The sequence below is a fragment of the Kitasatospora sp. cg17-2 genome (assembly GCF_054031055.1).
Genome location: NZ_CM132923.1, coordinates 230,686 through 346,028 on the forward strand (window position 1 = coordinate 230,686; position 115,343 = coordinate 346,028).

Genomic DNA, 115,343 nt, shown 5'->3' on the forward strand with positions numbered 1-115,343 from the left:
CCCGAAGGAGCTCCCCATGTTCCGTACCACCAGCCGTACCGTCGCCGCAGCGGGGCTGCTTCTCAGCCTCGGTCTGACGACCGCCTGTTCGACCGGCCAGGAGTCCACCAAGGCCGGCGACGCCCCGGTCGCCAAGGTCGACGGCAAGATCTCGATCACCTACCTGCAGAAGCAGGGTGACCAGGAGTACTTCGTCGGCGAGGCCGCCGGTGCCAAGGCGAAGGCGGCCGAGCTGGGCGTCGACCTCAAGGTGGTGAACCTGGGCAACGACGCCAACAAGACGATCAGCGAGGTCCAGGCGGCCGTCGCGCAGAAGACCAACGGCATCATCATCGTGGTGCCGGACCCGGCGGTCGGCCCCCAGGTGGTCCAGGCGGCGAAGGACGCCAAGCTGGCGCTCCTGACCTCGGACGACCAGATCTGCACCAACGGCCCCGACCCCTCGACCTGCGCCAAGGAGAACCTGGTCCCCCGGATCGGCTTCTCCGGCAGCCAGATGGGCGGCGAGGTCGGCAAGCGCGCCGCCGAGGAGTACAAGAAGGCGGGCTGGAACCCGGCCGAGACCCGCACCATCTCCGCCTGGAAGCAGGACGTCACCGTCTGCGGCGACCGGGTGAAGGGCGCCAAGGAGGCCTTCGGCGCCGCCGCGCCCGGCGTCCAGAACATCGACGTGGCGACCGACAACACCCCGACCGGCGCCCAGGACAAGATCGCCGCCACCGTCACCGCCAACCCCGGCGTGAAGAACTGGGTCGTCTGGGGCTGCAACGACGAGAACGTGCAGGGCGGCGTCACCGCGCTGGAGAACGCGGGCATCGGCGCGGACCGGGTGATCGGCGTCGGCATCGGCGCCTACCTCGCCTGCAAGAACTGGGGCTCCGGCAAGCCGTCCGGCATGAAGGCCGCGCTGTTCATCAACGGCAAGGACGTCGGCGCCCTGGCCGTCCAGACGATGTACGACAAGCTCAAGAACGGCAAGGAGTTCCCGAAGGAGGCGTTCGCGCCCACCACCATGGTCGACGCGGCCACCTGGAAGTCCGCCGGCGTCACCTGCGGCTGACCTCCCCCCGAACGGTCGGCGCACCCACGCCGGCCCGGCCCGCCTCCGGCCCCCTCAGCTGCCCTGACCAGGGGTCGGAGGCGCTCGGCCCGGCTGCCCGGCGCCCCGACCGGCTCCACCCACTCCCCGACAGACCTCCCGAGGAATCTCCATGAGCAAAGCCCACGACCCGACTCCCGCCCCGCGCCCGCCCACCGGCCCGGGCCAGGGCCCGACAGGCTTCGCCGGCGTGCACCAGGTGACCAAGCGGTTCGGCGCGGTGCAGGCGCTCGGCGGAGTCACCCTCGACTTCCCGGCCGGTCAGGTCACCGCCCTCATGGGGGAGAACGGCGCCGGCAAGTCCACCCTGCTCAAGATCCTCACCGGCGACCACCAGCCCACCGAGGGCCACGTCGTCCTCGACGGCAACCGCATCGACCTCGCCTCCCCCGCCCAGGCCCGCGCCGCCGGCATCCGGATCATCCCGCAGGAACCGGAGATCATCCCGCACGTCTCGGTCGCCGAGAACGTCTACGCCGGCGCCCTGCCCCGCGCCGCCGGACGCCGCCTGGACCGCGCCGAGCTGCGCCGCCGCATCACCGGCGACCTCCAGCGCCTGGGCTTCGACAAGGTCCTCGACCCCGACCTGCTCGGCTCCCAGCTCACCCCCGCCCAGCGGCAACTGGTCGAGATCCTGCGCGCCCTCACCGGCGAGGCCAAGGTCATCGCCTTCGACGAACCCACCTCCTCCCTCTCCGAGCACGAGGTCGACGCCCTCTTCGCCCTCATCCGCCGACTGCGCGACCAGGGCGTCGCCGTGATCTACGTCTCGCACCGGATGCAGGAGATCTTCCAACTCGCCGACCGCATCGCCGTCCTGCGCGACGGCACCCTCGCCGGCGTCCAGGACGCCGCCACCACCACCGAGGGCGACCTGGTGCGCCTGATGGTCGGCCGCGACCTGTCCGCCATGTTCTCCCGCACCCGCGTCGCCACCGACCGCCTCGTCCTGGACGTCCGGGGCGTCACCACCGACGACGTCCACGACATCAGCCTCCAGGTCCACGCCGGCGAGGTCGTCGGCCTGGCCGGACTCATCGGCGCCGGACGCTCCGAACTCGCCCTCGCCCTGGCCGGAGACCGCCCGATCCGCTCCGGCACCGTCACCCTCGACGGCCGCCCCCTGCGCTCCGGCCACCCCGGCGCCGCCGTCCGCGCCGGGCTCGGCCTGGCCCCCGAGGAACGCAAGGCCCAGGCCCTGTTCCTGCACCGCTCCATCCGCGACAACACCAGCACCGTCGTCCTGGAACGCCTGCGCCGCTTCCGCTTCGTCAAGCGCGGCGCCGAACGCGAACTCGCCCAGGAGTACACCGACCGGCTGCGCGTGCGCACCCCCTCGATCGAGCACGAGGTCCGCAAGCTCTCCGGCGGCAACCAGCAGAAGGTCGTCCTCGCCCGCTGGCTCGCCCGCAAGCCCAAGGTCCTGATCCTGGACGAGCCCACCCGCGGCATCGACATCGGCGCCAAGGCCGAGATCTACCGGATCATCGCCGACCTCGCCGCCGAAGGCGTCGCCGTCCTGGTCATCTCCTCCGAACTCCCCGAGATCCTCGGCCTCGCCGACCGCGTCCTCGTCATGCAGAACGGCCGCGTCACCGGCGAACTCGACCGCGCCGACGCCACCGAGGAAGCCATCCTCAGCCTCGCCATGGCCGACGACATCGCCACCGTCCCCACTCCTGGAGCATCCGCATGAGCACCACCACCGGCACCCCGCCCACTGCCAAGGCCGGCGGGAACCTGCCGCACACCTCCGGCGGCGCGACCAGGATCCTCGCCTCCGTCGGCGCCCAGAACCTCAGCCTGATCGGCGCCCTCGTCGTCGTCCTCGCCCTGTTCGGCACCCTCAACGACAACTTCCTCAGCCTGGGCAACATGCAGGTCGTCGCCGAGGCCGCCACCATCACCGGACTGCTCGCCGTCGTCCAGACCGTCGTCATCATCATCGGCGGCCTCGACATCTCCGTCGGCTCCCAGGCCGGCGTCGCCTCCGTCGTCTCCGCGATGGCCTTCACCTCCGCCGGGTCCAACCCCTACCTCGGCATCGCCGCCGCCCTCGCCGTCGGCGTCCTGGTCGGCATCCTCAACGGCCTCGTCATCGTCTACGGCCGGGTCAACCCCACCATCGCCACCCTCGCCGGACTCGCCGCCTACAAGGGCCTCGCCCAGCTCCTCTCCGACGGCCGCGCCCAGGGCTACGTCCTCAACGACGACCTCTTCGTCTTCCTCGGCCGCGGCAAGATCGCCGGCCTCCCCGTGATGGTCTGGATCCTGATCCTGGTCGCCGTCGCCGCGCACGTCCTGCTCAAGTACACCGACATCGGCCGCAACATCTACGCCATCGGCGGCAACGACACCGCCGCCCGCCTCGCCGGCATCAGCATCAACAAGTACCTCATCGCCGTCTACGGCCTGATCGGTGTCGTCGCCGCCGTGGCGGGCGTCCTGCTCACCGCCCGCACCGGCAGCGGCCAGCCCGTCTCCGGCAGCGAAGGACTCGAACTCAAGGCCATCACCGCCGCGGCGCTGGGCGGCGCAGCCCTCAAGGGCGGCAAGGGCGGCATCGGCGGCACCCTGCTCGCCGTCGCCCTCCTCGGCTGCCTGGAGAACGGCCTCACCGTCCAGGGCGTCAACTCCTTCTGGCAGAACGTCGCCCAGGGCTCCCTGCTGGTCATCGCCGTCGTCATCCAGCAGCGCCGCAGCGGCGAGCGCCCCATCGGCCTCCCCGCCTGACCTGCCCGACCTGCCTCACCTGCCCGACCGCCAGACCCTGCGCCCCGGCCCCGTCCGTCCCCCGGTCCCTCCCGGCGGACGGACGGGGCCTGCCTGTCGGCCCCGCCCGCTGATCACTGCCGCTACGATGTCCGCGCAGACATCAGCGGAAGCGGAAGGGGCCGGTATGAACAGCGCGGCCAAGCCCGGCGCTGCCGCGCGTTCCACGCGGCGCCCGGCGTCCCAGGCCGACGTGGCCGCCCTCGCGGGGGTGTCCTCGCAGACGGTCTCCCGGGTCGCCAACGACCGGCCCAACGTCGAGCCCGAGACCCGCGAGCGGGTGCTGTCCGCGATGCGCATGCTCGGCTACCAGCGCAACAGCGCGGCCCGGGCCCTCACCCTCGGACGCTTCCACGCCCTCGGGGTGGTGACCTTCGACGTCACCGCGCAGGGCAACGCCCGGACCCTCGCCGCGATCTCCCGGGCCGCCCAGGCCGCCGGCTACTCGGTCCACGTGGTCTGCATCGAGGACGAGACCGAGGAGGCCGTCCAGCGCGCCGTCCGACGGCTCACCGACCAGGCCGTCGACGGCCTCGCCGTCATCGAGGCCCAGATCCTCGACCGGCCCGGCTTCGACATCACCTCCGGCGTGCCGGTCGTCGTCGCGGACGGCGATCCCGACCGCCGCTACACCTCCGTCGACACCGACCAGGCCGCGGGCGTCACGACCGCCGTCCAGCACCTGCTCGGCCTCGGGCACCGGACGGTCCGGCACATCGGCGGCCCGCAGAACTCCTATGCCGCCCGCCGGCGGGCCGCCGCCTGGCACAGCGCGCTCAAGGCGGCCGGAGCCCCCGTGCCGCCGATCGACTTCGGCGACTGGACCGCCGCGTCCGGCTACGCGATCGGCCGACGGCTCGCCGCCGAGCCGGACGTCACCGCCGTCCTCGCCGCCAACGACCAGCTGGCGCTGGGCCTGCTGCGCGCCCTGCACGAGGCCGGGCGCCGGGTGCCGGAGGACGTCAGCGTGGTCGGGTTCGACGACATCCCCGAAGCGGCCTTCTTCGTGCCCCCGCTGACCACCGTGCGGCAGGACTTCGACGAGGTCGGGCGCCAGTGCGTGGCCCGGCTGCTCGACCGGATCGAACCGCCGACGGACGAGGGCGCCCCCGTCACCTCGGTGGTGGTCCGGCCCGAACTGATCGTCCGCGCCAGCTCGGCCGCGCCGCCGCCCGCCGGTCGCGCGGGCCGCTCGGGCCGCGCCTCCTGACCGGACACGACGCACGCGCGTGCCCCCACCGTCGTCCGGCGGGGGCACGCGCCCTTCGTCCGAGAGGGTCAGCCGATCCTGAACCGCTGCCCGGCACCCGCTCCGCAGGGCTCCTGCACCAGCGCCGCCCCGGGCTGCGCGGCGTTCGCCGCGACGGCCAGGCACTGGCCGCTGTGCCGCGCCACCAGCGCCGACCAGCCGCCGCCGGTCGGGCGGACCGACCACTCCTGGTTCCACGCGCCGCTGCACCCGTACTGCACCACCGGGGCGCCGTCCGCGACGGACTCGCCCGCCACGTCCAGGCACAGCCCGCCGGAGCGCACCACCACGGACACCTGGCCCGGGCTCGCCGCCCGCAGCGACCACTGCTGGCCCGGGGCCCCGGTGCAGTCGGACTGGACCACGGCGCTGCCGGCGGCGTCCGCGCCCCCGGCGGCCTCCGCGCACAGGCCGCTGCGCCGGACCGTCACCGGCTGCCACACGTCCGCGGCCGCGCCGCGCACCGACCACGACTGGTTGCTGCCGGCGGTGGCGGGCCAGACGCCCACCGGCGCGCCGTCCCAGCGGGCCGCGTCGCCGACGTCCAGCAGCAGCCCGCTCGCCCGGTTGACGAAGGTGCCGCTCCCGTCGCCGGTGGTGGAGCGCATCCACAGCTGCTTCGCCGCGTTGCCGGGATCGGCGAAGCCGAGGGTGCCCGAGGTCACCGCGAGCGCCTTGCCCGTGCCGGCGTTGGTGATCCGGTAGGTCGCCGTGCTGTCCCAGCCGCCGCCGATCCGGGTGATGTTCCACTTCTGGCCCGGGTCGGCCGGGTCGGGGGTGCGCTGGACGGGCCCGCCCTGGGCGGAGGGTCCGGCCGCGAGGGCCAGGCCGCTGTTCCCGTTCAGCAGCTGCCGGGAGTCACCGGCGGGGGTGGCCGCCGTCGCGGTGTTCGCCCCGGACGTGCCCGGCAGGACGAAGGTGGTGACCGACCCGGGGCCGACCGTCGTGGTCAGCGTGGCGGCGGCCGTCACCGTCAGGTCCGCCTCGCGCCGCAGGTCCTTGGTGGCGTCGGTGGTGTAGCGCTGGACGGCCGTACCGGAGCCCGGCTTCTGGAAGCCGGCCAGGTCGAGGGTGAGGGTCTGCGCCGCGCCGGTGTCGTTGGTGTGCACGACCACCGTGCCCGCGCCGCCCGGCCGCAAGGCCGCGAGGGTGGCGGCGGAGTTGGTGGCGACGACCCGGGCGCCGGGCCGCACGAACCTGGTGTAGTTCGCCATCGCCCAGTACTTCTTGTTCTTGCGGACCGGCTCGGCGCCGGCGTCGGCGGGTGTCAGGTCGACCTGGATCAGGCCCCAGTTGGAGTTCTCGTGGGCGGGCGTCATGTTCTCGTAGTCCTCGACGGCCTGCCAGAGCACCCAGGCCCGCGGTTCGAGCTCCTTGAGGTCGCCGTTGATGCGGTCGGCGAGGTCGAGGGCGGGGTCCATGTCGGTGAAGTTCTGCGGCCCGCTGCCGCCGAGGTCGACCTCGGACATCCAGAGCGGCTTGCCGGAGCCCTTGGCGATGTCCCGGGCGCCGACGCGGTCCCGCGGGCTGTAGGTGTGGACGTTGAGCTTGCCGATCGCCGAGCGGGTCGCAGTCGGGTAGGAGTTCCAGTCGTCCCGGAACATGGCCGGGTCGGTCTCGTCCATCGCCGCCACCGGTGTGGCCAGTCCGGCCGCGGTCAGCGCGCCGCGCAGGCTCCCGATCATTCGCGCCTGCGAGGCGTGGTCCCAGTGGGAGCCTTCCTGCGGGCCGCCCGCGCGCCAGTACCCGGTACCGGGCTCGTTGACCGGCGACAGGGAGCCGAAGGTGACGCCGGTGGACTCCTGCACCCGCTTGACGGCCCCGGCCAGGTAGGCGGCGAACTTCTCGTACTGGTCCGGGCGGAGGTTGTCCTGCCAGCTGTTGACCGCGCCGGAGACCAGGCCGCTGTTGGTCATGAAGTACGGGGCGGAGTTGGAGTACGCCTCGAAGGTGTCCGCGCCGCGGCTCTTCGCGGCGGTGAGCCACCAGCGCTGGTTGGCGTCGGCGGCGGCGTTCCAGTGCTCGGGGTTCGCCGGGTCCCACCAGTCCGCCGACCCGGCGGCGCCGCCCTGGGCGCCCACCTGCGGGGCGTTCTGCGCGGGGCGGTTCCAGTAGCCGGGAACGGCCGCCCCGGGCCGCATGTACGGCGCGGTCTCGGGGCTGTCGCCGCCGCCGATGTTGTAGCGGGCGACGGTGAGGCCGAGGCCCTCGGCGCCGAAGAGCTCGTCGGCCAGCCGGTTGCGCTGGGCCTCGGGCCAGCCACCGGTGACGTTGGCGAACCAGCCCAGCGAGGTGCCCCAGCCCTGGAAGGGCTGCTGCTGGTAGGAGGGGTCGAGCCGGACGGTGAGGCGGGCGGACGGGGCCGGCTCGGCGGCCGCGGCCGACTGCGGCGGCGCGAGCAGGCCGGCGCCGGCCGCGGCGACCGCGACGGCCGCCGTGAGGCAGCCGCGGGCCGTGCGGTACCGGGTCTTGGTTCGGGGAGCCATCGGTCCTCCAGGGACGGGAGCGGGCAGGCGAACGGCACGCCCCTCGGGTGGGGGGAGGGGCGTGCCGGTGGGGAGGCGTGGAGGTGGGGCGGCGTGGACGACGCCGGGGTGCGGCCGCGTCGGCGTCGGGCGGACGCGGCCGGGCCCGGGGTCAGACCGTGACGGTCCGGCGCCCGAACTGCTGGTTGGTGCCGCCGTTGCAGGTCCACTGTTCGAGCGCGGCGCCGTCGGTGGTGGCCTGGTTGACGACGTCCAGGCACTTGCCACTGTGCCGCGAGACCAGCCGGACGTTCCCGGAGCCGTCGGTCACCCGCTGGACCTGCCACTGCTGGGACAGGGCGTCGGTGCAGGTCTTCTGCACGACGAGGGCCCCGTCGAGGGTCGACCCGCCCTCGAGGTCGAGGCACTTGCCGCTGTGCCGGGCCATCACCTGCGCGTAGCCGGTGCCGAGGTTCTTCACGAAGAAGTTCTGGTTGGCGCCGTTGCCGCAGGTCCACTGGAGCAGCCGGGCCGACTCGGCGAAGGAGTAGTCGCCGACGTCGACGCACTTGCCGCTCTGCCGGCCGACCAACTGCTGCCAGGTGGCCTTGAGCGGGGTGATCCGTCCGGCGGCGGCGTTCACGTTGATCTGCGGCGAGTAGCCCAGGGTGAGGGTGGTGTCGGTGGGGAAGGCGAGCGGGAGCCACACGTACTGCGAGTCGTTGACCGTGCCGCCCATGGAGTTGCCCCAGCGGTCGCCCAGGTAGAGGTAGCTGGTGCCCTGGTTGCCCACCACCGGCAGGACGAAGGCGGTCTGGCTGCCGTAGGTGACGCCGTCACCGGCGTCCCGAAGTCCGCTCCAGGTGCCGGTGATGCTGCTGGCGGTCGCGTACTTCTGCTGGTTGGGGGCCCAGCCGCTGGCACCGGAGGTCAGCAGGAAGTAGACGCCGTTGCGCTTGAACAGGGCCGGGGCCTCGCGGGACTCGCCGTTCCACAGGCTCTGCACCTGCGCGTCGATGCCGGTGTAGTCGGCGGTGAGGCGGTAGACGTGCAGGTCGCGGTTCTCGTTGGAGGCGGAGACCATGTAGCCGGTGCCGTCGTCGTCGACGTAGGTGGTGATGTCCCGGGACATCTCGCCGAGCGGGCGGAAGCTGCCGCGCCAGGTGTAGTCGCCGTCGACGGTGGAGGAGACCGCGACGGCCGCCCGGGCCTCGCTGTAGTCGGTGGCGCTGCCCTCCTTGTGCATCCACATGACGAACTGTCCGGTGGCGGCGTTGTACATCACCTTGGGACGCTCGATGTTCGCGCCGGCCAGCTCCGGGTCGGTCGCCTGCGTCAGCACGTGCCGGCGGAACTCCCAGGTCTTCAGGTCGGTCGAGCGGTACGCGGAGACGTACCGGAAGGAGTTGTCGGCGTTGCGGTTCTCGCCGAACCAGTAGTAGTACGCACCGACCTTGATCACACCGCCGCCGTGGGCGTGCAGCGGGTTTCCCGCGGTGTCCGCGAACTGGGTCCCGTTGGTCACCGTCACGGTGACCGCCTCGGCCTGCCCGGCGCCCTGGAACAGGGAGGCGCACAGGGCCAGTGCGGCGGCGCCGACGGCCGTTCTCAAACGCAGCATGTCCACTTCGTCCTTCGTTCGACGACGCGCCCGCGGGCCGATCGCGGCGCGGCGGACCGTCCGACCGGTGCGGGTGACCGCGCGGCAGCGGCCGCGCCGACGCCTCCGCCCGGGCCGGGCGGCGACGGCGACCGATCGCGGGCGCGTCGTGGGTGGGGGTGGCCCCGACCGTCGGCGACAGCGCGTCCGTCGCTGATGTTCGCGCAAACAATCGGGGTGATGGAGAGTTTCAGAGCACTGTTCGGTTGTGTCAAGGCTTCTGACCGGTCGACAGGCAGAACGGGGGAATCAGGACCGAATCCTCTACCAGGGGCATACGTCCGACCACACATCGTCATGTTTGAGCGTTGTTTTTCGTTGATTTATGTTCGATCAAGAAGCCGACCGATACGGGCGGCAGCCCGTGATCCGCTCCTCCCCGCTGCCCCGGCGGCGCGGCGCTAGGGTGGGACGCACGGGAGCGCGGCAGCCCGTCCCCTCCGCCGTGGAGGCCGCGGATCCGATGGGAGCACGGTGTGGACGACCACGGTGGTGGAACGACTCCCGACGGCGCCCGGGGCTTCTCCTTCGCGGGCCGGGGCGCCGAGCTGCGCACGCTGCTGGGCGCGGTGTCCGGAGTGCGCCCGGCCGTGGTGCTGGTGGAGGGCGAGGCGGGGATCGGCAAGTCCCGGCTGGTCGCCGAGGCGTCGCAGGTACTGCGCGGACAGGGCCTGCGGGTGCTGGCGGGCGCCTGCCACCCACTGCGCGAACCGCTGGCCTACGGACCGGTGATCGACGCGCTGCGCCGGATCCGGCCGTGGCTGCCCCCGGTCGGGCGGCTGGGCGCCTCGGCGGGAGCGCTGGCACCGCTGCTGCCCGACCTCGCCGACGCCCTGCCCCCTCCCCCGCCCCCGCTGCCCCCGATCGAGGCGGGCTCCTCCAGTGCCGGCCTGCACCGGTTCCGGGTGGTGTCGGCGGTGCGGACGCTGCTGGAGGCGGTGGCACCCGCGGTCCTGGTGGTGGAGGACCTGCACTGGGCGGACGAGGCCACCCGCGAACTGCTGCTCCTGCTCGCGACGGACATGCCGCAGGACGTGGCGCTGGTCCTGACCTACCGGGCGGAGGACCTTCCCGCCGGCCGGCCGGTGCTGGGCGCGCCGTTCCGGCGGCCGCCGGGCACGGGCGTCGTCGAGCTCCGGCTCGGCCCGTTGGGCGAGGCCGAACTCCGGGCGATGGCCCGGGAGGGGCTCGGCCGCGAACCGGGAGCCGAGCTGGTGCGCACCCTGCTGGAGCGCAGCGGCGGCCTGCCGCTGGTGATCGAGGAGGACCTGCTCACGCTCGCGGACTCGCCGTCCGACGCGGACCCCGGCGCCCTGCGGGTGCCGCGGAGCCTGGGCGAGGTGCTGGCCGAACGCAGGAGCCGCCTGGGCCCGGACGCGGCCGCCCTCGTGGACGTCGCGGCGGTCCTGGCGGTCCCGGCCGGGGAGGCGCTGCTCGGCGGGGCCGCCGGTCTGGACGAGGACCGTGCCGCCGCGGCCCTCCAGGAGGCCGTCGGCTCGGCGGTGCTCCGGCAGACCGGTCCGGACGCCTACGGATTCGCGCACACGCTCGCGCAGGAGGCGGTGTACGGCTCCCTCCCCGGCCCGGTGCGCACCCGCGTCCACCGGCGCGTCCTGACCGTGCTGCTGACGCTGGACCCGCCGCCGCTGGTGCAGATCGCCCACCACACCCGAGCCGTCGGCGACCGGGCGGCCTGGCTGCTCCGCGCGCAGGAGGCGGCCGACCGGGCCGCGGCGGTCGGTGACCACGGCACCGAGGCCGTGCTGCTCGGCGAGATCGTGGAACAGCCCGACCTCGCGCCCGAGCAGCTCGGTCGTGCGGCCAGGGCCCTGGCCTACGCGGCCTCGGTCAGCACGCTGTCCGGTTCCAAGGCGGCCGCCCTGCGGAGGATCCTCGGGCTGCCCGGCCTGCCCGCCCCGGTCCGCGCGGCGATCAGGGCGAGCCTCGGCGCGGTCCTGATCTACCAGGTCGGCGACCTCTCGGGCGAGGAGGAGCTGGTGACCGCGCTGACGGAGGCCGGCGGGAGCGATCCCTCCGCCACCGCGCGGCTGCTGGCCCTGCTGGCCCTGTCGGAGACGGGGCGGTTCACGCTCGCCGAGCAGCGGGCCATGGTCGAACGCGGTCGCGCGCTGCCGCTGGCCCAGGAGGACCACCGCTCCAGGTCGATGCTCGACCTCGCCCGTCTGTCGCTGCTGAGCACGGCGGCCGACCCCGCGGTTCCCGCGGTGCTGGCGGCGCTGCCCCGCGGGGGCTCCGACGTGCCCGTGCTCCAGCACACCGCGACGATGGTCTGCGCGACGATCGGCCGCTCGATCGCCGTCGGCCACGACGCACGGGCCGCCGCCGACCTCGCCGGGACGCGGGCGATGGTGCCGCTCGTCCGTCTCCCCGTCCTGGAGTTCTACCTGACCTGCCAGCAGATCGTGCTCGACTGGCAGTCCGGGCGCTGGGAGGAGGCGGACCGCGGCCTGGTCGCCTTCCGGGAACGCTTTCCCCGGAGCCGTCTGGCGTCCGGTGGGCTGCCCGCCGTCGTGCGGGGCCTCACCGCCGCCGCCCAGGGCCGCACCGCCCAGGCCGCCACCGTGTTCGACGAGGTCCTCGCCGGGGGCCTGCACCTGAACTCGCTCGGTGTCGCCGCGGGGCGGGCCCGGCTGCACCTGGCCCGCAACGATCCGGGGGCCGCCTGGCGGACCCTGACCGACCCGCTCGACTTCCTCGGATTCCTGGACGGCAAGGAGGCCTGGGCCCACGCCTGGGACCTCGTGCCCACCGCCGTCGAGACCCTGCTCGCCCTCGACCGGGTCGGAGAAGCCCGCGAGGTGACCGAACGCCACGCCGTGGGGATCCAGGGGCGTGACGCACCCGGCGCGATCGCCGAACAGCACCTGTGCCGGGGCCTGCTGCTGCGCGGGACCGACCCGGATGCCGCGACGGCGGCCTTCGACCTCGCCGCCACCCGGTGGACCGACATCGGCCGCCCCTACCAAGCGGCCCTCGCCGCCGAACGCGCCGCCCGCACCCGCACCGACCCCGACGAAGCCGTCGCACTCCTGGCCGGGCCGATCGCCGCCTTCGAACAGCTCGGCGCCACCTCCGACGCCGCCCGCTGCCACCGCGCGCTGCGCGAACACGGCCGACAGACCCCCAACCCGCGCGGCCGCACCGGCTACGGCAACAACCTCTCCCCCCGCGAGGAACAGATCCGCGACCTCCTGGCCACCGGCGCCACCAACAAGGACATCGCCACCGCCCTCTTCCTCTCCACCCGCACCGTCGAGAACCACGTCGCCCGCGTCCTCACCAAACTCCGCACCACCCGCACCGACCTCGCGCGAGGGGACGGGCAGCACGGCTGAAAGCCCCCTGCCCCGGGTGCGTACCCGGGGCAGGGGGCCCACCGGCGACGGGACCGGTCAGTCGACGGTCCAGGTCTGCAGGGCGGAGCCGGTGTCGGACTGGAGGGTCACCTTCGCGCCGTTGGTGGCCGAGCCCGCGGTGAGGACCAGGCCGCCGACGGCCGAGGCGATGGTCTGCCGGTCGTCGTTCGAACGGGCCGTGATCTTCCAGCGCTGGCCGGTCCGGGCGGTGTCGCAGGCCCGCTGGACCACGGTGGCACCGGCCGCGCTCCCGGACGCCTCGGCGCACTTCCCGGAGGCCTTGTTGGCCACGGTGTAGGTGCCGTCGGACTGCGCCGCGACGGTCCAGGTCTGCTTGGGTCCGCGGTTGGGGGCCCAGAGCACCAGGTCGGTGCCGTCGGAGGTGGAACCGGCGTTCTCCAGGCCGACGCCGTCGACGTCCCCGACCACGATGCCGTGCTCGCCCTCCACCGTGCGCACCGTGCCGGGCCACGGAATGCCCGGAGCGGCGTGGAAGCCGATGCCGGCGGCGGTCCAGCGCTGGCCGTGCTGGGCGAGGCGCTGGCGGAAGCTGCTCCAGTCGCGGCCGGACTGCGGGGTCCAGCCGACCTCGGCGAGGGCGGGCAGCCGCGGGAAGCTCATGTAGTCGGCGTACTCCTGGGGCGAGGGCCAACGGGTGCTGGAGGTCGGCAGGTTGTTACTGCCCTCGTAGGCGCGGTCGGCCCAGAGGGCGGCCTCGACGCCGGCGATCTGCCCGGCCGGGACGATGGCGCCGGTGCCGTCGAGCTTGCCGGTGACGGTCTCCGGGTCCCAGGCGTAGGAGCGCTGCACCGGCACGTAGCCGGACCAGCTCAGGCCGTAGGGGGTGGAGACGTCGTACTTCATGTCCAGGTAGGCGTGGTCGGACGGGGACATGATGTACTTCGCGCCCTGCGCAACACCCTGGCGGAGGTGGGTGATGCCCGGCTTCTCGCTCGCCGTGCCGATGGTCTCCCGGTCGCTGTCCTCGCCCCAGTACTGGAGCAGGCTGCCGGCGGGGAGGGGCGACTGGCCGAGCTGGTGCCAGCCCATCGCGGTCTTCTTCCGGGCGGTGGTCGCGTCGGTGGCCGCCTTGACGTAGGAGTCGTACTCGTCCTGGGTGGCCTGCGGGGTCTCGTCGCCGCCGAGGTGGACGTAGGGGCCGGGGGTCAGGTCGGCCACGGCGTTGACGACGGTCTGCAGGAAGCTCTTCGTCGCGTCCTTGTGCTTCTGGTCCTTCAGACAGTAGAGGCTGATGCCGACGTCGAAGCCGGAGTAGGGGGCCTTGGCCTTGTCGTCGCAGTTCAGTTCGGGCACCGAGGCCAGGGCGGACATGGTGTGGCCGGGGCCGTCGATCTCGGGGACGACGGTCATGAAGCGGGAGGCGGCGTAGGAGACGATCTCCTGGTAGTCGGCCGCCGTGTAGTACCAGCCGGTGCCGCCGGTGAAGCCGCTCTGGGTGCTGGCGCCCACCTTGGTCAGCTCGGGCAGGGCGTCGACGGCGATGCGCCAGCCCTGGTCGTCGGTGAGGTGCAGGTGCAACTTGTTGATCTTGTAGGCGGCGGCCTCGTCGATGTAGCGCTTCACCTGCTCGACGGGGAAGAAGCGGCGGGCCACGTCCAGCATCACGCCGCGGTACTCGTACCGGGGCGCGTCGGAGATCTTCGCGGGTGCCACCGTCCACGTCCGGGACTGCTTGCTGCGGGACTCGACCGCGGCGGGCAGCAGCTGACGGAGCGTCTGCACGCCGCGGAACAGGCCCTGGGCGCCGTGCGCCGTGACGACGACGCCGTTCTTGTCGGAGGAGACGGTGTACCCCTCGGCGCCCAGCGAGGCCGGGCCGTCGGGGTTCAGGACGAGGGCCTTGTCCGGTGCCTTGTTCTTCCTGACCACCTTGAGGTCGTAGCCGGTCGCGGGCGCGAGCAGCTTGGAGAGGTAGCTGCCGACGCCCAGCGCCGCCGCGTCCTTGGAGAGGACGGCGATCCGGGTCTTGGGGGTGAGGGTGAACCCCGCGCCCGGTACCGCCTGCTGCGAGACGGGCTGCGGCACCAGGGCGTACGGCGCGGGGGTGGGCGCGGCGGGCGCGGCGGCGGCCGGGGAGAGCGTCGCGGCGAGCGGGAGGGTGAGGGCGACCGAGGCGAGCGCGACGAGGCCTCGGCCCCGTCGGTGGAACCGGTTCATGCTGGACTCCTTCTGTGGGGGGAAGGTGCGGGAGCCGCTCGAGGGCGGGCGGCCGGGAGGGCGCGGTACGCGCCGGCGGCGGAGGGTGCGTCGCCGCCCGGGAGTTCGCGCCGGGGGTCCTGCCGCACTGCGGACCTGCTCGTCCTGTGGCAGCGGAAGTACAGCCGGTCCACAGTGCGACAGAGCATGAATAGCGCTCGTACATGCTCCGAGAGAGAGCTTTTCGAGCAGCTTCAACCATGAAGGTGTCAGGGCGCCAAGCGGGCGTCAAGACCTACCCGGCCGTAGTTTCGGGTGCTTCCGCGCGCGCCGGGCCGGGCATGCCGAAGGGCCCGCCCCCGGGCTCGGGGGCCGGGGGCGGGCGTTCGGGGGCGGACGTTCGGGGTAGGTCCGGCGCTACTTCACGGACCCCGCGGTGAGACCGGAGACGACCTTGCGCTCGATCATCGCGAAGAGGACGACGACCGGCACGATGGCGATGACCGAGCCGGCGAACAGGAAGTTCCACTGGACGGTGTAGTTGCCGATGAAGCTGTTGATGCCCACTGTCAGCGGCTGGTTCTCCGGGACCGTGGACAGGGTCAGTCCCATCACGAACTCGTTCCAGGCCGCGATGAAGGTGAAGATCATCGCGGTGACGACCCCGGGCATCGCGAGCGGCAGGGTGATCCGCAGCAGCGCCCCTCCCCTGCCCAGCCCGTCGATCATCGCCGACTCCTCCAGGGCCACCGGGATGGAGGCGAAGTAGGCGGTGAGGATCCAGATCGCGAAGGCCAGGTTGAAGGCCGCGTTGCACAGGATCAGCGTCCACACCGAGTTCAGCATGTCCAGCTGGTAGAACTCGCGGTAGAGGCCGACCAGCAGCGAGGTGGGCTGGAACATCTGGGTGACGAGCACCAGCAGCAGGAACAGCTTGCGGCCCCGGAACCGTACCCGGGCGGTGTAGTACGCGGCGGGGATCGCGACCAGCAGGACGAGCAGGGTGGACCCGGCGGCGACGAGCAGCGTGACGCGGAGGTTGTCGCCGAGGTGGGACTCGCGCCACACGTCGACGAAGTTCGCCCACTCGAAGGTGGACGGCAGGTAGCCGGCGTCGCGCAGTTCGTTCGCCGGCCGCAGTGCGGTGACGACCATCTCGACGTACGGCAGCAGGAATCCGGCCGCCAGCAACCAGGCGGCAGCGGCGATCAGCAGGGTGCGCGGGCGGAGTGCGGTGCGGGTGGGGCGCGGGGCGGCGGCCCTCGCGGCACGGGCGGTGGCGACGGGCGGGGCGGTCTCCACGATCGGGGCGGTGTCCCCGGTCGGGGCGGTGTCCCCGGTCGTGAGGGTGGAGCGGGCCATCAGTTCTCCTCCTGGTTCCACCGGCTGGCCTTGAGGAAGACGACGACCATGACGACGACGAGCGCGAAGTTCACCACGGACATCGCGGCGGACTCCCCGATGTCCGAGTTCTTGAGCTGGTACATGAACACGGTGGTGGTGGCGGTGTCGCTGTCGGGTCCGCCGTGGGTCATGCTCCAGATGATCGGGAAGGAGTTGAAGACGTTGATCAGATTGATGACCACCCCGACCAGGAAGGCCGGCCGCAGCAGCGGGAGGGTGATCCGGACATACGTCTGCCAGGGGCCCGCGCCGTCCACCCGGGCCGCCTCGTAGACCTCGCCGGGCACGGTCTGCAGTCCGGCCAGCAGGGTGTAGGTGGTGAAGGGCAGGGAGACGAAGACGGCGACGAACATCATCCAGGGCCAGGCCGTCGCGGGGTCGCCGAGCCAGTCCCGGGGGCCGTCGATCAGACCGAGGTCCTTCATGAGGGTGTTGAGGACGCCCGCGGTCTGGTTGAGCATCCACTTGAAGCCGATGGCGGTCATCACGACCGAGGCGGCCCAGGGCGCGATGAGCGCCCAGCGGGTGAGGCGCCGGCCGGGGAACCGCTGGTTGAAGAGCTGGGCCAGCGCCAGGGAGACCAGCATGGTCGCGCCGACCACGACCACCGTCCACACCACGGTCGACAGGACGACCGAGGGCAGTGACGGTTCCGCGAACAGCTGCTTGTACTTGTCGAACCCGGCCGAGCCCCGGACGAATCCGCTGCTGCTGATCCTCAGGAACGAGGTGCGGACCATTTCGTAGACCGGCCAGAGGACGACCAGGGCGATCAGCAGGACGGCCGGCCCGATCCAGGGGAGCGGTCCGAGCCGGGCCAGGCCGCCCCTGTCCTTGCGGACCGGGGTGTCCTTGCGGACCGGGCCCGGTGTGGTTGAGGTGGTGGACACGAGGGAGTGCCTGCCTTCCGTGACAGTGCGGTGCGCGGGCTGCCTACTTGTCGGAGACCGCTGCCTCGGCCTTCTTCTGCAGCTCCCCCAGGACCTTGGCCGGGTCGGTCACGGCCGTGCCGCCGCTCTTCTTGATCTCGGCGGAGACGGCGTCCCAGGTGGTGTCGCCGAGCGGGTAGAAGACCGCGTTCGGCAGCAGCGAGAAGAAGGGTTCGAGGTCCGCGTGCTTGCCGTTGCCGGTCATCTCCTTGAGGGTGTCCTCGGTGACCGGCATCAGGTTGTAGAGCTCGTCGAACTTGAGCGTGTTCTCCTTGGCGTACGCGAAGTCCAGGAACGCGCGGACCTGCTCCTTGTGGCCGGGGCCCTTGAACGCCATCATCCAGTCGGCGACGCCGAGCGTGGACTTCAGCGCACCCGCCTTCCCGGGGATCGGCGCGACGCCGTAGTCGACCTTGCCCTCCTTGGACATCTGGATCAGGGAGGGGTGGCCGTTGAGCATGGCGACCTTGCCGGCCGCGAAGTCCGCGAAGGCGGTCTTGCGGTCCGTCGTCGCGGGGTTGGCGTAGGTGAGGCCGGGAGCGACGAGGTTCGTCCTCAGCCAGCCGAACGCGTCGATGTTGGCCTGGCTGTTGAGCGTGTAGGCGCCCTTGGCGTCGGTGAGACCGCCGCCGTTGCCGAGCTCCCAGATCAGGGACTCGCCCTGGGCCTCCTCCGGGCCCAGCGGCAGTGCGTAGGGGGTCACGCCCGGCACCGCCGCCTTGATCTTCTCGGCCGCGGTCCTGACGTCGGCCCAGCTCTTGGGCGCGTCGGTGACGCCCGCCTGGGCGAGGAGCGACTTGTTGTAGAAGAACGCCCGCGCCGAGGCGACGAACGGGATCCCGTAGGGCTTGCCGTCGACCTCGCCGGCCTTGGCGAAGCTGTCGATCAGGTTGGCCCGGGTCGGCTCGGACAGCACCTCGTCCGCCCGGTACAGCAGGTCGTCGGCGACCTTGTCCGCGTAGCCGCCGGTCTGCAGGACGTCGGGCACGTTGCCGCTCTGGATCATCGTCTTGACCTGCGAGTCGATGTCGTTCCAGTTGATCACCTGGACGTCGACCTTGATCTTCGGGTTGGCGGCGGTGAACCGGTCCGCCACGTCCTTCCAGTAGGCGGCCGAGCTGTTCGAGGCCTTGTCGCCGTAGTCGGCGGCCACCAGCTTCAGCGTCACGTCCTTGTCGGCGGAGGCCGTGCCGCCACCGCTGCCGCTGCCGCAGGCGGTGAGGGCGAGCGCCCCGAGGGTGCAGGCACAGGCCGCCGCGAGAGAGCGCTTGTTCATCGTCAGTACCGCCTTGTCTCCCGGCCGGTCTCGGAGACACGGCCCAGTGGGGGTCTGGAAACAGCCGCAGAGTTCGGAGCGTGCATACACGTGGAAGATCCAACCGTGTTTCGCTCATAAACGAGCATCTGCTGTGGGCAAAGTAAACACGAGGACGCAGGACCGGGCCAGGCCCGTTACGCAAACGATGCCAACGCGGCAGGAGTCGGGCACGGGAGCTGCACAGGACGAACACCGCACAGGGGCGTTCGCCGTTCCGGCGCCGGCGGGCGGTGGGCGGCGGGCGGCGGGCGGCGGGGGCGATTCGGCACACCGCCCTCCCGCCCGCGCCGGAACGGAAAACGCCCGGCGGGCTGCCGCAGGAGCGGAGCCCGCCGGGCGGAGGTGCTTCGTGCACCAGGTTACGGCGGCGTGGGGCGGTGCGGGAGAGTCAGACCGCGACGACCTCGATACCGGCCTCGATGAACCGCGCCGCCATCTCGGGGACCAGACCGGAGTCCGTGACCAGCACGTCGATCCGGTCCAGGCCGCAGATCCGGGCGAAGGCGCGTCTGCCGATCTTGGACGAGTCCGTCGCCAGGATCACCTTCCGGGCGCGCTCCGCGAGCAGCCGGCTGATCCCGGCCTCGTCCTCGTGGTGCGTCATCACGCCGAGTCTCGGGTCGACGCCGTCCACGCCCAGCACGGCGACGTCGAGGACCACCTGGTTCAGCACGCCCTCCGTCAACGGCCCGACCAGTTCGTAGGTCTGGGGCCGCGCCACGCCGCCGGTCACCACCAGCTTGAACTGCGGGCGGACCGCGAGTTCGCCGGCGATGTTCAGGGAGTTGGTGACGATCGTGTAGACCGGCCCGGAGGCCGCCTCCCCCCGCTCCGCGGGCCCCCCGCCGGCCCGGAGCACCAGCGCCCGGGCCACCTCGGTGGTGGTGGTGCCTCCGTTGAGTCCGACGACGTCCCCCTCGCCCAACAGCTCGGCCACCGCGGTCGCGATGCGCTGCTTGTCCGACACCCGCCGCGAGGACTTGTAGCGCATCGGGAGCTCGTAGGAGACGCCGTGCGCGATCGCCCCTCCGCGGGTGCGGACGAGCAGCCGCTGCTCGGCCAGCTCGTCGAGGTCGCGCCGGATGGTCGCCGGCGACACCGCCACCGAAACGGCCGCCTCGTCGACGTCCAGCTTGCCGTCGACCGCGAGCAGTTCGAGCAGCTTGCTCCACCGCTCCTGCTTGGACATGCGCAGCAACCCTTCTTCGACTGGAACTCCGGCACCGCGCCTCGCCCGACGGGAACGGACGCCGCCCGGTGGCGGCCGGTCCGCCGCCCCGGGACGTGTGCGCGGAGTTGATCGTATCGCCGCATCGTCGCGCAGCGCGTGGCGCGGACAAGCCGTGCACGTCACACGACATTCGGCGGTCGGCCTCTGGACTCGGCGGGCCTTCTGGCTGGATACTGCGCTCACACATCTTGATGGATTTCGCATCTTTGGCGCTGTCAGTGCGCAACTTCGATCATCCAGGATGGTTCGACACCATGATCAGCAACCCCTCCCCGCGCCCGGCCGACTCCGTACGCTCCGTACGCCCCGTGCCGCCGCCCGCCGCCGTACTCCCGCCCGCTCCCCTGGCGGACCCCCCGCCCGACGACCCCTCGCCCGACGACCGCCCGCCCGGTTGCGTGATCGCGCTCGACGTCGGCGGCACCGGGATGAAGGGCGCCGTCCTCGACCACGGCATGCGCCCGCTGCACACCGTGCACCGACCCACTCCGCGCGCCGACGGGCCCGCCGCCGTGCTCGACGCCATCACGGACACCCTGCTCGCCCTGAACCGCTCGGCCGCGGAGTCCGGTCTGCCGGTGCACCACGCGGGCGTGGCCGTCCCCGGCATCGTGGACGACGCCCGACGACGCGCCGTCAGGTCGGTGAACCTCGGCTGGCACGACCTCCCGCTCGCCGCCCTGCTGGAGGAACGGACCGGCCTGTCCGTCGCCCTGGGCCACGACGTCCGCGCGGGCGGCGTCGCCGAGTGCGCGATGGGGGCCGCCCGCGGGGCGGAGGACGTCCTGTTCGTCGCCATCGGCACCGGCATCGCCGCGGCCCTCGTCTGCGACGGCCGACCGCTCCTGGCCGGCGGGTACGCGGGCGAGATCGGCCACATCCCCGTCCCGTCCGGCGCGGGGCCGTGCGCCTGCGGGGGCTCCGACTGCCTGGAGACGGTGGCCTCCGCCGCCGCCGTGGCGTCCGCCTACACCGCGCGCACCGGTCGGCCCGTGTCCGGCGCGGCCGACGTGGCCGCCCTCACCGCGCAGGGCGACCCCGTGGCGCGAGCGGTCTGGGACCGGGCCGCGACCGCGCTGGCGGAGGCACTGGCCACCGCCGCCACCCTGCTCGCGCCGGAACTGATCGTCCTGGGCGGCGGTCTCGCCGAGGCGGACCGGCTCCTGCTCGACCCCGTGCGGGCCGGACTGGCGAAGCGCCTGACCTTCCAGCGCCGTCCCGTCGTGGTACGGGCCGAGCTCGGCGACCGGGCGGCCTGCCTCGGTGCCGGCCTCGCCGCCTGGCGGGCGGCCGGACACCCCGTCGGCCGGCAGGCGTCCGGACCTCCCGCGGTCGCGCAGGCGCCCGAACGCCCCGTCGGCCGGCAGCCGACCGGCCACCCCGTGGCCGCGGACCGGACGGGAGCGCCCGCCCGATGATCCTCACCGTCACCCTCAACGCCGCGCTCGACGCCACCTGGAGCGTCGACAGCCTGCGGCCCCGCACCTCCCACCGCGTCGACGACGCGCAGGAACGGGCGGGCGGCAAGGGGATCAACGTCGCCCGGGTGCTCGGCGTCCTCGGGCACGACCCGGTGGCCACCGGACTGGCGGGCGGCGCCACCGGCCGCCTGATCCTCGACGGACTGCACACCGCCCGGATCCGGAGCGAGTTCGTCGAGGTGGGCGGCGAGTCACGGCGGACCCTCGCCGTCGTCTCGCGCGACGACGGCGACGCCACCGTGTTCAACGGGCGCGGGCCGTCGGTGACCTCGGCCGAGTGGCAGCTCTTCCACCGGCGCTACGCGGCGCTGGCCTCGACGGCGCGCGTGGTGGTCCTCAGCGGCAGCACTCCGCCGGGCCTCCCGGCGGACGCCTACGCGCAGCTCGTCCGCACGGCGGCGGCGGCCGACGCGCTCACCGTGCTCGACACCAGCGGCCCGGACCTGCTCCAGGCCCTCGAAGCCCGGCCCGACGTGGTCAAACCCAACGCCGAGGAGATCGCCGCGGCGACCGGCCAGGCGGACCCGGCCAGCGCGGCCGCCGCACTGCGGTCCCTGGGCGCCCGCACGGTCGTCGCCTCCGCCGGCGCCGACGGCCTGTACGCCGTCACCCCGGAGGGCACCTGGCGGGCGGCGCCCCCCGAACGGCTGGCCGGCAATCCGACGGGCGCCGGCGACGCCTGCGTGGCCGCGATCGCGGCCGGGCTGGACGCGGGCTCGGCCTGGCCGGACATCCTCCGCACGGCGGTGGCCCTGTCGGCGGCCGCCGTCCCCTGCCCGGTCGCCGGCGAGGTCGACACGGCCGTCTTCCGGCGGCTGCTCCCCGGGGTCGTCGTCGAGGCTCTCCCGCCGCGCCCGTGACGCGGCTCGCGCACTTCGTATTGCTCGATAGTGCTTGATTGAAGCGATTTACGAGCAACTATTGACAGAAAGAGTGATCGTGAAACAGCATGCTGAACAACCGGGCACCGGCTCCGCCCGCTCGGCCCCCTCCTCCCCTCTCTCACCGCAAGGACCCCGCATGACCACCTTCGAAACCTCCCGCACCTCGGTCGAGATCGCCTCGCAGCCCGCGACCTGGACACAGGCGGCCCGCTCCGCCGGCTCCCACACCGGTGCGCTGCCGCGTCGCGGCGAGCGGGTCGCCGTGGTCGGCTGCGGCACCTCCTGGTTCATGGCCCACGCCTACGCACAGCTGCGCGAGAGCGGCGGCCACGGCGAGACCGACGCCTTCGCGGCCTCCGAGTTCCCCCGCGGCCGCGGCTACGACCGCGTCGTGGCCCTCACCCGCTCCGGCACCACCACCGAGGTCCTCGACCTGCTGCTGGAGCTCAAGGGCAGCGTCCCGACCACCGCCCTCACCGCCGACCCGGCGACCCCCGTGATGACGGCCGCCGACCACGCCGTCGTGCTGGACTTCGCCGACGAGGAATCGGTCGTCCAGACCCGGTTCGCCACCACCGCGCTCGTCCTGCTGCGCGCGCACCTGGAGGCCGAGGGCGCACTGCCCGCCGGAGTGCGCCCGGTCGCCGAGGCCGTCCGGGACGCCCGGCTGGCCCTCGACCTCCCGCTGGGCCCCGAGCTGAGCGGCGCCGAGCAGTTCACCTTCCTCGGCACGGGGTGGACGTACGGCCTCGCCCTCGAAGCCGGCCTGAAGATGCGCGAGGCCGCCGGCGCCTGGACCGAGGCCTACCCCGCCATGGAGTACCGCCACGGCCCGATCAGCATCACCGGCCCCGGCCGGGTCGCCTGGCTGTTCGGTCCCGCCCCGCAGGGCCTCGCCGACGACGTCGCCCGGGTCGGCGGGCTCTTCCGGCAGGCCTCCGGGGGCGGGACCGGATCCCTCGACCCGCTCGCCGACCTGATCCTCGTCCAGCGACTGGCCGTGCTGCTCGCCGAGGCCCGCGGCTACGACCCGGACCGCCCCCGCAACCTGACCCGCTCGGTGATCCTCGGCCCCGCCGCCGCCTGACCGCTCCTCCCTTCCGGCAGGCCCGCCCTTCGCCTCCGGTACGCCCTCCCCGCGCGGACTCCCTGCACCGCGCACACCGCCAGCGCCTTCGTGGAGAACCCTCATGCCTCTGACACCCACCGGCGAGATCGTCGGCCCCGCCCACACCGGCGCCCACGGCGTCGGGGCGTTCAACGTCGTGCAGATCGAGCACGCCGAGGCCATCGTGGCCGGGGCCGAACGGGCCGGCCGGCCCGTCGTCCTCCAGATCAGCGAGAACACCGTCCGCTACCACGGCGCGCTCGCCCCGATCGCCCTCGCCTCCCTCGCGCTCGCCCGGGCGGCCTCGGTGCCGGTCGCCGTCCACCTCGACCACGCGGAGTCCCCCGAGCTCGTCCACGAGGCCGTCGACCTGGGCTTCACCTCCGTCATGTTCGACGCGTCCAGGCTCGACTACGACGCCAACGTGTCCGCCACCCGGCAGATCGCCGAGCACTGCCACCGGGCCGGCGTCTGGGTCGAGGCCGAACTCGGCGAGATCGGCGGCAAGGACGGCGCCCACGCCCCGGGCGTCCGCACCGACCCCGACGAAGCGCGCGCGTTCGTCGCCGCCACCGCCGTCGACGCCCTGGCCGTCGCCGTGGGCAGCTCCCACGCGATGCTCACCCGTGACGCCGCGCTGGACCTCGACCTGATAGCCCGGCTGCGCGCCGGGCTCGACGTACCGCTCGTCCTGCACGGTTCCTCGGGTGTCGGCGACGCCGACCTCGCCAAGGCCGTCGCCGCCGGCATGACGAAGATCAACATCTCGACCCACCTCAACCGGCTCTTCACCCGCACCGTGTCCGACCGCCTGCGGGCGGCCCCCGACACCGTCGACCCGCGCACCTACCTCGGTCCGGCCCGGGACACGGTGGCCACCGAGGTGACCCGGCTGCTGGGCGTCCTCACCGCCCGCTGACGGGCCGACGCGGCACATGATCACGGTTGGGCAACGTCGCGGGCCGGACGACCGGTTCGGCACTCCTTCCAGGCAGGCGGTCCGCATCCGAGCTGCACGGCGCGGACCGCCCACGACGAACCGCCCGACCATCCTTCCCCGAGGAACCGCATGCCGCCGCTCCGTCCCCGTCCGACCGCAACCACAACCGGCACGGCCCGCCGGACCGCCGGTGCCGTCTCGGTCGCCCTTCTCGCGGTCGGCGCGACAGTCTCCCCGGCTGCCGCAGCAGACGCCAGGTCCTACGACTTCGAGTCCCTCGGGGCCCAGGACTGGCCGTTCAGGGCCATCAACGGCTTCGGCGCCGTGAGCACCGCTCCCGCGCCGCCGGGAGGGACGGGGACCGCCGCGCGGTTCAACGTGCCGGCGGACGGGACCTCGTTCCGCGCCGAACTCGCCCTCAAGGGCCTGAGCGCGGAGAGCCACCGCTTCTCCTTCGCCGACTACCTCCCGAAGGACTGGCAGCAGGTCGACGACGACACGATCGTCGCCCAGTGGTTCAGCACCCAGCCCGGCAACGAGGGAGTCAAGCCCGTCCTCGCCCTCTCGGTGCACGGCGGCGACTGGCGGCTCAAGGTCCACTGGCTGAAGGACCTGGCCACCTTCGAGGAGTACGAGACCGTCATCCAGCTCGGCACGGTGCAGTTCGGCCACTGGAACCGCTGGGCCTTCGACATCACCTGGTCCACCCCGTCGACGCCCGGATCGATCACCGTGACCCGGGACGGCGTCCAGGTCGGCGCTCACCGCGGTGCCAACAACTACCACCGCGGTGAGCCACCGCACTTCAGGACCGGCATCTACCGCCCCGCCTGGCGCCCGGAGAAGAAGACACCCCCGACGGGCGGGCCCGATGTGGTGCTGTACGTCGACGACATCGCCATCACCCCGGTCCCGGCCGGAGCGGCGACCCCGCCGACCCCGCCGAACACTCCGACTGCTCCGGCCCCCTCGGCCCCTCCGACCCCCGCCAAGCCGACCGCGACGACCGGGCCTACTCCGGGCCCGAACCCGAACCCGAGCACAGCCGCTTCCGCACCTCCTGCTCCCCCGTCCGCGACTCCCACGCCGGCGCCGACCTCCGCCGCACCCCCGTCGGCGGTCCCCACGACCGTCGCCCCCTCCCCCACCGCCCCTGCGCCGGAACCGCAGGACACACTGGCCCTCGCCATCGACCGACCTGTTCCGACCACCACGAAGGAGCTGTCCACGACCGGCACCGGGGCCGGCGTCGCGGTCGCCTTCGCCGGAGGCACCGTCGCCGTCGTCGTCGGCACCTTCCTGATCCGCCGCCGCAAACCGGGCGCCCACCGACGCGGTTCCACCCCGCAGGACTGAAACCCGGTAGCCCGCCCGGGCGGCTGGCGGGCCGCCCTCCGGGTCCGGCCTGACCGGCGGGAGCGCCATCCCGCGAGCGCGATATTCGGAGGCCGGTGGCGACGGTAACTCGTATCGTGTGCGAGCGAAGATCGTCTGTCGGCAGGAGAGCAGTGGTGCGGTCCGAGGAGCACTCGGCATGGGAGCGGGACTTCCCGGTCCGTTACCTCCTGGTGCGGGAGAACTACGACGAGGAGAACGGAAGGACGAGCGACCTCTGGGGACGGTGCGCGGAGGTCGAGGGGCTGTTCTTGAACCCGCCGCCGCTGCCGCGGGAGGTCCTGACCCTGCGCGGCTGCCCGCGCGACAGTGTCCTGGCCCGGGCCGTCACGCGGTTCACCGACCCGGTGCGAGTGCTGGGCGATGTCGAGCTCATGATCCACCCCACAGACCCCTCGAACGACGGCCCGCACCGCTTCTGGATGCTGGCGGACACGGTCGTCCTGGCCCACAGGCCCACGCCCGGTGATCCCGAGCGCGTGGACCTCACCGTGGGCGCCGGCGTCAAGGAGGACATCTACTGGGGCTGCCAGCAGTTGCCTTCCTCCCCGCAGTTCGAGCTGTGGGCGGACTCCCTCGTGCCGGGCGGCCCTGTGGGCTGCTGTCTCTCGATCGACGGCCTGTTCTCCCCGCGCCCGCAGCGACCGGCCCAGCCCCTGCACCTGATCGGCTGCGAACCCGCCGAACCCCTACTGGCGGAACTCCGTTCGCCCCGGTCGGCGGACGACGAGGTGACCGAGCTGTGGGCCCTGGACCGCAACGGCCGTCACATGGCCCAGTACGACTTCGACTTCCGCGCCACCGAGGTCCGCCCGTCCGTCCTCGGCGGGGCCCTGGTCGACATCACCGTCGCCGACCCAGCCAAAGACTGGCCCTGGCTGGCGGGCCGACCCACCCTGGCGGCCCGCGACGTCCGGGAGGTCTGGTACGACGGCGTCCCCACCCGGCGCAACCTGTGGGCACCGTTCGACGAGCGCGGCCGGAAGGAGTGGCACAACCTCTGCCGCATCGGCCCGTACGGGCCCGGTGTCGGCCGCTCCGGCGGGACGTACCACCTCGACGGGCAGTACGCCACCGAAAGGGCCGGCCTGCTCCTGGCACTCGGCGAAGCCCTCATCGGCCCCGGCGGCACCTACGGCCACTGCCTCGAATCGGTCAAGGACCACCTGGGCGGCGGTCCTTCCGTCTTCTCACCCTTCACCCTGGTCTGGCACCACGCCGACGTCGCCCGAGCCGCCCTGGCACACGACCCCGATCGGCACGGATCCTTCTTCGAGCAGACCGTGGACCTTCTGAGCCGCTACGGCGTCACCGTCGTACTCCGGTGACGGCCGACGCCCGGTAGGCCCGGCCACGAGCTGATGTTCGCGACCGAACCATGCCGAGCCCCGGACGTTCGGCCTGCGCGGCACACCCAGGACCGAACCCCTTCGGGAGCACCTCGCCGACACCACGACTGCGGCACGCCCTGGGAGGCCGGCCGCGACCCGACCGGCGTCGACCTGACCTTCACCGCACCGACCACCCCGCCGGATTCCGCCGATATTCGGAGACGATCACCATGTCGGACCCACCGAGTAGTGCCAGTTCACCGGTCTGATCTCCATGAACCTGTGAAGGACCAACGCGCGGTCGATGGGCCGCCCGACGATGAACCGCTGGTACAGGCGGTCATAGGACCAGACAGGGCAGATGTGCTCAATCCCGTCTACCGGCCATGGAGTCGGCGCTGCATGGTTGGTCAAGACCGTGCGGATGCGCACGGTCCGACTCCATCGGGAAAGGGCCACACATGCTGCGTCGCACATCGAGTGTCATCCTTGGCGCCTCGTTCCTCCTCGCCTCTGCGCTCGGCACCGGAACTGCGCTGGCCGGTACGACAAGGACCGCGTCCTGCGGAGGTTCCTTCACGATATTCAGCAACGAGGGGATGGCGTCCATCCAGTACTGCGATGGAGGTACCTCGGTCATCGGCACGGTGTACGACACCGCCGCCGACGGAAGGTGTCCTCGTGTTGAGGCCAAGCAGTCGAACGGATCGTGGCGGACCTCGGACTGGGCCGGTCCCAAGGGCGACACCAGCCCGGTGAACCTCTACGCGTCCCCCGGCCTCTACTTCGTCGACGTCAAAATGGGTTACATCAGCTGCTGATCATCAACACCCGTTGAGGTCATCCCCCCGGCCCCCGCCTTCGAAGTGAGCTGCCCGACTCCTCTTACAGGTTCACCTGCCCCGCCCGAACAGCCGCTCCGGGCGGGGCACTGGCATCCGACTCCGCCTTGCGGACGGCCTCCTCTGCGACATGCACCGCCTCGTCAATGTCCGCTTGGGAGAAGCCCGGAGTCCTGCGCTACGCGATCGACCGGGGAACGTACGGCAGCAGGTCCGGCGGACCAGGACGGTCAAGGACCAGCAGCGGGGGACGCGCACCGCCGCTGCTGACCGTCCGGTTCCCCCGTCGGTGGGCCGGGCTACCCTCGTCCGACGACGAAGAGCCGGGCAAGGGGCGCAGCGGTGGGACTGGACGAGCGTGGGGAGGCCGGCGGCTGGCCGGTCGGTCTGACGGACGGGGCGAGCCGGGCACTGCTGGCGAGTGGCGAACTGTCCTGGTGCTACGCGTATCTGGATCTGCGGGCCACGTCGGACGGTCGCCCGGAGGCGGTCGGGGACCGGTTCGCGGGCCTCGACGTCGAGGGTGGCGAGGGGCTGTTCGTCCTGGGCGAGGCGTTGTACTCGTCGGGGCGCGAGGAGGTGCTCGTGCTGCTCGACGGGGCGAGCGGTGCGGTGTATCTGGCGTGTCCCGACGGGGACGGGATGCTCCGGCGTGACCTGCTGGCCAGCAGCCCGCGCGCCCTGATTGCGCTGATGGTCGTGGTGGAGTCCATGACGCTGTGCGCGGCGGGCGACTACGAGCGGGCCGCGGGCGACGAGGGGGCGCCGTACGGGCCCTCGACCGTCGACGCTGCCGTGCGGCTCGGCCTGCGGGAGCTGCGCGAGGCCGACCCGGAGCTGTGGGAGCGCACCGGTGGAAGGCCCGCGCACTGGGAGAGCGCGCTGTTGGTCCGTGCGCTGGCCTGGGGTGCGGAGCCCGGGGAGGCGGGCGACACGGAGTTCGTGATCGGTCCCGAGCTGGTCGAGGACCTCGCCGAGCTGACCGGTGACGGCACGGTTCGGCGGTTCGGGCCGGACGAGCTTCCCGAACGCCTCGTCCACGGTCCGACACGACGCCTGCTCACCGACGTCGGCCTGCCGGTCTCCGGGCGCTGCGCCCTGGCGGTGACCTCCGACGGGCCGCTGACGACCATGGCGGAGCCCCACCCCGACGACTTCGCGCCTGCCGACGACGAGGGGTCGGGCGGTCGCCGCCACCAGGGCGCCCACGTGGCGCTCGGCCGATGGATGTACGACCTCGATGTCGCACTCGACGGCGCCACCGGGCAGATCGAACTGTCCGACCGATTCGACGACGACCGGCCCGCGCCCTACCTCCACCGTGATCTCGGCACCCTGCTCCATGTGCTGTGGACGTACGAGCGGCTGCGTGCGGAGCGCCGCCGCTGGAGCCGTCCGGTCGCTTCGTCGCCGTGGGCGGTCTTCCGCCCGCAAGAGTTCCTCGACGGCGTCGCCGAGGGCGTCCTGCGCGCCCTCGATCCGCATGCCTGGGAAACCGAGGAGCACTTCTGGCCGATGCGCGCCGACGACTGCCACATGGGCGAACTGCTGGAGTAGGCCGCAGCAGTGTCACGCTCCGACGCGGCGGCCCTGCCCCCGGCCTCCGTGGTGACCGCTTCACGGAACCTCAGGCCCTTGCAGGTGTGCTTGTGCTCGTCCTCGGCGGCCGGATCGGTGAACGCCAGGGTTGTCACGTTCAATCTCCAAGGCGTAATCCGATGTTCCGGTTTGACGAAGGTTCAGGACCTCCGAAGAGAACCTGCTGCACGAGGGCACCCACCAGTCGATCAGCTTCCACGTCCTCCAGCACCGGGTCTTCGACGACGGGCACTCCTCCACGACCTCTCCGAGGATCGAGATCAGGTGGCGGGCCGGCCCGGGCGAGGCCCGCAACCAGTACTGGGAGATCGACCGCGCCTTCCACGCGACCTGCGTCTCCAACCAGCTGCTCCGGTTCCGTCAGAGCGAACTGCGCCGCGACGACCTCACGCCCGACGAGCGCGCCGGCTTCCGCAGCGCCTACGACCAGGGACTGCCGGCCGTGCGCTACCTCATGCGCGAACTCGAACTCCTCACCGCCTACTTCACCCCCCACGGACGGGACCTGCTGGCCGACCTGCGCCGGCAGACCGACGACCTGTAGGGCCACGCGGCGCAGCCCGTGCGACCAGGACGAGCCAATCCCTCCCACGCCGGACGAATGAGCCGGGAACAAAACCTCGCCACTCTGCTTATTGACATATCTAGTGCAATTCGTGCGACCCGAAAAGATTCAACGGGATACCGTCTTTCCGCAGGCCCGTACGGGTGAACTCCGCACGGATCTCAAAGGCGAGAGGAGTCGATGAATCTAGGATGACCGAGCAAAGGCGGACTCAGGGAGCCATCCCGTCTTTGCATAAAGTTCGTACAAGATCTTCTCTCTGAAAATCCCACGGCGGAAATATGAGTGATGTGACGGAGTACGAGCTGAAGCTCGACTGGGTTCGGATCGACAACGTCAGCGAGGGTTCGGACGACCCCGTGGGTGAGATCTACGGGAAGATCGCACTGGACGACCTGACCCTGTGGCGTCCCACTGTCGAGAACATGTTCGGTGGGACTCACTCCACCTACCTGGGGATGCGGGCCGGCGAGTTCTTCAAATTTCCCGAAAACAGGTCCACGCGACGACACTTCGACGACGCGGCGCCGCAGCAGTCTGCCGCCTTCCGCTTGACGATCGACCTGCAGGAGCGGGACGACATGAACGCGGACGACAGGATCGCCGATGTCGATGAGGAGATCCGCCCCGACCCGAGCGAATTCAACGGAGAGGAGAGCGTGACCAGGGAGAAGACCTACGAGTCGGACGGCAAGATCACCTACCGCTACACGCTCACGCGACTCGGCTAGCAACCGGTAGCGGCTCGCCACGACCGCGCACCGGCTTCCCGTGGGAGCCCGAGGAGCCGGTCGCTCCGCCGCCCGGTAGTCGTGGCGACCGCTTCACGGTCACCGGCCCGGGACTCCGACCTGCCGGCGGAACCACGAGTCGAGAGCCGCGTAGTCACTGTCGGTCAGACCTACGCGGGGGTCGACCCGATGGAGCAGGGCGGGCCCCGGGTGGTGGGCGGCGACCCAGACCCGATCGGTGTCGGTGACCTCGTCGTCGACCCAGGCGAACGGGCACCCTGCGGCCCGTTCGACCAGGGCGCGGGTCTTCCAGTGCAGTCCGCGCCGCTCGTCCTGCTCGTCGGTGTCGGACGGCTCCGGCCAGCTGACCACGGCGAGCCGGGGAAGGCCGATGCGGGGCGCGATGCACTCGTTGGCAGCGTCCATCCAGGTCGTCGCCCACACAAGGTCACAGGGCAGTGCCAGCAGACGGGGGCCATGGGCGGGATCGATCCTGCTCAGGAGCGGATTCGCGTCATCACCGAGTGCGTGGGCACCCGTCGCGAAACTCGGATATCGATCGGGCGCCGCGCCGAACGGGATGAGAGGTCCGTCGACGTCGAGGAACAGCAGCGGCCGCTGCACGGAGCCGGTCATGGAGGCACGATAGCGACCGCCACCGGCAACCACCCACCCGTGGCGCTCACCAGGACCTGCCACACCGGACCCTCCGGCCAGGGGCGTTCGCCGCGTCAGGCGGCCAGGCCCAGGCCGAGGGTGACGGCGACGGGGGCGAGGTAGAGGAGCGGGAAGGGCACGGTCTTGTAGGAGCGCGCCCGCAGGCAGGTGACCACCGCGCCGAGGAAGTAGAGGATCAGGCCGACCGCCGCCGCGACGCCGAGGGCCGGGACCACGAGACCCACCAACAGACCCGCCGCACCGGCGAGCTTCGCCAGCGCCAGCGGCCCCCACCACGAGCGCGGCACCCCGTACTCGACCAGCGGCTGGGTGACGAACTCCGCCCGGCGGGCCAGCGAGACCCCGGAGAACCCGACCCACAGGGCACTGACAACGGCGAGGACGACGTAGGCGACGGACATGACGGGAACCCCGGTTTCGTGTGGGAGGAGCAGCGGCGGAACCGCTGCGCTTGCTCGAACACTCCACTGACCCGCCGGCCGCACCGGATGTGACAGCAGCACCGGAAATCTTTTCGCCGGGCCACCGACTCCGGCTCGGACCGCCGATCCCCCAGGGACGCCGGGCGCCCGGTCACCGGTGTGTGGTCGTCACGGTGACCGGGCTCTGAGCGTGGTGGGCGGGTCCGGACGGCGGCGAGGGGGGATCTCCGCCGGCCGGACCTCTCACTCGCCCACCGCACCCTCTTCTCACCCCGATCTGCCGAAGCAAACCACCTCCCGACCGGGTCGGTCCACGGCGACGGACCTTCGGAGGGGTCAGCGGCCCTCCGGGCTGGCGGGGTGCCCACCGGCGGCCGCGGTGGTCCACGCGGCGTCGATCATCCGGAAGATCTCCTCCAGTGCCGCGTCCGGGTCGGCCGCCTCCCGGGCCAGTGTGAAGGCGTCGATCGCGAATCGCGCGATCGTCCGGCAAGCCGTGGTGCTGTGCTGCGACCCCACCTCCGCGGCGATGGCCGCGGCCACGGATTCGGCGTGACGCAGCCTCATCGCCTCCTCGTACTGCCGCAGGGCGGGCGAGGTGTCGATCATGTGCCAGAGCGGCGCGGCGCCGTCGGCGGTGCAGTGGTGCACCAGGGCCCGGATCTCGCGGTGCAGCGCGGGGACGAGTGCCTCGTGCGGCGACCGGTCGGTGACCGCTTGGACGAGGCGCTGCTCGAAGTCCTGGTCCTGCTCGAAGACCAAGGCCTCCTTCGAGGCGAAGTGGGCGAAGACGGTGGTGACGGCGACGTCGGCCTCGGCCGCCACGTCGCGGATCCCCACCGCGTCGTAGCCGCGTTCGAAGAACAGCCGCAGGGCGGTCTCGGCGATCTTCTGGCGGGTGGCGGCCTTCTTGCGTTCGCGGCGCCCGGTCGACCCGGTCCTCTCGGTCATCCGCGCACGCTATCAGGTTCAAAGCCCTCACAACTACAAAACACTAACGGTTAGTGTTATGGTCGTCCGTATGAAGAAGGTGATCTTCGCCGAGTTCGGCGAACCCGACGTCCTGCACCTCCTCGACACCGACGAGCCCCGCCCTGGGCCCGGCCAGGTCCGGATAGCCGTCCGCGCCGCGGGCGTGAACCCCGTCGACTGGCGGATCCGCGAAGGCCAGGTCCTCGGCGCCCACCCCACCCGACTGCCCTCCGGACTGGGCCTGGACGCCGCCGGGGTCGTCGACGCGATCGGCGAGGGCGTCCGTGGGACACAGGTCGGGGACCACGTCTTCGGCGAAGGCCTCGACACCTACGCCGAGTTCGCCGTACTGACGGCCTGGACCGCGATGCCCGAGGGCCTCACCTTCGAGGAGGCCGCCGGCTACCCCTCGGTGGTCGAGACCGCGCTGCGGATCCTGGGTGAAGTGGGCGTCCGCCCGGGCCAGACCCTGCTGGTCAGCGGCGCGGCCGGCGGCGTCGGCTCGGCCGTCCTGCAGATCGCCCGCGAGCGCGGCATCCGCGTCGTCGGCACGGCCGGCGCCCACAACCAGGACTACCTGCGGAGCCTGGGCGCCCTCGCCACGACCTACGGCGAGGGCTGGCCCGACCGGGTGCGCGGGCTCGGTCGCGTCGACGCCGCCCTCGACCTGGCCGGCTCGGGCGTGATCCCCGAACTCGTCGAACTCACCGGCGACGCACGGAAGGTGGTCTCCATCGCCGATCTCGGCGCACCCGATCACGGCGTCCGGTTCTCGGGCACGGCCGGGAGCGTGCCGGAGGCACTCGCCACGGCCGTGGACCTCATCTCACGAGGAAGGCTCCACATCCCCGTCGAGAAGTCGTACCCGCTCGCCGAAGCCGCGGCGGCCCACATCGACAGCCGCGCCGGCCACACCCGCGGGCGCCGGGTCCTCGTCGTCCGGTGAGCCACTCGGGTCGGCACGGGAGCCGCACCCCCGCACACGCTCACCAGACGCCTGATGCCCCGACGCCCGCGACGGAATTTCACATCACCCGGATATACGACCGATCCGGCGATCGGACGGACATCAGAATTCCGGGCGACGCTTTCGGTCCGACGTCCGTCACAGGATCTCGATGGACTTCACCTGCGGCGGGTGGTTCGGGAAGGTGATGTCGGTCCACCGGTTGATCCTCACCGAGTCGCCGTTGGCGTCGTAGTAGATGAGATCGTTGTTCCCGGTGGAGATCCGGTCGACCCACCAGTTGCCGAAGTCGGTCCGACCGGCGTTGGCGTAGCAGTCCACGCTCTGGCTGCCACCGCTGTGGGACCAGATCTTCAGGAAGTCCTCACCTCCCCTGCACTCGATGTGGTTGATGGCGAACGCGTTGTTCGGCACCGCCACGGTGAACGCGGCCGCCGCGGCGAACGTGGCGGCCGCGACGCTCATGAACTTCTTCGTCCTCGAGATCACGAATTCTCCTCGCACGAATCGAATACCGGATCGAAAATGCACGAGGCGCTCGGCAGTGATTGCATCGTGCTCGATCAGCATCCCGTCAGAATTGACCGCGGTCAATTGATTCTCCGGCGAGCCGACTCCGTATCGGCCAGGTCCCCCCGCGGCTCGTCGTGCCGGACGGGTCAGGAGTTGTGCGTGGGACCCGTGAGCGTGCCCGCCGGACGAGGGGCCCAGGCCCTCGGGCAGGGACCGACCGTACCCCGCATCACTGTCCCTGCCTGGGAAAACGTCCACGTCGGCCCGCCGGAGCGCGCGCACCGGCGTGCCGCTGTGCGGAGGACGAGTGGAACGCGCCACGCCGCGCCCGCTCAACAGGCGTACAGCGGGCGCGCGATCTACCCTGCACCACCTCAGCGGCGCGTTCGCGCCCCTCGGCGCCGGAACGCCGACAGCGGCCCGCCGGGGAGGGCGGGCCGCTGCGTGTGGTGGTGCGACGGTGCGGTGGTGCGGTGGTGCTACTGGAGGCCGGTGTGGATCGCGTTCACCAGCTCGCCGTTGGCGGTGTCACCGCTGAACTCCCAGAAGAAGGCGCCGCGCAGGTTCTGTCCCTTGGCCCACGCCATCTTGGCGGTGATGGTCGCCGGGGTGTCGTAGCTCCACCAGTTGGTCCCGCAGTGCGCGTAGGCGGTGCCGGCGACCGTGCCGGTGGCGGGGCAGGTGTTCTTGAGGACCTTGTAGTCCTCGATGCCGGTCTCGTAGGTGCCGGCCGCCGCGCCGGTGGCGGTACCGCCCGGGGCGGACTGGGTCACGCCGGTCCAGCCGCGGCCGTAGAAGCCGATGCCCAGCAGCAGCTTGGAGGCGGGCACGCCGATCGACCGGTACTTGGCGATGGCCTCGGCCGAGGTGAAGCCGGCCTTCGGGATGCCGTCGTAGGCGGTGAGCGGGGAGTGCGGGGCCGTCGGGCCCTTGGCCGCCCAGGCGCCGAAGAAGTCGTACGTCATGACGTTGAACCAGTCGAGGTACGGCGCACCGGCCGCGTAGTCGGCCTTGTCGATGTTGCCGCCCTGCGAGGCGTCGGCGGAGACCGCCACCGTCACCAGGTCGTTGCCGAACTCGGTGCGCATCGCCTGGACCATCTTCTTGAACGAGTCGGCGCCGCTGGTGTCACAGGTCAGGCCGCAGGCGTTCGGGTACTCCCAGTCGAGGTCGATGCCGTCGAAGACGTCGGCCCAGCGCGGGTCCTCGACCAGGTCGTGGCAGGACTTCGCGAACGCGGCCGGGTTCTGCACGGCCTGGCCGAAGCCGCCGGACCAGGTCCAGCCGCCGAAGGACCAGATCACCTTGATGTGCGGGTAGAGGCGCTTGAGTTCGCGCAGCTGGTTGAAGCTGCCGCGCAGCGGCTGGTCCCAGGTGTCCGCGACACCGTCGACGGACTGGTCGGCGGTGTAGGCGCGCTCGTAGTCGGCGTAGGCGTCGCCGATGGTGCACTTGCCGTTCTGGACGTTGCCGAAGGCGTAGTTGATGTGGGTGATCTTCGCGGCGGAGCCGGAGGTCACCAGGTTCTTCACGTGGTAGTTGCGGCCGTAGACGCCCCAGTTGGTGAAGTAGCCGAGCTTGACCTTGTCGCCGGTGACGACGTCGCCGCCGGTGGTGCGCACGGTGCCGGGCGCGCTGGCGGGGCCGGTCAGGTCGGCGGTGTCGCGGGCGACGACGGTGTAGGTGTAGCTCGTGCCCGCGGTGAGGTTGCTGTCGCTGTAGCTGAGGCCGGTCACCGTGGCGACCTTGGTGCCGTTGCGCAGGACGTCGTAGTTCTTGACGCCGGTGTCGTCGGTGGCGGCCGTCCACGACACCTTCAGCGAGGTGTCGGTGATGTCGGAGCCGACCGGGGTGCCGGGCGCGGAGGGCGCCTTGTTGCCGGGCAGGTCGGTGCCGTCGCAGGAGGCGCCGTTGAGCTTGCAGCCGCTGGGGGCGCCGGGGCCCGCGCCGTTGAAGCCGAAGGTCACGGAGGCACCGGGGGCGAGGGTGCCGTTCCAGCCCTTGTCCTTGGCGGTCCAGTGGTTGCCGGTGCTGGTGACGGTGGCGTCCCAGGCGGAGGCGACGCTGGTGCCGGCGGGGAAGTCCCACTCGATCGTCCAGGACGAGAGCGTGGTGGTGCCGGTGTTCTTCACCGTCCACTTGCCGTCGAACCCGGAGCCCCAGTCGGAGCCCTTGGCGAAGGTGGCGGTGGCCCCGGCGGCGGCCTGGGCGGGGGTGGACAGGCCGACGACGGCGACCAGCGGCAGGGCGAGCGCGGTCAGGCCGGCTGCGGCGGCTCTCAACCTCTGTGTGGGCAGGGCGAAGCGAGTCAGCAAGAGGGGGCTCCTCGACGTGGGGGCGGACAGGGGTGGGGAGTCCGTGACCGCACACTGCGCGACGTCCGCCGCAGGGTGCTTCGGCGAGACTAGAAAGGTCCAGACCAACCAGTCAAGAGGTTCAGACCACTTTTCCTTTACCTTCCCTTTGCCGACGCGGGGTGCGCCGGACCGGCACCCCGATGACGTGCCCGGATCCCGATCGACCGTCAGTTCCACCGCCGACGACCACATGTCGGACATGGCCGGGACCGCTGAGGGCAGCACGGCAAGGGCGGCGCGGCGGGGCGAGCACAGCGGGGACGGCACGGCAAGAGCGAGCGCGCTCAGTCACCCTGTCGGGTGACGCATCACCGGTTCCGACCCCGTCCCCGGACCCGGCCCGCACAGTGGGAGTCCCGGCCGCACCCGAACGGCGCAGCCGGGGCCGAGGCCCGCCGTTCGAGGCAGGGCCGCCGCGAGAGAGGGAGCACCATGGCCCAGGAGGCCCACCGGCGCGCCGCGCTGGTCTTCACCCTGTTCGACGCCAACGGCAACGGGGTGCTCGACGCCGAGGACTTCGACCTGATGACCGAGCGCATCCTGGCGGTCGCCGACGACTCCCCCGAGCCCGACCGCCACGCCCTGGCCGACAGTCTGCGCCGCTACTGGGAAGTGCTGCTCGGGGAGTTGGACGCCAACGGCGACGGGGTGATCAGCCCGGAGGAGTTCCAGGGTTTCGTGCTGAACCCCGAACGCTTCGGCGCCACCGCCTCGGACTTCGCCGACGCCCTGGCCGCGCTCGGCGACCCCGACGGCGACGGGCTGATCGAACGGCCCCGGTTCCTCGCGCTGATGACCTCGATCGGCTTCGAGAGGCCCAACACCGTCGCGCTGTTCGACGCCTTCGGCCCCGACGCCGGCGACCGCATCACCGTCACCACCTGGGCCGACGGCATCCGCGACTACTACTCCCCCGAGAAGACCGGCATCCCGGGCGACCACCTCCTCCCGACCTCCGCCTGACCCGACACTCGCCCGACCTCACCAACGCCCCCGCGCACGCCAACCCGGAAGGACCCCGCATGACCGCACCCCTCATAGCCCTCGCCGTCGGCCGCGGCACCGGACCCGAACTCGCCCCCGTCTTCGAACGGGCGCTGGAGCGGATCACCGCCCTGCACGGTACGCGGGCCGAGGTGGTGCGGTCACCGCGGCTCTACCACTCCTACGTCTCGCTGCGCGAACAGGCCCGCGACACACCGCAGTTCGAGCGGCTCACCACCGAGGACGCGGCCCACTACGAGCAGTTCTGCCGGGACCAGGCCGCCCGCGGCGTGCGGGCGGTGTTCCGTACCGCGATCAACGCCCAGTCCCTGTACCTGGTGCGTCAGCGGCTGGCCGCCGTCAAGGTCGAACCGCTCACGGCCGGCCCGGCCCGATTACTGCTGGTCCGCGACCAGGCGCAGGGCTTCTACACCGGCGAGAACCGGCACACCCCCGGCACCGTGGTGCGCACGATGGAGTTCAGCCGCGCCGTCACGGTGCGGATCCTGGAGTACGCCGTGCGCCGCGCCCGCGCGCTCTGGCCGCAGGGCCCCTCCCGCGTCCTGATGGCCTACAAGTACCACCTGCTGGACGGGGCGCTGGACGCGTGGACCGAGGGTCTGGCCGAGCAACTCGGTGTGGCCGTGGAGCTGTTCCAGCCCGACACGGTCAACCGCAACCTGATCACGCACGGCCCCGAGGACCGCACCGTGCTGGTCGCCGGGAACGAGTGGGCGGACATCATGCACGTGGTGCTGCTCGACCGGTACGGGGCGCAGCGGCAGGAGGACCGGTGCACCGAGAACGTCCATCTGGCGCCGGAGCTCGATGAACTGACGGAGTATCAGACGGTGCACGGCTCGGCCGACGACCTGGCCGGGCGCGGTGTGGTCAACCCGGTCGCCACGCTGCGGGCCGCCGCGCGGATCGCCGAGCGCCACGTCCGCTGCCCCGGTGCCGAGGCGGCCCTCGAAGCCGCGCTCACCGCCGTCCGCGGTCGCGGCGTCCGCACGCCCGACCTCGGCGGGCAGGCCGGGACCACCGAGGTGGTGGACGCCGTCCTCGCCGAGTTGGCCGAGAGGGCGGCGGGGGCCGGCCCGGGTGCCGCCGGCGAAATCAGGGCGAGTGCTGCGGAAGCCGGGGCGGGTGCCCGGTGACCGGCACGGCCCGCTCCGCGCTGCTCGTCGTCGACCTGCAGAACGACTTCTGCGCCGGTCCCCTCGCCGCCGCCCGCTTCCCCGGCGACCCGGAGCGGCTGGCGCGCGTCGCCGCGAACAGTGTCCGCGCCGTCGAGCTGGCCCGGGCGGCGGGCCTCGACGTCCTGTTCGTGCGCTTCCTCGGCGACCCCGTCCACCAAGGGCCCGCCTGGCGCCGCCGGGACGCACTGCTCGGCAAGCGCCCCAAGTGCCTGGAGGGCAGTTGGGGCGCCGAGTTCCACGGCGTCCGGCCCCGCCCGGGTGAAGAGGTGTTCACCAAGCGCGCCGTCTTCGACGCGTTCCTGGACGAGCGCCTCGAACCGTACCTGCGCAGGCGCGGGATCGAGCACCTCGTCCTGGCCGGCCTGTTCGCCGACGTCTGTGTCGACTCCACCGCCCGCACCGCGTTCCAGCGCGGCTTCCACCTCACCGTCCTGCGCGACTGCACCGCGGCACTGCACCTGGCCGACGCGGACATCCTGCGCTTCATGGCCCGGGTGTACGGGGCCCGCGTCACCGACCTCGCCGACGGTCCCTTCGTGCCACCGTCCCCGCCCGGCCTGCCTGCCTCCTCCGAGCCGGTGGCGCACCGGTGACCGCCGTCGGCACGCGCGGCGTCGGTGCGGGCGTGGGCCGCACCGCCCTGCTGGTCGCCCACGCCCGCGCCCTGGAGGCCCGACGCCCCGACCCCCTCGCCGTCGACCCGTACGCCGAGCACTTCGTGCGCGCCGCTCCCGGCTGCGCCGACTGGCCCCGAGACCCGGCGGAGGTCGCCCCGGACGACCCGGTGTGGGAGCGTCTGGCGGCCTACTTCGCGCTGCGCACCCGCGTCCTGGACGCCCACCTGCTCGACGCCGCCCGGGCCGGCACCCGACAGGTCGTCCTGCTGGGCGCCGGGCTCGACTCCCGCGCCCACCGCCTGCCCTGGCCCCCCGGCACCACCGTCTGGGAACTCGACCGCCCCGAGGTCCTGGCCTTCAAGCAGCACGTCCTGGACGGCCTGTCCGCCGCGCCGCGGGCCGAACGCCGCACCGTGGCCGTCGACCTCACCACCGACTGGAGCGGGGCCCTGCGCCGGAACGGCCTCGACCCCGCCCGGCCCACCGCGTGGCTCGCCGAAGGGCTGTTCCTCTACCTGCCCGCCGAGGCCGAACTGCGCGTCGCGGCCGCCCTCGACCTGCTCAGCGCCCCCGGCAGCACCCTCGCGTACGAGATCAAGCGCACCGCCGAGTCCGCCGCCGTCCGCGCCCACCCCGTCTACACCACCGCCCGCGACCGGCTCGGGATCGACCTCCTCGCCCTGTTCTCCCCCGACCCCCGCCCCCGCACCGACGCCCTCCTCAGCACCCTCGGCTGGCACACCACCACCCGCACCCCGTTCGACCACCCCACCCCCCGCCTGCCCCGCCACACCCCGCACGACCCCTTCGCCGCGAACCGCTGGATCACCTGCCGCAAGACGACGCCCCCGGACGACCGGAGCGGACCCGGGTAGCGGCCGCGCGGGAAGGTGGCCCGGTCGACCCGGCGCGCACGCCGCGGCGCGGTGAGGCGCGCACGAACCGAGCGCCGCACCCCCTCACGTCCCGTACACGCCTACAGACCGGCCCCCGGATTCGGGACATTGGCCCGGGGGGCGGAGGCGAGCGACGACGGAGGGCGGATGTTCGCGGCCGGAGACGGTGGCCCGGGGCTGGAGCGGCGGGCCCGGGCGGCGCTGTCGGCGGCGGTCGCCCGGGCCGTGGCGTCCCAACGGCCCGACGGATCCTGGTCGGTGCCCGCCGGGCCGCGCATCCTGGAGACCGCCGTGGCGGTCCTCGCCCTGCGGCAGGCCGAAGGACCGGGGTCGGTACCGGCGGAAGCCCTGCGGTGGCTGGCCGAGCGGGCCGAGGTCCAGCAGCACCATCCGGCGGTCGCGGCGGCGGACCGCTGGCTGCTCGCGCTCGCCCTGCGGCCGTCCCGGCCCCCGCCGATGACCGAACCACCGCCGGAAGACGCGGCGTTGGCGCGCCGGCACATTCTCCTGCGCACCGTCGCCGTCGCGACCCGCGCGCCCGGCGCCGACCCCGGGCACCTGCTGGAGACAGCGGTCGGCGCCCTCGGACCGGACCGGGGCGCGGGGCTCAAGGGCTGGCAGCGCACCGTGCTGCTGGCCGCCGAACTGCTCGCCCACCACGCGCTCGACCGGCCGGTTCCGCCGCGCGTGCGACGGGCCCTGGAAGCCGAGCAGGCGGGTGACGGTTCCTTCCACACGATGGCGTTGACCACCGCCGTCGCCTGCCTGGCCCTCGCGTGCACGACCCCGGGCCACCCGGCCGTGCGGGCGGCGGCCGGGCAGCTCCGCCGCTCCCGGGATCCCCGGGCCGGCTGGGGGCTCGGCACCTTCGACGTGTGGGACACCGCACTGATGGTCCGCTGCCTGCGCGGCCGCCCCGAGTTCGACGCCCGCGCGCTGCCTGCGGCCCTGTCCTTCCTGGAGCAGACGCAGGGTCCGGACGGCGGCTGGGGCAGCACCTCACCCCTGGTCGCCGGCCAGGGGCTGGCCTCGGACAACGACACCACCGGCGCGGTGCTGCTTGCCCTGGCCCACTCCGCGCAGGGCTCCCGGGTGTGGCCGGCGGCCCGCGCGTACGCCGCGGCGCGGCAGCGGCCGGACGGGCTCTGGACGACCTGGCAGTCCTCCGACGACACTCCGGCGCAGGACGTCGTCGCCCACCTCGCCGCAGGTGTGGACGCCCACCGTCGCAGGGGGGACGGGAGCCCCGACACCGCCCCTGCCCGACGCTGGCTGGTCGAGCGCCACCGGGCGGACGGCCGCTGGCAGGCCGACTGGTACGGCTACCCCGCCTACCCGGCGGCCGAGATCGCGCCGCTGCTCGGCCGGGAGTCCCCGGAGCTCGCCCGCGAGGCCGCGCGGCTGGCCACCGCCCAACGCCCGGACGGTGCCTGGCCGCGCCTGGAGGGCGAGGACTCGGCCAGCCCGGCGGCGACCGCGCTCGCCGTCACCGCGCTGCTGCACAGCCTCCGGCCGGTCCCGCCGGAGGCGCTCCTCCGGGCGCTGCGGTTCCTGGTGGAGAGCCGGCGTGACGACGGCGGCTGGACCGAGCCCGGTCCGGCCATGTCCGGGCCTCGGCCGTTCCTCTCCGACGTCCCGGCCCAGAACCACGCTCTCACCTGCCGCGGGCTCGCGGCCCTCGTCGCCGCCGTGGGCCCGGCCGACCCCGTCGCCCCTCTCTGAGGAGGTACCGCCGATGACGCGTCCGCCGCCGATCCCACCGTTCTGGTGCCCGCTCCCGCCCGCGCTGCACCCCGGGCACCGGCTCGCCCAGGAGCACCAGGTCGCCTGGATGACGGCCGCCGCGGTGCCCCCCGAAACCGATCGGCGGGCCGCGCTGGCCCGCCATCGGATCGGCGAACTGGCCGCCCGCTTCGCACCGCGCGCCACGGTGCCGGGCCTCCTCGTCCTCACCGACCTGCTCACCCTCACCTTCGTGCTCGACGACCTGTACGACACCCCGGGCTCGGACCCCGGACTGGCCGACCGCACCGCCGTCCTGCGCGCCGCCGCGCACACCCTCGCCCCCAGCCCCGATCCGGTCGGCCGCGCCGTCCAGCGGATGCTGTCCTCCCACGCCACGCTGGCCTCCCCACGCCTGAGCGGCCACCTGGCCCGAGCGATCGACGAGAGCCTCGCCGCCAACCTGGACGAACACCTCTCCCGCAGCCGGCTCGTCCCCGACCTGGACGCGTACCTGCGCCACCGCCGGGCCACCACGTGGTTCGTGCCCATCGCCGACGTGCTCGCCGTGGCGGACGGCCCCGAACCCGCGCCGGCCGAACTCGACCGCCCGGCCGTCCGGGCGCTCATCGACATGACCAACCTGGTCACCGGCTGGGACAACGACCTCTACGGGTACGCCCGCGACCACGCCGCGGCCACGCTCGACCACGTCAACCTGCCCGACGTCCTCGCCCGGTCGCTCGGCTGCGGGCCCGCCGAGGCCGTCCGGCTGGGACTCGGGCTGCGCGACGAAGTCCTCGCCCGGTTCCTGCGGCTGAGCGCCCGTACGGCGTCCACCGCCGGGCCCGCCCTGCGGGCACTGATCGCCAACCTCGCCGCCAGCATCAGGGGCCAGCTCGACTGGACGGCCGGCACCGACCGCTTCCGCACCCCCGGCGCCCCCACCGGCCGACCGCAGCCACCCACCGACCACCGCCCCGCACCGCCGGACCGCCTGCCACCGATCGCCGGAAGCCTCTGGTGGTGGCCCCTCACCGACGAGTGACCCGGTCGGGGAGGCGTGTCAGGTCAGCGGTCGACCTGGACCCGTTGATCCTACTGAGCGCTCCGTAGCTGCCGTCCTCGCAGACCGGCTGCGTCTGGACGGCCCCTGGCGTGCCCTGGCGGCCTCGGGGCCGGGCGGGCCGGATTCTTCCGGCCCGCCCGGCCCCGAGAGGTGTTCAGGCGGACAGTCCGGGGAGCAGCGGCGCGGCCGGGGGCAGGGCCCCGGGCAGGGGGACGGGTTCGGTGGTGGGTTCGTTCAGCGGGTGCGGTGCCGTCCGCGGTTCGGCGGCGTGGGTGGTGGTGTCCTCGTCCGACGGAGCGGAACGGTCGAGGTGGTCGGGCCGGTCGGACGGTGCGGGCTCGGTGGTGCGGGTGGCTTCGGCGCGCACCATGGCGCCGATGGCGGAGAAGACGTCGAAGGGCATGGTGGATCTCCTGCGGTAGGGCGTGGAAAAGGGGGTCGCAGGAAGCCGGGCCGGGCCTTGCACGGCCGTGGTGGGTGGTGCGTGGGCCCGAGGGGTTGCCCGGCGGGCCCTTTCAGCAGCGCAGGACGACGCCTCGTGCGCCCGCGGCCTCGGCCCCGGTCCGTCCGGAGTACGCGGGCCACGGTGACAGTGGCCGGGCAGGGTCGTGCACGGCGTACGCCTCGCCGGGTGGCAACGGCGGCTGACCGCACCCCGTCGGGCAGGCCGGGCCCGCGCGGTGGGCGCCGGCGTGGAGCGGGACGGTCCCGTGCGTGCGGCGGCGCTCGGCGGGTTCGGGGCACTCGTCGGTCACCGGGGCGACCAGCGGCAGCGGTTCCGCTCCCCCGGCGGGAGCCTCCTGGACGGCGGCGCAGAGTTGCGTCCCGGCCGCCCACGGCCGGGCCTCGGCCGCGTCCGCCCCGCCCAGCAGGACCAGCGCGGCGCCGAGCAGCGCCGTCACGGCGCACCTGACCACGGAGTGCCAGTGCCGAGGCGCACACCGCATTCGACGAACCTTCCCGAGGAGTGGGCCCCAGCCAACCGCCCCGGCCGCTCCTGAAGCACGTCCGGCTCACCCGGTAGTGACAGGAATTCACTCGTGCGGACGCACCGACGGCACCCGAACGGGCCGGAACACAGATCAGGAGCAGACGTCCGGAGCGTGGTACGCGCGGGGGCCGGGTACTACCCTTCTACAGGTTCCAGCTGTGATGGGGGGCATCGCACATGCGCCTGCTGTTCAGGTCAACAGCACTGGTCTGCAACGGCGTTGCGGTCGCGCTGACCCTCTGGGCGGTCCTCGGGGACGCCGCCGGGGCCGAGCGTGCGAGCGCCGCGCCCGGGCCGGATCCGGCCGGGCCCGCCCGGGGCGAGGGCACCGGGGTGACCGGCTGATGGCGGGTTCACGCTTCCGCCGGCGCGGGCAGCAGGACCCGGCCGAACCCGAGCGCCCCGCCGAGCACGTGGAGGTGCGCGGCGGCGGTGTCGGCGCCGGGGCCGACGTCGCCGGCAACGCCATCGGATCGCGCAACACCGTGACGAACAACTTCAACTACTACCGGTCGGCGGAACCCGACCCCCGGTCCGGCGCCCCGGCAGCGGCGGGTGGGGCCCCGTCGGCGCCCACCGCTCCCGACGAGCGCCGCTACCAGGTGTTCGTCAGCTCGACCAGCCTCGACCTGCGGCAGCACCGCGAGGCCGTCATCGACGAGCTCGTCAAGGAGGGCTACATCCCCTCCGGCATGGAACTGTTCGACGCACGCGCGGAAGGCGCCTGGGAGGTCGTCGAGCGGGTGATCGACGACTGCGACTACCTCGTCCTCATCATCGGGGCCCGGTACGGGGACCTCGACGGAGGGAACACCGGCTTCACCGAACGGGAATACGACTACGCCCGCTCGGTCGGCAAACCCGTCCTGGTGTTCGTCCACTCCGATCCCGCCGAACTGCGCACGGAGAGCTGGCAGCCGACGCCGGAGGACACCGAGCGGCTCGCCGTCTTCCGGGAGAAGGTGCGCGGCGAGCGGCTCTGGAAGCCCTGGCGCACCGTCGCCGACCTCCGCAGCGATGTGACCAGGTCGCTGCGGCTGGCCGTCAGGCACAATCCCCAGCCCGGCTGGGTCAGGGGCAACTCGACCGCCCACACCTTCTCCAGCGAATGGCAGCACCTGGTGGCGCCGGGGACGCAGATCGGTGTGGCCCGGATCAGCGTGGACGGCCAGGCCGGCAACGCCATGAGCGAGAACCTCGGGAAGGCCTCGTCGATCGGCATCATGTCCACCAGCGGAAAGCGGCTGATCGAGATCCAGACGCCCTATCTGACGAAGGCGCTCGCGGCCGGCGCCCGGCTCCGCGTCCTGGTACCGGTCACCGACGGCCAGTTCCTCGCCGACGTCGACGAGTCCGAGTCGCTGTGGGACGAGCGCTCGCCGATCGCGGCCGAGGTCCGCGAGGTCGAGGCCCGGCTGCGGGCCATCGCCCGCGAGGCCCGGGCGCGCAGCACGGCGGCCGGATCGGCCGCCGGTTCGGCCGAAATCGGGTTCTTCACCACGCACTTGCGGTCCACGATGATTCTGTGCGACCGCACCTGGGGATGGATCACGCTGACCCTGCCACCGGCGAGGGCACCGGAGACCCCGTCCCTGGAACTGCGCGGGACCCAGGAGTTCGGTCTGATCGACGCCTGCTGGAAGCACTTCGAACGGACCTGGGCCATCGTCGAGGGGCGCGGAGAAGTGAAGACGATCACGTGAGGCGGTCTGCGATGGACGAACGGGACACGGCCCCCCTCCTCTCCCCCGCCGCGGCCGAGCGGTGGCGCGACCGCCTGCGCGCGGCCCGGGCCTTCATGCGGACGCGCGACCACCTGCCGGGCGTGCTGATCGAGGTGGCGGCCCAGCACCCGCTGGTCGACGGCGCCACGCCCGGCGAGGAGTTCACGGCGCGGCTGCGGCGCGGCCACGAGCTCTTCCAGGAGTACCTGAAGGCCGGACGCCCGGTGGAGATCTACGTGCCGGGCAGTCGGCACCGCCACCTCGGGGTGGAGGACAGGAACAGCCTCAGCCGGGCCGGCGGGGAGTTCCTGGAGAAGCTCGGGGTACCGCCCACGGCCGTCCACGGCGACGACCTGAACGAGCGGTACAAGGGCGACGCCGGTGTCTACGGTTCGGCGGACGAGTGCTTCGTCGCCGCCTCGTACTTCAAGGACGGCGGCTTCGGCACCCTCGTCTCGGTCTGCTCACCGGCCCAGATGATGCGCAAGACCCTGCACTACCTGCAGTTCGGGGTCCATCCGCTGAACCACACGGCCCCGACACCGGAGGGCCACCACGACTTCCTGTACGAGCTCCTGGTCGCGGTGCCCGACGTCCTGGGCACCGACGACACCCTCCAGTCCGCGGACTCCGACGCGGCCGAACGCCTGCGCGCCGACCGCCGGCCGGCGGAAGGCTGACGTCCTGCGAAACGACCGGTCGACGCAGGCTCGGGCTCCACAGCGGCAGTTGCTTGTCCGCTGCCGTCGGAATGTCACCGGGTGGTCCGAGAACACCCGTGCGGCGTGCCTGCCTGGATTCGCCGCCGTGGCGATCGATGAGGTGGAATGGGTCCGATCCGACCATGGACCCGACGAGCGGAGCGTGAGGCCTGGGTGGGGACACTGCTCAAAGGCGTAAGTCGGGTGCGCTGGCACGAGTTGCAGCATGCCTACGGGTCCGCGGCAGGGATTCCCGGTGTGCTGTCGCGGATCGCGTGGGGCGACGCCCGGGTCGGCCGGAACGCCCTGGACGATCTCGCTCTGTGGATCGGTGAGCTGGCGGTCTTCGACGCGACTGTCGCCGCGGTTCCCTTTCTGTGGGACCTCGCGGTCACGGAGACCGTCAAGTCCCGGGCCGGGGTGATCGGGTTGCTGCAGAAAGTCCTCGAACACGGCAACCCGCCGCAGCCGAAGGTGCAACTGCAGGCCCACCAGGCCGTACTGAGCCGCCGACCGACAGCCGCGCAGCTCACCCATGACCGTGACCCCGCGGTGAGGGCAGCGGCTAGGGACCTGGTTGCCGCGATCGACCGTCACCCGGGTGAGTCCTGCTGCCCCGTTCGGTCCGGCACCGTCTGAACGGAGCGCGGGCCGACGGGCCGCGGAGCCCCGGGCCGCCCTCACAGGGCCCGTAGGGCCAGAACCGACCAGCCCAGCACGGGCAGCACCCCGGCCGTCCAGCCCAGCACCAGCACACCCCGTCCCACCTCGGGACCCGGCCGTGCCACCCACCGCGCGACCAGCAGCACCGGAACGGTCGGCGCCGCCAGGAACACCCCGTCGAACACCCAGACCACCGAGCCGGCCGCGACAAGGGCAACGGCCGCAGCACACACCGTGCGGAGCGCGTCCCGCTCCCGGCACGCCAGCGCCGACCCGATCAGCAGAACGACGAGGGCCGACGGGCCCGGGAAGAGGACCGCCGACGGGAGACAGCCCAGGACGGCGAGTGCCACCAGGTGCTTCGCCCGCGTCGGTGCTCGGTCGATCGTCAGCACGGTATCCCCCATTCTGAATTTGAACGCGTTCAAAGATACCTCGGACATCGGCGCCCGCCCACCCCACCGAGCCGCTCGCCCCGCTGCGGCGGAAGCCGTCGACCCCCGGAGCCCGGCCCCGCACACCCCGACCGGAACATCCCGGACGGTGGGAAAACCTGTGAGAGGTCGGCCTGATGATCCATTAGAGTCTGCGCCCGGAATCAGCACAGAAGTTCGGGCCCGCGGGGAGTCTCCATGCGCGGAGCGCGTTCCGCCGTCCTCACCGTCGCTCTGGCCGTACTGGCCTGCGGCCTGACCGCCTGCGGCAACGCCGTTAGCGGCAGCGACGGCGGACCGCCAGCGGCGGCCTCCGCCTCGGGCGGCACGGTCGCCAGCCCTGCCGTGACAAGCAGTGCGGTGGCGGCGGGCAAAGCCGCCGCCACCGATCCCAAGGCCGCGTTGGCTGCCTCCGCCGAGGTCATGCGCAAGGCGGGCAGCGCTCGGTACGCCCTGTCCGTGCCGGAGGGTCTGGAGGCCGAACCGGGCACGGGCTTCGCCAACTGGACCACCGGCCCGGCCGCGATCGAGTACCTGACCGACGCCCCGAACGCCCCGATCAGAGTCCGGGTGGTGGGCAACGAGGCGTACATGGGCCCCACGGAGCAGGCCGCGGCGGGCGCCGGCGAGCAGGTCTTCTGGGTGAAGATGCCCTTCCTCATGTGGTGTCGGCCCTTCTACCCGCAGCTGACCATGGCGATGGACCCGGTGAACCAGCTGACCCTGGCCACCACCGGCCGGCTCAGCGCGGTCGGGACCGAGTCGCTCGACGGTGCCGAAGTCACGCACTACCGCGCCGTCACCGACATCGCCGCCGTGGTGGGCGCGATACCCGACCTCACCGAGGAACACCGCCCGCACGTCGAAGCCGCCCTCAAGAAGGGCGGCGAAACGTACACCCTCGACTTCTGGCTCAACGCCGAGCAGGAACTTCTCCGGTTCCGCGAGTTCGGCGCCAACGACGGCGAGGCCCGCGCCGTCACCGTGACCTACTCCGCCCCGGGAACCGCCCCCACCATGACCGCACCCACCCGCGACAACCTGCGGACATCGTCCGACCTCAACCGATTCCTCCCCCCGTCACGCGCCACAACCGGGCCGGGACGCGAAGCCGTCTAGCGATCAGCTGCAGATCCGGGGTCGTCCGGCCGGAGGGTCGCTCCCGCACCTGGTGCTGGCTCAGCCCGCTGCACGGCCTACCGCCGACCGACGCCCCGGCTGTCGAGACGGTCGACCAGCGCGGCCTCCTTCCGGAGCAACAGGTCGCGGTCGGCGGCGGGCAGCGACGCCAGGGCGTCGACCAGGACCTGCCCACGAGGGACGTGGACCATGGCACCCGAGTAGATCCGGCAACCCGAGCACCAGGCCAGACCGATGCAACGCTCGAAGCCGACAGACTCGGGCGGATGGAGGCGGTACACGTAGGAGCGGACCGGCTCGTGGCACACGACGCAGATTCGGCCGTCGCGGTCGAAGACCGACCAGCCGCTCCCACGCTTGCGCCAGGACTTCCGGCCGGCAGGTGCTCTTCATGTCGTCACGGCGATCTTCCTGCCCCGAGAAGGCGTTGCGGGCCAGGCGCTCAACTCGCCAGCGCGTCCGGCAGTCAGGGCTGCGCGGCGACCGGGCCGCCCGCTGCCCTTTGCTCGCCGCGGCCTCGCCTGGGTAGCCTTGCCGCCGACCGGCGAGGATCGAGCAGGTGGGGCGTATGGCGGGTCTGGACGACCTGGTGCGACTGTTCGGCGCGCCGCCGCCCCGAGAAGCGGCGGCGGACGACTGGGCCGAGGTCGAGGACTACGTCGGCTCGGCGCTGCCGGGGGATTTCAAGGCGTTCCTCGATGCCTACGGCACCGGTCTGATCTGCGACGAGCTCGTGGTGTTCCACCCCCGCGGGTCCAGTCCGCTGCTGGACCGGATGCGCGGGATCCACGAGTCGTTCGGCGGGTCGTGGCGGCGCGACCCGGGCCGGTACCCCTTCCGGTTCCACCCCGCGCCGGGCGGCCTGGTCTCCTGGGGGTACGACTACAGCGGCGACGAGCACTTCTTCTGGCCCTGCGACCCGGACCCGGACCGCTGGAAGGTCGTCACGAACATCAACGGGGCCGACCCGGAGGTCTTCGACGGGCCGTTCGCCGACTTCGTCCTCGCCTTCGTCGAGAGCCTGCGCGTCGTGGACCCGCAGCACGCGATCACCCCGGACGCGCTGGAGTTCCTCGAGCCGGAGGACCTGGACGAACTGCGGGAACGTGGTGCGACCGGCGTTCCGGTCGAGCCGAGTTTCGAGCCGTTCTGATCCGCCTGCGCGGCCCGTCGTGCCGCATGTCGTATCGCAAAGGCCTGATGGCCTCCCTCGACGGGTGTGGGACCCGAAGCCGCCGGCAGTCTGCCTACCCCTCGTCGACCTGCTGGTCGGCGGCCTCGTTGGCGCGGTCGATCTCGGCCATGTGCTCCTCCGCCCAGGTGCGCAGCCCGGCGAGCGCGGTTTCCAGGGACAGTCCGAGTCCGGTGAGCCGGTAGAAGACGCGCGGCGGCACGCTCGGTTCGACGCGGCGCGACACCAGACCGTCGCGGGTCAGGCTTCGCAGTGTCACGGACAGCATCTTCTGGGAGACGCCCGGCATCCGGCGCTTCAGCTCCGCGAAGCGCACCTCGTCCGGTGCGGCGTCGGCGAGTGTCCTGACGGCCATGGACGTCCACTTGGTGCCGATGCGGTCGAGCAACTGCCGTGTCGGGCACTGGGGATCGAACAGGTCGCCACGTGTCCCACGATCGGCGGCCCGGGCTCCCGGGGTGGTCACCTGCGGCTCACCACCTTCCCTGAAAGTGCCGTCTAGGAAGCGGCCGGCCAGTTACCTATCGTGCTGTGGTCACCCATGGTAACCAGAAGCGCAGGAGCCACCATGCCCGCCATTCCCGCCGTGCCCGCCGTACCCGTCAGCACTACACCCCGACTGCACCGCATCGTGACCAACGGCGTCCGGCTCAACGTCGCGATCGCCGGGGACGGACCGGCGGTTCTGCTGCTGCACGGTTTCCCGCACACCTGGCAGGTCTGGAGCAGCATCATGGGCCGACTGGCCGGAAGGTACCGGGTCATCGCCCCGGACCTGCGGGGCCTCGGTGCCAGTGAACGTGCCGTCGACGGTTACGACGCGGGGACCCTGGCCGCCGACGCCGAGGGGCTGCTCGACGCGCTCGGCGAGCCCTCGGCAGCGGTGGTCGGTCTCGACGCGGGATCCGCGCCCGCCGTCCTGCTCGCGCTGCGCCGGCCCGGCCTCGTGCGGCGCCTGGTCGTGATGGAGGCGCTGCTCGGCCGGCTACCCGGAGCCGAGCACGTCGTCGCGGGCGGCGCCCCGTGGTGGTTCGGCTTCCACGCCGTGCCCGGCCTCGCCGAAACCGTCCTGGTCGGCAACGAGGGCCCCTACATCGACTGGTTCCTCGACTCGGGGACGCTCGGGCGAGGGGTGCCCGAGGACATCCGCGCGGCCTTCGTCCACGCGTACACCGGGAGCGAGGCCCTGCGCTGCGCGTTCTCCCACTACCGGGCCCTGCCCACCAGCGCGCGGCAGATCGAGGACGCCGTCGCGACGGCCCGGCTGACCGTGCCCACCATGGCCATCGGCTCCCACCCCGTCGGCACCGGACTCGAACGCCAACTCCGCCCCGTCGCCGACGACCTGGTCGGACACCGGCTCCAGGACTGCGGCCACATCATCCCGCTCGACCGCCCCGACGCGCTGTTGGCGCTCCTGGCGCCCTTCCTGGCCGCCGACCTGCCGAGGTGACCGGAGCGGGGCCAGGAGCACGGTCGGCGGCTCCTCCCTGGATGATCGATCCCAAGGGGTTCAGCGATTGCCTTCGGGCAGAGAGGCAAGCACCTGCAGGAGGTTGTACTCGACGATCCCCATCATGAAGTCGCGGTCGGGGAAGTCGCCGTCGAGCAGTCGCAGCGGCCCGGCGACGAGCGACAGACGCATCGCCAGCATGTAGAAGGCCAGTCGCCGCTCGTCGAGTCCGCCCCTGTTCAGCCACTGGTAGTGCTCGCCGAAGCGGATTCGCAGGAACACGTGTTCCCACTCCACGTCGAAGAACATCAGGCCCTCGATGTCGATGAGAACCGGCTGCCCGAGCCGGTCCACCAGCACGTGGTCCGGTCCGAGCTCCCCGTGGATGAGCCCGTACTCCGAGCGCGGGCGCACAGCGCCGGCCAGGCCGCGCAACACGTCGTCAACGTGCTCACGGACACCTGCGATCCGCATGTCGCGCGAGGAGGCTTCGGCCAGGTCCTCGAGCGCGCGGTCGAGGACGACCTGCTCGCACGAGCGGCCGTGGGAGAACCCGCCGTTGTCGATCAGGGCGACTTTGCCGAAGCCCGGTGCGGTGTGCCGCTGCATCAGGTCGAGTGCCTCGGCAAGCCGCACCAGGGTGGTCTCCACGCTGCGCGGGTTCTGCTCGAGCAGTGTTTCCAGGTTCTCGCCGGGGACGTCCTCGATCACCGCGATGTCCGCCGGGTAGTAGCTCCTGCTCCGGTCGGCCAGACGGATCCGGGGAGTGCGGATCCCCAGGGCGCTCAGGTGCCGGTGGGCGGCCTGGAACAGCTCGATCCCGGAGGCGTGCGAAAACGGGTCCGCATGGTCCTCGGCGTCGGCGGCGTTCGCCGTCGGCCAGTAGTTCTCGGCGTCGTCCCAGATGTAGACGATCGCGGTGGAATCGTCCTCGAAGGTGAGGCGGTACACGCCCTTCTTGCTGCCGCCTCGGAGCCGCGACACACCGACGAGGCGATGCCGGGCTCCCAACGCCGCCCGCGCGACCCCTGCCAGATGATCACGTCCGACAACCCTGCGTGCCACGTTCATGACTTGCCTCCCCCATGTATCGGCTGCGCAGCCTCTCTGCCGACGGAGGACGAAGGAACGGACCCTCGGGCGCGCCACCGCACAAGCGGCCGATTGTAGACGATGCGCGCACAGGAGGAGGGAATCCAACGTCGTTATGTGAAAACAGACTTGGACTCCCTCGCTACCGCACTCCAAGTGAAGACCGATGATCTGCTGAAGGATTGCGCAGGGCTGCCGACCATGTCCGACGCCTCACCCGCACGCTGGCCGGCGACACCACACCGTGGAGCGACGACGTACGGGTCGTGGACTCCACGCCCGTCGAGTGCGGCCGCTCACGCGAGACCGTCCAACGCTCCGACCTGGCCGGATGGGCGCAGTACGGGTACTGCGCCCGCCACGGCCGATACTTCTGGGGACTACGGCTGCACCTGGTGTGCACCCGGCACGGCCTCCCCGTCGCGTTCGCGCTGACCGGTGCCAAGGCTGGCGAGCGCGAGACGCTGCTGGACCTGCTCGCCGTCGAACCACAGCTCACGGACAAGCGCCCCGGGCAGACGCTGATCGGCGACAAGAACTGCTTCGGCCGCGACTTCGAGCAGCAGTTGGCCGAGCTGGACATCCAACTGCCGCGGCCGACACGCAAGGGTGAGGCCGAGCGGCCCGGATCACAGCTGTTCAAGCCGCTGCGGCAGGTCATCGAGTCGGTCAACGAGACGCGCGTGGTGGCGTCTGCTGGCGGTCGTAGTGCTCCTGGGCGGCGAGGAGTTCCTCTCCATGGCGGCCGAACCACTGGATGAGTTCGGTCAGCGGGCCGGCCAGGCTGACGCCGAGTTCGGTCAGGCTGTAGGTGACCTGGGGCGGGTTGGTGGGCGTGACCTGACGGTCGACGAGCCCGGCCCGGGCCAGGGCCTTGAGGTTCTGCGACAGCATCTTCTGGCTGATGCCGCCGACCCGTTGGTGCAGCTGGGCGAAGCGGTGCGGGCCGGCGATGAGGGCCGAGACGATCAGGGTCGCCCAACGACTGGTCGTCCGATCCATGATCGGTCGGAGTGCGCACTTCTGGTCGAAGGTGTCGTGGGCCAGGAGCCGGGCGGCCGTCGCGACCTGCTGGGTTTCGAGCACGGTACGAGCTTACAAAAAAGTACGTACTTCCCCGTAGTAATCAGCTTTCCTACGGTGACTTCGCAGGTACCGACGTTCGAGGAGTCACTGTGAGCACGAGCAGCAAGGCCCGTACGGCGATCGTCACGGGCGCGTCGAAGGGCCTCGGGGCGGGGATCGCCGAGGCACTGGCCGAGGCGGGCGCGGCCGTCGTGGTGAACTACCGGGAGGACGCGGAGGGGGCCGAGCGGGTCGTCGCGGGAATCACCGCCGGGGGCGGCCGGGCGGTCGCGGTCCGGGCGGACGTGGCGCGCGGCGAGGACGTGCGCCGTCTGTTCGACCGTGCGCGCGAGGAGTTCGGACCGGTCGACGTGCTGGTGAACAACGCGGGGGTGGCCACCTTCGCGCCGCTGTCGGGCATCACCGAGGAGGAGTTCCAGCGTCAGATGAGCACGAACCTGCTGGGCACGATCCTCACCACGCAGGCCCTGGCCGCGCAGGACGACATCGGCTCCGCGTCGGTCGTCAACGTCTCCACGGCGGGCACGCTCACCCACCCGACGTACGCCTCGCTCTATGTCGCGTCCAAGAGCGCCGTCAACGCGTTCACCGTCGTCGCGGCCAAGGAACTGGGCCCGCGCGGCATCCGGGTCAACGCGATCATGCCCGGACCGTCCGACACCGAGGGCACCAGGGCGATGGGATTCCCCGGCTCGGCGCAGGAGGCGCAGGCGATCGCCGGCACCCCGCTGGGCCGGACGGGCACCCCGGCCGACTACGGCCCACTGGTGGCCTTCCTGGCCTCCGACGACGCGCGCTGGATCACCGGGGACGTCATCCTCGCCTCCGGCGGCATGCGCTGACGCTCCGACCGCCGTCGGGCCGCGGCCCGACGGCGCTGGTCGCAGCCCTGGTGGAAGGGCTGCGACCAGGGCTGCGACCAGCGCTTTCGAGGGGACAACTAGCAGGATGCCGGTGGTCCGTCCGGCTCGGCCGGACCGGGGCGGCGGGTGCGGCGGCGTACGAGGCCGAGGGCGGCGACGGTGGCCAGGACCACGAGGACCACGCCGACGTTGCGGAGCAGGTCGAGGGCGTCGGCCAGGGTGCCCCGGTGGAGGGGCGGGGCGAGCGTCAGGGTCCAGGGCAGGACGGCCAGGGCGATGCCGCCGGTGTGCAGGGGGTCGCTGTGCGGCCTGGCGAGGCGCAGGAGGCGGGCGAGGCCCAGGACGAGGGCGGCCCAGGCCGGGGCGAGGTCGAGCAGGGCCTGCTGGAGGGGCGGGAGGACGAGGTGGGGGTAATCCTCGGACCGGGTGCCGAGCCACAGCAGCGTGAGACCGCTCAGCGGGAGCGCGACGGCGGCGGCGGAGCCGACCGCCCAGGAGCGGCCGCCTCGGGAGAGGTCCACGGCGTCGGGCGGTGCGATCAGCACCAGGACGGCCGTGACAGCCCAGAGGCCCGGCTCGGGATGTGGGGTGAACGCCGCCACCGCGACGGCCGCCAGGAGCAGGGCCCGGGCCGGGGCCCAGCGGCCGAGGGTGAGACACAGCAGGGCGAGAAGCCAGGGAGCGCTCCGCGCGGCGCTTGCCGCCCAGTGCGGGTCGGGGCCGGACGGGAGGGCGCCGAGGAGCAGGTGGAGCAGGCTCAGCGCGGCACCGCCGGCCAGCAGGGACGGCGCGGCGCCGGCGAGGATCCTGCCCGCCGGGTCGCTCGAACCGAGCCGGGTGCGCAGCCGCACGGCGTGTGCGGCGAGGGCGGCCCACTCGCGCAGGGCGGTGCGGGGGCCGGCGTGCCGGACGGCTTCGGCGAGGACCGCGTTGATCTCCTCGCCGTGCGCGGCCCGGTAGGAGGACGGGTAGAGGCGGACGAGGGGAAGACGTCGCAGCAGGGCGGGAAACGGGGTGTGCCGGTCGGTCATGCCGTCCCCCAGTTCGCCTGCGCCGTACGCGGCCTGCGCAGCGTGGGCCGGGGGGCGCCGAGGGCGAGCCGGCGTTCGGCCTCCGCCACGCCGGCGCGCAGCCGTTGGGTCTCCTCGGTCAGGGTGTCCCGGCCCTGCTCGGTCAGCTCGAAGCTGCGGCGCAGTCGGCCGGCCACGACCTCCTCGTGGGCGATCCGGATCAGGCCCTGCTGGAGCAGTCGGTCCAGCGCGGTGTAGAGGGTGCCGGTGAGCATCCTGGTGCGGCCTTCGGTGATCGCCAGGACTTCCTGGAGGATCGCGTAGCCGTGCCGGGGCTCGTCGGCCAGTGCGGTGAGCACGAGCCTTGCCGGCTCCTGCAGTTGACGGTCTGCCATGCGGGAACCATAGATCAATGATTGAGATATGTCGATGAGTTAGCCATGGGTGGGGCGGAGGCGGAGGCCGTCCCGGTGTGCGGCGGACCGCACACCGGGACCGGGTCACCCGCCGATCACGTGGGCGGCGATCGCCCTCGGGGTCGGCGCGTCGGCCAGCTCGGCGATCCGGACCGGGACGCCGAACCTGCGCTGCACCTGGGCGATCATGCGGATGAAGAGCAGCGACTCCCCACCGAGGGTGAAGAAGTCGGAGTCGGCCCCGACGGTGGGAACCCCGAGCAGTGAGCGCCAGATCTCCGCGATCTGTCGCACGGTCCGCTCCTCGTCGTCCGCAGCCGGGTCGGCCACCGGCGCCGAAGCGACGGGCATCGGAGCCACCGGAACCGGAGCGACCGGCGCCGGAGCGTCCCGGGCGGCGGGCGTGTCCAGCCAGTGGCGTTCGGCGGCGAAGGGACGGGCCGGCAGTGGCGCCCGGACCGCCGGGGCCCCCGCGCGCACCGCCGCCCAGTCCAGCTCGACGCCCGAGGCCCACAGCGCGCCGAGCCCGCTCAGCAGGTCGCCGCGGCGCGGCTGCAGCGCCACCACGGGCGTCTGCCGGGCCTCGGGGATCTGCCGGGCGCTGCCGATCAGACCACTGCCCGGGCCGACCTCGACGAGGACCGCCCGGCCCCGGGCCGCCGCCGTGACCACCGCGTCCTGGTAGCGGACGGGGCTGCGCAACTGCTCCGCCCAGTAGCCGGCCGGCCGGAGCCCGCCGGCGGGCAGCACCCGGCCGCTGACGGTACTGATCACGTCGACCTCGCCCGGCTTGGCCTCGACCGTGGCGGCCACCGCGTCCAGCGCGGCGGCGGCCCCGGCCATCATCCGGGAGTGGAAGGCCCGTTCGGTGGGCAGCAGCCGGTGCTGGATCCCGGCGGTGTCGAGCCGGGCGCGCAGCCGGGTCAGCGCGTCGGCCGGGCCGGACACCACGACCACCTCCGGCGCGTTGACGGCGGCGATGTCGAGCTCGTCCGGTCCGGCGAGTTCGGCGCGCACCGCGGCCGGCGCCGCGAGGACCACGAGCATGCCGCCCTCGGGGGCCCGTCGCATCAGCGCGCCCCGCTCGGCGACCAGGCGCAGCATGTCGGCCGGCCCCAGTTCGCCGGCCAGGCCCGCCGCCGCGTACTCCCCCACCGAGTGCCCGAGCAGGGCGGCGGGCCGGACCCCGAAGGTGCCGAGCAGCCGTCCCAGCGCGTACTCGTGCAGCACCAGGGCGGGCTGGGTGAGGTCGGTGCGGTGGATCAGGCCCTGCGGGTCCCGGTCGACCAGCAGCTCGCGCAGGTCCACGCCGAGGAGGGGCCGGGCGAGTTCGCTGCCGCGGTCGATGTCGGCGGCGAAGGACGGGTAGCGGCGGTAGGCCCACGCGGCCATGCCGGGTGCTTCGGCGCCCTGGCCGGGGAGCAGGAAGACCACCTCGGGCCGGCGCTGCGCGGTGCGCACGGGTGCGCCGGTCAGCGCGCGGGCGGCCTCGGCCGTGTCCGGCGCGGCGACGGCGATCCGGTGGGCGAAGTGCCGGCGGTGCCGCTGCGTGGTCAGGGCGACGTCGGGCAGCGGGAGTCCGGGGTGGTCGGCCAGGTGGCGGGCGAGGCGTTCGGCGGCGCTGCGCAGGGCCGGTTCGGTGGGGGCGGAGACCAGGACGACGTCCGGGGCGGTCGGGGTGGGCGGCGCCGGGTCGGCGGGTGCCTCGGTGAGCACCACGTGGACGTTGGTGCCGCCGAGGCCGAAGGAGCTGACGGCGGCCCGGCGCGGCCGGCCGTCCGGGACGGTCCACTCCCGGGCGACGGTGTCGACGGTGAACGGCGATCCGGGGTCGGTCAGTTCGGCCCTGGGCCGGTCGAGGCCGGCGAGCGGCGGGATCCGGCGGTGGTGCAGGGCGAGGGCGGCCTTGATCAGGCCGGCCACGCCGGCGGCGGCCGACAGGTGGCCGATGTTCGCCTTGACCGAGCCGAGCGAGCAGGCGCCCCTGCCGTCGCCGAACACCTCGCGCAGCGCGGCCAGTTCGATGGCGTCGCCGACCTCGGTGGCCGTGCCGTGCGCCTCCAGGTAGCCGATCGTCGACGGGTCGACGCGGGCCGCCGCATAGGCGCGGGCGAGCACGTCGACCTGTCCGGCGACGCCCGGGGCGGTGTAGCCGACCTTCGCCGCGCCGTCGTTGTTGACGGCGGAGCCGGAGATCAGCGCGAGGACCCGGTCGCCGTCGCGGCGGGCGTCCGCGGCCCGTTTGAGGACGACCATGCCGACCCCGCTGCCCGGCACGGTGCCGTTGGCGGCGGCGTCGAACGGGCGGCAGGCGCCGTCGGGCGACATGATGCCCTTGGGTTCGTAGCGGTAGCCGGCCCGTTGCGGGAACTCCAGGTCGACGCCGCCGGCCAGCGCGAGGTCGGAGTCGCCGGTGCGCAGGCTCTGGCAGGCCAGGTGCACGGCGACCAGCGAGGTGGAGCAGGCGGTCTGGACGCCGATCGCGGGCCCGTTCAGGCCCAGCCGGTAGGCGATCCGGGCCGCGAGGTGGTCCTTCTCGTTGGCGAGCACCACGGACAGCAGGCCCTGCTCGGCCAGGACTTCCGGGTCGGCCAGGACCTGCTGCTGCAGGTAGTAGTTGAATCCGGAGCCGGCGAACACGCCGACCCGGCCCGGTGGCCGGTCGGTGATCAGTCCGCCGCTCTCCAGGGCTTCCCAGGCGGTCTCCAGCAGCAGCCGGTGCTGCGGGTCCATCAGGTCGGCCTCCCGGGGCGGGATGCCGAAGAACCCGGCGTCGAACAGGTCCGTCCCGGCGAGCAGGCCGCGGGCCGGCACGTAGGCCGGGTCGTCCAGGTCGGCGGCCGGCACGCCGGCCGCGAGCAGCTCCTCGCGGGACAGCCGGGCGACCGCCACCCGTCCGGCGAGCAGGCCGTTCCAGTACTCGTCGAGGTCGGCGGCGCCGGGGAACCGGCCGGCCATTCCGACGATCGCGATGTCCTGACGCAGCCCGTCATCCGGCTCGTCAGTCGCTCCGTTGCTCATCTCGTCACCCCCGTCGTGTCGTCATGTCGTGCGCAGATGTTGGGCAAGGGACTGGACGGTGGGGTACCGGTACAGCTCCGCCAGGGCTATTGGTCTGGTGCCCAATCGCCGTTCCAGCCGGGTCCGGACCATGGCGAGGGTGAGCGAGTCGCCGCCGACGTCGAAGAAGGCCTCGTCGAAGTCGAAGTCGTCGGTCCCGAGCACCTCGGTCCACACGTCCCGGATCAGTTCCTCGGCGTCGACCGCGGCCGGGTAGGCCGGGTCGGCCCCGGCGGCCGGCGCCGCAACGTCGGGCAGTGCCGCGGCGGCCACCGGCTCCGCGACGCCGCCCCGGTCCACCCCAGCTGCCGGGGCGAACAGCGCGCCGAGGGCCCGCAGGTCGACCTTGCCGTTGCGGTCCAGCGGGAACCGCGCCACCGCCTGCCAGCGCTGCGGACGCTCGTAGGGGGCGAGCAGCGGCTCGACGGCCGCCCGCACCCGGTCCAGGACGCCGGCGTCGGCCTTGACCGCCGCGCAGAGCCGCTCGTCGGCCAGCAGGACGACGGCGTCCAGCACCCCGTCCTGCTCCTTGATCCGGCGCTCGACGGCGACCGGTTCGATCCGGTACCCGGCGACCTTCAGCTGCCGGTCGACGCGGCCCAGGAAGAGCAGCCGCCCGTCCGCGCCCCAGCGGGCCAGGTCGCCGGTGCGGTACTCGCGCCCGCCGGAGCGCCCGCCGTCCCGCTCACCGACCGGCTCGCCGAAGGACTGCGCCGTGCGGTCCGGGTCGCCCAGGTAGCCGTCGGCCAGTCCCGCGCCGGTGGCCCGCAGTTCGCCCACCGCCCCGGGCGGCACCGGCCGCCCGTCCGGGCCGGTGATCCGCACGCCGGTGCCGTGCACCGGGCGGCCGATCGGGAACGGGTCGGACACCTCGGACACGCCGTCGACGTGGCACACCGTGGTGAACGTGGTGTTCTCGGTGGGCCCGTAGCCGTTGGTGACCCGCAGTCCGGGCGACTGTTCGAGGACCCGCCGGACGTGGGCCGGTGAGACCACCCCGCCGCCGGTGAACACCTGGCGCAGCCCGCGCAGCGCCTCCGGCCGGTGGTCGGCCACCAGGTGGAACAGGCCCGCCGTCAGCCAGGCGTGGGTCACGCCCGCGGCGGGGAGGAACCGGGCCAGGCTGTCGGGTGTGGGCTCCGCGGGCGGGTGGACCACCACGGTCGTCCCGCTCGCCAACGGCACCAGCAGCTCCAGGGTGGAGGCGTCGAAGGCCAGCGGGGAGAGCCGCAGCATCGACGGCCCCGGCCGGTCGAGGGACGGCTCGACGTCGGCGGACACGTCCGCGTCCGCGCGCAGGTTCACGTCGGCGAACAGGTCCGCGTCGTCCACCAGGCGCAGCACCGCGCGGTGCGGGACCACCACGCCTTTGGGGACACCGGTGGTTCCCGAGGTGAAGGAGACGTAGGCCGCCCGGGCGGGCTCCGGCCGGTACGGCGCGATGCCGGGCCCCGCCCCGGCGGGCCGGCTCGTCGGGAGCGTCCGGCCGGGACCGGCCTGCGGGCACCGGGGGACGTCGGCGAAGGCCGGATCGTCGGCCGTCCCGCCGATCCGGGCGGCGGCCGTGACCGCGTCGGCGATCCGGGCGCGTCTGTCCGCCGGGGCGGCCGGGTCCACCGCCACCCAGGCGGCGCCCAGGCGCAGGGTGCCGAGCACGGCCACGGCCTCCGCCGCCGATCTCGGCAGTTCCAGGACCACCCGGTCACCGGCGCGGACGCCGCAGCCGTGCAGCAGCTCGGCCTGGTCGAGGGCGTGCGCGTGCAGCTGCCGGTAGGTCAGCGCGTGGCCCGCGTCGGGGTCGAGCAGCGCGGTGGCGTCGGGACGCTCCCGCACCTGCCGCTCGAACCGGCTCCACAGGTCGTCGCCGGTCGTGGCGTCCGCGCCCTGGCCGAGTTCCCGCAGCCGGGCCAGCTGGCCGGCGGAGAGCCCGGCGATCCGGTCCACGGGCGCCCGAGGGTCGACCGCGAGCTCGGCCAGCACGGCGTGCAGCGACTCGGCCAGTTCGCCGATGTCCGCGGCGCTCTGCGCCGAGGTCGCGTACTCGATCGCCAGCCTGGGCCGCGGCGACCAGGACTGCACGTACAGCAGGGCGTCGAAGGCCGAACCCGCACAGTGGCCCTCGTACACCCGCCAGGTGCCGCCCGCCGTCCCGAAGGAGTCGGGGACCAGCTCGTGGTGGGCGGCGAAGCCGAGCTGCGCCACCGGATTGCGGGTCCCGTCCACGGTGCCGTCCAGGCCGCTGACCACGCGGTCGAACGGCAGGTCGGCGTCGGCGAGCGCGTCCGCGAGCGCGCCGGCGGTGGCCCGGACGTGCTCGGTGACCGGTCGGGCGCCGTCGATCCGGCAGCGCACCGGGACGATCCGGGTGCAGAGCCCGACGACGTCCTCCATGCCGGCCTCGAAGCGGCCCGCGGCCGCCACGCCGAGGACCAGGTCGGTGGTGCCGATCCGGCGGGCCGCGGCGAGCGACCACGCCGCGAGCAGCACCGAGGTGACGGTGGTCCGGCAGTGCCGGGCCAGCCGGTCCACGCCCTCGGCCACCTGTTCCGGCAGCTCGAACACCAGCCGGGCACCGGTGCCGTCGGTACCGTCCGCGCCGCCGGCACCGGCCGGGTCGGGTCCGCCGGGCAGGGTCGCCACCAGTGGGGCGCCGTCCAGCCGCCGCCTCACCCCGGCCATGGCCTGCGCCAGGTCGCCGGAGGCCTCCCGGGCGGCCAGCCGGGTGCCGGTCCAGTCCGGCGACGGGCCGGGCCCGGGCAGCGCGCCCGGCCCGTCCTCGTACAGCCGGGCGAACTCGCGCCACAGCACGCCGATGCTCCAGCCGTCGGCGAGCGCGTGGTGCACCAGGACCGAGAGCAGGGTCTCGGTGCCGGCGACGGTGCGGACGAACACCACGGGCGGACGGTCGAAGGGGCGCAGCAGTTCCCCGGCGCGGGCGGCGTACAGCTCGTGCACGGCGCGCACCGCGTCCGCCCCGGCAGGCAGGGTCTGGTGCAGCAGCCTCGGTTCGTGGGAGGCGGGCAGCACCACCCGGCGCACGGTCCGCTCCTCGCCGGACGACAAGCGATCACCCGTGGAGCCCGTGGAGCCCGTGGAGCCCGTGAACATCGTGCGCAGCGATTCGTGGCGGGCCGTGAGGGCGCGCAGCGCGGCCCGGACGCGCCCGAGGTCGAGCGGCTCGGGCGGCCGCAGGGTGAAGAGCAGCCGGTAGGGCCGGTCCTGGCCGGCCAGGTGGGCGGCGAGCATGGCCCGCTGCCCGGGCAGGAGCGGGCGCGGCTGCGGGGCGGCGGCCGGGTCGGCGGGCGGCGGGACGCTCGGCACGAAGGGACGCGCGCCGGCCAGGACGGCGGCCAGCGGGTCCGGGCCGAGCAGTCCGGCGACCTCGACGTCGCGGGACAGCCGGCGCTGGCCGTGGGCGCCGAGTGCGATCGCCTGGAGCGAGGATCCGCCCAGGGCCGTGAACGACTCGGCCCGGTACCGGGCGCCGGCCTCGTCGGCCGGCAGCCCGAGTACCTCGACGACCAGTGGCAGCCAGTCGGCGGCGCGCCCGGGGGCGACGGTCATGCCCGACCGCCCTCGGCCCCCGCCGCCCCGGCTCCGGCCTCCACCGCTTCCGCTGCTTCCGACGCCTCCGACGCCTCCGGCTCGTCCCGGCCGGCCACGGCCAGCAGGTCGCCGTAGCGGGGGTTGTGCAGCACGTCGGCGAGGTCGACGGGACGGTTGAGCTCCTGGCGGATCAGGGTGCTCAGCCGCAGCGCGCTCAGCGAGTGGCCGCCGAGGTCGAAGAAGTCGTCGTGCTCGTGGACCTCGTCGACGCCGAGGACCTCCATCCAGAGCTGCTCGAACTCGGCGACCCAGTCCTGCTCGGTCCGAGGGTTCATCACAGGTGCCTCTCCTTCGCGGTGGCGGGGATCTCCAGGTAGTGCCGGGTGGGGGCGAACGGGTAGCCGGGGGCGGGGACGCGGCTGCGGCCGCGGTCGCCCTCCTCGTTCCAGGGGCCGCCGATCCCGAGCTGCCAGAGCAGGCCGACGGCGGCCAGCATCCGGTCGTAGGCGCTGCTCATCTCGGGCAGTTCGACGCCGAGGTGGGGGAAGACCTGGGTGCCGATCTCCAGCCAGGTGGCCGGCTCGGGGTCGACGGTCGGCGGCGCGAACGTGCCGTCGCCGGGCTCGTCGAAGCGGCTCGCCCAGTAGTCGGGGTCGGCGGCCTGGGCCGCGGTGACCGGCGCGCCGTCGGCAGGGGCGTACAGCCGGGCGGTGGGGGCGGCCGGTCGCCAGTCGGAGGGCCGTCGGCCGAGGGCCAGCTCGATGCCGGTCGCGAAGTCGAACACACCGGCCGTGCAGGCGGCGGCGACCGCGCCGGGGCCGTTGCCGGTGAGGGCGACCGGGCGGAGGCCGCGGCGGCCCAGCGCGTCGGTCCAGGCCATCGCGACGGCGAACCGGCCCACCCGCTCCTTGGTCGCCGGGTCGGCGTCCTCGCCCAGCGGGCGCAGCGCGGCGTAGCCGAGGTCGATGATCCGGCGGAAGTCGGGGTCGATGTGGTAGCAGTGCCCGCAGCCGGGCAGTTGGCCGCCGCCGGTGAGGTGGTAGCCGACGCCGCGCTCGGCGGCCTGCGGGTCGGTGCGGCGCACCGGCAGCAGCGGCTTGAGGTCCTCCTCGGGCATCCGGACGGTGAAGCCGCGCCAGGGGAGTTCGGTCCGCCCGGTGCGCAAGGTGTAGGCGACGTCGCCGAGTTCGGCCGGCGGCAGGTCGGCGAGGAAGGAGTCGACCCGGGCCAGGCTCTCGGTGGCCGCCTCCTCCGTCCGGGCCGAGACCAGCAGCAGTTCGCTCGCCGGGCGGCGGGGCCTCCTGGGCGTGGTGGCCGGCGGGGCCTCCTCCAGGACGATGTGGGTGTTGGTGCCGCCGATGCCGAAGGAGCTGACGCCGGCCCGGCGCACGCCGTCGATCGTCGGCCACTCGGTGGCGGTGGCGGGCACCCAGAAGACCGACTTCTCCAGTTCGAGGGCGGGGTTCGGCGCGGTGAACAGGCCCACCGGCGGGATGGTGCGGTGTTTCAGGGCGAGCACGGTCTTGACGACGGCGGCGACGCCGGCGGCGGTGTCCAGGTGGCCCATGATGGACTTGAGGGCGCCCAGGGCGGCCTTCGGGCGGTCGCCCCGGTCGGTGCCGAACACCGAGCGCAGCGCGGCGAGTTCGATCGGGTCGCCGAGCGGGGTCGCGGTGCCGTGGGTCTCGATCAGCCCGATGGTGTCGGGGTCGATGCCGCCGGCCGCGAGCGCGGTGCGGATGGTGGTGGCCTGGCCCTCGACCCCGGGCGCGGTGAAGCCGGCCTTGCGGGCGCCGTCGTTGACGGCGGCGGTTCCGGCGATCACCGCGTGGACGGTGTCGTTGTCCCGGATCGCGTCCTCCAGGCGCTTGAGCACGAGGACGGCGCCGCCGTCGGCGTCCGCGGTGCCGTCGGCGGCGACGTCGAAGGTGCGGCAGTGGCCGTCGCGGGAGAAGGTGCCGCCGGGGGCGTAGAAGTGGCCGCGCCGGGTGGGCGGGCCGGAGGAGGCGGCGCCGGCGAGGACCATGTCGGCCTCGTAGGTGAGCAGGCTCTGCACCGCCAGGTGGATGGCGACCAGTGAGGTGGAGCAGGCGGTCTGCACGGAGAAGGCCGCGCCCTGGAGGTTGAGCTTGTAGGCGATCCTGGTGGCGGCGTAGTCCTTGTCGCTGGAGGTGAGCACGCCGAGTCCGCCGGCCGACTTCACCGCGCGGACGTTCGGCCACAGGATGTCGAGCAGGTAGACGTTCATCCCGGTGCCGACGTACACGGCGGTGCGGTTGCCGTCCGCGCCGATCGGCGGGTAGCCCGCGTGCTCCAGCGCGCCCCAGGCGCATTCGAGCAGGATCCGCTGCTGCGGGTCCATCAGGACGGCGTCCTGCGGCGAGTAGCCGAACAGCCGGTGGTCGAAGTGGTCGTAGTCGTCCAGGACGGCGCGGGCCGGGATGAAGTTCGGGTTGTCGGCGACCTCCTCCGGGACGCCCCAGCCGAGGAGTTGCTCGCGCGAGAAGAAGGAGATCGACTCGACGCCGTTCTTGATGTCGTGCCAGTAGCGGTCGAGGTCGCGTCCGGCGCCGGGGAGCCTGATCCCCATGCCGACGATCGCGATCCGGTCCTGCCCGTGTCCCTGGCCCTGGCCCTGGCCCTGTCCCCGGTCCTGGTCGTCAGACATGCTCGTGCCCCCTGTTGAGTCGGCGCCTTCGGGCGAGTTCGTCACGGCCGCGCTTGCGCAGCGCGGTCCGGTCGTCGGCGGGCACGTCGGTGTGTGCCTGCCGGAAGTGCGCGGCGCAGGCGGCGACCGTGCCGTGCCGGAACAGGTCGGTGACCGAGAGCTCCAGCCCGGTCAGCGCCATCCGGTCCCGCACGGTGATCAGCGCGAAGCTGCTGCCGCCCACGTCGAAGAAGTTGTCGGTCGGTTCGAGGTCGGGCCGGCGCAGCACGTCGGCCCAGATCGCGCGGATGCGCGAGGTGAGCGTGTCGCCGTTCGCCTCCCCCTGGTCGGCGGTCGGCGGGGCGGTGCGCAGGACCGGGGCGGCGGCCCCGGCGGCGGCGTGCTCGGCGAGCAGGCGCCGCCGGTCGACCTTCCCGTTGGCGTTCAGCGGGATGCGCTCCACCGGCAGGATCCGGGACGGCACCATGTAGCCGGGCAGCTCCTCCCGGACCAGGGCGCGCAGTTCGCGCTCCTCGCCCGCCCCGGGGTCGGCGCAGACGAACGCGATCAGCTCCTCCGCCTCCACCACGGCCACGCACTGGCGCACCCCCGGGCGGCGCAGGAACGCCGCCTCGACGTCGGCGAGTTCGACGCGGTGGCCGCGCACCTTCACCTGGGTGTCCTCGCGGCCGATGTACACCAGTCGGCCGTCGGGGGCCCAGCGGACGATGTCCCCGGTCCGGTAGAGCTCGCCGGGGGTGTACGGGTCCTCGCCGAACCGGGCGGCGGTGAGGCCGGGCTCGCCGATGTAGCCGGCGGCGACCAACTCGCCGGCGAGGTACAGCTCGCCGGGCACGTTGACGCCGGTGGGCCGCCGGTCCTCGTCCAGCACGTAGCAGCGGTTCGCCGGCAGCGGCACCCCGATGCTGCCCTCCCGCACCCGGCCGAGTTCCGCGGCCGGCACCTCGATCACGGTGTTCACGATGGTGGCCTCGGTGACCCCGTACATGTTGACGAAGACCGCGGGCAGCCGCTCCGGGTCGACCAGCGCGGCCAGCCGGGACCAGCTCAGCGCCTCGCCCACCAGCACCACGTACCGCACCGGGGAGCGGTCGCCGTCCAGGGTGGCGAAGAACGGCGGCAGCACCCGGTAGAGCAGGCTCGGCGTGAGGTTGACCACCGTGACCCGTTGCTCGTGGATCAGCCGGGCCAGCCGCTCGGGGTCGAGCACGTCCTCCTGGTCGGCGACGACCAGTCGGCTGCCGGTGGTCAGGGCGCCCAGGATCTCCAGGACCGACACGTCGAAGGAGAAGTTGTGCGCGGCCAGCCAGCTGTCGCCGCCGTCGGTGGCCAGGCCGCACGGGCGAGGGCCGAACAGGGCATCCAGGCCGCGGTGGCGGACCATCACGCCCTTGGGCACGCCGGTGGATCCGGAGGTGTACATCACGTAGGCGACGTCCGACGGTTCGGGCCACCGGACCGGGTGCTCGGGCTCGCCCTCCGCCCGGTGGGCGTCCGACTCCGTCGCGCCGTCGGCGCGGTGGGCGTCCAGCCGGACCGTGTCCCGGCCCTCGGTGAGCTGCCGGGCGAGGTCGGCGGTCCCCTCCTCGACCAGGACGACGGCCGGTCCGGAGCTGTCGAGGATGTGCTCCAGGCGCCGGCGCGGGTGCGCGGGGTCCAGCGGCACATAGGCGCCGCCGGCCTTCCACGTCCCGAGGATCGCCGCGAGCATCGCCGGGGAGCGGCCGAGCAGCAGCCCGACCCGGGTCCCGGTGCGCACTCCGGACCGGCGCAGCGCGGCGGCGATCCGGCCGGACCACTCGTCCAGCTCCCGGTAGCTGGTCGTCCGCCCCCGGTGCACCAGCGCCACGTCCTGCGGCGCCGCGGCGGCGTGCTCGCAGAACAGCCGCAGCACGGACGGGCGGGGAACGGACGGACGGGGAACGAACGGCCGGTCCCCCGCCGGGAGGCTGCCCGCCGCCGGCCCGACCGGCGGGTTCCAGCCCTCGGTGAGCAGCCGGTGCTCCCGCGCGTCCACCATCGCGGGCTCGCCCTCCGGGTCGTCGACCAGGGACTCCAGCAGGGCGTGGAAGTGCGCCATCAGCCCCTCGACGGTCGCCGCGTCGAACAGCTCGGTGCTGAAGTCGGCACGCAGGAACGGCGAGCGGGTGGAGACGTCCAGGGTCAGTCCGAGGTCGAAGCGGGCCGCCTCGATCTCGACGTCGACCTCGGACACCGTCAGCCCGGTGAAGTCCGGCACGGTGAAGGTGAAGTTCTGCACCGTCAGCATGGTCTGCAAGACCGGGGCGTGGCTGAGCTGGCGCTCCTCGCCGACCGCCTGGACGATCCGCTCGAACGGCACGTCCTGGTCGCCGAGCGCGGTCAGCGCCGTCCGCCAGGTCCGGGTGACCAGTTCGGCGAAGCTCGGCCCGCCGGTCAGGTCGACCCGGACCGGCAGCGTGTTGACCAGGCAGCCGACCAGCTGCTCCTCCGCCTCGTCCAGCCGGTTGGCGACCGGGACGCCGATCACCACCTCCGGCTGGCGGGCGTGCCGGGACAGCACCCTGGCGTAGGCGGCGAGCGCCACCGCGAACAGGGTGACCCCGTGCTCCTTCGCCCAGTCGGTGAGCCGTTGGACCAGCTCCGGGTCGACCGGCCGGCGCAGCACCGCACCTCGGTGGGTGAGCACGCCGGGCCGGGGCCGGTCGCTGTGCAGGGCGAGCTTGGGGGCGCCGGCCAGCAGTTCGCGCCAGTGCTCCAGGCGCCGGGTGTGCTTCTCCCACAGGGTGCGCTGGGCCTCGGCGTACTCCAGGTAGGTGGCGCTCGGCGCGGCCGTCGCCCGGCCGTTGTACTGCGCCGCGATGTCGTCCAGCAGCAGGCCGACCGCCCATCCGTCGCAGGCGATGTGGTGCACCAGCACGACCAGCGCGTGCTGGTCGGCGCCCCAGGTCACGATCCGGGCCCGCAGGACCCGGCCGTCGGCCAGCGCGAACGGCACGGCGGCCTCGGCGGCCACCAGTTCGCGCAGGTGGCGGTCCTGGTCGGGACGGTCGGCCGGCGGGTGCGCGACGGCGGTGAGGTCGGGCTCCGCCGTGTCGTGCACCAGCTGCGTCAACTCGCCGTCGCGCACGGCGAACCCGGTGCGCAGCACCGCGTGCCGGGCGGTGACGGCGCGGACCGCCGAGGCCAGCCGGTCGTGGTCCAGCGCGCCGGTCATGCGCAGCGCGAACGCCACCACGTAGGCGGGGTTGCCCGGTTGCAGCTCGTTGAGGAAGTAGAAGCGCTCCTGGGTGAACGAAGCCCTGCCGCTGTCGGTCATGCCGCCCCTCCGGTGTCCATGACGGCCTCCGGGCGGGCGGTGCCCGCCATCGCGTCGGCGCTGCGCCGCGCGGCGGGCCCGATCAGCGCGGCCGCGGCGAGCATCAGCCCGGCGATCGCGATCCAGCCCCAGAAGCCTGCCGAGATGACCAGGCCGGAGAAGAGCGCCGGCCCGGCGATGTTCTGGGTCGCCACATGCAGGTCGAACGCGCCGAGGTACTCGCCCTCGGCGTGCTTGGGGGCCAGCCCGAAGGCGAGGCCCCAGGCCGAGGCGGACTGCATGACCTCGGCCACGGACAGCAGCAGGGCGGTCACGACGATGGCCGCGGTGGCCGGCGCCGTCGAGTGCCACAGGGCGGTGACCGAGGCCGCCGCGCAGCCCGCCGCGATCCACAGCCCGGCCCGGCGGGCCGTCGCCGCGGCGCCCGCGACCGTCTCGGCGCCCTTGCTCGCCCGCACCTGGAACAGGATGACGAAGACGGTGTTGACCACCAGGAGCAGCGGCACCAGGAAGGGCCGGACGGCGGCGCGCTCCAGGGCCCACAGCGGCAGCACCACCATCAGCAGGCTGATGTGCGAGGCGAGTACGGTCGACAGGCCGACCACGCCGAGGAAGCGCAGGTCGCGCACCGCGCCGAAGGGCCGGGGCCGCTGTTCCGGGTCGCCCGGCGGACCCTCCGGCAGGCGGGTCACCAGCAGGGCCGCGAGGCCGAGCAGGACCGCCGCCACCGCGGGGATCAGCACCAGCAGCCGGGTGCTCAGCGCGGCCGCGGCGGCGACGCCGATGCCCGCGCTGAAGCCGACGTTGAACACCGTGCGCATGGTGGCGTTGAGCCGGACCCGTTCGCCCTCCGGGATCACGGTGGCCAGCAGCGCGTTCTCGGTCGGTCCGATCCCGTAGTCCAGGAAGCCGACCAGGGTCACCAGGACGTAGAACTGGATCGCGTCGTCCACCGCGGAGTACAGCCCGAAGCCGACGGCGACCGCCGCGAACAGCAGGAACAGCAGGGTGCGTTTGCGCATCCGGTCGGCGATCATGCCGAAGAGCACCGAGGAGAGCAGGCCGGCGAAGCCCGCCAGCGACAGGCCGATGCCGACCTCCGCGGCGGTCAGCCCGACGTGCAGGGTGAAGTAGACGATGCTGCCGGAGAGGAAGACGCCCTTGCCGGTCGCCTCGGCGAACCGGATCGCCAGCAGTCGCCGGCGCAGCGCGTCGGCGGGGATCAGCCGGCCGAGCAGGCCGGTGGTGCCGCCCACGGATCCGGCCATCTCAGTACTCACCCCGTCCGTAGGCGAGGAGGGTGGCGACCCGCTCCGGCTGGGGTGCGCGCGCGGCCCCGAGCGGGGCCAGCACCCGGGCCCAGCCGTCCAGCCGCTCGGCGTCGAGGCCGGTGGCGGCCGCCAGGGCGTCCCGGCGGCCCACCATGTCCGCGAGGTCCGCGCCCTCCAGCACGTAGTCCGCCGCGTCGAAGCAGCGTTCGCCGACGCAGGCGATCGGGCTGCGGGCCACCAGGCCCCGGCGGTCCGAGGTGAGCACATTGCCCAGGTGCAGGTCGCCGTGGAGCAGCACCCGCTCGGGTTCGGTGGCCAGCAGCCGGTCGGCGGTCCGCCTCGCCTCCGCCACCTCGGCCCCGCCCTGCTCGGCCCAGCCGAGCATCAGGCCGAGCCAGTCGGCGGCCTGCCGGGGCGCGCTCGCCGGGTCGCCGACCGTGTGCAGGTCGTCCAGGAACCGGGCGTAGTCGGCGGCGTAGGGCGGCCGCGGCAGGTCCTCCACCGGGGTGCCGGGCCGGACCGCCTCCAGCAGCGCCGCGCCCCGGCTGCTCCCGTGCACCTGGGGCACCCGGCCGCCGGGCGCGAACTGCCGCAGCATCGCCACTTCCTCGGCGAGGGCGTAGGCGTCCGGCGCGAGCTTCAGCTCGGCCTCGCCCATCGGCCCCGTGCAGGAGACCAGCACGGAGGTCACGGCCGACGAGTAGTCGACGCCGGCCACCTCGCCGATGTCGAGTTCCCACTCCCTGGCCAGGGCCGCCACCTGTTCCGGCAGCGAGGCCACCCAGCGGTGGTTCACCTTTCCCCGGCGCATGAAGTCGGCGATCGCCTGCAATCGCCCGGTTATCAACTCCAAATCCAGCAAGAGGGACACCCCTTCCATGAGTCGCTTCGTGGTTGGTCGGACGGGTGGGGACGGCCGAGCGGTCCCGCCCCGCTGGCCATCGCCACGGGAGGAGCGTCCGACAGGGCCGTGCAAGGCCGATGGAATGCCTGTGCAAACCCTGTTGAATACGCGTGGCCGGGGTTTCGACGCGGATCAACAACCCTTGACGCTGACCGTTCACGTAGGTTCAATTTCCCAGCGGCCACCGGCCTTTCGGGGGAAGAAATGACAGAAACCAGCGTCTTTTTCGGGGTCCTGGGCCCCGTCGAAGTCCGTGTCGACAGCGCAACCGTCGCGCTGCCGGCCCGGGTCAGAGTCCTGCTCGCGGCGCTCCTGTGCCGTCCCAACCGGACGGTCAGCGTCGACGAGCTCACCGACATCGTGTGGAGCAACGAACCGCCCGCCGCGCCGGCCACCCTGCGCAGCCATGTGCTGCGCCTGCGGCGCCTGCTGGGCGAAGGATCGGACCGGGTGGTGACCACCGGTCCCGGGTACCGGATCGAGGTGGGGGCGCGGACCGAACTCGACACCCTGGTCTTCGGCGAGCACTGCGAATCGGCCCGCGACGCCGCGCGGTCGAGCGACTGGCCCGCCGTCTGGACGGCGGCCTCCGCGGCCCTGGGCCTGTGGCGCGGCGCGCCGCTGGCCGACGTGAACTGCGACCGGCTGCACCGGGACGAGGCGCCGGGCTGGGCCCAGTCCCGGGTGGAGGTCACCGAGTTGGCCGCCCGGGCCGGTCTGGAGCTGGGACGCGCGGCCGAGTCCGTGCTGCTGCTCACCCGCCTCGCCGCGGAGGAGCCGCACCAGGAGGGCGTGCACGCCCTGCTGATCGAGGCGCTCGCGGTCGCGGGCCGGCGGGCCGAGGCGCTGGCCGTCTACCGGCGGCTGCGCACCGCGCTCGCCCGCGACCTGGGCATCGAACCGGGCGCCCGGATCGCGGCCGCCCATCAGCGGGTACTGCGGTCCGGCGGCAACTCCGCCGCCCCGCAGGAGAGTTCGCAGCGGGCGGCCGGACCGGAGCGGGACCGGCCGGGCGGGCCCGACCCCGCCGGCGGCGCCGCACGGGCGACGGGCCCCGTCGCGGTACCGGACGCGACCGGCGCGGTGCTCCTCGGAGCCCGTCCCGCGCCGGACGAACCGTTCACCGAACCGCGCCCGCTCCCTGCCGAGCCGTTCACCGTCCGGCGTCGCCTCCCGGCGGAACCGGTCACCGTCCTGCGCCAACTCCCGGCCGACCTGCCCTTCTTCAGCGGCCGCACGGAGGAGCTGCGGACCCTGCTGGCGGCCCCGGCCGCCGGACCGGCCGGGGCCGCGGCCACCGTGCTGGTCACCGCCATCGAGGGCATGGCCGGGGTCGGCAAGACCCAGCTGGCCGTGCACGCGGCGCACGAACTGGTCCGCGCCGGCCGGTTCGGCACCCTGCAGCTGTACGTGAACCTGCGCGGCTTCGATCCGGACCGGCCCCCGGCCGACCCCTCCGACGTCCTGGCGGGCCTGCTGCACGCCCTCGGCGTGGACCGGTCGCTGATGCCCGAGGGCCTGGACGCGCGCGCCGCCCTGTTCCGCGACCGCCTGCACGGCCGCGAGGCGCTGCTGCTGCTCGACGACGCGGCCGACGCGCACCAGGTCCGCCCGCTGATCCCGGCCGACCCCGGCTGCCTGGTGCTGATCACCAGCCGGCGCAGCCTGGCCGGGCTCGACGGCGCCCGCTCCCTGCCGCTCGCCGCCCTGGCCCCGGCGGACGCGCTGCGGCTCCTGGCCGAGCTCGCCGGCACCGAGCGGGTCGCCGACTCCCCCGGGGCCGCCGCCCAGGTCATCCACGCCTGCGGGCACCTGCCGCTGGCGCTGGTACTCGCCGCCGCGCGCCTGCGGGCCCGCCCGGCCTGGCGGCTCGCGGACCTCGTCGAGTACCTGAGACCGGGCGGGATCAGCGCCCTGACCACCGGCGGCCGCTCGCTGCGCGCCAGCTTCGACCTCTCCTACCGGCGCCTGCCCGAGGAGGCCCGGCGGGTCTTCCGGCTGCTGGCCGTCCATCCGGGACGCGAGTACACCGCGCCCGCGATCGCCACGCTGGCCGGTGTCGACCCGGCGGCCGCGCGCGAGACGCTGGAACTCCTGGTGGACGAGAACCTGCTGATCCAGGACACCCCGGCCCGGTACCGCCTGCACGACCTGCTGCACGCCTTCGCCGCCGAGCTCACGGAGGGCGGGGCCGGCGACCGCCTGGCCCTCCACCGGCTGACGGTCTGGTACTGCCACACCGCCCGCGCGGCGGACGAACTGCTGCGCACCCGCTCCTCGGCGGTCCGCCCGCGCTACGCCCCGCCGCTGCCCCCGCCGGTGCTGCCCGCCCTGCGCTTCCCGGACCACGACCGGACGCTGGCCTGGCTGGACGCGGAGCGCGCCAACCTCACCGCGGTGCTCTCCCGCGCGGCCGAACAGGGCCACGGCACCCTGGTCGCCGCGCTGGCGCTCTCGCTCAGCCGGTACCTGCACACCCGGGGTCCGGCCTCGAGCCTGCTGTCGGTGCTGCGCACCACCCAGGCCACGGTCAGCCCGGAGGCGGACCCGGAACTCGCCGCCCGGGTGCTCACCGAGCTCGGCGACTGCCACGCGCTCACCCGCCGGTACCAGGACGCCGTCCGGCACCACGAGCGGGCCCTGGAGCTGCACCGGGCCAACCACGACCGGGACGGCGAGGCCGCCACGCTGCTCGGCCTGGGCAGCGCGCACGACCGGCTGAACCGGCCGCAGGAGGCGGTCCGGTGCTGGCGGCAGGCCCGGGTGATCTTCGCGGAGCTGGGCAACCGGCTCGGCGCGGCCACCTGCCTGGTGAACCTGGCCCGGTCGTACCGGACGCTGGAGCGGTTCGACGAGGCCGTCTCGCACGACCGCGACGCGCTGGCGGCCTTCCGCGGCCTCGACGACGAGCACGGGCAGGCGCGGGCGCTGGCCGGGCTGGGCGAGCTCCACCAACTGCTGGACCGCGACGCCGAGGCCGTCGGCTACCGGCGCCAGGCCCTGCTGCTGTACCGGCGGGCCGGCGACCGCTACGCCGAGGCGGAGGTCCTGGACGGGCTGGGCACCTCGTACTCCCGGCTCGGCCGGCCCGAGCAGGCCGTACGGGCCTGGCGCGGTGCCCACTCGATCCTGACGGACATCGCGCACCCGCGGGCCGAGGAGATCGAACGGCACCTGGCCGGGGCGGCGGCCGGGCACGCCGGGAGGCTCCCGGAGCAGCGGTCGTACGCACGGTCGCGGTAGCGGCGGCGGGCAGCAGCGGCTGCAGCAGGAACAGCGGTCGGGCGGGTCGTTCCGGGAACGTGGTGTTCCCGGAACGACCCGCCCGACCTCGTTCATGCTCCGTGTGGCGTCACCGCGGGTTCAGCGCCCGGTTGTCGGCTGCCGGGTTCACCGCCCGGGTTCACCGCCCGGCTCATCGCTCGGGTTCACCGCCGGCGCCGGGCCGGCTTGGGCAGCGCCGCCCGGTCCAGTTTGCCGTTCCGGGTCAGCGGCATGGCCGCCAGCACCACCGTGCGCGCCGGCAGCATGTAGCGGGGCAGCACCTCGGCCAGGTGCGCCGCCAGGTCGGCCGGCTCCTGCCCGTCCGAGGTCACCAGGTAGGCCACCAGGGCCGGGACGGCGCCCAGGTCCTCGCGCAGCAGCACCACCGCCTCCGACACCGCCGGATGGCCGCACAGCACCGCCTCGATCTCGCCCAGTTCGATCCGCAGACCGCGCAGCTTGACCTGGTGGTCGAGCCGGCCGAGGAACTCCAGCCGCCCGCCGGCCGTCCACCGCACCAGGTCGCCCGTGCGGTACAGCCGCGCGTCCGGCCCGGTGCCGAAGGGGTCCGGCACGAACCGCTCAACGGTGAGGTCGGGCCGGCCGACGTAACCCCGGGCCAGCCCCACGCCGCCCAGGTACAGCTCTCCCGGCGTGCCGATCGGCACCGGCTCGCGCGCGTCGTCCAGGACGTGGGCCGTGGTGTTGGCGATCGGCACACCGATCGGGACCCCGCCCTCCGGGTCGTCGTCCCGGCAGGTCCAGTGCGTGACGTCGACCGACACCTCGGTCGGGCCGTACAGGTTGTGCACCTCGGCCCGGCTGCGCTCCCGGAACCGCCGTACGACGGCCGAGGTCAGCGCCTCACCGCTGCACACCACCCGGCGCAGCGCCGTGCACCCGGAGACCCCCGGCTCCTCCGCGAAGACCGCCAGCATCGACGGCACGAAGTGCGCGGTGGTGACCCCCTGCTCCGCCATCACCCCGGCCAGGTAGGCCGGGTCCCGGTGCCCGTCGGGCCGCGCCATGACCAGCCTGGCGCCGGCCAGCAGCGGCCAGAAGAACTCCCAGACCGACACGTCGAAGGTGTACGGCGTCTTCTGCAGCACCACGTCGTCCGGGGTCAGCCGGTACCGGTCCTGCATCCAGAGCAGCCGGTTGACGATGCCCCGGTGCGGGATCGCCACCCCCTTGGGGCGCCCGGTCGAGCCGGAGGTGTAGATGATGTACGCCAGGTCGGCGTCGGAGGGTTCGCGCGCGGGCGGCGGGGCCTGGACCGCCGGCGGGGTGCCCCCGTCGAGCGGCAGAAGCACGGAGCCGGTACCGGCGAACAGCGGGGCGAAGGACTCGTCCGCGAGCACCACCGCCGGGCGGGCCTCGTCCAGAACGGTCCGGATCCGCGCCGCCGGGTGCTCGCAGTCCAGCGGCAGGTAGGCGCCGTCCGCCAGCAGCACGCCCAGCAGGGCCACCACCAGGGCGACCGAGCGCTGTGCGCAGACCGCCACCGCCGCGTCCGGCCCGACCCCGTGCGCCCGCAGGCGCTCCGCCAGGGCACCGGCCCTGGCGACGAGTTCGGCGTAGTCGATCTCCTCGGTCGCGTCGCTGACCGCGACCGCCGCCGGGGTGCGCCGGGCCCGGTCGAGGATGTGCTCGTGCAGCCGGCGCGGCTCGCCGTGGTCGACGGCCGTCCGGTTGAAGCCGAGCAGCCGGGCGCGTTCGGCCTCGGGCAGCAGCTCCAGCCGGTCGACCGGGCGGCCGGGGTCGGCGAGGGCGGCCTCGGCGAGGCGGCCCAGCCGCAGTCCGGCCGCGACGACCGTCTCCCGGTCGTGGCGGTCGGCCCGGTAGCGCAGCACCCCGGCCGGAGCGGGCGCGAGGTGCAGTTCGAGGTCGTGGCCGCCGCCCTGCCGGGCGTCGACGGGCTGCGGCTCGCCGGGACGGCCCACCAGCACCTGGCAGGGTGCCAGCGGCCCGGCCCCGCCGGCGAACCCGGCCAGCGCCAGGATCCGGTCCGACGGCACGTCCTGGTGCCGCTCCGCCTGCCGCAGGGTGTCGGCGGTGGAGCGCAGTCGGTCGAGGAAGGTGGTGCCGGGGGCGAGGACGGAGCGCAGCGGCACGGTCCCTTCGCCCCGGCCGCCGGTGCGCGGCACGGCGATCACCACGTCGTCCTGCGCGGCGCAGCGGTGCAGCAGGACCTGCACCAGGGTGACCAGGACGTCGAACGGACGGCAGCCCTCGGCGGCGGCCAGCTTGTCGACGCGCTCCAGCAGCGACGCGGGCAGGGCGAACGGCACCGTTCCGGTGTCACCGGCTCCGTCCGGTCCACCCGCTCCGCCCGACCCGCCCGCGGCGCCGAGGAGGCTCGGCAGGCTCGACCGGGCGGGCGCACCCGCGAGGTGTTCCGCCCAGAAGCGCTCTCCCGCGCCGTTCGGGTCATTGGGATCAGCGGTTCGGATCGAATCTTCCGAATCCTCGGGAACGGCCGGAACGGCCGGGACTTTCTGATCGTTCGAAAACGCGCTTGCATTCTCCAGGCTCATGAGGCCCCCATGTCGGACGAACACGACTGAGCAGACAGGGAATTCACAAGGCGGGAAGACGGGAATCGGGCTCCGGGGCGGACCGGACGACAGAACCGGCGAGGGCCGGCTGACGATTCCCCCATGCGCTTTTCACCCTAGCGCCGGGCCGAGCCCGTGCGAACAGGAAGACCTCGACTGTGACCTGCGTCACGCGATGCTCCGAGAACCCCCCGCCCGTCGCGTGCCCCATCACCGGGGATTCAGCCGGTGCGCTTGCCGATCGACTCGGCCACTCACCGGCCACACCGGGAGGGCGCCGTCGGCCGGAGAGGTTGTACGAGAGGGATCGGTAGGACGCTGGTGCGCGGACCGGCCGGGTGGGTACGGCGGAGGTGGGCGGCGAACCGGCCGAGCCGCGGGCCGCAGTTGGCGTGGTCGGCCCCGGGGCTACGGGTGGTTCAGCTGGACGGTGGTTCGATCGCGAGGGCGTGCCGGAAGACGCCCCGGGGGTCCCAGCGGGCCTTGATCTTTTGCAGGCGAGGGTAGTTGGCCTTGTAGTACAGGGTGTGCCACGGGGTGCCGGAGGTGTTCCAGGCCGGGTCGGCGAGGTCCGTGTCCGCGTAGTTGATGTACGAGCCGTCGCTCACCTCGCCGGGCACGGGGACGCCTCCGGTGTCGCGGTACACGTCCCGGTAGAACTCGCGGACCCAGGACAGTCGGGAGGCGTCGTCCGCCTCGTCGGCCCAGACGGTGTAGTGGACGGCCTTCATCACCGAGTCCCGCTGGGCGACGGCGGTGGCGTCGGGGGCGACGGCGTTGACCCGGCCGCCGTAGCCGACGAGGAGCAGGCCGCTCTGGGTGTCACCAGTGCCGTTGGTCAGGTGCCGGTGGACGGTGGCGAGTTGGGCGTCGGTGAACCCGCGGCGCAGGTATCCGGCCTTGTCCTTGTACCGGCGGGTGCCGATGTCGCCGGGCTCGCCGGTACCGGGCCAGGTCGCGGCCTGCAGCCAGGGCAGTCTGCGGGGGAACGTCGCGGGCGGGGTGGCACCGGCGCCCGAGGTCACGGCGGAGACGAAGGCGGTCAGCAGGGCCTCGGCGTCCGGAAGGCCCGCGTCGATCTGCACGGCCATCCGGACGGCACCGGTGGCGCGGTGACCGGCGATGAGGACCGCGTACAGGTGCGCGGCACGCGAGTCGGGGGCGCTGTTGCGCTCGTGCCAGGTGCCGAAGTTGCGGAGCAGGGCGCTGAACGCGCCTTCGGTCATCCGCTCGTCCCAGGGCCAGACGACCAGGACCGCCAACAACTCGCCGGGCGCGGCGGGCAGGAGGCGCGCGGGGTCGTCGTGCGGCCGGGCCCCGGCGCCGCCCGGCTGCGGGGAGCGCAGCCAGTAGCGGGTGACGACGCCGAAGTTGCCGCCGCCGCCACCGGTGTGGGCCCACCACAGGTCGTGGTGCGGATCGTCGGGATCGCGGGTGGCGACGACCGCGCGGGCGGTGCCGTCCCGGTCGACGACGACCACCTCGACGGCGTGCAGATGGTCGACCACCGAGCCGTACCGCCGGGAGAGCGGACCGTACCCGCCGCCGACCAGGTGACCGCCCGCGCCCACCTCGGGGCATCCCCCCGCCGGGATCGTCACGCCCCACCCCTTGAACAGGGTCCGGTAGACCTGCCCGAGGGTCGCCCCCGGCTGCACGGCGAAGGCGCCCATCGCGGGGTCGAAGCCGACGGCGTCCATCGGGGAGAGGTCCAGCAGGAGCCGTACCTCGGGGTCGGCGGTGAAGTTCTCGAAGCAGTGGCCGCCGCTGCGCACCGCGATCCGGCGGCCGGTGCGGACGGCGTCGGAGACCGCCCGTACCACCTGCTCGGTGGAGCCGACCACACGGATCTCCTGGGGGCTGCCGACGAAGCGGAAGTTGTTGCCGCGCGACAGGCTTTCGTAGCGGGTGTCACCGGGGCGGACCACGACCGGTCCGAACGGCGCCGATCCGCTCCCGCCGACCGCCGCCGCCTGGGCCGACCCACCGGCGGAGGCGCCGACGGAGGCGCCGACGGCGATCGCGCCGGCCCCGGTGAGCAGTTGGCGCCTCCCCAACCCCGGCCCCGGCGCCTGGTCCTGGTCCTGGTCCTGGTCCGTCGATCGTTCCATCGCGTCGTCCTCCCACGGCGTGCGGGAACTGCTCGGTACCCGCACGCTACCCGCCAGCCCCGGCCGGGCGTCCTCGCCGCACCCCGGAATTCGGCACACCTCACTTGATCGGGCGCCCGGCGCCAGGAGCACCGCGCGACTGCCGCCGACCGGCTCCGCCCCCGGGCTTCACGCCGTCCTGCGGACGGCCCCGGCGGCGAGACGGCGCAGGGCGTCGGCGGTCGGCGCCTCGAAGGACGTCAAGGCCCCCAGGGCCCGTTCGTACCTGTCGGTGATCATGCTCTCGACGGCCTGCCGGGCCCCGGTGGCCTCGATGATGCGGCGTGCCACCTCGGCCTGGTCCGGGGTGAGGGAGGGGCTGCCGAGGAACAGCCGGAGCTGGTCCTGCTGGGCGGGGTCGGCCTGCTGGAGGGCGAGGGTGATCAGGACGGTCGCCTTGCCTTCGCGGAGGTCGTCCAGGACCGGCTTTCCCGTCCGGTCCGGGTCGCCGAAGACACCCAGCAGGTCGTCGCGGAGCTGGTACGCCTCCCCGAGCGGGGTCGCGTACGCCGACAGGGCGTCCATCAGGGTCTGGTCGGCTCCGGCCAGCGCGGCCCCCAGTTGCAGGGGGGCTTCGACGGTGTACTTGACGGCCTTGAGGTGGGCGACCAGCAGGGCCGACTCCAGGTCGCCGCGGTGGAGCGTCCCGGCCTCCAGGTCGAGGTACTGGCCCACGATCGCCTCGAACCGCATCGCGCTCAACAGCGGTGTCACCCGCTCCAGTTGGGCCGGGGTTGGGTGGCCGAGGCGGAACAGTTCCTCCGACCAGAGCAGGGCGAGGTCCCCGATCAGGATCGCGGCGCTCTCGCCGAAGCGCTCCGTGGCACCGGCCCGGGGCGGCAGGCCGACGGCGGGGAGGCGACGTTCGCAGTCGGCGGTCTGGGCCCGGTGGACGGTGCGCCGACCGCGACGGGTGACGGAGCGGTCCATCACGTCGTCCTGGATGATGGCGAAGGCGTGGAAGAGCTCCAGGGACGCGGCGAGGTGAAGTGCGGTGTCCGGGTCGCCCGCGGCGCCGGCGGCGTGCCAGCCGATCATCGTGAGGACCGGACGCACGCGCTTGCCCCCGGCCGCCAGCAACTCGGTGATCGGATCCACCAGGTTCGGCAGCCGACCACCCTCGGTCGTCAACTCCGCCTTGTGGGTGAGGAAGCGGTGCAACAGCTGTTCGACGTCCTCCTTGAAACGTACCGGGTCCGGGAGGGCAGGCGGTTCCGGCGCCGGGTCAGGGTCCGGCGCCGACAGGGACTGCGGGAGCGGCAGAGTCATGACGGGCTGGTCTCCTCGGTGGAATCGGAGGGTCGGAGGTTGAGGGCTTCTTCCAGCAGGGCTTCGACGATCCGGTGCTCGGGGACGGTGCGCACGGTCCTGCCGCGGACGAAGATCTGCCCTTTGCCGTTGCCGGAGGAGACCCCGATGTCGGCTTCGCGGGCCTCGCCCGGGCCGTTGACGACGCAGCCCATCACGGCGACGCGGAGCGGGTGCGGGAAGCCCTCGAAGGCGGACTCCACCCGGGCGGCCAGACGGTGGATGTCGACCTGGAGCCGGCCGCACCCGGGGCAGGAGACGATCTCCAGCTTGCGCGGGCGCAGCCCGAGGGACTGCAGGATGTGGCAGCCCGCCTTGACCTGTTCGACCGGAGGGGCGGACAGGGAGACCCGGACGGTGTCGCCGATGCCCTCGGAGAGCAGGACGCCGAAGGCGACGGCGGACTTGATCGAGCCCTGCAGCGCCGTCCCGGCTTCGGTGACCCCGAGGTGGAGGGGGTAGTCGCAGCGCTCGGCGAGCAGGCGGTAGGCGGCGATGACGGTCAGCGGGTCGTGGTGCTTGACCGCGAGCTTGAGGTCCTGGAAGCCGTGTTCCTCGAACAGCGAGCACTCCCACAGCGCCGACTCGACCAGGGCCTCGGGGGTGGCCCTTCCGTACTTGGCGAGCAGTCGGGGGTCCAGGGATCCGGCGTTGACGCCGATCCGGATCGGCACCCGCGCCGCGGAGGCCGCCGCCGCGATCTCTCCGACGCGGTCGTCGAACTTCCTGATGTTGCCGGGATTGACCCGAACGGCGGCGCACCCGGCGTCGATGGCCTGGAGGACGTAGCGGGGCTGGAAGTGGATGTCGGCGATCACGGGGAGGGTGGACCGGGCGACGACGGCGGACAGCGCGTCGGCGTCGTCCTGGGAGGGGACGGCGACGCGGACGAGGTCGCAGCCGGCGGCGGTGACTTCGGCGATCTGCTGGAGGGTGGCGTCGATGTCCGAGGTGGGGGTGGTGGTCATGGTCTGGACGGACACCGGTGCGCCGCCGCCGACCGGGACGGCGCCGACGTGGATCCGTCGGGTGCGGCGGCGCACCGGCCTCCCGGGCGGCTGCGGCAGGCCGAGGTCGGTGCTCATCGCGCCCTCCCCGCCGCCGTTGCCGTTACCGCCGCCGCCGCTACCGTTGCCGCTGCCGCTGCCGGACTTCCGACGACGGGCGCCCCGGCCGGGCCCGGGTGGAGTTGCCGGACGCTGCGGGCGATGCCCGGCCCGTCCAGGCCCGCCCGGGCGAGGAGTTCGGCGCGGGATCCGTGCGGGACGAACGCGGGCGGGAGTCCGAGCACGGTGACCGGTGTCGTGACCCGGGCGTCCTGGAGCGCCTGGGCGATCACGGCACCGACACCGCCGGTGCGGACGCCGTCCTCGACGGTCGCCACCAGCCGGTGCCGGCCCGCGAGTGCGGCCAGCGCCGGTTCGACCGGATGGACCCAGCCGGGATCGGCGACGGTGACCCCGATCCCGGCGTCCTCCAGCAGGGCGGCCGCCTCCAGGCACGCCCCGGCCAGGGGCCCGACCGCGACGAGCAGGACCTCCAGCGGGTAGCACGGGCTGCGGTGCAGGAGGTCGATGCCGTCGATCCGCGCCGCCGGTTCCACGGCGGCGGCCGGTCCTCCCTTCGGCAGGCGCAGGACGGTGGGCCCGTCGGTGGCGACGGCCTCACGCAGCAGTACGGCGAGCCGCTCCGGGTCGCGGGGGGCCGCGATCCGCAGACCCGGCACCATCGTGAGCAGGGAGAGGTCCCACATACCGTGGTGGGAGGGGCCGTCGGGTCCGGTGACCCCGGCCCGGTCCAGCACGAAGGTGACCGGCAGCCGGTGCAGGGCGACGTCCATCAGCACCTGGTCGAAGGCGCGGTTCAGGAAGGTGGCGTAGATCGCCACGACCGGGTGGTAGCCCCCGAGCGCCAGCCCGGCGGCGCAGGTGACGGCGTGCTGCTCGGCGATCCCGACGTCGAAGACCCGCGCGGGGAACCGGTCGGCCATCGGCTGCAGGCCGGTCGGGCGCAGCATCGACGCGGTCAGCGCGACGACGTCCGCCCGTTCCTCGGCGAGGCGCAGCAGCTCCCGGCCGAAGACGTCGGTCCACGAGGGTGCGGCGGAGCCGCTGGCCGGGGCGGGCCGTCCGGTCGCGGGGTCGATGGTGCCGACCGCGTGCAGGCAGTCCGCCGCGTCCTGCTCGGTCGGCGGGTAGCCCTTGCCCTTGACGGTCGTCGCGTGGACCACGACCGTCCGGCCCAGGGCCCGGGCCGCGCGCAGCGCGGATTCGAGCGCGGCGGTGTCGTGGCCGTCGACGGGTCCCAGGTAGGTGAGTCCGAGATCGGTGAAGAGGTTCCGGCACCCCTCGGCGCCGCCACTGGCACCGCCGCGCGACTTCAGGGCGCCCAGGTGTGCCGCCACCGCGCCGGTGGTGGGGGCGTAGGAGCGGCCGTTGTCGTTCAGGACCACGACCACCGGGCGCCGGGGCTCGGCGCCGAGGTTGTTCAGTGCTTCCCAGGCCATGCCGCCGGTCAGCGCGCCGTCCCCGATCACCGCGACCACCGCGCGGTCCGGCTCGCCGGACAGCTGCCGCGCCCTGGCCAGGCCGTCCGCGTAGGAGAGCACCGTGGAGGCGTGGGAGTTCTCGATGACGTCGTGCTCGGACTCGGCCCGCGACGGGTACCCGGACAGACCGCCGTCCTGCCGGAGTCCGCCGAACGCCCCGGCCCGCCCGGTCAGGATCTTGTGCGGGTAGGCCTGGTGGCCGATGTCGAACAGCACGGTGTCGCGCGGCGAGTCGAAGACCCGGTGCAGCGCGATCGTCAGCTCCACGACGCCCAGGTTCGGTCCGAGGTGGCCACCGCTCGCGGCGACCCGGTCGATCACGAACGCCCGGATCTCCCGGGCGAGTTCGGGCAGCCGCTCCGGGGGCAGGGCACGGACCGCCGCCGGGGCACCGATCTCGGCCAGCAGCGGGAACCCACCGGTACCGGCGGGGCCGGCGGTCATCGGGACCGCACCGGGGACGGCGGAGCGAAGCGGACGGTCTCGACGGTGGTCGTCCGTTCGAGCACGGTCACCGGCCCCAGCCCGCGCAGTGTGTCGACCACGCCCTCGACCAGGGACGGCGGCGCGGAGGCACCCGCGGTCAGGCCGATCCGGGCGGCCGGCTCCAGCCAGCCGGGGCGGATCCGGGCGGCGTCCTCGATCAGGTGGGCCGGAGTTCCCGCGCGGCGGCACAGGTCCACCAGGCGGAGGGAGTTGGAGGAGTTCGGCGACCCGACCACCAGCACCAGGTCGACCTCGGCCGCGACCGCCCGCAGCGCGAGCTGACGGTTGGTGGTGGCGTAGCAGATGTCCTCCGAGGCCGGGGCGCGAAGGTTCGGGAACCGGTCCCTGAGCGCGTCGATCACCTCCGCCGTCTCGTCGACGGCCAGCGTGGTCTGGGTGAGGCAGGCGACGTCCGCGTCGGTCGGCAGGTCGAGGGCAGCCACGTCGGCCCGGTCCCGGACCAGAACGGTGGACCGGGGCGCCTCGCCGAGGGTGCCCTCGACCTCCTCGTGGCCGGCGTGGCCGATCAGGACGACGGTGGAGCCCCGGGCGGCGAACCGCCGTGCCTCGACGTGCACCTTGGTCACCAGCGGACAGGTCGCGTCCACCACCGTCAGGCCGCGCCGCGCGGCCTCCGCGCGCACCGCGGGCGACACGCCGTGGGCGGAGAACACCACCAGCCCTCCGGCGGGCACCTCGTCCAGTTCCTCCACGAACACCGCCCCGCGTTGTTCCAGGTCGCGGACGACGTGGGCGTTGTGGACGATCTGCTTCCGCACGAAGACCGGGGTGCCGGTGGCCGCCCGCCGCTCCAGCAGGCGCTCCACCGTCTCGATCGCCCGTTCCACTCCGGCGCAGAACGAACGCGGCGCCGCCAGCAGCACCGTCCGGGGGCGGGCCAGCCGGGACCAGCCGTCGACCGTGTTCCAGGCCGCGCCCCACGTCCGGCGGTCGTGTGCCGCCGCGACACCCGGGCCGCGGCGAACGGGCCCGACCAGCGCGCCGCAGGCCAGGACCGGACGCGGCGCGACCGCTCCGGCCGCCGCGGGCGCCGTCACCACCCGGAACGGGCTGACGGTGCCCTCGGGCAGCAGCACCACCGGCGCGGTGCGCACCCGGGTCCCGGCCCGGGCCAGCCCCGCTGCCAGCAACGGGGCCGCGGGGCAGGGGAGCCGGCGGCCCGCGGGCTCCGTGACGGAGGTGGCCACCAGCACCTCCCCCGGGTCCAGGGCGGGTTCGGGCGGTACCGCGGGACGGCTGCGGATCTCTGGTCCGATCATGACGGTGGTCTCCTTCGCGCACGCCGACGAGGGCGGGGGTCGGACGGGTCGGGAGACGTCGGGCGGCCCGGTGGACGGGGGGTCGGCTCCGCAGGTCTCCTTCCTCATCAAGTACCTGGCGCGCCCCCGCCGACAACGTCCGGGCCGGGGCCCAGGCGTGCACGTGTTGAACGGGTGCCCCGGGCTCCGGGCGTTCAACACGTGCACGCTCCGGCCGTCGTCGGTCCATTGGCGTTGCACCGCGGCAGGTGTCTCCTGGGCCGGGACACCGCGTCCGAGCGCCGGGAGCCTCGGCGGCCCCCCTACCGTCCCGCTCTTCCGTCCCACCTCGTCGACGGCCGAAGTCCCAGGAGGCGACATGACGTCCGTGACCGACACGCCCGCTCACCAGGAGGGCGACCGCCCTTCGGAACCGGGGCCCGCCCTGCGGCACCTGGCAGTCGTCCTCGACGGCAACCGGCGCTGGGCCCGCACGCACGGACAGACCCAGCTGTGCGCCTTCCGGCGCGGCGGGCAGCGGGTCCTGGACTTCCTCACCTGGTGCCAGGACCTCACCGAGCTCACCACCCTCACCCTGTGGCCGCTCTCCACCGAGAACCTCCAGCGACCCGCCGCCGAACTCGACCCGCTGCTCCGGCTCATCACCGACATCACCCGGGCCATCGCGGCCACCCGCCAGTGGCGCATCCACTACCTCGGTACGCCCCACCGCCTGCCGCCGCCGTTCGCCCGGACCCTCGCCGAGGCCGCCGAGCAGACCCGGCGGCTCGACCGGCCGGTGCTCAACCTCGCCGTCGCCTACGGCGGCCGCGACGAGATCGTCCGCGGCGTGCAGCGCCTGATCATCAGCCACCAGGAGGCGGGCACCCTCGACGACCTGGTCCGGCACTTCGGCCCCGACGACATCGGCCGGCACCTCGACACCGCGGGCCAGCCCGATCCCGACCTGGTGATCCGCACCGCCGGCGAACAGCGCCTCTCCGGCTTCATGCCCTGGCAGGCGGCCTACGCCGAGCACTATTTCTGCCCCACGCCCTGGCCCGCCATCGACAGGGCGGACCTCGACGCCGCGACGGACTGGTACCGCCACCGCAGCCGCACCTACGGCCGCTGACCCGGCGGGCGCCCCGGGCACGCGGCCACCACCAACGGCACCATCCCGACCGAGACCGGCGACACTCCCGGTGAAAGGCAAGGGCCCCATGACCGCCAGGCCAGGAGCGCTGAGGCTCCCGTACCTCCACTACCCCTACCCGCCGGAGATCCACCCCGAGACCGACCGGGCCGAGGACGAGATGATCGAGTGGCTGACCGGACACGGGCTGCTGACGGACCCCCGTCGTCGCACCGCCCTCCGGCACAGCCGCTTCGCCGAGGTCGTCGGCCGCGAGTACCCCCAGGCCGAGCCCGACGGGCTGAGGATGGTGACGAAGGTGTACAGCTGGGTGTTCATCCTCGACGACACCTTCTGCGACTCCGGCCTCATGGGCGAGGACGTGGCCACCCTGGCCGCCTTCCACACCTGGATGCGCGAGATCATGGAGGTGGGCGGCCTGGAGGCCTCCGAGAGCCTCGGCCGAACCGTCACCGCCGGGCTCAGCGTCGCCGACCGACGCCTGTGCCACCGCCTCGCGGAAGCCGGGAACGATCTCTTCCAGCACGTCCACGCCCGGTCGAGCCCGACCCAGTACATGCGCTTCGTCGCCGAGATGGAGTACTACTTCCTCGGCACCCTGTGGGAGGCGGGCCACCGTGTCCGCACGACGATGCCGTCACCGGCGGAGTACGCCATCGGGCGGCGCATGACGAGCGCGACTCCCCCGGGCCTCGCCCTCCAGGACATCGCCGCCGGCTACGAGGTCCCGGCCCACGAGTACCAGCACCCCGCCGTCCGGGAGCTGCGGCGGACCGCCAACAACGTCATCTCCTGGTGCAACGACGTGTTCTCCTACTGCAAGGAACAGCCCTCGGGCCCGGTGCCGCTCAACCTCCCTGCCGCCCTGGCGTGGCACCACGGCCTGGACGAGCAGGCCGCGATCGACGAGACCGCCCGGCTGCACAACAGGGAGGTCGACACCTACCTCGCGGCGGAGGCCCGGGTGGCCGGCTGGGCCGGCCCCGAGTTGGGCCGGTTCCTGCTCAGCATGCGCACCATGCAGCGCGGCTTCTACGACTGGGGGCTGACCACCCCCCGCTACAGCGTCGACCAGCACTTCAGTACAGGCCCCGGACAGGAGTGACGGCCCGGGCGGCCTCCAGTACGTGGGCGGCACCCGGGTGGCGGGCGAAGGGGCGCAGACGGGCCCGGAGGCGGTCCAGCGCACGGTCGGCCCGCGTGGAGCGCAGCAGGGGGTAGCGCTGCAGGAAGGGGCCCCAGGCGGTACAGGCGGCATCGAGGTGGCCGAGGCGCAACAGCGTCTCGGCCTTCCGCGCCTGCGTGAGCGCCGCCAGCCGGTGGTCCTGGGGCCGCCGGTGCCGCGCGGAGCTCTCGAAGGCCTGGACGGCCCGGGGAAGTTCGTCGAGCGCCAGCAGGATCTCGCCGCGCTGGTAGTGGAAGCCGTCGAGGGGGTAGGCCGCGAACGGGCCCTGCCCCTCGGGTACCGCGGTGTGCCGCCCCTCGGCCTCGGCCAGGTCGCTCAGCGCCTCGGTCCGGCGGCCGCCGCGGGCGTGCGTCAGGGCGCGCTGGGTGAGCAGGAACGCCCGGGTGGCGCCCGGGGCGTGCGGCGCCGTCCGGACCGCGGCGTCGGCGAGGTCGGCGGCGACGCGCAGGTGTCCGCACTCCAGCGCCTGGAGGCTGAGGGCCCGCAGGGTGATGGCGCACGTGCGGCGGTCGTGGGCCCGGTGGGCGAGGGCCAGGGCGGTGTGCAGGTACCGCTGGGCCAGCGCGTGGCGGTCGGTGTCGGCGGTCATGTTGGCGAGCAGGTGGGTGAGTTGGGCGGTGTGGGTGAGCAGGAGGCGACGCGAGGCCTCGTCGGCCGGTCGGTTCAGCAGGCCGGCGGCGTCGTCCCTGAGGTAGGCGGCCAGGGCGGACCGCGCGTGGCCGCCCCCCTGGTGGCCCAGTTGCCGGGCGAAGACGGCGGCCATCGCTCCCAGGTCCCGCGCGCCGGCGTCCGCCGACCGGGCACCGGCGCCGAGGCCGGAACCGGCGCCGGGCGGTCGGTGCGGGAGGGCGGCGCCGTCCGACGGCCAGACGGGCGGTGCCACGGGGACCGGTGCGTAGACCAGGCGGGTCAGGGCGGCCCGGGTGCCCGGCATCGCGTCGGCGCGGGTCAGCGCGACCAGCCGGGCGACAGGGTCGTCCCCCTGCTCGTGGTCCGTCGTGTCCGCGGCTCCGGAGGGGTCGAGGACGTCGTCGGCGAGCCCGATGTCGTCGGGAAGCACCGGGCGCCGCAGCCGTCGGGCGAGGACGGCGGCGGCGAGCCGGGGGACGGGCGGGCGCGGGCGCGAGCCGCTCAGCCAGTGGGCGACCGAGGTCCGGTCGTAGCGCAGGTCCATGCCCTGCGCCCGTCCCTCGATGTTGATGGAGCGGGCGAGTTCACCGGCGGTCCAGTGGGCCTCGAGCAGCAGCTCTTTCAGCCGCAGGTTCGGGGTGTCGCGTGCCATGGCCTCTCCAGGGATCGCGCGGAGGAACGGGAAGGCGGGCGTCCGGTGCTTCGAGTGGACAGCAGGGCGAACGCCACGACAACCGCGCACCCGGGGCGCCCGAAGGCAGGGACCCGCGGACGTCGGCGCCGGCGCGGCAGCGTGCGCCGTACGCGGACCCGCGCGGGTCGCACGCCGCCGCATGTGCCCCCGGCACGGGCCGGAGGGCCCGCCCGCCGTGCCGGGGCACCGCCGGTCGGCCCGTGCGACCGGACCGACCGTCCCTCCGTGGACCGCGTCCCGGTGGTTCCGTCGCCACTCACCGCTCACCGCTCGCCGCTCACCGCGCCGGATGCGGCATCCAGCGGTCGGGGGCGGCGGACGCCGGGGCGCGGTCGGCACTCCCCGTGCCGGCCTTCCGGGAGGCGATCCGCATGTAGTTGATGCGGTTGGTGCGGTAGGACGCCAGGTAGGGCCGCTCGATGCCGGTGGCGAGCCGTGAGTGGGTGCGCAGCTCCCAGTAGGGGATGGCGGGTTCGGTCAGGTCGTCGACCTGGTAGGGGAACAGGCCGTGGTCGCGCAGTGCGGTGAGGTACTCGTCGCGGGTGTGGGTCCTCGACCGGTAGTGCTCGTCGATCTCGGCGGCCTCCACCGGCGTCGTGCCGTAGGCGTCGTTGATGCACCAGGTGGTGAGGACGTAGCGGCCCAGCGGCTTGAGGACGCGGGCGAACTCGGTGAACGCCTCGTCGAGGTCGACGTACATCGTGGTCTCGTTGGTGACGACGGCGTCGAACGTGGCGTCGGCGAAGCCGGTGTGGACCATGTTGGCGTCGTGGAAGCGCACCCGGTCGGCCACGCCCAGGGCGGTGGCCGCCTCGCGGGCGAAGCCGTTCTGGTAGCCGGAGAAGTTCACCGCGTCGACCTCGCACCCGTAGCGCTGGTGCAGCAGGAGGCTGGTACCGCCGCGCCCGGAGCCCGCGTCGAGGATCCGGCCGGTCGGGGGGAAGTCGCCCAGCACGGCGCTGAACGCCGTCACCTGGTGGGTCTCCAGCCGGTGGAGCTCGGAGCGGACGCGCTTCTCCCGGAGCTCGGGGCGCTCCTCCGCCAGCACGGTGCGGTCGAAGTCGGTGATGGCGAAGTGGTGGTGGTAGAAGCCGTCCTCGTGCCCGAGGTCGAGGTTGAGGGCGTCGGCCCGCTTGTTGTCGTAGTACTCGAAGGCGGCCTGCTCGAAGCCGTTCCGGACGTCGGGGGGCTGGGGGGTCATGTCGGGTCTCCTCACTGGTGGAAGGGGTAGGGGTCGGGAACCGGCGAGCCGGTCAGCTGCGGGAGTCCTGGAGCGTGCGGACGTGGTCGGGCTGGTAGGCGGCAACGCACAGCAGGTAGTTCATGGAGCCGGCCGTGAAGGCCGTCACGAACGGGTTCTCCACGCCGGTGCGGTGGTCGGAGTGCGACCGCAGTTCCCAGTACGGCAGGACGTCGCGGCGCCGGTCGGCCACGTGGACCGGGACGAGGCGCGCGGTGAGCATCCAGGAGAGGACCTCGCCGCGGGAGGGCAGGGCGGTGTAGTAGTTGTTGTTGATCGCCGTGACCTCGGCGGCGGTCCTGGTGGTCCTGCTGTCGGCGATCCACTCGACGAGGACGAGGCTTCCGCCGGGCCTGAGGAGGCGGGCGGTCTCGGCGAACAGCTTCCGCATGTCGGGCACGTGGACGGCGGCCTCGTTGAAGAGCACCACGTCGTAGCTGTGCTCCGGCAGGCCGGTGTCCTCGACGTTGGCGTGGAAGAACCGGACCTGGTCGGAGATACCGCGTCGGGAGGCGACAGCGTTGGCGAACGCGACGCGCTGTTCGGAGAAGTCGACACCGTGGACGGTGCACCCGAAGCGCTCCCAGGCGCGGAAGCTCGTGCCGCCGCGCCCGCAGGCCGCGTCGAGCACTCGGCCGGTGGGAGGCAGGGGCGGCATGAGGTCGATGACCGCCTCGCACTGGAGGTTCTCCATCCGGTGGATCTCCCGCAGGATCGCGTCCTGCCGTTCCCCGGGGTCGGTCACCTCCAGGACGGTCGGGTTGTAGGGGGTCAGCGCGAAGTGGGAGTGGACGTAGTCGTCGGGCCCCGCCTCGGTATTGATCTTGTCGGACGTCTTGAACTGGTAGTACGAGTAGACGTTCCGCTGGTGCGTGTCGTGGGCCCTGGTCGCGTCGACGTTGAGCAGGCCGAACTTCTCGGCGGCCGGCACCGCGACGTCCGCGACCGGGCGCAGCCACTCGGCGTACCGCACGCCGTCCGGCGGATCGTCGAGTTCGCGCGCGAGCTCGGCGACCGGAAGCCAGCGGACCTCGTCGATCTCCTCGGGGTGAGCAGCGGGGGTCCCGCTGTAGAAGGCGATGAGGACGTGATTGTGCTCCACCTCCACGTACGCGCTGGTGGGGTCGCCCAGGTCGTAGTCGACGGTGCCGACCTCGCGGGGTTCGACGCCCGAGATGCCCAGCTCCTCGAAGCAGTGGAGCCGGGCGTGGGCCACTACGTCCTGCCCCGGGGCGGGGTGGCCGCAGCAGGTGGGACCCCAGATGCCGGCGAAGCGGGTCTTGTGGGCGGCCCTCCGCTGCAGGAGCACGTTGCCCCGGCCGTCGAAGAGCATGAGGGAGTAGGCGCGGTGCCGCTTTCCGTGGGTGTGGGCGTCGATCATGCCGGTCGATCCGCACGCGTTCCCTTCGGCGTCCACCAGCTCGACGAGGTCGGTGGAACGGCGGTCGTCGGTCGCACTCATCCGGGAAGGTCCTTTCCATGCTGGGCAGTTGGCCGAGGCGGCCGCTGCGGGGGTGGATCGGTGGGGGGAGGGAGGTCGGGGAGCCGCCGTCGCCGCGGTCCGGGGGCGGACCGTGCCCGCCGCTCGCCGTCGTCGGCCGGTCGGCCGGTCGGTCAGGCGGTCAGGCGGTCAGTCGGTGCGAACGAGGCGTCGGAACAAGCCGGTGAGCTCGTCGCGGACGACCGAGGGCGGCAGCGCGGAACCCAGGCCGTCCACGGCCTCCCCCACATGCCGCTCCGCCAGCGCCTCGGCGTACCGGCGCCCTCCCGCGGCTTCGACGAGGTCCGCCATCGCCCGGAGTTCGCGTTCCTCGCTCACCGCGGGGACGGGGCCGTTCCTCAGCAGCAGCGACCGGAGTCGGCTTCCCTCCTCGGTTCCGCTCCGCAGCGCGGCGATCACGGGGATCGTCCTCTTGCCCGCCCGCAGGTCGCCGAACGCCCCCTTCCCCGTCCTGGCCGGGTCGGCCCAGATGTCGTCGACGTCGTTGCTGATCTGCCAGGCCAGGCCGAAAGCGGCCACCGCCTGTCGGAGGGCGGCGGCCAGTTCCGCGTCGGCGCCGCCGAGGAGCGCCCCGGTCTCGGCGCAGGCTCCCATCAGCGCGGTGGTCTTGGGCGTCGCGTCGAAGTAGTGACCGAAGGTCACCTCGTCAGGATCGATGTGTTCGAGAGCCGTGTCCGCCGCCTGCCCGCACACCAGGGCTTCCATGGAGCCGACCAGGACGGCGACCGCACGGCGACCGGCCTCCCCCGGCACCTCGGCGAGCTGCCGCACCGCGAGGGCGGTCAGGGCGTCACCGGCCAGAATGGCCTGGCCCGCCCCGAAGGCCGCCCAGGCAGCCGGGCGGCCCCGGCGACGCTCGTCGGCGTCCACGATGTCGTCGTGGAGCAGGGAGTAGTTGTGCACGAGTTCCACGGCCACGGCGGCCGGAACCGCCGCCGCGGCGGCGGTTCCGGCGTCTCGCCCGGCGTCTCCCCCAGCGGTGACGGCTCCCACCGCGGCCGCGGCTAGCAGGGTGATGCGGGCTCGCACGAGCTTTCCCGCACCGTCCTTCCCCGTCGGCCGGCCGTGGACGTCGCGCCATCCGAAGTGATAGCCGCACAGTGCGGACAGGTCGGGGTGGAGGCCCTCCACGGCCTCGCGCAGGAGCGGGAGGACGACGTCCCCCACCGCTGCCCCGCGATCCCCGAGAAGTGCGCCGAGGAATTCCTCCCGCCGCACGGGGTGGGCTTCCTGGTCCGACATCGTGGCTCCTCTCCGGCGCGGCCGCGAGGTGGTCGAGGTGGCACTGCCGCTCCGACGCCGGCAGGGGCGCGCCGCGGTTCGGGCCGGAAGCCCGTTGGCGTCCCCCCTATCAAGCACCCGGCGCACCGGGGCCGACAACGCGTGGCCGCCGACCGTGCGTGAACGCGTTGAACGGACCGCCCGGACAAGCGGATCGCCCCTCACGGTGTCGTGAGGGGCGATCCGAAGTCCGGTGGTTCGGCCTGTCCGATCCGGTCGCGGCCGCCGCCGGACGGCTACCGTTCGACGAGGTGGTCCGACAGGAGCGTGGCCGCGTCCGGCGTCGTCGCGCGCAGGACGACCATGCCGGCCACGATCGCCTCGCACAGCCTGTCCCGAAGTTCCGCCATACGCCCGGGGTCCGGCTCGGCGGACGCCAGCGCTCCGGCCTGTGCGCCGGCCTCCGCCAGCAGGCGGAGCTGGACCTCGACCGCGGACTCGCCGGAGCCGGCGCAGCGGTCGGCCAGCCGCGCGTGGAGGCGGTCGATCTGCGCCCACACCCGGGGCTTCCCGACCCGGAGGTGGCCCTCCAACTGCCGGACGTAGTCCTTGAGATCCGGCGGGACCTTCATCCCCTGCACGTCGGGGATCGGCACCAGCCGCAGTTCCTGCCCTTCGCCGAGGACGAGCCGGGCGGGGTCGACGTCGACGATCGCGTGGAAGAAGCGGACGGTGCCCGTGTCCCCCTCGGCACGGACGGGGTCGAAGGGCAGCAGGGCCTCGACGTCCAGGCCGGTCTCCTCCCGGAGTTCCCGGCGGGCGGTCTCGTACGGCGTCTCCCCGCGCTCCGCGTGGCCCCCCGGCACGACCCAGTGGGCCGGCCAGCGGATGTCCGGACGGTCGTCCCTCAGCTGGAGCAGGATCTCGCCGCCGGGGGTGGTGATCATCGCGTCCGCGCTGGTGAAGTCGGCACTCATCGGTCAGGGAGTCCTCTCCGTCACGGGAGCTCTTCGGCCTGAATCGACCAACCGCACGCGGCCGGTCCCCCACGGTCGATACCCCGCGAACGGCCGCCGAGACCTGCGCACCCGGGGCCAGGGCCGGGTGCGGGTTCGTCAACCGCTGGGTTAACGACCGTTGAGGTTTCGGCCGTTGTTCCTCCCCTCGGCGCGAGGCGATGCTTGGTCCGTTCGCAGGACAGACAGGCGAAGGAGCAGTGCAGACATGACCGTTACCACCGCAGGGGGGTGCCGCTCGCGATGAACGTCGTCGCTTCCACGGTGACGCTGAGCGTCACCGATCCGGGTGCCTCCAGCCGGTTCTTCACCACCCACCTCGGCTTCCGGGAGGTGCTGGCGGACGAGGAGTTCGTGGTGCTGGACCGGGACGATGCCGCCCCGGAGGTGCTGGTGCGGCAGCGGGACCTCGAACTGCCGCCCGGGCCCGGACCGGTCGGGGTGCTGATGTCCTTCGCCGTGACCGGCCTCGGCGCCGAGTACGAACGGCTGCGGCGGGAGGGCGCCGACATCACCGTCCCGCTGCGCCGTGAGCCGTGGGGCGAGCAGGTGCTGGAGCTCACCGATCCCAACGGTGTCGTGGTCCGGCTGACGGAGTGGATCCCGCCCGCCGGCTCCTGACCGTCACCTCCGGGGCCGTCACCTCCAGGTCCGTCAGGTGCCTCCGGGGCTCACCCCGGTGTTCGCCGCGAGGATCTCGCGGGCCTGCGTCGCGGTACGACCGAGGCTCTCGGAGATGAAGTCGAGGACGCGGACGATGGTCGCCAGGCGCGCGGCGGCGAGGCTGTCGGCGCCGAGCACACCGAGGCCCTGCCGTGCGGTCTCGACGAGCTGGGCGGTGGAGCGGGCGGCGGTCATCATCGTCCGGTACCAGACGTCGTCGTCGACGGTGTAGCGCTCACGGCGGCGCTCGCCGCGGTCCCGGCGGACGAGGCCCTGGCCGTCGAGGAAGGCGACCGCCTTGGAGACGGAGGCCGGGCTGACCTGGAGGTGCCGGGCGAGTTCGGCCGCGGTGAGGCTGCCGGACTCGGCGAGGGTGAGGCAGGCCAGGACGCGGGCCGTCATCGGGGGCAGGCCCGTGGCCACGAGGACACCGACGAGTGTCTCCTCGTACGCCCGGACGGCTTCGAGGTCGTGTCCTCGGGCGGGCGGGCGCGGCTGCGGTCCTCGGGGCGCGACCCGGCCCCGGCGGCGGGCCCGGCGTTCGGTGGCGCGGTGGGCCAGGTCGGCGTGGTAGCCGGTGGGGCCGCCGTTGCGCATCACCTCACGGGTGACGGTCGAGGTCGGACGGTCGAGGCGCCTGGCGATCTCGGCGTAGGCGAGGCCGCCGGCCAGCCCCAGCGCGATCCGCCGACGTTCCTCCTGAGTGAGCCTGCTTCCCGGCACCGCGGTCCCCCTTCGTGTTCCCCGAGGGACCGAACCTAGCCCCCACCACCCATCCAGTGCAACGACGATCATGCCTTCGTTGCATTAGATTCTCTCTTGTTGCAACGATCATTCCGCTTTCACCTGCCTTGATGCCACCATGACGCAGTCAATGGATTGCAGGATTCACGAAGGCAACGTAGCGTTTCCATAGTCAGAAACACCAACCTTAGGAGAACACCATGCAGAAGTTCCACACCCCGACCCCGGTCTCCGTCGTCCTCGACATCCCCGCCGGACGGTTCCGCCTGACCGCCACCGACCGCACCGATACCACGGTCGAGGTCCTGCCCCTGGACGCCTCGAAGAGCCGCGACGTGAAGGCGGCGGAGCGGACCGGGATCACCTACGCCGACGGCGTGCTGCTGATCGAGGCGCCCCGGCCGACCCGGGTCCTCGGCTCCGCCGGATCGGTCGAGGTGACGGTCGGACTGCCCGCCGGCTCGCACGTCCGGGCGACGGCGGCCGACGCCGAACTCCTCGGCGACGGACGGCTCGGCGATGTCGCCTTCGAGGCCTCGAACGGCACCGTCGAGCTCGACGAGACCGCAAGCGCCCGCCTCGCCCTCCTCGCCGGGGACATCACCGTCGGCCGCCTCGGCGGTCCCGGCGGGATCAGCACCGAGAAGGGCGACATCCGCATCACCGAGGCCGTGCACGGCGTGGTGACGCTGCGGACCGTGTCCGGCGACCTGACCGTCGGCGCCGCCCGCGGGGTCTCCGCCGCCCTCGACGCCGGCACCGCCTCGGGCCGCATCCACAACAGCCTCCGCAACTCCGACGGCGCCCCCGCCCTGACCATCCACGCCACCACCGCCCACGGCGACATCACCGCCCGCAGCCTCTGACGCCCCGCAGCCACACCCGGACACCGCACCCAGGAAGGACCACCACCATGATCACCGCCCAGGACCAGCGGGCCGCGGATCAGCGGGCCGCGGATCAGCTTCTCCCGTGCCCGGCCCGTCCCGGCGGACCCGTCGTCGGCGACCAGGCCGGACCGCAGTGGATCGACGGCGGCGCGCGGTTCTGGTACGCGGTGGGCGACGGCGACGGCCGACGGTTCGTCCTGGTCGATCCGGCGGCGGGCACCCGCGAGCCGGCCTTCGACCACACCCGGCTCGCCGCCGCCCTGACCGCCGCCGCCGGGCGGCCGGTCGACCCCGAGGCCCTGCCGCTCACGGCCGTCCGACCGACCGCGAACGCCGTCGAGTTCGCCGCCCTCGGCGGCTACTGGCGCTGCCGCCTCGACGACTACACCTGCGAGCCGACCGGGTGCCCGCCGTCCGGCAACCCGCTGGAGGTGGTGTCCCCCGACGGGAGGGTCGCGGTCTCCCTGCGGGGCCACGACCTGTGGGCGCGCTCACTGTCCGACGGCCGCCGGTGGGCGCTGACCACCGACGGCACGCCCGACCACCCGTACGGCACCGGACCGTACGGCACCGGCCCGACCGGCAGCGCCGGCACCACCCCGCTGCACGAGCCCGGCCTGCCGCACCTGCCGCCCGCGGTGGTCTGGTCACCCGACTCGACGCGGGTGCTGACGCACCGGACGGACGAGCGCGGCGTCCGACGGACCCACCCGGTGGCGGCACGGCCCACCTTCGGCGGCGAGCCCGCCGTACCCTCCCAGCGGTGCGCCCCCACCGGGGACGGAACCGGGGCGCAGGCCGAACTCGTCGTACTGGACGTCGACAACGGCACCGCGGTCCGCGCGCAGGCCGATCCGCCGCTCGTGCCGCAGCTCTCGCCGGTCGCCACCAAGGGGGCGTGGTGGGCCGAGGACAGCTCGGCGGTCTACTACCTGGCCCGCTCCCGCCACTCGCGCACGCTCTCCCTGCGCGGGCTCGACCCCGCGACCGGCGAGGTCACCACCGTGCTCAGCGAGGTCGGCGACACCGTGGTCGGCCCCGGCCGGTGGCCCCAGGAACCGCCGATCGTGCACGTGCTGACCGACGAGGTGCTCTGGTACTCGGAGCGCGACGGCCGGGGCCACCTCTACCGGTACGACCTGCACACCGGCGTGCTGCTCGGGCAGGTCACCTCCGGGCCCTGGTCGGTGCGGCAGATCCTGCGCGTCGACGAGGCCCGGCGGGTCGTGTACTTCACCGCTGCCGGACGGGTCGAGGAGGACCCGTACCGCCGCACGGTGTGCCGGGCCGCGCTGGACGGCCCCCGCTTCGGATCCGGATCGGGCTTCGGCTTCGGTTTCGGATTCGGCTTCGGCCTCGGTTCCGGCTTCGGTTCCAGCTCCGGCTTCGGCTTCGCCGAACTCACGGACGACGAGCTGGACCACGCCGTCACCGTGGCCGACGGGCAGGAGTACTTCATCGACTCCGCGTCGACCGTCGACACCCCGTCGGTGACCCGGGTCCGCGACTGGACCGGGCGGGTGCTGGTCGAGCTGTCCGCCTGAGTGCCGCGCCACCGAAACGGCGGCCCGCCGCCGACGACGGCCCGCCACACCCGACGGCCTGTCACACCCGACGGCCCGTCACTCCCGGTGGCCCGTCGCACCCGACGGCCCGTCACGCCCGTCGGAGCTTGTGCCGGTCGGCCCAGGCGGCGACGGCGGCGCCGATCGCGCGGGGGTGGTCCTCCGGGGTGTGGTGGCCGGCGACCGCGTCGTGGTGCTCGATCTCCAGCCCGGCGATGTTCTCCGCGCACCAGTCGACGATCGCCGGGCCCATCATCGCGCCGGGACCGGCCTCGAAGGTGAGGAGCAGCTTGGGCACGTCCGCGCTGGCCGCCAACCACCGGTCGTAGGCCGTGATCCTGGCGACGACCTCGGCGGGTTCGCCTCCCAGCGGCATCGAACGCGGCCACTGCAGCAGCGGGCGGCGGCTCTCCCCGGTCGGGTAAGGGGCCCGGTAGACGTCCAGGTCGGCCGGGGCGAGCGGGGTGGCGACGGTGCCGGGCAGCACCTGCTCGATGAAGGCGTTGTCGTCCAGGATCAGGGCCTCGCCGACCCCGGGCGTCCTGATCGCCTCGAACAGCGGGCGACCGCCCTCGGGGAACTCCGCCCAGGTCATCGGCTTGACGATGGTCTCGGTGAACGCGATGCCGCGCACGCGTCCGGGATGCCGGGCGGCCCAGTCGAAGGCGAGCGCGCCGCCCCAGTCGTGCCCGACCAGCACCACCTCGTCCAGACCGAGCGCGTCGAACCAGGCGTCGAGGTAACGGGCGTGGTCGGCGAAGGTGTAGGCGATGTCCGGCTTGCCCGACTCCCCCATGCCGATCAGGTCCGGGGCCAGCAGCCGGCCCGGTCCGCCGACGGCGGGCAGGACGTCCCGCCACAGGTGGGAGGAGGTGGGGTTGCCGTGCAGGAAGACCATCGGCGCACCGGCGCCGGACTCCCGGTGGAACACGGTGGAGTCGAGTACGGGCTGGACGGGCATGGGAGCGGAGCCTCTCAAAAGTGCGGCCGTCGGCGGGAGTTCGCCGGAACGCCGGGCCGGACGGCGAGGTCCCGATTAGCTGGGTACCGTCCCGGATTCCGACGTGGGGAACGCTATGGTCCGCCCCGGTGCGGGTCAATCGATTCGAGGCCGCTGTGGACCGATTCCCCAGGTCACAGCCCTCGAAGTGTTGCAACGGGAATGCCCGCGAATGCACTACCAGGACGGCGGGTCCGGCCGACGACTCCGGCGGCCGTTCTCCGCCGCAGGCAGCGACGCACCGGGGTCCCCGCCGACGTCAGACCGTGCCGAGGTCGCGGACCACCTGTGCGAAGGCCCGGACGAGGTCGTTCTCCGATTCGCCGTGCCACACCGGCCCGTAACCCAGTGGGTCCATGTCGTGGATGGGCAGCCACTCGATGTCCGGGCGGCCCCAGTAGCGGCTCACGTGGACGGGGAAGGGGTTGACGACCTCGCCGTTGCTGACGAGGGTGAAGATCTCGTCGATGTTGTCGACCTTCAGCCCCCGCTCGATCACCCGGCCCTTGGGGGTGTGCGGCGGCGTGTAGGCGTCGCCCCAGTAGTCGGGGAGGCCCTCGCTGAACGTGGTGCGGAAGTCGCCGAGCATCTCCAGACTCGCCGAGGCACGCCCGGCCAGCTCGTGGTCGAGCGACACCGCCAGCACCCTGGTCTCGTCGAACATCCTCGGGCCGGTGACCAGGTCGGGTTCCAGGACGGGGAGCCAGGAGACCAGGATGTCGACGTCCCCGCGGCGCAGCCCCGCGAAGGGATCGACGAAGGGGGCGTGCCGCAGCCTGAGCCCCCACTGGGGGTGGCGGGTGCGGAAGGTCTCCCAGTACGGGCGCAGCTCGTGGGCGTTGGCGGGGATCATGCCGATGCGCAGCACGTCGGTCTTGCCCTGGGCGGCCATCCGGGCCCGCTCCAGACTCTCCTTCAGGCCCCGGTAGATCGGCACCAGGTCCTTCCGCAGCTGCTCCCCGGCGGGCGTCAGCCGAACGTTGCGGCTGTCGCGCTGGAACAGCTCGGCGCCAATGCTGCGCTCCTGCTGCTTGATCGCCTGGCTGACCCGCGCGGTCGACACGTACAGCCGCTGAGCGGTCCGCCCGAAGTGCAGCTCCTCCGCCAGCGTCAGGAAGATCTCGATATCGCGCAGTTCCATGGCTTCCCACCCCGTTGACCAGCCGCTCGACCCCGGCGAGCGCGAGCAAGAGTCGCACGTCGGCGCCCTCGGCCGCAATGCCGGAACGATCTTCGACGCAGCGCCCTCGGCGGTGGACCCGCAGTAGTGGCGCAAGGACGGGTCGGCGGGGTTCGGCCGCGGGGCACGCGGCGCGGCCGGCTCCGGGGCCGTGGGGAGGAAACCAGGTCTTCGCAGGTCAGAGCCGCTCTCCAGTATGATGGCCCCTCACCTGTCGGGAGGGTCTGATGAGCCAGCCGGAGCCATTTGCTCTGGGACCGCTGCTGCGCGCGCACCGCCACGAGGCCGGGTTGACCCTGGAGGAGCTGGCGGAGGGGTCGGGCGTGAGCGGCCGCGCCATCGGGGACATGGAGCGCGGCCACAGCCGCGGCCCCCAGGCCCGCACCGTCCAGGCCCTCGCCGTCGCCCTGGGGCTCACCCGAGCCGCCACCGAGGAGCTACTGGGCGCCGCCCGCGCGGGTCGGCGACGCCACCAGGCCGCCGCCGCGCCCGGCCTCTGCGACCTGCCGCCCGCGGTACCCGACTTCACCGGCCGCGAGACCGAGACCGCCTGGCTCGGACGGAGCATCACCGCCCAGGCGGGTCCGCCCGTCTCGATCGTCTCCGGCACACCCGGTCTGGGCAAGACCGCCCTGGTGGTGCACGCCGGGGCGCAGCAGGCCGGCCGGTTTGCGGACGGCTGCTTCTTCGTCGACCTGCGCGGTCTGGACGCCGAACCCGTCGTGCCGCACGACGCCCTGGCGCGCTTGCTGCGGGCCCTGGGTGTCCGCGAACGCGACCTGCCGGCCGAGACGGACGAGCGCCGGGTGCTCTACCGGCGCCTGATGGGGGAACGGGAGGCCCTCGTCGTCCTGGACAACGCCGCCCACGAGGCCCAGGTGCGCGCCCTGCTGCCCGGTCCGGGTCCGAGCAGGCTCTGGGTGACCAGCCGCCGCACGCTCGCCGGGATCGAGCACGCGCGGCGGCTCGTCCTGGCGCCGCTGCCCACCGGCGCCGCGACCGCGCTCCTCGGCGCGATCCTCGCGCAGCGCGAGGAAGAGAAGGATCCGGCGGCCGGTACGGACGGCGCCGACCCGGCGGTGCTCTCGCGGATCGCCGAGCTGTGCGGACACCTGCCGCTGGCGCTGCGCATCGCGGGCACTCGGCTGCTGAGCCGGCCCGCGTGGAGCGCGCGCGGCTTCGCCGAGCGACTCGGGGACGAGGATCTGCGCCTCCAGCGCCTGACCGCGGGGGACCTGCGGATCCGCTCGGCGTTCCGGCTCTCCTACGAACAGCTCGCCGAACCGGTGCGCCGCCTGTTCCGTCGGCTGGCGCTCGTCCCGGGCCCGGACTTCGACCCGGGGGCGGGCGCCGCCCTCACCGGCCTGGGACCGGACCTTGTCGAGGAGATGCTCGACGAGCTCCTCGACCTCGGCCTGCTCGGCCACACCGCCACCGACCGGTTGCTGTTCCACGACCTTCTGCGGCTCTACGCCCGCGAACGGCTGCAGGAGGAGGAGAGCGCCCAGGAGCGCGCCGCCGCCGAGGCCGCGCTGCACCGTTGGCTGCTCGACACGGCGGCGGCCGCCGGCCAGTGGTTCCAACCCGGCCCCCCGCCGTCCGACCTTGCGACGAGCGACGGGGCGAGGCCGGCCGGCGGGCCGGCCTCGGCGCGGGCCGCGCAGACCTGGCTGGAGGCCGAGAGCGCCAACTGGCTCGCCGCACTGCGCTCCGCGGCCGCGGCCAGGCGCCATGCCGAGGTGGTGCGGACGGCGGAGTCCATGCACTGGTTCTCCGATCGCTGGACCAACTGGGGCCACTGGCCGACGGTCTTCGGGCTGTCCCGGACGGCAGCCCATGCGCTGGGCGACGACGTCCTGGCGGCGACCCATGCCAACTACCTGGCCTGGGCGGTGCACTACTGCTCGCACCAGCCCCGCGAGTCGTCGGCGATAGCGGAGCAGGCGGCGGAACTCGCCCGCCGGGGCGGGGACGCCACCCAGGAGGCCTGGGCGCACTTCTACGCGGCGGCTGCCGCGGTCCGGCTGGGCGAGCCGGACGAGGCGGTCGGCCGGGCCCGGCGGGCGGCGGAGCTGTTCGCGACGGCGGGCGACCGCGAGGGGCACCCGCAGGCGCTGCTGGCCCTGGCCTCCGCCCAGGCCCGCACGGGCAGCCACGGGGACGCTGTGGCCACCACCGACGCCATCCTCGACCTGCTCGCCGACCCGGCCACCGCGCCGGCCGCGCACATCGGCGACTTCACCCGGACGAACGCGCTCGCCCAGAAGGGGCGGGCACTGCTGGCGCTCGGTCGGCCGCGGGAAGCCGAACACATCTACGCCGACGCACGCCAGGTGGGCGCCCGGGTCGGGGTGCCGCTGCTCCGGGCCATCGCCGCGCTCGGGCAGGCGCGGGCGCTGGCGGAGCTGGAGGAGCGCGAACGCGCCGTCGGGGCCGCGCGGGAGGCCAGGGCGTTCGCCGAGACCGCCGGGGACCCGGCCCGGCTGGCCGAGGCGACCGCCCTGCTGACCGAGCTGGCGGCCGCTGAGGACTGACCCGACCGGTCCGGCCCGCACAGCACCGTCGGTCGGCCCGGCCCGGCCCGGCCCGCACAGCACCGACCGACCGGTTCGGCGCGTCCGGTGCCGCCCGACCGGTTCGGCCCGTCCCGGCGGCGCCGCGCCACCGCCGGTGACGGCGGGTCAGTCCACCGCCCCGGGCCGGGTCGCACCGACCGGCCCGGCCGGGCCCGGCACGTCCGGCCAGGTGTGCGGTTCCCGGGCGCCCGCCTGCCACTCCCTCGGAGCGACCCCGTAGGCGGCCCGGAACACCCGGCTGAAGTGGCTGGTGCTCACGAACCCCCAGCGCTTGGCGACGGCCGCCACCGTGGCCGGCCGGGCCGACGGCCGGGCCAGCTCCCGCCGGCACATCTCCAGGCGCCGCCGCTGGATCCAGCGGCCCACGGTGACACCCTCGTACTGGTAGAGCTTGTGGAGGTAGCGCACCGAGAAGTGATGGGCGGCCGCGATCCGCTCCGGGGTGAGAGCGGGATCGTCGAGCCGCCGGAGGATGTACTCCTTCGTCCGGGCGATGGTGGCGCGCACCTCCTCGGGCACCGGTCGGGCCGTCCGCCGCCGGTGTTCGTGGGCGAGGACGGCGAGCAGGTCCTGGGCCGTGGTGACGAGCCGGGCGGCCACGTGCGGGTCCAGCGAGCCCACCGGCCCGGCCAGCCGCCCCAGATAGGCGGCCACCAGCGCCGCCGTCCCGCTGTCCGTCCCGAAGGACTTCCCGGACAGCTCCAGCAGATCGTCCTCGGACAGTCCGGCGGCGGCCTCCCGGGACCAGTGGAAGGCCGTGCCGGAGAAGTCCTCCGACACCTCCAGGACGACCGGCCGACCGGCCCGGGCGACCGCGAACGCGCCCGGCCGCAGCGACAGCCGGCTTCCGTCCAGAAGCAGCGCGGCCGTGCCGTGCTGGGGCAGCACCACGGTGACGGGTTCCTCCCGGCCGCACAGCACGACGGTGCGGCCGAGCGCGGCCGGCCGTGGTCCGGCGACGATCGAGGAGATCCGCAACGGGCCGAGCCGGTGGCCCGCGACGCTCGCGACGTAGGGAACGGCCCGGGGCGACAGGGCGGACGGCGCGCCGGGTGACGGCGGGGCGAGGGTGAGGACAGACATCGGTGCTCCTGCGGCGGCCGCCGGACGGTGTCCGGGAAGGGCCGTGTTCTGACGTGAGGTGAGGGTCGGGCGCGGGGCAGCGCCGGCCCGGTGCCCGGGACGACGCCCCGGTCCGCCGGCGAGCCGCTGCGGCCCGCACCCTCATCCCACCGCGCCGGGTAACGCGTGACCAGGAAGAACAACAGGAGGAACTGCGCCTCCGCCCCGCTGTCGCGGGCGCGCCGGGCCCACCGGTTGCGGGGCGAGGAAGGCGGACGGTTCGGCGCCGGCCGTCGGGGGCGCGCAGGCGGGGCCGTACGACGCACCCGGGCGGACGCACCACGGCCGCCGAGCACCGGGTGACCGCGACCGGCGGGCGCGCGGCCGCTACCGCTACCAGAGGTGGCGGTGCAGGGCGAGGTGCAGGGTGTCCACGGCCTGGACGAGGGCCGCGCGGGCCGAGGCGGTGCGGCAGTGGGAGTCGAGCAGCACGAAGCCGTGCACGACACCCTGGTAGCGGGTGGACACGACCGGCACTCCGGCCCTCCGTAGCCGGGCCGCGTAGGCCTCGCCCTCGTCCCGCAGGACGTCCGCCTCCGCGGTGATCACCAGGGCCGGCGGCAGCCCGGTGAGTTCGTCCAGGCCGGCGCGCAGCGGCGCGGCGTCGGCCCTGGTGCGGTCGGCCGGGTCGGGCAGGTAGGCGTCCCAGTAGCGGCGCATGTCCGCCCGGTGGAGGAAGTACCCCTCGGCGAAGTCACGGTAGGACGGGGTGTCGAAGTCCGCGTCGGTGACCGGGCAGAGCAGTACCTGGTGGAGCAGCCGGGCTCCACCGCGCCGGCGCAGGAGCAGGGTCAGGGCCGCGACCAGGTTGGCGCCCGCCGAGTCCCCGGCCGCGGCGATCCGGCTCCCGTCGAGCCCGATCTCGTGCCCGTGCGCGGCGATCCAGCACGCCACGGCGTAGCACTGCTCGACGGCGACCGGGAACCGGGCGGCGGGGGGCCGGCCGTAGTCGACGAACACCACGGCGGCGTCGGCGCCCACGGCGAACTCGCGCAGCAGGTGGCGGTAGCTGTCGGCGTCGCCCAGCGCCCAGCCGAGGCCGTGCAGGAAGAGGACGACCGGGGCCGGCCGGGCGGCGTCGACCGGCCGGACCACCTGGATCCGGACGTGTCCGGCCGGGGTCGGCAGCGCCAGCCAGCCGGCGACCGTGTCCTGGTGGGCGTCCGACGGGTGCGGGTCGGCCAGGAAAGAGAGATCCAGGGGCACGGTCTCGCCGTTCGCCGCGTCCGGCCGGCGGGCGCGGGCGGCCAGGAAGCCCCTGAGGCCGCCGTCCAGGACCGGGCCCCGGCGGTCGGAGGTGGTGCTGTCGGACACGGGTGCGCTCCTGGCGTAGTGGCCGGTCGGGCCGGAATTCCGCTCGTCCCCCGCGGCGGGCGTCAACCACTGTGGCCGTTCCACTGTGGTCCCGCGGGCACAGCCACGAGCCGGGGTACTGCCACCGTGCCCGCTACCCGGGCCGGCCCGGGTAGCGGAGCGCCCGGGGTCGGCCGCTCGCCACCCTAGGCAGCGGCCGCCGCGGAACAGTGCCGAGAGGGAACCGGAGTCGGCCCCACCGCGCACGGCCGTCCCGGCTCGCCACCGTCAGGCCGCTCCGGCTCGCCGTGCCCGCCACTCGCGCGGGGACGTGCCGTACGCGGCCCGGAAGGCCCGGCTGAAGTGCGCGGGGTTGACGAACCCCCAGCGCTGGGCGACGGCCGAGACCGTCGGCGCGGTGCGGCCTCGCCGGCCGAGCTCCCGGGCGCACTCCTCCAGGCGGCGACGCTGGATCAGCCGGCCCACCGTCACCCCCTCGCCCTCGAAGAGCCGGTGCAGGTACCGCACCGAGATGCGGTGGGCATCGGCGATGCTCTGCGGGGTCAGCCCGGGGTCGCCGAGGTGGCGGTCGACATGTTCCCGAACCGACCGGACGAGGTGGGCACTCGCGTCGTCGGGGGCGGCGGTCGGCCGGCCGGCCAGTTCGGCGACGAGGGTGACGACGAGATCGGCGACGCTGCCGGCCAGCAGGTCGCCGACGGCCGGCGGGTAGCCGGGCGCGGCGTCGGCGAGGGTGTCGAGGAACGGGAGCAGTACGGCCCCGAGGCTCTCCCGCGAGGTGACGGCGTACCCGGTCACCCGGCGGATCTCCGCCTCCGGCACACCGAGCAGCCGGTGCGGCAGGTGGAACACGTGGGAGCGGAAGCGCTGCGGGTAGTCCACGGAGTAGGGCCGCCCGAGGTCGTACAGCACGAGGTCGCCGGCCGCCATCTCGGCCCTGCGGCCGTCCTGGGTCAGCACGGCCCGGCCGGACACCTGGATGCCCACCGCCACCTGGGCCTCCGCCTCGGGTGTGCGGGCGATCAGGCCCGGAGTGCGGGAGAGCCGCGTCGCGTCCGCCTCCAGTGTGGACACCCGCAGGCTGCCCAGTCGGTGCGAGTCCAGCCGGCCGTCGAACGGGCCGTCGGCGAGCGGCACCACCTCCACCGGCGCGAGGGCGGAGGACACCGCCCGACCCCAGTGCACCGCCTTCTCCACGTCCGGCACCGTAGCTGTCGTGACCCGCAGGTTCACCGGGCAGCCCCTTTCTCTCGACATGCGCGGCCGGAGCCCCGCACGACCAGCCTGCTCCGGGGAGCGCGGGGTCGCCTAGGTCATCTGACTGTCGCGCTGCCGGGTACGGGCGACCGTGCGCCGTCAGGCACGACGGAGTGCACGACGAGCACAGTGGGCGGCGTCGGCACCGGCACCGACGTCGGGCTCGGAAGGCGCGCGGGCCGGCCCCACAGCCTCAGTGGCCCTCCAGCGCGCGGGTGAGTGCCGCCCGCGAGGCGATACCGAGCTTGGGGAACACCTTGTACAGGTGCGCCGCGACGGTACGGTGCGAGAGCCCGAGCCGGTGGCCGATCTCCTTGTTGCTCAGGCCCGACGCGGCGAGCCGGGCGATGCGCAGTTCCTGACCGGTCAACGCCTCGGCCACCCGGTGCGGCTCCGGGGCGACCGGTCCGCCGGCGGCGCGCAGCTCCTCCTCGCAGCGGAGGGCCCACGGCTCCGCCTGCAGCCGCCGGAAGGCCCGGTGCGCCGCGCGGAGCACCTCGCGCGCCTCGGCCCGGTGCCGTCGGCGCAGCCACGAGCCGTGAGCCAGCCGCAGCCGGGCGAGTTCGAAGACCCACTGCTCGGCGCCCGGTGTCCGGTACGCGACGCGGTAGGCCTCGTCGGCCGTGTCGTCCTCGGCCGTCAGGGCGGCCGCCGCGGCGAACAGGAAGGCGTGGTGGCCGGAGATCTCTCCGGGCCGCTCGGCCGACCCCGCGGCGACGAGGGCGCGGACCTCGCCGCGCCGACCGGTGTGCGCGGCGGCCTCGGCCAGGTCGAAGGCCAGCTGGTGGAACCAGGGCAGGCCGCCGGGCAGTCGCCCGCCCGGGGTCAGCCCGGTGAAGTGTGTGTACGCCTCTTCGTACCGCCCGTGCGCCAGAGCGGCGAGTCCCTCCAGATGGGTCAGCCGGTCCAGTACGAACCTCATCCCGGCGCGGGCCGCCACCGGCCGGATCAGCTCCGTCGCGGCCGCCAGCCCCGTGTCGTCGCCCCGGCCGGCGAGGAAGTGCGCGTGGTAGTACCGGAACAGCAGCGCATTGCAGTGGTAGCCGAGCTCCTCCGCCGCCTCGGCCTCGCGCAGGCAGACGGCCGCGCGGTCCCAGCGGCCGCGCAGGAAGTCCTGGTAGCACTTGGCCTTCGCGACCGAGCCCTGGGTGGCGTAGCCGTGCAGGCCGGTGAAGCGCCGCCACAGGTCGCCGTCGGCCACGTCGACCGCCGAGGCGGTCCAGAGCAGCAGCCAGGCCGCGCCCGCCTCCTGCGCCTCGCTCATCCGGTCGACCACCGCGCCCAGCTCCCGGGCCACCCCGCGGGCGGTCCGGGCCGGATCCAGCCAGGTCCGGTGGCAGAGCCGGGCGGGCTCCGAGACGTGTGCACGGTGGCGGTCCAGCGCCTGCCAGGCCCTCGGGTCGTCGGTGTAGGTCGCGGTGAGCAGCAGTTTGAAGAAGACCTGCTCGGCCAGCCCGTCGAAGGGGTCGGCGCCGGGGGCGGTCAGCGCGTCCAGGGCCGCGGGCAGCAGCGCGGCGGCCGACTCGAAGTCGATCCGGTGGCTCTGGTCGACGTAGACCACCGCGTAGGCGAACAGCGGCGCGATGTCGGGCGGCACCGGCCGGCTTCTCAGCTCGTCCACCAGGGCCGCGGTGTAGCGCAGTTGACCGCCGCGGGCGGCCATCACGGCCGCCCAGGTGAGCCGCCGGGCGCGCTCGTCGGCGTCGGCGCTGAGCGCGGCGGCGCGGTCCAGCAGCAGTGCCCCTTCCGCGTCGCCGCCCCGGCGGGCCAGTCGGCTGCCGGCCTCCTGGAGACGGCCGGCCAGGTCCTCGTCCGGGAACAGCGCCGCCGACGCCTCGTGGACCAGTCGCTGCGGGTCCTCCGGTGCCAGGCAGTCGGCGAGCTCGCGGTGGGCCTCGCGCCGGGCGGCCGGCGAGGCTGCCCAGATCACCGCCGTACGCACCAGCGGGTGACGGAAGACCAGCCGCCCGGCCGCGTCCAGTCGGGCCAGGCCGCTTGCCTCGACCTGTTCCAGGGCCTCCCGTGCGTCTTCGCCGGCGACGGCCCGCAGCCAGATCCCGCCGGAGGAGTCCGGCCCGGCGGCCAGGGCCGCCAGCAGCAGCAGTCGCCCGGCCGCCGGGGTCACCGCGGCCAGCCGCCCGGCGAACATCCGCTCCAGCCGGCGGCCCAGCGGCAGCCGCTCCGGCAGCGGGACGACGCCCCGCTGCTGCTCCGCGGCCAGCTGGCGCGGCAGCTCGACCAGTGCCAGCGGGTTCCCGGCGGCCTCCCGCAGGACCCGCCGGGCGGTGGTCTCCGCCAGCTGCGGGTGGTTGCGGTGCAGCAGCAGGGCGGCGTCCGGCTCGGGGAGCGCCCGTACCTCGACGGGCTCGGCCGACCACGACTGCGCCACCGGGCCACCGGGCCGGGTCGCGCCGACGACCACCAGGGGCAGCTCCGCGCAGCGCCGGCGCACGAACGCGAACACCGTGGCGCTGGAGGAGTCGATCCAGTGCAGGTCGTCCAGCAGCAGGAGGAGCGGCCCGCCCTGCGACAGCTCGGCCAGCAGGGCCAGGGCTGCGGCGCCGACGGCGAACCCGCTCGGCGCCGCACCGGCCTGGATGCCCAGGGCGCTTTCGAGTGCCTCCCGCTGATGGACCGAGAGCGTGCGGGAGTCGCTCAACGGGGCCCAGAGCGCCTGGTGCAGCGCCCCGAACGCGAAGTCGGTCTCCGCCTCGGCGCCGACCGCCCGCAGGACGGTGAACCCGCGCTCACCCGCCTCGCGGGCCGTCCGCTCCAGCAGTGTGCTCTTGCCCACGCCGGGCTCGCCCCGCACCAGCACCGCCGAACCGCCGGCGCCGTCGGCCGCCCGGGCGAGTGCCGCGTCCAGCAGGTCCGTCTCCCGCCGCCGACCTATCGGGTGCGGGTCGCAGCTCTCCCACACCGTCGCTCCCCCGGGGCCGGCGGCCGCCCGGAGGGGGGCCGCGGATCGTTCTGCCCACGCTTGTGCGCGGCAGCCGGCAGGCCGGGTCGCCCGACGGCGACCCGTCGCCGGGCAGGGTCAAGGCTAACCGCCCGTCAGCCGTGCGCGTGCCCGGGCCGGGGACGCCCACGGGCCCCTCGGCCGCGCGTCGGCGCAGGTGAGGGGCCCGTGGGGCGGTCGGCACCGCAGTGGTGCGTGAACGATGTACCGGCGGAACCGTCAGCCGGAGCATCGGAACGCGGGTCAGGAACGGCAGGCCGCGGCCGGCGCGGGTCAGGCGCCGACGAACTCCAGCAGGTCCTTGGTGAACGCGGCCTCGTAGGCGCCGACCAGGCCGTGCGGGGCGCCCGGGTAGACCTTGAGGACGCCCTGGGAGAGCAGCTTGACGGCCTTCTCGGCGGAAGCGGCGATCGGGACGATCTGGTCGTCGTCGCCGTGGGCGACCAGGACCGGGATGTCGATCTTCTGGAGGTCCTCGGTGAAGTCGGTCTCCGAGAACGCCTCCACGCAGTCGAGGGCGCCCTTGAGGCCGGCCTGCATGCCCTGGAGCCAGAACTCGCGGCGCTTGCCCTCGGAAACCTCGGCGCCGGGCCGGTTGAAGCCGAAGAAAGCCTCGCTGAGGTCGTAGTAGAACTGCGACCGGTCGGCGGCGACGCCGGCCCGGATTCCGTCGAAGGCCTCGATCGGCGTGCCCTCGGGGTTCGCCCCGGTCCGCAGCATCAGCGGCGGCACGGCGCCCAGCAGCACGGCCTTGCGCACCCGGCCGCTGCCGTGGCGGCCGAGGTAGCGGGCCACCTCGCCGCCACCGGTGGAGTGGCCGACCAGGACGGCGTCCGTGAGGTCGAGCTGCTCCAACAGTTCGGCCAGGTCGTCCGCGTACTGGTCCATGTGGTTGCCGTCCCAGGTCTGCTCGGAGCGGCCGTGCCCGCGCCGGTCGTGGGCGACGACCCGGTAGCCGGCCTCGGCGACGGCGACGGCGAGGCTGTCCCACGCGTCGGCGTTCAGCGGCCAGCCGTGCGAGAGGACGACCGGACGACCGGTGCCCCAGTCCTTGAAGAACTTCTGCGAACCGTCGGAGAGCGTGATGTAGGGCATGGTGTGCCTTTCGGTGTCGGTGGTACGGCCGGGCCCGGTGGGCCGGGCCGGAGTAGGTGGTCCCACCGCGTGCGGTGGGCGGGCCGTTGGAGGTGGGAGGAGACGGAGCCGGTCTCAGCGGTTGGGGGCCACCGGCTCGGGGCGGTGCAGCAGGGCGCGGACGGCGAGTCCGCTGCCGACGCCGCCGAGCAGGGTGACCGCGACCCACCAGGCGGCCCAGGGCGCCAGGCCCAGGGCCTGGTCGACGGAGTAGCGGCCGGGCCCGGTGAGTGCGAGTACGGTGGCGACGACGATCAGCACGAGCGGGTACTCGTAGCCGTCCTTCTGCACCCAGAGGCCGTGCGGCCACTTCACGGTCAGGGCGACCGTCATCACCCCGGCCGCGCCGGCCGCCGCGAGCGGGGTCAGCGCACCGGCGGCCAGCACCAGACCCGAGCCGATCTGGCCGGCTCCGGCCGCCAGGGCGGTGAGGGTCCCCCCGCGGAAGCCGTCGTGCCGGAACTCCTCCGTGCCGCCGGCCAGGCCGCTGCCGTCGAGCCGGAAGCTGACCTTCTGGATGCCGTGGCCGGCGATCAGCAGCCCGGTGACCAGGCGGAGAATGAGCAGACCCGTGTCCATGGTCACGTTCCTTCTCCCGTTCAGCCCGCGGCGTGCGGGGAGATCATGGACTGCGCGTAGACCACGCCCATCCCGTACGCGCCGCCGTGCTCCTTGACCACGTCCAGGGTGTCCGCATAGGTCTCGGTGCGGGCCCAGTCGCGCTGGAGCTCCAGCAGCACCTGGAGCCAGGTGACCGGCACCGCACCGGCGGCGGTCATCCGCTGGAGGGCGTGTTCGTGCGCGGCCGGAGTGACACCGGCGGAGGCGTCTGCGACCACGTACACCTCGTACCCCTGGGCGAGCGCGGACAGCGCCGGCAGGACCAGGCAGACCTCGGTCCAGAGCCCGGAGAGCACGATCTTGCGGCGGCCGGTGGCCTTGACGGCCTCGACCAGCGCGGCGTCCTCCCAGGCGTTCATCGAGGTGCGGTCCACGATCTCGTGCTTCGGGAAGACGGCGCGCAGTTGCGGCAGTATCGGGCCGGAGAAGGATTCGGCCGCGACGGTGGAGAGCACCACCGGCACGTCGAAGACCCGGGCGGCCTTGGCGAGACCGACGGTCGCGTTGATGACCCCGGCCCGGTCCGCGCTCGCGGCGCCGAAGAACATCTGCGGCTGGTGGTCGACGAACAGCATCAGCGCGTTGTCGGGTGAGATGAGGTCCGGGCTGGGCCGGGCGGAGACGTCGGCGAGGTCGAAGGCAAGGTCGGTCACGGTCAACTCCTTGGGAGGGGACGATCGGGTCAGGTGGGTCGGGTCGGTCGGGTTCGGTCTGTCGGTCGAGCGGTGTCGGACGGGCGGCAGGTCAGCCCCCGAAGCAGGGGTCGACGAACCCGGCCGGGCCGGCGGGTTCGAGCCCGCGGGCGAGCCGCCACCGGTACTGCTCGTCGGAGCCGGCCGCCACCTCGGCCACGCGGTCGGCCTGCCGGGCGCCCGAGGCCGACGGCGGCGAGGAGGCCGACGGCGGCAGGGAGGCCTGGTAGCCGCCGAAGCGGGCGACCGGGCTCCAGGCGGGGCTGATCGGCGGCGCCGCCGCCTCGTCCAGGCCCTCGTACTCGGCCACCGCGTGGACGAGCCGGCCACCCACCACGGTGAGTACGGCCTCGATGTGCGGGATGTCCTCCGCGGGCACGGTGAAGTAGTCGTGGGAGAGCACCGCGAAGTCCGCGAGGAATCCTTCCTTCAGCAGCCCCTTCACCTCCTCCTCCCCGGTGATCCGGGCGCCGCCGCGGGTGTACAGCTCCAGCGCGCCCTCGCGGGAGAGCAGCCGCTGCGGCGGGTAGAGCGCCCGACCGCCGACGGTCCGCCCGGTCACCAGCCAGTGCAGGGCCACCCAGGGGTTGTAGGAGGAGACCCGGGTGGCGTCCGTACCGGCCGCGACCGGCAGACCGCGCGCCAGCATCTCGGTCACCGGAGGGGTCCGGGCGGCGGCCTCCGCGCCGTAGCGGTCGACGAACGCCGACCCCTGGAAGGACATCCGGTTCTGCACGCTGATCGCACCGCCGAGAGCGGCGATCCGCTCCAGACTGTGCGGGGAGACGGTCTCGGCGTGGTCGAAGAGCCAGCGGTTGCCGGCCGGGAAGAGCCCGTCCGCGGCGAGCTTCTCGAAGACCGCGAGGTCGCGCCGGATCGTCTCGTCGTACGTCGCGTGCAGCCGGAAGCCCCAGCCGTGCTCCACCAGCAGCCGCACGGCCTGCTCGAACCGGCCCTCGTAGCCGGCCTCCAGCTCCGGGCGGGGCTCGCTGAAGTTCTCGAAGTCGGCGGCGGCCCAGGTGAGGTTCTCCCCCGCGCCGTTCAGTCGCAGCCACTCGTCGCCCTCGTCGGGGCGGACCGTTTCGACCCAGCGGCGCAGGTCGTCGAGCTCCTGTCCGGCTGTCTGCGGGAACAGGTGATAGGCGATGCGCAGCGTGAGCCGTCCTTCGCGGGCGAGCTCGACGACGGTGGCGTAGTTGTCGGGGAAGTTCTGGAAGCCGCCTGCGGCGTCCACCGCCGAGGTGAGTCCGAAGCGGTTCAGCTCGCGCAGGAAGTGCTGGGTGGAGGTCTTGCGGTCCGCCTCGTCCAGCCCGGGTGCCTTCGCCAGGGTCGAGTACAGCAGGAGCGCGCCGGGGGCGGCCAGCAGGACGCCGTTGGGTTCGCCGTCGCGACCCCGGACGATCTGGCCGCCACGTGGATCAGGGGTGTCGCGGGTGAATCCGGCCGCTCGCACGGCGGCCCGGTTCAGGACCGCCGACTGGTAGAGGTGCAGGACGAAGACCGGGGTGTCCGGCGCGACGGCATTGAGCTCAGCCGGGGTGGGCAGCCGCCGTTCGGCGAACTGCTCGGCCGTCCACCCGCCGACCACCCGGATCCACTGGCCCTTCGGGGTACGGGCAGCCTGCTCGCGGAGCATCGCGAGACCCTGGCGCAGCGAGCGCACACCGTCCCAGCGCAGTTCCAGTACGTAGTTCAACCCGCCGCGGATGACGTGCAGATGGGAGTCGTTGAGTCCGGGCACGACGCGGCGGCCCAGAGCATCGACCACCCGGGTGTCCGGCCCGATGTGGGCCGCGACGTCGTACTCGTCCCCGAGGGCGAGGACGCGGCCGTCGCGGACGGCGAGCGCGGAGGCCTCGGGCCGGGCCCGGTCGCCGGTGTGGATCCGCGCGTTGCGCAGGACGAGGTCGGCGGAGTGCTGGGGCGGGCCGGCAGCGGGCACAGTGCCGCCGACGGGCATGGAGTCAGCCATGATCGTCGCTTTCAGGAGGAGTTCAGAGGGTTCGGCGCACGCCGGCCTGGCGTTCGAGGTCGCGCAGCTGGACCGTCAGTCCGCCCTCCACCGCATGGTGGGCGGGACCGCTGCGGCCGATCGGCAGGACCTCTTCGCCCCGCATGTCCTCCAGCATCAGCGCGAACGCCGTGTAGAGGGCCACGGCCGCGAGCAGCAGCCCGAGGGCGCCGGAGAGGGTGCCCAGCCGGGCGTCGCCGGTCAGGTTGGACAGCGCGGCCACCCCGAACCGGGGCACCGCGGTGCACAGCACCAGCCAGAGCGCCCGCTTGCGGCCGGCGACCGCCGCCATCATCAGGGCGAACAGCGCGAAGGTGGCGTTCAGCACCCCCAGGACGCGGGTACCGCCGACCGGATCCACCACCAGGACGAGCGAACTCGCCAGCCAGAGACCGGAGAAGCAGGCCATCAGAGTGGCTGCCAGGGCGTCCCGGGCACCGAGGGCGAACACCGCCACCACCAGTTGCAGGACGAACGCCGGCAGGATCGCCAGGCCCACCGCCCGTCGGGCGCCGTCCTCGAAGACGCCGAGCTGGAAGCAGCCGACCATCACCGAGGCGATCCCGACCGTGTAGAACCCGAGCGGCATCGGCGACGCGATCGGCCGCAGGTTGATCCGGGTCATGCCGCGAAGGTCGGGCTCGAAGCGGCGTCCGTCCGGCGCTCCGGCCGGGGAACTCTCACTGGTCGTCATGGTCCCTGTTCCGATCGGTGGAGGGGGCGTGCGGTCCGGGGAGTACCGGTCCCGTCCGCCGGGGCGCGGCGAGGTTGTTGCCGGGGTCTGCCGGAGTGGCTGAGGACAGGGCCGACGGTAGCCAGGCGGTTGGGGACCGAGTACTCCCTGGCTGCACCGGTCTTGCCCACGGGTGCACCGGTGCCGCGGAGCACGGCGGCCCGGTGCGGACCGCCCCGGCCGGCCCCGGCCCGGGGGGATGTCGTGACATCCCCCCGATCAGCGGGGCACCTTCGCGTGGAGTTCCATGTAGCCGACGTAGGCGAGGAAGGCCGCCAGCGTCTGGAACGTCCGCCCGCTGATGCTGAACGTCGGCGTCTGGCCGCTCAGCCTCCGGTACACGAACGTCGACGCATCGTCCCAGTGCTGCTGGAGGTCGACGTTCTCCGGGCCCATGGCGTTCGAGGTGTAGTTGCGGATGTTGCCCCGGATGTTGTCGAAGATGCGACCGAAGCGGGCGGCCTCGGAGGTCGCCTGGATGATCGTCACCATCTCGCGGGCGAAGCCGTTCGAGTCGCGCTGGAGGCGGGTGGCCGCAGTCGCGATGCTGGTGAGGGCGTTGGTGAGGTTGGCGTAGCCGATGGCCCGCCCGGCGCGCTCGCCCGTACCGCCGCCGGGCAGCCGGGAGTAATTGCCGTCCCAGGGCAGGCGCTGGAAGTTGACGCTGTGGGTGACCCGCTGGAACTCGGCGGGCCAGACGTCCGGGAATCCGTAGTGGGTGCCCGGGTGGTTGTCGTACGCAGGCTGGTAGAAGCCGGCGAAGTAGAGGTTGTCCGCCCACCAGTAGAGCGATCCGCGGTACTGCCCGTGCGTGAGGACGCGGGCTTCGACCAGGCGGGTCGGCAGCAGCGTCGTCTCGTCGAGCTGGGCGGCGACCTCGGGGTGGTTGGGGATGTCGTGGCCGCTGATCCGGTGGAGCTGGTCGATGGCGTACCAGTAATTCGAGTGCGCCGCCTCGCCACCCCATTCGAGGTCGCCGATGTCCCAGTCGAACTTGGTGATCGAATCGCTGGGATCGGCGTGCGCGGCCGGCACCGACGCCGCCTGCGACAGGCCGAGCGCCAGCCCGAGCGCGAGGAGGAGGCCGACGAGCCGTCGGCCCACTGTGGTGTGGAGGTGCACGAGTTGACTCCTGTGAGTGCTGGTCGGGACGTGACCGACCCTTCCAGCGGACGGGCACTCCGACTTCGCCCCCAGCGCACAGCCCCCGTCCCCACGGTGCACGACGGCCGAACGCCCGCGCAGGCAGCACCGTGCCCCGGCCGGAGGATCCGGTCGGGGCACGGGGTGGCGATGTGTCAGGCGGTTCGTACCGTGTTGTGTTGTGTCACTGCAGGCTGAGCCGGTGGGGGTGGCCGGGATCCCGGGGGCACACGAAGACGTAGAGGTTCCCGTCCCGGCCGACGAGGACGGACGTCGCCCCGATCGCCCCCTCCAAGGTCTCCCGGTCCTCCACAGGGATCCAGCTGCTGGTGGAGCTGTCGCACTCGTAGGTGGCGATGGTGAGGAGAGGTTCCATGGGCTGTCCGCATTCGCAGTCCATGGGCCTCGGATCCGTCACGTGCCAGGAGGCGAACCCCCCGACCTTCCAGCCCGGCGCGATCGAGAGGTCGCTCCGGTAGCCGACCGCTTCCTCGTCGCGCTCCTCCTCAGGTCCCTCCCACCTCTCCATGCGACGGCGAAGACGGTCGGGAAGCAGGTCAACGTACTGGTACTCCACCACCTGCTCCGGGTGCAGCACACAGGGGTCGGGCACGTACCCCGGCGCACCGACGACCACCGGCTCCGGCTGGTCGGCCAGTACCTCACGGACGTCGGCGGAACGACGCCAGCGCAGGTGCAGCGCCAACTGGTGGCCGGTGCCGTGGGCGTCGAAGGGGCACCAGAACACCTGGAGCACGTCGCAGTCGGCGGGCCCGCCGAACAGGTCGGGCACGTCCTGGCGGTAGAGCTGGGCGACTGCCAGCAGGGGGATCGGGTCGGTGTTCGCCAGCCACGGGGCGTGCCGCCCGCGCTTCAGCGAGGCCAGGACCTCCCGTTCGGCGTCCGTCCACGCGGGCCTGACACCCGCTTCCGAGGCACGACGCCATTCCTCGGCCTCGATCCGACGCCGGAGCCGGACGTCCTCCAGCCGCTCACCCGAACTCCTCTTGTGCGGGTGCGTGCAGACCGGCCACGGCTCGTCGGACGGCCAGAGCATGGGTCCACCCACGGAACTGT

Annotated in this window: 89 protein-coding genes and 1 pseudogene (1 of these 90 running past the window's edge); 37 read left to right on the plus strand and 53 right to left on the minus strand. The window is 73.5% G+C overall.

The window, feature by feature from the left end; translation table 11 throughout:
- The first annotated feature begins 16 nt into the window (after positions 1-16).
- From ACW14Y_RS00900 to ACW14Y_RS00915, 4 genes are all read left to right on the plus strand, one after another.
- Positions 17-1,060: a substrate-binding domain-containing protein gene (locus tag ACW14Y_RS00900; protein ID WP_456985506.1), complete on the plus strand. Its 1,044-nt coding sequence runs from the start codon at positions 17-19 to the stop codon at positions 1,058-1,060.
- A gap of 151 nt (positions 1,061-1,211) precedes the next feature.
- Complete coding sequence (locus ACW14Y_RS00905) at positions 1,212-2,795, plus strand: sugar ABC transporter ATP-binding protein (protein ID WP_456985507.1); 1,584 nt, start codon at positions 1,212-1,214, stop codon at positions 2,793-2,795.
- The gene (locus tag ACW14Y_RS00910; RefSeq protein WP_380312011.1) at positions 2,792-3,832 is read left to right on the plus strand and encodes an ABC transporter permease; all 1,041 of its coding nucleotides are present in this window, start codon (positions 2,792-2,794) and stop codon (positions 3,830-3,832) included. The genes ACW14Y_RS00905 and ACW14Y_RS00910 overlap by 4 nt, the downstream gene beginning before the upstream one ends.
- 166 nt (positions 3,833-3,998) lie before the next feature.
- Positions 3,999-5,081: a LacI family DNA-binding transcriptional regulator gene (locus tag ACW14Y_RS00915; protein WP_456985508.1), complete on the plus strand. Its 1,083-nt coding sequence runs from the start codon at positions 3,999-4,001 to the stop codon at positions 5,079-5,081.
- A gap of 68 nt (positions 5,082-5,149) precedes the next feature.
- Here ACW14Y_RS00915 and ACW14Y_RS00920 read toward each other — a convergent pair whose 3' ends face one another.
- Positions 5,150-7,606 (minus strand): RICIN domain-containing protein, encoded by a 2,457-nt coding sequence (locus ACW14Y_RS00920; RefSeq protein WP_456985509.1) that lies wholly within the window; start codon positions 7,604-7,606, stop codon positions 5,150-5,152.
- A 151-nt stretch (positions 7,607-7,757) separates the two neighbouring features.
- Positions 7,758-9,206 (minus strand): RICIN domain-containing protein, encoded by a 1,449-nt coding sequence (locus ACW14Y_RS00925; RefSeq protein ID WP_456985510.1) that lies wholly within the window; start codon positions 9,204-9,206, stop codon positions 7,758-7,760.
- Between the two features lie 515 nt (positions 9,207-9,721).
- Here ACW14Y_RS00925 and ACW14Y_RS00930 point away from each other — a divergent pair.
- The gene (locus ACW14Y_RS00930; protein WP_456985511.1) at positions 9,722-12,601 is read left to right on the plus strand and encodes an ATP-binding protein; all 2,880 of its coding nucleotides are present in this window, start codon (positions 9,722-9,724) and stop codon (positions 12,599-12,601) included.
- A 57-nt stretch (positions 12,602-12,658) separates the two neighbouring features.
- On the opposite strand, the gene ACW14Y_RS00935 is transcribed toward ACW14Y_RS00930, so the two are convergent.
- From ACW14Y_RS00935 to ACW14Y_RS00955, 5 genes are all read right to left on the minus strand, one after another.
- Entirely contained in the window at positions 12,659-14,800 is a 2,142-nt protein-coding gene (locus ACW14Y_RS00935) for a family 20 glycosylhydrolase (RefSeq protein ID WP_456985512.1), read from the minus strand.
- 396 nt (positions 14,801-15,196) lie between these two features.
- A complete protein-coding gene (locus ACW14Y_RS00940; protein WP_402725123.1) occupies positions 15,197-16,141 on the minus strand; it encodes a carbohydrate ABC transporter permease in 945 nt (314 codons plus the stop codon).
- Positions 16,141-17,073, minus strand: a complete 933-nt coding sequence (locus ACW14Y_RS00945; RefSeq protein WP_266308942.1) for a carbohydrate ABC transporter permease — start codon at positions 17,071-17,073, stop codon at positions 16,141-16,143. The genes ACW14Y_RS00940 and ACW14Y_RS00945 overlap by 1 nt, the downstream gene beginning before the upstream one ends.
- 43 nt (positions 17,074-17,116) lie before the next feature.
- On the minus strand, positions 17,117-18,388 hold the full coding sequence (locus tag ACW14Y_RS00950; RefSeq protein ID WP_456985513.1) for an extracellular solute-binding protein: 1,272 nt from the start codon (positions 18,386-18,388) through the stop codon (positions 17,117-17,119).
- Positions 18,389-18,818: 430 nt separating this feature from the next.
- Positions 18,819-19,619, minus strand: coding sequence for a DeoR/GlpR family DNA-binding transcription regulator (locus ACW14Y_RS00955; protein ID WP_380309793.1), 801 nt, complete (start codon positions 19,617-19,619; stop codon positions 18,819-18,821).
- Positions 19,620-19,915: 296 nt separating this feature from the next.
- Here ACW14Y_RS00955 and ACW14Y_RS00960 point away from each other — a divergent pair, with 296 nt between their 5' ends.
- The 9 genes from ACW14Y_RS00960 to ACW14Y_RS01000 all read left to right on the plus strand — a co-directional run bounded on the left by ACW14Y_RS00960 (position 19,916) and on the right by ACW14Y_RS01000 (position 30,537).
- On the plus strand, positions 19,916-21,079 hold the full coding sequence (locus tag ACW14Y_RS00960) for an ROK family protein (protein WP_456985514.1): 1,164 nt from the start codon (positions 19,916-19,918) through the stop codon (positions 21,077-21,079).
- Positions 21,076-22,002 (plus strand): 1-phosphofructokinase family hexose kinase, encoded by a 927-nt coding sequence (locus ACW14Y_RS00965; protein WP_456985515.1) that lies wholly within the window; start codon positions 21,076-21,078, stop codon positions 22,000-22,002. The genes ACW14Y_RS00960 and ACW14Y_RS00965 overlap by 4 nt, the downstream gene beginning before the upstream one ends.
- A gap of 160 nt (positions 22,003-22,162) precedes the next feature.
- Positions 22,163-23,113, plus strand: coding sequence for an SIS domain-containing protein (locus tag ACW14Y_RS00970; RefSeq protein WP_456985516.1), 951 nt, complete (start codon positions 22,163-22,165; stop codon positions 23,111-23,113).
- Between the two features lie 103 nt (positions 23,114-23,216).
- On the plus strand, positions 23,217-24,053 hold the full coding sequence (locus ACW14Y_RS00975; RefSeq protein ID WP_456985517.1) for a class II fructose-bisphosphate aldolase: 837 nt from the start codon (positions 23,217-23,219) through the stop codon (positions 24,051-24,053).
- Positions 24,054-24,203: 150 nt separating this feature from the next.
- Positions 24,204-25,430 carry a polysaccharide lyase gene (locus tag ACW14Y_RS00980; RefSeq protein ID WP_456985518.1) on the plus strand — a complete coding sequence of 409 codons (1,227 nt, stop codon included), beginning with the start codon at positions 24,204-24,206 and terminating at the stop codon, positions 25,428-25,430.
- A gap of 155 nt (positions 25,431-25,585) precedes the next feature.
- Entirely contained in the window at positions 25,586-26,797 is a 1,212-nt protein-coding gene (locus ACW14Y_RS00985) for a barstar family protein (RefSeq protein WP_456985519.1), read from the plus strand.
- A 464-nt stretch (positions 26,798-27,261) separates the two neighbouring features.
- Positions 27,262-27,621 (plus strand): hypothetical protein, encoded by a 360-nt coding sequence (locus ACW14Y_RS00990; protein ID WP_456985520.1) that lies wholly within the window; start codon positions 27,262-27,264, stop codon positions 27,619-27,621.
- Positions 27,622-27,984: 363 nt separating this feature from the next.
- Positions 27,985-29,199: an SUKH-4 family immunity protein gene (locus ACW14Y_RS00995; protein ID WP_456985521.1), complete on the plus strand. Its 1,215-nt coding sequence runs from the start codon at positions 27,985-27,987 to the stop codon at positions 29,197-29,199.
- Positions 29,200-30,087: 888 nt separating this feature from the next.
- Entirely contained in the window at positions 30,088-30,537 is a 450-nt protein-coding gene (locus ACW14Y_RS01000; protein ID WP_380309402.1) for a hypothetical protein, read from the plus strand.
- Between the two features lie 99 nt (positions 30,538-30,636).
- Here the strand turns inward: ACW14Y_RS01000 and ACW14Y_RS01005 are convergent, their stop codons facing one another.
- The 3 genes from ACW14Y_RS01005 to ACW14Y_RS01015 all read right to left on the minus strand — a co-directional run bounded on the left by ACW14Y_RS01005 (position 30,637) and on the right by ACW14Y_RS01015 (position 32,588).
- Positions 30,637-31,173 (minus strand): HAD domain-containing protein, encoded by a 537-nt coding sequence (locus tag ACW14Y_RS01005; protein ID WP_456985522.1) that lies wholly within the window; start codon positions 31,171-31,173, stop codon positions 30,637-30,639.
- A gap of 95 nt (positions 31,174-31,268) precedes the next feature.
- Positions 31,269-31,616, minus strand: a complete 348-nt coding sequence (locus ACW14Y_RS01010; RefSeq protein ID WP_456985523.1) for a DoxX family protein — start codon at positions 31,614-31,616, stop codon at positions 31,269-31,271.
- A 357-nt stretch (positions 31,617-31,973) separates the two neighbouring features.
- Positions 31,974-32,588: a TetR/AcrR family transcriptional regulator gene (locus ACW14Y_RS01015; RefSeq protein WP_456985524.1), complete on the minus strand. Its 615-nt coding sequence runs from the start codon at positions 32,586-32,588 to the stop codon at positions 31,974-31,976.
- A gap of 70 nt (positions 32,589-32,658) precedes the next feature.
- On the opposite strand from ACW14Y_RS01015, the gene ACW14Y_RS01020 reads away from it, so the two are divergent.
- A complete protein-coding gene (locus ACW14Y_RS01020) occupies positions 32,659-33,555 on the plus strand; it encodes an NADP-dependent oxidoreductase (RefSeq protein ID WP_456985525.1) in 897 nt (298 codons plus the stop codon).
- A gap of 159 nt (positions 33,556-33,714) precedes the next feature.
- Here the strand turns inward: ACW14Y_RS01020 and ACW14Y_RS01025 are convergent, their stop codons facing one another.
- Positions 33,715-34,041 carry a beta/gamma crystallin domain-containing protein gene (locus ACW14Y_RS01025; RefSeq protein WP_380443977.1) on the minus strand — a complete coding sequence of 109 codons (327 nt, stop codon included), beginning with the start codon at positions 34,039-34,041 and terminating at the stop codon, positions 33,715-33,717.
- 527 nt (positions 34,042-34,568) lie between these two features.
- The gene (locus ACW14Y_RS01030) at positions 34,569-36,404 is read right to left on the minus strand and encodes a glycoside hydrolase family 18 chitinase (RefSeq protein WP_380309392.1); all 1,836 of its coding nucleotides are present in this window, start codon (positions 36,402-36,404) and stop codon (positions 34,569-34,571) included.
- A gap of 474 nt (positions 36,405-36,878) precedes the next feature.
- Here ACW14Y_RS01030 and ACW14Y_RS01035 point away from each other — a divergent pair, with 474 nt between their 5' ends.
- The 6 genes from ACW14Y_RS01035 (at position 36,879) to ACW14Y_RS01060 (ending at position 42,912) form a co-directional block, all read left to right on the plus strand.
- Positions 36,879-37,409, plus strand: coding sequence for an EF-hand domain-containing protein (locus tag ACW14Y_RS01035; protein ID WP_380309390.1), 531 nt, complete (start codon positions 36,879-36,881; stop codon positions 37,407-37,409).
- A 59-nt stretch (positions 37,410-37,468) separates the two neighbouring features.
- Positions 37,469-38,587 (plus strand): isocitrate/isopropylmalate family dehydrogenase, encoded by a 1,119-nt coding sequence (locus ACW14Y_RS01040; protein WP_380309388.1) that lies wholly within the window; start codon positions 37,469-37,471, stop codon positions 38,585-38,587.
- Positions 38,584-39,222: a cysteine hydrolase family protein gene (locus ACW14Y_RS01045; protein WP_456985526.1), complete on the plus strand. Its 639-nt coding sequence runs from the start codon at positions 38,584-38,586 to the stop codon at positions 39,220-39,222. The genes ACW14Y_RS01040 and ACW14Y_RS01045 overlap by 4 nt, the downstream gene beginning before the upstream one ends.
- Entirely contained in the window at positions 39,219-40,121 is a 903-nt protein-coding gene (locus tag ACW14Y_RS01050) for an SAM-dependent methyltransferase (protein ID WP_456985527.1), read from the plus strand. Before ACW14Y_RS01045 ends, ACW14Y_RS01050 begins: the two co-directional genes overlap by 4 nt.
- 168 nt (positions 40,122-40,289) lie before the next feature.
- Positions 40,290-41,864: a hypothetical protein gene (locus ACW14Y_RS01055; protein WP_456985528.1), complete on the plus strand. Its 1,575-nt coding sequence runs from the start codon at positions 40,290-40,292 to the stop codon at positions 41,862-41,864.
- A 13-nt stretch (positions 41,865-41,877) separates the two neighbouring features.
- Positions 41,878-42,912 carry a terpene synthase family protein gene (locus ACW14Y_RS01060; RefSeq protein WP_456985529.1) on the plus strand — a complete coding sequence of 345 codons (1,035 nt, stop codon included), beginning with the start codon at positions 41,878-41,880 and terminating at the stop codon, positions 42,910-42,912.
- Between the two features lie 175 nt (positions 42,913-43,087).
- On the opposite strand, the gene ACW14Y_RS01065 is transcribed toward ACW14Y_RS01060, so the two are convergent.
- Together ACW14Y_RS01065 and ACW14Y_RS01070 are read right to left on the minus strand one after the other, a co-directional pair.
- A complete protein-coding gene (locus ACW14Y_RS01065; RefSeq protein ID WP_380311427.1) occupies positions 43,088-43,336 on the minus strand; it encodes a hypothetical protein in 249 nt (82 codons plus the stop codon).
- 112 nt (positions 43,337-43,448) lie between these two features.
- The gene (locus ACW14Y_RS01070; RefSeq protein WP_380442619.1) at positions 43,449-43,835 is read right to left on the minus strand and encodes a hypothetical protein; all 387 of its coding nucleotides are present in this window, start codon (positions 43,833-43,835) and stop codon (positions 43,449-43,451) included.
- 266 nt (positions 43,836-44,101) lie between these two features.
- On the opposite strand from ACW14Y_RS01070, the gene ACW14Y_RS01075 reads away from it, so the two are divergent.
- From ACW14Y_RS01075 to ACW14Y_RS01090, 4 genes are all read left to right on the plus strand, one after another.
- The gene (locus ACW14Y_RS01075; RefSeq protein ID WP_456985530.1) at positions 44,102-44,269 is read left to right on the plus strand and encodes a hypothetical protein; all 168 of its coding nucleotides are present in this window, start codon (positions 44,102-44,104) and stop codon (positions 44,267-44,269) included.
- The gene (locus ACW14Y_RS01080) at positions 44,269-45,627 is read left to right on the plus strand and encodes a DUF4062 domain-containing protein (RefSeq protein WP_456985531.1); all 1,359 of its coding nucleotides are present in this window, start codon (positions 44,269-44,271) and stop codon (positions 45,625-45,627) included. The genes ACW14Y_RS01075 and ACW14Y_RS01080 overlap by 1 nt, the downstream gene beginning before the upstream one ends.
- A gap of 11 nt (positions 45,628-45,638) precedes the next feature.
- Entirely contained in the window at positions 45,639-46,328 is a 690-nt protein-coding gene (locus ACW14Y_RS01085) for a hypothetical protein (protein ID WP_380311420.1), read from the plus strand.
- A gap of 225 nt (positions 46,329-46,553) precedes the next feature.
- On the plus strand, positions 46,554-46,988 hold the full coding sequence (locus tag ACW14Y_RS01090; protein ID WP_456985532.1) for a hypothetical protein: 435 nt from the start codon (positions 46,554-46,556) through the stop codon (positions 46,986-46,988).
- Positions 46,989-47,029: 41 nt separating this feature from the next.
- Here the strand turns inward: ACW14Y_RS01090 and ACW14Y_RS01095 are convergent, their stop codons facing one another.
- Positions 47,030-47,407 (minus strand): hypothetical protein, encoded by a 378-nt coding sequence (locus ACW14Y_RS01095; RefSeq protein ID WP_456985533.1) that lies wholly within the window; start codon positions 47,405-47,407, stop codon positions 47,030-47,032.
- Between the two features lie 237 nt (positions 47,408-47,644).
- On the opposite strand from ACW14Y_RS01095, the gene ACW14Y_RS01100 reads away from it, so the two are divergent.
- Positions 47,645-48,565: a hypothetical protein gene (locus ACW14Y_RS01100; RefSeq protein WP_456985534.1), complete on the plus strand. Its 921-nt coding sequence runs from the start codon at positions 47,645-47,647 to the stop codon at positions 48,563-48,565.
- Positions 48,566-48,642: 77 nt separating this feature from the next.
- Here the strand turns inward: ACW14Y_RS01100 and ACW14Y_RS01105 are convergent, their stop codons facing one another.
- Positions 48,643-48,777 (minus strand): hypothetical protein, encoded by a 135-nt coding sequence (locus tag ACW14Y_RS01105; RefSeq protein ID WP_456985535.1) that lies wholly within the window; start codon positions 48,775-48,777, stop codon positions 48,643-48,645.
- A gap of 377 nt (positions 48,778-49,154) precedes the next feature.
- Between ACW14Y_RS01105 and ACW14Y_RS01110 the strand changes: the two genes are divergently transcribed.
- Positions 49,155-49,739, plus strand: coding sequence for a hypothetical protein (locus ACW14Y_RS01110; RefSeq protein WP_456985536.1), 585 nt, complete (start codon positions 49,155-49,157; stop codon positions 49,737-49,739).
- A 94-nt stretch (positions 49,740-49,833) separates the two neighbouring features.
- Here the strand turns inward: ACW14Y_RS01110 and ACW14Y_RS01115 are convergent, their stop codons facing one another.
- Positions 49,834-50,244: a winged helix-turn-helix transcriptional regulator gene (locus ACW14Y_RS01115; RefSeq protein ID WP_380311412.1), complete on the minus strand. Its 411-nt coding sequence runs from the start codon at positions 50,242-50,244 to the stop codon at positions 49,834-49,836.
- A gap of 102 nt (positions 50,245-50,346) precedes the next feature.
- On the opposite strand from ACW14Y_RS01115, the gene ACW14Y_RS01120 reads away from it, so the two are divergent.
- Positions 50,347-51,231, plus strand: a complete 885-nt coding sequence (locus tag ACW14Y_RS01120; protein WP_456985537.1) for an alpha/beta hydrolase — start codon at positions 50,347-50,349, stop codon at positions 51,229-51,231.
- Between the two features lie 60 nt (positions 51,232-51,291).
- Here ACW14Y_RS01120 and ACW14Y_RS01125 read toward each other — a convergent pair whose 3' ends face one another.
- The gene (locus tag ACW14Y_RS01125; RefSeq protein WP_456985538.1) at positions 51,292-52,302 is read right to left on the minus strand and encodes a phosphotransferase family protein; all 1,011 of its coding nucleotides are present in this window, start codon (positions 52,300-52,302) and stop codon (positions 51,292-51,294) included.
- 203 nt (positions 52,303-52,505) lie between these two features.
- Between ACW14Y_RS01125 and ACW14Y_RS01130 the strand changes: the two are divergent.
- Positions 52,506-53,081 (plus strand): annotated as a pseudogene (locus ACW14Y_RS01130) (transposase); the annotation flags it as partial.
- Here the strand turns inward: ACW14Y_RS01130 and ACW14Y_RS01135 are convergent.
- Positions 52,993-53,409 (minus strand): winged helix-turn-helix transcriptional regulator, encoded by a 417-nt coding sequence (locus tag ACW14Y_RS01135; protein WP_456985539.1) that lies wholly within the window; start codon positions 53,407-53,409, stop codon positions 52,993-52,995. The pseudogene ACW14Y_RS01130 and the gene ACW14Y_RS01135 sit on opposite strands and share 89 nt — an antisense overlap.
- A gap of 89 nt (positions 53,410-53,498) precedes the next feature.
- Here ACW14Y_RS01135 and ACW14Y_RS01140 point away from each other — a divergent pair, with 89 nt between their 5' ends.
- Positions 53,499-54,251 carry an SDR family NAD(P)-dependent oxidoreductase gene (locus ACW14Y_RS01140; RefSeq protein ID WP_456985540.1) on the plus strand — a complete coding sequence of 251 codons (753 nt, stop codon included), beginning with the start codon at positions 53,499-53,501 and terminating at the stop codon, positions 54,249-54,251.
- Positions 54,252-54,349: 98 nt separating this feature from the next.
- Here the strand turns inward: ACW14Y_RS01140 and ACW14Y_RS01145 are convergent, their stop codons facing one another.
- The 9 genes from ACW14Y_RS01145 to ACW14Y_RS01185 form a co-directional block, all read right to left on the minus strand.
- Positions 54,350-55,303, minus strand: coding sequence for a hypothetical protein (locus tag ACW14Y_RS01145; protein ID WP_456985541.1), 954 nt, complete (start codon positions 55,301-55,303; stop codon positions 54,350-54,352).
- Positions 55,300-55,677, minus strand: a complete 378-nt coding sequence (locus ACW14Y_RS01150; protein ID WP_380311400.1) for a PadR family transcriptional regulator — start codon at positions 55,675-55,677, stop codon at positions 55,300-55,302. The genes ACW14Y_RS01145 and ACW14Y_RS01150 overlap by 4 nt, the downstream gene beginning before the upstream one ends.
- Positions 55,678-55,782: 105 nt before the next feature.
- The gene (locus ACW14Y_RS01155) at positions 55,783-58,719 is read right to left on the minus strand and encodes a type I polyketide synthase (protein WP_456985542.1); all 2,937 of its coding nucleotides are present in this window, start codon (positions 58,717-58,719) and stop codon (positions 55,783-55,785) included.
- A 21-nt stretch (positions 58,720-58,740) separates the two neighbouring features.
- Complete coding sequence (locus ACW14Y_RS01160; protein ID WP_456985543.1) at positions 58,741-62,322, minus strand: amino acid adenylation domain-containing protein; 3,582 nt, start codon at positions 62,320-62,322, stop codon at positions 58,741-58,743.
- Positions 62,319-62,639, minus strand: coding sequence for an acyl carrier protein (locus ACW14Y_RS01165; RefSeq protein WP_402725154.1), 321 nt, complete (start codon positions 62,637-62,639; stop codon positions 62,319-62,321). Before ACW14Y_RS01165 ends, ACW14Y_RS01160 begins: the two co-directional genes overlap by 4 nt.
- Positions 62,639-64,972 carry a type I polyketide synthase gene (locus tag ACW14Y_RS01170; RefSeq protein ID WP_456985544.1) on the minus strand — a complete coding sequence of 778 codons (2,334 nt, stop codon included), beginning with the start codon at positions 64,970-64,972 and terminating at the stop codon, positions 62,639-62,641. The genes ACW14Y_RS01165 and ACW14Y_RS01170 overlap by 1 nt, the downstream gene beginning before the upstream one ends.
- Positions 64,965-68,270 carry a non-ribosomal peptide synthetase gene (locus ACW14Y_RS01175; RefSeq protein WP_456985545.1) on the minus strand — a complete coding sequence of 1,102 codons (3,306 nt, stop codon included), beginning with the start codon at positions 68,268-68,270 and terminating at the stop codon, positions 64,965-64,967. Before ACW14Y_RS01175 ends, ACW14Y_RS01170 begins: the two co-directional genes overlap by 8 nt.
- Positions 68,267-69,538, minus strand: coding sequence for an MFS transporter (locus tag ACW14Y_RS01180; protein ID WP_456985546.1), 1,272 nt, complete (start codon positions 69,536-69,538; stop codon positions 68,267-68,269). Before ACW14Y_RS01180 ends, ACW14Y_RS01175 begins: the two co-directional genes overlap by 4 nt.
- A 1-nt stretch (position 69,539) precedes the next feature.
- On the minus strand, positions 69,540-70,373 hold the full coding sequence (locus ACW14Y_RS01185) for an aminoglycoside phosphotransferase family protein (RefSeq protein WP_456985547.1): 834 nt from the start codon (positions 70,371-70,373) through the stop codon (positions 69,540-69,542).
- Between the two features lie 276 nt (positions 70,374-70,649).
- Here ACW14Y_RS01185 and ACW14Y_RS01190 point away from each other — a divergent pair, with 276 nt between their 5' ends.
- The gene (locus ACW14Y_RS01190; RefSeq protein ID WP_456985548.1) at positions 70,650-73,688 is read left to right on the plus strand and encodes an AfsR/SARP family transcriptional regulator; all 3,039 of its coding nucleotides are present in this window, start codon (positions 70,650-70,652) and stop codon (positions 73,686-73,688) included.
- A 185-nt stretch (positions 73,689-73,873) separates the two neighbouring features.
- Here the strand turns inward: ACW14Y_RS01190 and ACW14Y_RS01195 are convergent, their stop codons facing one another.
- The 6 genes from ACW14Y_RS01195 to ispH all read right to left on the minus strand — a co-directional run bounded on the left by ACW14Y_RS01195 (position 73,874) and on the right by ispH (position 84,039).
- The gene (locus ACW14Y_RS01195; protein ID WP_456985549.1) at positions 73,874-76,246 is read right to left on the minus strand and encodes a non-ribosomal peptide synthetase; all 2,373 of its coding nucleotides are present in this window, start codon (positions 76,244-76,246) and stop codon (positions 73,874-73,876) included.
- A 440-nt stretch (positions 76,247-76,686) separates the two neighbouring features.
- Entirely contained in the window at positions 76,687-78,378 is a 1,692-nt protein-coding gene (locus ACW14Y_RS01200) for an FAD-binding oxidoreductase (protein ID WP_456985550.1), read from the minus strand.
- 168 nt (positions 78,379-78,546) lie between these two features.
- Positions 78,547-79,686, minus strand: coding sequence for a polyprenyl synthetase family protein (locus ACW14Y_RS01205; protein ID WP_456985551.1), 1,140 nt, complete (start codon positions 79,684-79,686; stop codon positions 78,547-78,549).
- On the minus strand, positions 79,683-80,810 hold the full coding sequence (gene ispG, locus ACW14Y_RS01210) for a flavodoxin-dependent (E)-4-hydroxy-3-methylbut-2-enyl-diphosphate synthase (RefSeq protein WP_456985552.1): 1,128 nt from the start codon (positions 80,808-80,810) through the stop codon (positions 79,683-79,685). Before ispG ends, ACW14Y_RS01205 begins: the two co-directional genes overlap by 4 nt.
- Positions 80,807-82,717 (minus strand): 1-deoxy-D-xylulose-5-phosphate synthase, encoded by a 1,911-nt coding sequence (locus ACW14Y_RS01215; protein WP_456985553.1) that lies wholly within the window; start codon positions 82,715-82,717, stop codon positions 80,807-80,809. The genes ispG and ACW14Y_RS01215 overlap by 4 nt, the downstream gene beginning before the upstream one ends.
- Complete coding sequence (gene ispH, locus ACW14Y_RS01220; protein WP_456985554.1) at positions 82,714-84,039, minus strand: 4-hydroxy-3-methylbut-2-enyl diphosphate reductase; 1,326 nt, start codon at positions 84,037-84,039, stop codon at positions 82,714-82,716. Before ispH ends, ACW14Y_RS01215 begins: the two co-directional genes overlap by 4 nt.
- Before the next feature lie 358 nt (positions 84,040-84,397).
- Here ispH and uppS point away from each other — a divergent pair, with 358 nt between their 5' ends.
- Complete coding sequence (gene uppS / locus ACW14Y_RS01225) at positions 84,398-85,153, plus strand: polyprenyl diphosphate synthase (RefSeq protein WP_456985555.1); 756 nt, start codon at positions 84,398-84,400, stop codon at positions 85,151-85,153.
- An 88-nt stretch (positions 85,154-85,241) separates the two neighbouring features.
- Positions 85,242-86,279, plus strand: a complete 1,038-nt coding sequence (locus ACW14Y_RS01230; RefSeq protein ID WP_456985556.1) for a terpene synthase family protein — start codon at positions 85,242-85,244, stop codon at positions 86,277-86,279.
- Here the strand turns inward: ACW14Y_RS01230 and ACW14Y_RS01235 are convergent.
- From ACW14Y_RS01235 to ACW14Y_RS01255, 5 genes are all read right to left on the minus strand, one after another.
- Positions 86,254-87,642, minus strand: coding sequence for a hypothetical protein (locus ACW14Y_RS01235; protein WP_456985557.1), 1,389 nt, complete (start codon positions 87,640-87,642; stop codon positions 86,254-86,256). The genes ACW14Y_RS01230 and ACW14Y_RS01235 overlap by 26 nt on opposite strands.
- A 319-nt stretch (positions 87,643-87,961) precedes the next feature.
- Positions 87,962-88,885 carry an SAM-dependent methyltransferase gene (locus ACW14Y_RS01240; RefSeq protein WP_456985558.1) on the minus strand — a complete coding sequence of 308 codons (924 nt, stop codon included), beginning with the start codon at positions 88,883-88,885 and terminating at the stop codon, positions 87,962-87,964.
- Between the two features lie 52 nt (positions 88,886-88,937).
- Entirely contained in the window at positions 88,938-90,386 is a 1,449-nt protein-coding gene (gene idi / locus ACW14Y_RS01245; RefSeq protein ID WP_456985559.1) for an isopentenyl-diphosphate Delta-isomerase, read from the minus strand.
- A gap of 168 nt (positions 90,387-90,554) precedes the next feature.
- Positions 90,555-91,667, minus strand: coding sequence for a polyprenyl synthetase family protein (locus ACW14Y_RS01250; RefSeq protein ID WP_456985560.1), 1,113 nt, complete (start codon positions 91,665-91,667; stop codon positions 90,555-90,557).
- Between the two features lie 275 nt (positions 91,668-91,942).
- Positions 91,943-92,623, minus strand: coding sequence for an NUDIX domain-containing protein (locus ACW14Y_RS01255; protein WP_456985561.1), 681 nt, complete (start codon positions 92,621-92,623; stop codon positions 91,943-91,945).
- Between the two features lie 282 nt (positions 92,624-92,905).
- Between ACW14Y_RS01255 and ACW14Y_RS01260 the strand changes: the two genes are divergently transcribed.
- Positions 92,906-93,283, plus strand: a complete 378-nt coding sequence (locus ACW14Y_RS01260) for a VOC family protein (protein ID WP_380389636.1) — start codon at positions 92,906-92,908, stop codon at positions 93,281-93,283.
- A 33-nt stretch (positions 93,284-93,316) separates the two neighbouring features.
- On the opposite strand, the gene ACW14Y_RS01265 is transcribed toward ACW14Y_RS01260, so the two are convergent.
- On the minus strand, positions 93,317-94,048 hold the full coding sequence (locus ACW14Y_RS01265; protein ID WP_456985562.1) for a helix-turn-helix domain-containing protein: 732 nt from the start codon (positions 94,046-94,048) through the stop codon (positions 93,317-93,319).
- Between the two features lie 221 nt (positions 94,049-94,269).
- Here ACW14Y_RS01265 and ACW14Y_RS01270 point away from each other — a divergent pair, with 221 nt between their 5' ends.
- Positions 94,270-94,935, plus strand: coding sequence for a DUF4097 family beta strand repeat-containing protein (locus tag ACW14Y_RS01270; RefSeq protein ID WP_456985563.1), 666 nt, complete (start codon positions 94,270-94,272; stop codon positions 94,933-94,935).
- 47 nt (positions 94,936-94,982) lie between these two features.
- Positions 94,983-96,503 (plus strand): DPP IV N-terminal domain-containing protein, encoded by a 1,521-nt coding sequence (locus ACW14Y_RS01275; protein WP_456985564.1) that lies wholly within the window; start codon positions 94,983-94,985, stop codon positions 96,501-96,503.
- A 112-nt stretch (positions 96,504-96,615) separates the two neighbouring features.
- Here ACW14Y_RS01275 and ACW14Y_RS01280 read toward each other — a convergent pair whose 3' ends face one another.
- Together ACW14Y_RS01280 and ACW14Y_RS01285 are read right to left on the minus strand one after the other, a co-directional pair.
- Positions 96,616-97,485 (minus strand): haloalkane dehalogenase, encoded by an 870-nt coding sequence (locus ACW14Y_RS01280; protein WP_456985565.1) that lies wholly within the window; start codon positions 97,483-97,485, stop codon positions 96,616-96,618.
- Positions 97,486-97,783: 298 nt separating this feature from the next.
- The gene (locus ACW14Y_RS01285) at positions 97,784-98,665 is read right to left on the minus strand and encodes a LysR family transcriptional regulator (protein WP_380306096.1); all 882 of its coding nucleotides are present in this window, start codon (positions 98,663-98,665) and stop codon (positions 97,784-97,786) included.
- A 266-nt stretch (positions 98,666-98,931) separates the two neighbouring features.
- Between ACW14Y_RS01285 and ACW14Y_RS01290 the strand changes: the two genes are divergently transcribed.
- Positions 98,932-101,238 (plus strand): helix-turn-helix domain-containing protein, encoded by a 2,307-nt coding sequence (locus ACW14Y_RS01290; protein WP_456985566.1) that lies wholly within the window; start codon positions 98,932-98,934, stop codon positions 101,236-101,238.
- Positions 101,239-101,385: 147 nt separating this feature from the next.
- Here the strand turns inward: ACW14Y_RS01290 and ACW14Y_RS01295 are convergent, their stop codons facing one another.
- The 11 genes from ACW14Y_RS01295 to ACW14Y_RS01345 form a co-directional block, all read right to left on the minus strand.
- A complete protein-coding gene (locus ACW14Y_RS01295) occupies positions 101,386-102,363 on the minus strand; it encodes a helix-turn-helix domain-containing protein (RefSeq protein WP_456985567.1) in 978 nt (325 codons plus the stop codon).
- 372 nt (positions 102,364-102,735) lie between these two features.
- On the minus strand, positions 102,736-103,716 hold the full coding sequence (locus ACW14Y_RS01300) for an alpha/beta hydrolase (RefSeq protein WP_456985568.1): 981 nt from the start codon (positions 103,714-103,716) through the stop codon (positions 102,736-102,738).
- 267 nt (positions 103,717-103,983) lie between these two features.
- Positions 103,984-104,949 (minus strand): AraC-like ligand-binding domain-containing protein, encoded by a 966-nt coding sequence (locus ACW14Y_RS01305; protein ID WP_380389649.1) that lies wholly within the window; start codon positions 104,947-104,949, stop codon positions 103,984-103,986.
- 217 nt (positions 104,950-105,166) lie between these two features.
- Positions 105,167-107,893: an AAA family ATPase gene (locus tag ACW14Y_RS01310; RefSeq protein WP_456985569.1), complete on the minus strand. Its 2,727-nt coding sequence runs from the start codon at positions 107,891-107,893 to the stop codon at positions 105,167-105,169.
- A gap of 312 nt (positions 107,894-108,205) precedes the next feature.
- The gene (locus ACW14Y_RS01315) at positions 108,206-109,027 is read right to left on the minus strand and encodes an alpha/beta fold hydrolase (RefSeq protein WP_380306086.1); all 822 of its coding nucleotides are present in this window, start codon (positions 109,025-109,027) and stop codon (positions 108,206-108,208) included.
- A 114-nt stretch (positions 109,028-109,141) separates the two neighbouring features.
- Positions 109,142-109,645, minus strand: a complete 504-nt coding sequence (locus ACW14Y_RS01320) for a DoxX family protein (RefSeq protein WP_456985570.1) — start codon at positions 109,643-109,645, stop codon at positions 109,142-109,144.
- 20 nt (positions 109,646-109,665) lie between these two features.
- Entirely contained in the window at positions 109,666-110,340 is a 675-nt protein-coding gene (locus ACW14Y_RS01325) for a hydrolase (RefSeq protein WP_456985571.1), read from the minus strand.
- A gap of 91 nt (positions 110,341-110,431) precedes the next feature.
- Positions 110,432-112,351, minus strand: coding sequence for an amidohydrolase (locus ACW14Y_RS01330; protein ID WP_456985572.1), 1,920 nt, complete (start codon positions 112,349-112,351; stop codon positions 110,432-110,434).
- A gap of 22 nt (positions 112,352-112,373) precedes the next feature.
- Positions 112,374-113,084 carry a GPR1/FUN34/YaaH family transporter gene (locus ACW14Y_RS01335; RefSeq protein ID WP_380306079.1) on the minus strand — a complete coding sequence of 237 codons (711 nt, stop codon included), beginning with the start codon at positions 113,082-113,084 and terminating at the stop codon, positions 112,374-112,376.
- Positions 113,085-113,342: 258 nt separating this feature from the next.
- Entirely contained in the window at positions 113,343-114,245 is a 903-nt protein-coding gene (locus tag ACW14Y_RS01340; RefSeq protein WP_456985573.1) for a ribosome-inactivating family protein, read from the minus strand.
- Positions 114,246-114,450: 205 nt separating this feature from the next.
- On the minus strand, positions 114,451-115,343 hold the 3' portion of the coding sequence (locus ACW14Y_RS01345; protein ID WP_456985574.1) for a hypothetical protein. The gene runs 118 nt beyond the window's last position; 893 of the gene's 1,011 nt are visible here — the last part of the coding sequence; its start codon lies beyond the right edge, outside the window; it ends in the stop codon at positions 114,451-114,453.

Coding starts and splice junctions, on each gene's coding strand:
- ACW14Y_RS00900 (WP_456985506.1), top strand. CDS start 17: ATGTTCCGTACCACCAGCCGTACCGTCGCCGCAGCGGGGCTGCTTCTC.
- ACW14Y_RS00905 (WP_456985507.1), top strand. CDS start 1,212: ATGAGCAAAGCCCACGACCCGACTCCCGCCCCGCGCCCGCCCACCGGC.
- ACW14Y_RS00910 (WP_380312011.1), top strand. CDS start 2,792: ATGAGCACCACCACCGGCACCCCGCCCACTGCCAAGGCCGGCGGGAAC.
- ACW14Y_RS00915 (WP_456985508.1), top strand. CDS start 3,999: ATGAACAGCGCGGCCAAGCCCGGCGCTGCCGCGCGTTCCACGCGGCGC.
- ACW14Y_RS00920 (WP_456985509.1), bottom strand. CDS start 7,606: ATGGCTCCCCGAACCAAGACCCGGTACCGCACGGCCCGCGGCTGCCTC.
- ACW14Y_RS00925 (WP_456985510.1), bottom strand. CDS start 9,206: ATGCTGCGTTTGAGAACGGCCGTCGGCGCCGCCGCACTGGCCCTGTGC.
- ACW14Y_RS00935 (WP_456985512.1), bottom strand. CDS start 14,800: ATGAACCGGTTCCACCGACGGGGCCGAGGCCTCGTCGCGCTCGCCTCG.
- ACW14Y_RS00940 (WP_402725123.1), bottom strand. CDS start 16,141: ATGGCCCGCTCCACCCTCACGACCGGGGACACCGCCCCGACCGGGGAC.
- ACW14Y_RS00950 (WP_456985513.1), bottom strand. CDS start 18,388: ATGAACAAGCGCTCTCTCGCGGCGGCCTGTGCCTGCACCCTCGGGGCG.
- ACW14Y_RS00955 (WP_380309793.1), bottom strand. CDS start 19,619: ATGTCCAAGCAGGAGCGGTGGAGCAAGCTGCTCGAACTGCTCGCGGTC.
- ACW14Y_RS00960 (WP_456985514.1), top strand. CDS start 19,916: ATGATCAGCAACCCCTCCCCGCGCCCGGCCGACTCCGTACGCTCCGTA.
- ACW14Y_RS00965 (WP_456985515.1), top strand. CDS start 21,076: ATGATCCTCACCGTCACCCTCAACGCCGCGCTCGACGCCACCTGGAGC.
- ACW14Y_RS00970 (WP_456985516.1), top strand. CDS start 22,163: ATGACCACCTTCGAAACCTCCCGCACCTCGGTCGAGATCGCCTCGCAG.
- ACW14Y_RS00975 (WP_456985517.1), top strand. CDS start 23,217: ATGCCTCTGACACCCACCGGCGAGATCGTCGGCCCCGCCCACACCGGC.
- ACW14Y_RS00980 (WP_456985518.1), top strand. CDS start 24,204: ATGCCGCCGCTCCGTCCCCGTCCGACCGCAACCACAACCGGCACGGCC.
- ACW14Y_RS00990 (WP_456985520.1), top strand. CDS start 27,262: ATGCTGCGTCGCACATCGAGTGTCATCCTTGGCGCCTCGTTCCTCCTC.
- ACW14Y_RS01000 (WP_380309402.1), top strand. CDS start 30,088: ATGAGTGATGTGACGGAGTACGAGCTGAAGCTCGACTGGGTTCGGATC.
- ACW14Y_RS01005 (WP_456985522.1), bottom strand. CDS start 31,173: ATGACCGGCTCCGTGCAGCGGCCGCTGCTGTTCCTCGACGTCGACGGA.
- ACW14Y_RS01010 (WP_456985523.1), bottom strand. CDS start 31,616: ATGTCCGTCGCCTACGTCGTCCTCGCCGTTGTCAGTGCCCTGTGGGTC.
- ACW14Y_RS01015 (WP_456985524.1), bottom strand. CDS start 32,588: ATGACCGAGAGGACCGGGTCGACCGGGCGCCGCGAACGCAAGAAGGCC.
- ACW14Y_RS01020 (WP_456985525.1), top strand. CDS start 32,659: ATGAAGAAGGTGATCTTCGCCGAGTTCGGCGAACCCGACGTCCTGCAC.
- ACW14Y_RS01025 (WP_380443977.1), bottom strand. CDS start 34,041: ATGAGCGTCGCGGCCGCCACGTTCGCCGCGGCGGCCGCGTTCACCGTG.
- ACW14Y_RS01035 (WP_380309390.1), top strand. CDS start 36,879: ATGGCCCAGGAGGCCCACCGGCGCGCCGCGCTGGTCTTCACCCTGTTC.
- ACW14Y_RS01040 (WP_380309388.1), top strand. CDS start 37,469: ATGACCGCACCCCTCATAGCCCTCGCCGTCGGCCGCGGCACCGGACCC.
- ACW14Y_RS01055 (WP_456985528.1), top strand. CDS start 40,290: ATGTTCGCGGCCGGAGACGGTGGCCCGGGGCTGGAGCGGCGGGCCCGG.
- ACW14Y_RS01060 (WP_456985529.1), top strand. CDS start 41,878: ATGACGCGTCCGCCGCCGATCCCACCGTTCTGGTGCCCGCTCCCGCCC.
- ACW14Y_RS01065 (WP_380311427.1), bottom strand. CDS start 43,336: ATGCCCTTCGACGTCTTCTCCGCCATCGGCGCCATGGTGCGCGCCGAA.
- ACW14Y_RS01075 (WP_456985530.1), top strand. CDS start 44,102: ATGCGCCTGCTGTTCAGGTCAACAGCACTGGTCTGCAACGGCGTTGCG.
- ACW14Y_RS01080 (WP_456985531.1), top strand. CDS start 44,269: ATGGCGGGTTCACGCTTCCGCCGGCGCGGGCAGCAGGACCCGGCCGAA.
- ACW14Y_RS01085 (WP_380311420.1), top strand. CDS start 45,639: ATGGACGAACGGGACACGGCCCCCCTCCTCTCCCCCGCCGCGGCCGAG.
- ACW14Y_RS01100 (WP_456985534.1), top strand. CDS start 47,645: ATGCGCGGAGCGCGTTCCGCCGTCCTCACCGTCGCTCTGGCCGTACTG.
- ACW14Y_RS01105 (WP_456985535.1), bottom strand. CDS start 48,777: ATGGTCCACGTCCCTCGTGGGCAGGTCCTGGTCGACGCCCTGGCGTCG.
- ACW14Y_RS01110 (WP_456985536.1), top strand. CDS start 49,155: ATGGCGGGTCTGGACGACCTGGTGCGACTGTTCGGCGCGCCGCCGCCC.
- ACW14Y_RS01120 (WP_456985537.1), top strand. CDS start 50,347: ATGCCCGCCATTCCCGCCGTGCCCGCCGTACCCGTCAGCACTACACCC.
- ACW14Y_RS01125 (WP_456985538.1), bottom strand. CDS start 52,302: ATGAACGTGGCACGCAGGGTTGTCGGACGTGATCATCTGGCAGGGGTC.
- ACW14Y_RS01145 (WP_456985541.1), bottom strand. CDS start 55,303: ATGACCGACCGGCACACCCCGTTTCCCGCCCTGCTGCGACGTCTTCCC.
- ACW14Y_RS01150 (WP_380311400.1), bottom strand. CDS start 55,677: ATGGCAGACCGTCAACTGCAGGAGCCGGCAAGGCTCGTGCTCACCGCA.
- ACW14Y_RS01155 (WP_456985542.1), bottom strand. CDS start 58,719: ATGAGCAACGGAGCGACTGACGAGCCGGATGACGGGCTGCGTCAGGAC.
- ACW14Y_RS01160 (WP_456985543.1), bottom strand. CDS start 62,322: ATGACCGTCGCCCCCGGGCGCGCCGCCGACTGGCTGCCACTGGTCGTC.
- ACW14Y_RS01165 (WP_402725154.1), bottom strand. CDS start 62,639: ATGAACCCTCGGACCGAGCAGGACTGGGTCGCCGAGTTCGAGCAGCTC.
- ACW14Y_RS01170 (WP_456985544.1), bottom strand. CDS start 64,972: ATGTCTGACGACCAGGACCGGGGACAGGGCCAGGGCCAGGGCCAGGGA.
- ACW14Y_RS01175 (WP_456985545.1), bottom strand. CDS start 68,270: ATGACCGACAGCGGCAGGGCTTCGTTCACCCAGGAGCGCTTCTACTTC.
- ACW14Y_RS01180 (WP_456985546.1), bottom strand. CDS start 69,538: ATGGCCGGATCCGTGGGCGGCACCACCGGCCTGCTCGGCCGGCTGATC.
- ACW14Y_RS01190 (WP_456985548.1), top strand. CDS start 70,650: ATGACAGAAACCAGCGTCTTTTTCGGGGTCCTGGGCCCCGTCGAAGTC.
- ACW14Y_RS01195 (WP_456985549.1), bottom strand. CDS start 76,246: ATGAGCCTGGAGAATGCAAGCGCGTTTTCGAACGATCAGAAAGTCCCG.
- ACW14Y_RS01200 (WP_456985550.1), bottom strand. CDS start 78,378: ATGGAACGATCGACGGACCAGGACCAGGACCAGGACCAGGCGCCGGGG.
- ACW14Y_RS01205 (WP_456985551.1), bottom strand. CDS start 79,686: ATGACTCTGCCGCTCCCGCAGTCCCTGTCGGCGCCGGACCCTGACCCG.
- ispG (WP_456985552.1), bottom strand. CDS start 80,810: ATGAGCACCGACCTCGGCCTGCCGCAGCCGCCCGGGAGGCCGGTGCGC.
- ACW14Y_RS01215 (WP_456985553.1), bottom strand. CDS start 82,717: ATGACCGCCGGCCCCGCCGGTACCGGTGGGTTCCCGCTGCTGGCCGAG.
- ispH (WP_456985554.1), bottom strand. CDS start 84,039: ATGATCGGACCAGAGATCCGCAGCCGTCCCGCGGTACCGCCCGAACCC.
- uppS (WP_456985555.1), top strand. CDS start 84,398: ATGACGTCCGTGACCGACACGCCCGCTCACCAGGAGGGCGACCGCCCT.
- ACW14Y_RS01230 (WP_456985556.1), top strand. CDS start 85,242: ATGACCGCCAGGCCAGGAGCGCTGAGGCTCCCGTACCTCCACTACCCC.
- ACW14Y_RS01235 (WP_456985557.1), bottom strand. CDS start 87,642: ATGGCACGCGACACCCCGAACCTGCGGCTGAAAGAGCTGCTGCTCGAG.
- ACW14Y_RS01240 (WP_456985558.1), bottom strand. CDS start 88,885: ATGACCCCCCAGCCCCCCGACGTCCGGAACGGCTTCGAGCAGGCCGCC.
- idi (WP_456985559.1), bottom strand. CDS start 90,386: ATGAGTGCGACCGACGACCGCCGTTCCACCGACCTCGTCGAGCTGGTG.
- ACW14Y_RS01250 (WP_456985560.1), bottom strand. CDS start 91,667: ATGTCGGACCAGGAAGCCCACCCCGTGCGGCGGGAGGAATTCCTCGGC.
- ACW14Y_RS01255 (WP_456985561.1), bottom strand. CDS start 92,623: ATGAGTGCCGACTTCACCAGCGCGGACGCGATGATCACCACCCCCGGC.
- ACW14Y_RS01260 (WP_380389636.1), top strand. CDS start 92,906: ATGAACGTCGTCGCTTCCACGGTGACGCTGAGCGTCACCGATCCGGGT.
- ACW14Y_RS01270 (WP_456985563.1), top strand. CDS start 94,270: ATGCAGAAGTTCCACACCCCGACCCCGGTCTCCGTCGTCCTCGACATC.
- ACW14Y_RS01275 (WP_456985564.1), top strand. CDS start 94,983: ATGATCACCGCCCAGGACCAGCGGGCCGCGGATCAGCGGGCCGCGGAT.
- ACW14Y_RS01280 (WP_456985565.1), bottom strand. CDS start 97,485: ATGCCCGTCCAGCCCGTACTCGACTCCACCGTGTTCCACCGGGAGTCC.
- ACW14Y_RS01285 (WP_380306096.1), bottom strand. CDS start 98,665: ATGGAACTGCGCGATATCGAGATCTTCCTGACGCTGGCGGAGGAGCTG.
- ACW14Y_RS01290 (WP_456985566.1), top strand. CDS start 98,932: ATGAGCCAGCCGGAGCCATTTGCTCTGGGACCGCTGCTGCGCGCGCAC.
- ACW14Y_RS01295 (WP_456985567.1), bottom strand. CDS start 102,363: ATGTCTGTCCTCACCCTCGCCCCGCCGTCACCCGGCGCGCCGTCCGCC.
- ACW14Y_RS01315 (WP_380306086.1), bottom strand. CDS start 109,027: ATGCCCTACATCACGCTCTCCGACGGTTCGCAGAAGTTCTTCAAGGAC.
- ACW14Y_RS01320 (WP_456985570.1), bottom strand. CDS start 109,645: ATGGACACGGGTCTGCTCATTCTCCGCCTGGTCACCGGGCTGCTGATC.
- ACW14Y_RS01330 (WP_456985572.1), bottom strand. CDS start 112,351: ATGGCTGACTCCATGCCCGTCGGCGGCACTGTGCCCGCTGCCGGCCCG.
- ACW14Y_RS01335 (WP_380306079.1), bottom strand. CDS start 113,084: ATGACGACCAGTGAGAGTTCCCCGGCCGGAGCGCCGGACGGACGCCGC.